This window comes from Streptomyces sp. STR69 (genome assembly GCF_024519455.1).
Lineage (GTDB): Bacteria > Actinomycetota > Actinomycetes > Streptomycetales > Streptomycetaceae > Streptomyces.
Genome location: NZ_JALJRY010000034.1, coordinates 1 through 115,343, shown reverse-complemented (window position 1 = coordinate 115,343; position 115,343 = coordinate 1). Strand labels below are relative to the sequence as shown.

The following is a 115,343-nucleotide window of genomic DNA, read 5'->3' as shown; positions in this document are numbered from 1 at the left end:
TCGTCCTCGGGGTCCGGGCGCCACAGGGGGACGTAGGTGAGACCGGGTTCGGCCAGGTCGAAGCCGTCGAACAGGCCGAGGATCTCGTCGTGGGAACGGGCGGTGACGGGTGAGGTCGCCTTGGAGCGGTACAACTGACCCACGGCCGCGGCGGTGTCCGGGCGGTCCTGGTTGGTGGCGTGGCTCAGCGCCAGCCAACTCCCGTCGGGCAACGCGTCACGGAACGCGGCGACGATGCCGGCCGGGTCCTCCGCGGGCGTGATGAAGTGCAGGATCGTGATCATCAGGACGGCGACCGGCTGCTCGAAGTCGATCAACTTCCTTACCTGCGGGGCGGACAGGACCTCGCCCGGCCGCCGGATGTCGCCGTCGACGATGTCCGCGTCCGGGTTGTCGGCGAGGAGGGAGGTGCTGTGCGCGACGGCCACCGGGTCGTTGTCGACGTAGACCACGCGGGCGCCGGGGCTCGCCGCCTGTGCGACCTCGTGGACGTTGCCCTGGGTGGGGATGCCCGAGCCGAGGTCGATGAACTGCCGTACTCCGGAGGCGACCAGGAAGCGCACGGCCCGGCCGAGGAAGTCGCGGTTGGCCCGGGCCAGGGTGCGGACCTGGGGGTCGATGGCCGTGAACGCCGCCACCGCCTCGCGGTCTATGGCGAAATTGTGTTCACCGCCCAGCATCGCGTCGTACATTCGGGCGACGCTCGCCTTGTCGGGATCGATCCCCTGCGGCAGACCTCCACTACCCGGCACTGCAACTCCTCTTCACCCGAAGATCCTTGACGAGTCATCATATGATTGCCGTCGAACGCACGGCAGACCGCATGCCCCACGCCACGCGGCCGGTCCCCACCCGGAAAGGCACGACCCTGCGGAACGAACCGCGCAGTCACTACGGTGACGCACTCCCTGCCGGGCCCCCACGCCGCAGGCAGGCCTTCGCCCCGGCCGCGGACGTGATCGGCTCGGAGCTCGACCTGCGGCTGACCGGCACACATGTCGTGCACGCGCTGACACCCGGTTTCTGCGACGCGGCGTCGGTGTATCTGCTGGAGCGGTGGGTGCTCGAGGAGAACGCCACTCCTTCCGTGGATCCGGCCCAGATCGAGGCGCGCCGGCTGGCGGTGCGGGTGGGCACGGAGGCGCAGGAGTCCTGGGACGGTGTGCTGCCGGTCGGTGAGGTGATCGTCTTCCCGCGCGAGACGCCGTACGCGCGTGCGCTCGCCACCGGGCACACCCAGGTGCTCGACGGGGTGGACGCGCACACCTCGCAGCGGCTGCTGGCGTCCGCGGGCGGGGACGCGGAGCGCATAGACGATCTGCTGCGGACGGCGTCCTTCCTCGTGGTTCCGCTCCAACTGCGCGGCGCCGTCATCGGGTTCATCGCCTGCACCCGCGGCCCTGAGCGGGAACCGTTCCTGCCCGGTGAGGCCGTGGCCGTGGAGTCGCTGGCGGCCCGGACCGGGGTGGCGCTGGACAACGCGCGCCGCTACGAACGCGAGCGCCGCACCGCGCTGGCCATCCGCAACAGCCTGCTCCCGGACCCTGCCCGACAGTTCCCCGGCTGCCGTATCGCGCACGGCTATCTCCCCGCCGGCCAGGGCAACATCATCGGCGGCGACTGGTTCGACGTACTGCCCCGCCCCGGCGGCCGGGTCGGCCTGGTCGTCGGCGACGCGATGGGCCACGGCCCCGACTCAGCCGTCGCCATGATCCAACTGCGCACCGCCGTACGCACGTTGGCCCGACTCGACATGGAGCCGGCCGAACTGATGCGCCGCCTCGACGAGTTGGCCTATGACACCCCGGGCGCGTCCTTCGCCACCTGCATCTACGCCGAGTGGGACGCGGGGGCGCACACCTGCACCCTGGTCGGCGCCGGGCACCCTCCCCCACTGCTGCGCGGCCCCGGGGGACCGGCCGCACCCGTCGTCCTCGCCAGCGCGGGACTGCCACTGGGACTCGGCACCGGCAACTACGAGCCCACGGTGCTGACCGTCTCCGAACCGTCCCTGCTCCTGCTCTACAGTGACGGACTGGTGGAGTCCCGGCACACCGACATCGACCAGGAGATCGCCCGGCTCGCCGCGGCCCTCGACTCGGCCGCCGCCGAACCCGCCCCGTCCGGCGGCCCGGACGCGTTCCCCGCGCTGTGCGAGCGACTGCTCCACTCCCCCGGCGCGGCGCCCGGAGCCGACGACCGCACACTGCTGCTGGCCGAGTTGACGCCCGCGACCACCTGAACAGGCCGCGGACGTCCTCGCCCCCCATCGCCCGGTTTCAGCACCCGGTCGACAGCATGGCCCACACGGCCTTGCCGCCGGTGAGCGCCGACCGGTCGACCCCCCAGGTGTCCGCGAGCGCCTGCACGATGAACAGCCCGCGCCCGCTCTCGTCGTCGACACACGGCTCGCAGCGGGAGAGCCCGCGGCCGGTGTAGTCGTGATCGTGCACCTCGATGCGCAGACAGCGGTCGTCGACGATCCCGACCCCGCACAGCAGTCGCGCGCTGGGGGTGTGACACACACCATTGGTGGCCAACTCCGAGACAAGGAGCACCGCGTCGTCACGCACGCTCTCGGGCAGGCCCCACTTGGTCAGTTGCGCGCCCATGACGTGGCGGGCGACCCGGACACCGGAGCGGTGCGCGGGAAGTTCCAGCCAGTGCGCCAAGTCCGGGCTGGCGACATCTAAGAGCTGCGGGGAGGGAGTCGTGTGGGGGGACACGGTGGTTCGCCTTCCATCGGGGGCGTGCGCAGGCGGGAGACGCGAATCGTCGGCAACAGGCGTGCCGGAATTGGGGTGTTCCGGCGGGGGGCCTAGATCACTGACACAAGTAACTATGCCCATAGGTCAGTTCAAGCTGCAACCGGCTCCCTGATAATTACAGAACGGCGATTTCTGTCTGGCGGCATCAGCAAGTCGCTGTCAGACTGACGCCGGTGACAGTCCCTCAGGAGGTTGGGCGTGAGCGAAGCTCGTTCGGGCGCCGGTGCACCCACGGTCCTGCGCATGATCCTCGGCCGCCGGCTGCAGGACCGGCGGCAGGACGCGGGCGTGTCCCTGGACGACGCCGCCAGGGCCCTGCGGGTGACGTCCCTGACCATCCGCCGCCTGGAGAAGGCCGAGGTCGGCCTCAAACCGCTCTACGTCGAGAAGCTGCTGGAGACCTACGGCGCCGACCGGCAGGAGATCGAGGAGTTCGTCACCCTCGCCGAGCGCGCCAACCGGCCCGGCTGGTGGCACGACTTCCGTGATGTGCTGCCCGGCTGGTTCACCGCCTATGTGAGCCTGGAGACCGGCGCCAAGACGCTGCGCACCTATGAACCCCACTACGTCACGGGGCTCCTCCAGACGTACGACTACGCGCGTGCCGTACTGAGCGGCGGCTTCCCGAACGACAACGACGAAGACCTCGAACGGCGGGTGCAGTTACGTCTGCGCCGCCAGAGTCTGCTGGAGAGGCCGGACTCGCCCACACTGTGGGCGGTGCTGGAAGAAGCCGTGCTCCACCGGGTGGTGGGCGGTCCCGCGGTCATGCGGGACCAGATAGACCGGCTCCTGGAGGTCTCGGAACTGGACCACGTCAGTGTCGACATCGTCCCGTTCTCGGCGGGTGCCCACGTGGGGGCGTGCGCACCCTTCACCTATTTCCGGTTCGAGGAACCGGAGCTGCCCGACATCGTCTACAGCGAGATCCTCTCCGCCTCGATGTATCTGGACCAGCGATCCGACGTCGCGGCCCATCTGGAGGCGCACAACAGGATGTCGCTGCTGACCTCCTCCGCGGACAGCAAGGCGCTCTTGAACCGCATGCGCAAGGAGTACTCATGACCACCACCGACAACACGGTCTACAACGGGATGCCCGCGTCGAACCTCGGCGAGCAGGGCTGGGAATGCCCCTGGAGCGGTCCCAACGGCGGTCAGTGCGTGGAGACCAAGCAACTGGCCGACGGTCGTGTCGCGCTGCGCCAGTCGACCGACCCCGCCGGACCCGCGCTGATCTACACGCCGCAGGAGATGGCCGCGTTCGTCGCCGGGGTCAAGCGCGGCCTGGCCGACCATCTGATGGCCGGCTGAACCAGAACCACGGGCGTGAGGAACTGGAGCCGTCCCGGCTGCGACCTGCCCGAGACGCCGATGATGCACACCACTTGAGAGGGACAGCATGACCAACCCCCACGCCGCGCGGGACATCGACACCAGCAGGCCGCACTCCGCCCGCATGTACGACTACTACCTGGGCGGCAAGGACCACTTCGAGGTCGACAAGCAGGCGGCCGAGACGGTCGCGGCGGCCTACCCCGCCATCTTCGTCTGCGCCCGCGAGAACCGTGCGTTCATGCACCGGGCCACCCGTGTCCTGGCCCGGGAGCACGGCATCCGGCAGTGGCTCGACATCGGCACCGGCATCCCCACCGAACCGAACCTGCACCAGGTCGCCCAGTCCGTGGTCCCCGAGGCCCGGGTGGTCTACGCCGACAACGATCCGCTGGTCCTCAAGTACGCCGAGCGGCTGATGCGCAGCACCCGGCAGGGCCGCACCACCTATGTGCAGGCGGACGTCAACGACCCCGAGACGCTCCTCAACGCCCCGGAGTTGGCCGAGGTACTGGACCTCGACCAGCCGGTCGCGCTCTCCCTCAACGCGCTGCTGCACTTCGTCACCGACGCCCAGGACCCGTACGGGCTCGTGGCCCGCCTGCTGTCGGTGCTCCCCTCGGGCAGCGCCCTGGCCATAAGCCACTGCACGCCCGACTTCGACCCGGCCACCTGGGAGAAGGTGACGGCGATCTACACCAACGCCGGGACACCGGTGCAGTTCCGCTCCCAGAAGGACGTCTCCCGCTTCTTCAGCGGGCTCGACCTGCTCGAACCCGGCGTCGCGGTCGGTCACCGCTGGCGCCCCGACGCCGCCGACGAGGACGCCGTCTCGGCAGAGCCGCCCACGGACGCCGAGGTCAGCCTGTGGACCGGGGTGGGCATCAAACCGTAGCGCCGTCGTAGGACGCCAACGACGTTACGTGCGGGAAACCTTGACGATGGCGGTGCCGGATGCCACGATTCCGGCGCCGCCATGTTTACGTAAACATCCTCCTCCACTCCCCCACACCGAGCCCACCGGGTCCGCGGTCGGCGAGCCGACACAAGCCGACCGCCCGGTATCTGTTCCGACGGCCGCTCAGCCGCGCGCAGGCCTCGCCATGCGCCGAGCCGCCAATCCTGAAAGGGCAAGTCGATGCGCACCATCCCCGCCAGAACCCGCGTCACCCCTCGGCTGCGGGCCACCTTCGTGGCCGTCGCCATCGCCGCGGTCACCGGCACCACGCTGGCCGGCAGCCCCGCCTCCGCGGCGCCGAGCACGAACACGTCCCAGTTCAAGGGCGTCAACTGGGCCGACCCGCGCGACAATTACGCCGACGACCCGGTCGTCCTGTCCGGTCTGTCGCTCACCGACACCTACGCCCAGACGTACACCAAGGCGACCCGTGTCATCGCGGCGTTCCGCGCCAACCTCGGCGCCAACACCGTGCGGCTGCCCATCAACCCGTACACGGTGAACGGCAGTTACTGGAAGTCGTACCGCGGTGTCATCGACGCGGCGACGGCGCAGGGCTTCAAGGTCATCGTGTCGTACTGGGAGGGCACGGGCGCCAACAAGGACGGCTTCATCGACGACCCCGCCACGTACTGGCCCATGTGGAACACCGTGGTGAAGGCCTACCAGCACAACCAGCGCGTCTACTTCGAGCCGATGAACGAGCCCCACGGCTACACCGACGCCGAGTGGGCCGACCTCGCCGCCAAGTGGCTGGACACGTACTCCCATGTGCCGCGCAACCGGGTGTTCGTGAGCGGCGCCGGCTACAACGACCACGTCACCACGGTCTGCGCCGACCCGCGACTGAAGGGTACTTACCTCTCCCTGCACCACTACGGCTTCTGGAAGGACTACGCCACCTACGACCAGTGGGTGAGCGACCTCAAGGTACGCCTCGGCGACTGCGCGAACCGCACTGTGGCCGACGAGTTCGGCGCCCCGATGACCACGGGCCTGAACTACAACGTGCCTACTCCCGACGACAATTCGGTCAACTTCATCCAGGCCGACACCGACACCTTCCGCAAGCTCGGCATGGGTTCCGTCTACTGGCCCGGTCTGCGCACCGACGACACGTACTCGATCCAGAAGCTCATCGGCGACGCGGCCCGCCCCTGGCTGGAGACGACCAACCAGTCCGGCGCGGACCGGCTCGCCTGGGCGTGGGGGCGGGGACGGCCGGTCAAGTCCTGACCCTGCGGCTCGGCAGGTGGCCCGATCCGTGTCCGCGAGGTGGCGGGGCGGGGACGGATCGTGGCACCCGCTCATGGTGAACGGCCCGGCAGCGTACGGAAGTTCACGGTCGGCGCGCTGGTGACAGCACCACCCTGCGCCGCCCTCGGTCGACTTCGGTGACGACGACCGCGAGCTCGTCGCCCACGTGGAGGATGCCCTCCGCCGTGTCCACGGGCATCTCGGTGAGCTCTCGTAGATGGACCAGTCCCTCGATGCCGTCGGCGATCCGGACGAAGACGCCGAACGGGATCACCCTGGTGACCTGTCCGCGCAGTGTCCGGCCCACCGCGACCCCTTCGGCGAACACCGCGAAGGGGTCCGGCTGCATCGCCCTCAAGGACAGCCGCGCCTCTCCGTTCCAGTCGTCGAACTGGAGGAACTCGCACGAGACATGCTGACCGACCCGGACGACGTCCGAAACGGCGTCGATGCGCCGCCATGACAGTTCGGGGATCGTGATGAACCCGACGCCGGGGAAGACCGGATGGTCGGGGCCGTCGTCCAGTGACACGAACACGCCGAACCGCTCGATCGCGGCGACTGTCCCGGAGAGAACCTCACCGGGTCGACGTGAGGTCAGGAACGCCCAGAGTTCCGGGTTCTCGGTAGCGGTCATCGCCAGCCGCACCCGGCCCCCGTCCGGATCGACGGCCACGACCTCAGCGGTGATCCGCCGGCCGACCTCTACGGCCTCAGTCGTCTTCCAGCGCCAGGAGACGTCCGCCGGCCAGACGGTCCCCAGCGGGCGCGCGGAGAACCCGTCCAGCATGACCATCACCCCCCGAGACCGCGTGATCTCCACGACGGTCCCGCCGCAGATGTCTCCCACGTGGATCCCTGCCAGGAATTCCCTGACCGCCCGATCGTCCGCCGCCGCCCCCATGCCGTTCAGCCTCTCACGGGGAGCCCCCTCCGTCGACACTAAGTGGTGGCAGGTTCTCCGCTTGCTGGGCGGCAGTCGGACCATATTCCTGCGCGCCCGTCTCGCGGAACCACAGACAGGAAAAGGCAATGACGGACCAGGAGTCAGCCGTACTTCCACCCCACGTCGAGGACCCCGAACTGCTTCCACCGGGAGTGGCGGCCCCTGCCGAGGGGAGCCTGCTGACCTACTGGCAGGATCGCGTGGGCCAGCACGTGCACGATTCGTACGCCGGCGTTCGCCTCATGAAATTCCCCGGGGACCTGCGGATGTTCGAACATCTGCTGCGGCTTTCCCGAGCTCAGGTCGTCGTGGAACTCGGCACCCATTCAGGCGGCTCGGCGCTGTGGTTCCGGGATCGACTGCGGACAACGGCCGCCTACGACCTGATCCCCCAGGACATCCGCGTGATCTCCGTAGACCTCTCACAGAAGAACACGCACGACGTCCTGGCCGCGGCCGACAGCCGTTACGCCGAGCACATCACCCTGCCGGAAGGGGACATCCTCGACCAGGACACCAGCTTCAGAGTCACCGAGCACATTCAGCAGGGCGCGCACTGTCTCGTGGTGGAGGACACCCGGCACGCCTACGAGACCACCCACGCGGCACTGCGCCACTACTCCCGGTTCGTTCCCGACGACGGCTTCTTCGTGGTCGAGGACGGTCTCATGGATTCCCCGGAACTGTGCGTGCACATAAAGCCCCCGGGCGAGACCGGTGGGGTCGTGTCGGCGGTGCGCGACCGGCTGACCGACGATCAGGGGCAGTCCTTCCAGGACAGGCCGGACCTGAACAGATACGGCGTCTCCTGCCGCAACATGTGGTTGCGCCGCAAAGCGGTGTCGCCCTCCTATTGACGGTCAGTCATCTCCAGCCTTGACGGCGGCGACCTCGCGCATTTCCGTGATCCTGCCGTCGAGGACGGTGAAGATCGACGTCACCCGGAACTCCTCCCGGCCGATTTCCCCGTACGGCTCACGGAACTCCACCTTCTCGTACAGCCCGGGAAAGACCTCGAAGTGCTTCCGCAGCGCCTCGATACCGGCCGCCTTGACTCTGCCGAAGGTGACGATCCGCGCATCGTCCGCCCAATAGCGGTGAATCTCGTCGATGGCATCGCCCTTCTCGACGTCACACAGGTCTCAGACCCACGTGTACATACCGTGGAAGAGATCCCCATAGCGCTCAGTCGCATTCATGGCCGTAGAGTGATCCTTTCGTGCCCGAAAACAATTCAGCCTCGAAGGGGTTCGGCCTGGAATGGGCGGAAGCCGCGCTCGAACGTGGCGACCAGGTCGCCGTGACCAGTCGCTCGGAGTCCGCGTTCGACGGCCCGGTCGCGAAGTACGGCGACGCGGTGCTGCCGCTGCGGCTCGACGTCGTCGACCGCGCGGCGGCGTTCAAGGCCGTACAGGAGGCGATCGACGAGTTCGGTGGCCTCGACGTCGTCATCAACAACGCGGGCTACGGCCTGTTCGGCATGACCGAGGAGGTGACCGAGCAGCAGGCCCGCGAACAGATCGACGTCAATGTGTTCGGCGCGCTGTGGGTGACCCAGGCAGTGCTGCCGCACCTGCGCGCCCGCGGATCCGGCCACATCATCCAGGTGTCGTCCATCGGCGGGGTCGTCTCACTGCCCGGACTGGGCCTCTATCACGCGTCCAAGTTCGCCCTGGAGGGCTTCACCGCGAGCCTCGCCGCCGAGGTCAAGGACTTCGGTATCAAGGTCACCCTGGTCGAGCCGGCCGGATACGCCACCGGATGGGCCGGGCCCTCCGCGGTGCAGACGGAGCATCTGCCGGCCTACGACGACTTCCGTGCGGCCATGACACGGATTTCCGCGCGGCGCGGCGATCCGAGTGCGACGCGAGCGGCGATCCTCACCCTTGTCGACGCGGAGCAGCCGCCGCTGCGGATCTTCTTCGGTGAAGGCCCGCTGGAAATAATCACGAGGGAGTACCGGACGCGGCTGGACGAGTGGCGGAAGTGGGACGACGTCTCGAAGATCGCGTTCGGAGCCTAGGACGCCACAGCGCCGGGCCCGCGGCCCCGTTCCGCCCGCAAAACTCACCCGCGGTCGCGACCATGCGTGTGCTATGAATCTTCACGCGTGACCGATATGACAAACAGACAGACAACCGTTCGACCGGCCACCGGGTGAGGGCCGGTCGGGGTCGCCGATGCCGGGGTCCGCTCCCCGGGCTGCGGTGATCTTCCTGTACAGGAGGACCTCCCGCATGTTCCGACGTATTGGCAATACGGTCGTCCGACATCCCGTCTGGACGATCGTCGCGTGGCTGATCGCGGCGGTGGCGATTGTCGCCACCGCTCCGGGCCTGCCCTCCAACAGTGACGAGAGCAGCTTCCTGCCCAAGAGCTACGAATCCATCAAAGCGGCGGATCTGCAGGTGAAGGCGTTCCCCAGCGCCTTCACTCCGTCCGCCATCGCGCTGTACCAGCGCACCGACGGCGGCACACTGACCGCCGCCGACAAGAAGGACGTCGCCCGGATCACCACCGAACTGGGCGAGAAGCACATCGACCAGGTGCAGAAGGTGGTCCCCGGCCAGCCGTCCAAGGACGGCCGCTACACCATGTCCCTGGTCCAGATGGACAGCAAGAACGCCGGCCAGCCCGTCCAGGCGGACGCCGCCAAGGTGCTGCGCGAGGACGTCAAGCAACTGGTCAAGGGCACGGACCTGGAGGTGAGGCTCGGCGGTTCCGCCGCGCAGGCCCTCGATCAGCAGGACTCCTCCAAGCGCGGCGAGGCGCTGATCGGTATCGGGACCTTCGTCATCATTCTGGTGACGCTCCTGATCATCTTCCGGGCGCCGATCCTCGCTTTCCTGCCCCTGCTGCTGATCGGTGTGGTGGCGGCCATCGCCAACGGGCTGATCGCCTACGCCACCAAGCTGTTCGGCCTGCAGGCCAACAGTTCCGTCTCGTCGATCCTGATCGTCGTGCTGTTCGGTGTGGGCACGGACTACTTCCTGTTCCTGATGTTCCGTTACCGAGAACGCCTGCGGGCAGGTGACGAACCGAAGCAGGCCATGATCAACGCGGTCGCCCGGGTCGGCGAGGCCATCGCGTCGGCGGCCGGTGCGGTCATCATCGCCTTCCTCGCGCTGGTGCTGTCCACGCTGGGCTTCCTCAAGCAGATGGGTCCGGCGCTGGCCATCGCGGTCAGCGTCACCCTGATCGCGGGCCTGACCCTGATCCCGGCCGTGGTCTCGCTGATCGGGCCGAAGGTCTTCTGGCCCTCCAAGTCGTGGCAGCGGGAGCCGGAAAACGCCCGCTTCGCCGCCCTCGGCCGCGGTGTGCGGCGCCGTCCCGCGCTGGCCGCCGCGCTCTCAGGCCTCGTTCTCGTCGCCCTGTCGCTCGGCACCCTCGGCTACAAGGCCACCTTCGATCTGGCCTCGGGCTCCATGCCCAAGACCAAGGAGTCGATGGTCGTCCAGGACGAGATGCAGAAGGCGTACTCGGCGGGTGCCGCCGCCCCCACCGACGTCTACCTCTCCAGCGCCGACGGCCGTCCCCTCGACCGGAGCACCTTCACCGCCTACGCCGAGAAACTCGGGGCCGTGGACGGTGTCGCGAGCGCCCGGATGAGCCAGGTCAACAAGGGCGGGACCACGGCGGACTTTACCGTGACGCTGAAGTACGAGGCTTCGACGGAGAAGGCGATCGACGCCGTGGGCCGGGTCCGCGAGGTCGCGCACTCCGCCGCTCCCGACGGTACCGAGGCCCTGGTCGGCGGCATGTCCTCGATCTACAAGGACATCAACGCGGCGGTAAATCACGACTACCGGACCGTCTTCCCCGTCGCCGCCCTGCTGATCATGCTGATCCTCGGACTGGTGCTGCGCAGCGTGGTCGCGCCCTTGTACCTCATGGCGTCGGTGGGTCTCGGCTTCGGCGCCACACTCGGCGCCACCGTCTGGATCTTCCAGGACGCGCAGGGGCACCCGGGTCTGATGTTCATGCTCCCGGTGATCATGTATCTCTTCGTGGTCGCCATCGGCACGGACTACAACATCCTGATGATCGCCCGGCTCCGCGAGGAGGCCCGCGAGGGTCGCGATCCGCGCGAGGCGGCGGGTATGGCGTTGCGGCACGCGGGGCCGACCGTGGCGGCGGCGGGTTTCATTCTCGCGGCGACCTTCGCCACGATGATGCTGGCCGGCAACGCGCTGCTCACCGAGATGGGTTTCGCCGTCTCCTTCGGCATCGCCGTCGCCGCGTTCGTGATGGCGATGTTCTTCACGCCCAGCCTCACCGCCCTGATCGGCCACGCGGCCTGGTGGCCAGGCCATGCCGACCGCGCCCGGGAGACAACGCCTGCTCCGGGCACCGGCTCCGGCACCCCCGGCGGTGAGGACCAGGACTCGGTCGCCCACGATCCGGCGGGCCGCCGCTGATAGTCACACCCCGAGGGCCTGTCCGCCGGACCGACATCCGGCGAACAGGCCCTCACTCAACTCCCCGAACCGGCCCTGGGTTTGGTCGTCGGGGCCGATTGCAGGATCTGCTCGACACCGAAGGCGAAGCGCTCGCCGTAGTCGATCGAGACGTAGTCCTCCAGTACCGAATGGAGGCCTGGGAAATGCTGCTCGTCAACGGATTCCCGCAGCCGGTCGTGGAACGCGGCCGGTGTCGCCTGCTCCTCCTGGACGAGGCCGAGCGTGAAATAGAAAAGGCTCCAGGACGTCCACGCGGCCGACTTACGGGTGGGGCATCCCTCAAAGAGGACAGTCACCAGCCGTTCGGAAAAGGCCAGCGTGTTCGGCTCGACGGGAAAGGTTCCGGCGACGAGCAGGGCGCCGTCCCGGTGGGCGAGCATGGCCCGCCGCAGACGCCGGAGCAGTTCGGTCACCTGCTCGCGCCAGTCTCCGTGCAGGCTCTCCAGGTCGACCTCGCCCATGATGAACTCCGCCATCCGACCGAGCAGCCGGTCCTTGGTCCGGATGTGCCACATGACCGTGTTCATCCTGACGCCGAGTTCGGCGGCCACCGCCCTCGCGGAGAGCTTGGCGATGCCTTCTCTTTGCAGGACGTCGAACGCGGCCCCGACCACCCGGTCGAGCGTGATACCGACCCTGGTTCGGGCAGCGCCCGGCGTCTTGGTCACTGATCAATACTACCCGGGCGGCCCGCACCGGTCGGTCAGAGGGCCGCGACCACCTCGATCTCGACCAGATAGCCCTCCGCGAACAGCGTCTCCACACCCACGCAGGTGCTCGCGGGCGGCGTCTGCCCCGCCCTTCGGCACCCCGCGATGAGCGCGATCAACTGCTCCGCGTTGTCGGTGTCGTACCCCACGAGGTGAATGGTCTCCTTGATGATTTTGCTACGGCTCGAACCTCCGGCGGCCAGCACCGCGTCGATGTTCTCGTACGCCTTGGTGAACTGCGCGGCCAGGTCGCCCCGGCCGACGAGTTTCCCTTCGGCATCCCACGCGACCTGTCCGGACGTGTAGAGGAGACCCAGTTCGGGGACCGCAAGACCGTGGGAGATCACACCGGTCAGTGGCGGAAGTTCAGCGGGATTCAGCGCGATGATCGAAGACATGGCGAGGCCTTCCCTCTTGCCGCAGAATGGGTGTTTGCGTCATTCCCGCGCAGTACGCAGCGGGTGTTCGGCTAATTGCGACGCGACGCCGGAATGGGGTGTCGCATCGGAACGGTCGCCGCCGTCGACGCGATCAGCACGGTGGCACCGTCATCGCTGTTGAGACGATGCTCCTTCGACGAGTCGAAATGCACCGAATCACCGGCATTCAGTTGCAGCGATACGCCCGAGATATCAAGAGTGATCGCCCCCGACACAACATGCAGCCATTCCTCGCCGACATGCCGTGCGGTCTTGGTGTGCTTACCGGCCGTCAATTCGACCCGGATGACGGACATCGTCTCGCGAGGCCCGCTCAGTACGGTGTAGCGGCCGTCCTGGCCCTCACGCGTCGTCGCCTCGTCGGCGCGCACCAGATGGAAGTCGTCCTGGTCGGGTTCCTGCACCAGTTCGCTGATGGATACACCGTAGACGCGGGCGATCTGCAGCAGGCTGCCGATGGACGGCTTGCGTACGCCCTTCTCCAGGCGCGAGAGATGCGCCGAGGAAATGCCGGTCTGTTCGGCCAGTGTCGTCAGAGTGATACCCCGCTCGCCCCGCATGTCCTTGAGGCGTTGAGCAACCCACAGATCAGTGTCCTCGATCGACATTCCCGCACGATAACATGCCTGCGAGGTAAACAAGCCCGCCTGCCAGGTACATCGGACAGGGGCCCTTAGGCGAGTTTCAGCAGTTCCCGCGCGAAGCCGTCCGGGTGCGTCAGCAGGCCGACATGGGTGACACCGGACAGGGCGACGACCCGGAACCCGCGTTTCTCCGCCGCGACGGCCACCTCCGTGAAGAAGTCCTGATCGGCACAGTGGATATAGGTGACCGGCCTGGCCGCCAGAACCTCTTCGCTGCCGGGCCCGAGCCGTTCCTCGTGGGTGAACCGCGGCATCGGTGTCATCCCGCTCGAAAGCCACGCCGCCCCCTCCTCGTCCGCACCGAGCGCCCCGGTGTCGAGCGGTGCCACCTCCCACTCGGCCGGCCCCCGCGCCTCGGCGAACGCCTGCTCCAGCCAGGGCAGCATCCCGAACGCCGACTCGCCGGTCACCGGGGCGAAGGCGTCCGCGTAGACCACCTGTCCGACCCGGTCGGCCGCGAGCGCGGCGGCTCCCGTGATCACCATTCCCCCGTAACTGTGACCGACCAGGATCGCGTCCTGCACCCCTTCGGATTCCAGGAGTTGGGCGATTTCCCGCGCGTGGACGCCCAGGCCGACGTCCGGCGCGGAGAGCTCGTGACGCTCGGCGAGACCGGCCAGGGTGGGGGTGAGAACCGTATGGCCGGCGCTCTCCAGCAGGGGGCGCAACCGGTCCCACACCCAGCCGCCGCCCCCTGAACCGTGTACGAGTACGAACGTTGCCATGGCCCGCTCCTCCTGAGACTCCAAGACCCCTCGGCCTTTGCCACAGAGTCTCGGCCCAGCCGGACCAAATCCACCTCTTAGGCAAATTAAGTTGCCTTTCAGGCCGGGTCGCCAACCGGAGTGACCGCCGTCACACCAGCGCCAACCCCGGTTCGTGCAGGATCTCCGCGATACCGGCCAGCAATTCGGAGCCTTGCCGACCGTCCATCAGCCAATGGTCGAAGGAGAGCGCGAGCTGGGTCACCCACCGGGGCTCGATCCGCTCGTCCCCGTTGCCGTCCCGGACGACCCAGGGCATACGGCGGACGGCGCCCACGGCAAGAATGGCGGCCTCTCCCGGGTTGAGGATCGGGGTACCGGTGTCCACCCCGAACACCCCCACATTGGTGACCGTGACGGTGCCGCCCGTCATGTCCTGCGGGGAGGTGCGGCCGGCGCGGGCGGTTGCCGTCAAGTCGGCCAGCGCCTGGGCCAGTTCGCGCAACGACATCCGGTCCGCGCCCTTGATGTTCGGCACGACCAGCCCGCGGTCCGTCGCCGCCGCGACCCCCAGGTTGACGTAGCGCTTCAGGACGATCTCCTGCGCCGCCTCGTCCCAACTGGAGTTCGCCTCAGGGGTCTTGGCCAGCGCGATCAGCAGGGCTCGGGCGAAGAACAGCAGAGGAGTGACCCGCAGATCACGGAACTCCCCTCGCCCTGCGACGATTTCACGCAGCCGCATGGTGGCGGTGACGTTGACGGTGATGAATTCGGTGACGTGCGGTGCGGTGAAGGCGGAGGCGACCATGGCGGCGGCCGTGTGTTTGCGTACGCCTCGGATCGGTATGCGGGTCTCGGCCGTTCGCGCCCTGTCGGGGGCTGGGGCGGGAGCGGCCTGCGGGGCCGCGCGTCCGGCAGCCTCGCGCACGTCCTCGCGGGTGACGGTGCCCCCGGGGCCGGTGGGGATGACGGTGGTGAGGTCGACCCCGAGATCCTTGGCGAGTTTACGGACCGGCGGCTTGGCCGCGGGCGGTGCGACCACCTGGTCCGGTCGGCCGGTCCCGGCTCCGGCCTCGACTCGATCCTCGGGCGGCGATGTCCTGTGCGGGGATGCGGCGGAGCGCCTTCTGCGACGGCCGGCGCCCGCGCCCTGCGGGCCGTATCCGACCAGCAGCGCCGCCTGTTCCGGCTCCGGCTGCCGCATCGTACGACCGTCCGACAGCCCGTCCGCAGTCCCTCCCGGTGGGCCGGTGTCGATCGTGATGAGCGGCTTGCCGACCGCCAGGGACTCCCCCACTTCCGCGTGGAGGGCGCTGACGACACCGGCGTAGGGCGAGGGGAGTTCTACGGCGGCCTTGGCCGTCTCCACCTCGACGATGATCTGGTTGACCTCGACGGTGTCGCCGGGCCGGACCGACCAGGCCAGGATCTCCGCCTCCGTCAGGCCCTCGCCGACGTCGGGGAGCAGGAACTGATGCGGGTTCGTCACGGTGCGCCCCTTTCTAGTAACTCAAGCTGCGGTCAATGGCGTTGAGGATCCGGTCGACACCGGGAAGCCAGTCCGACTCAAGGCGGCTGGGCGGGTAGGGGGTGTCGTATCCCGTCACCCGGACGACGGGTGCTTCGAGGAAGTGGAACTCCTCGTCCTGCAGCCGTGCGGCGACCTCGGCGCCGAACCCGTGGGAGAGGGCGGCCTCGTGGACCACGACGGCTCGGCCAGTGCGGTGCACGGACGCGCGGACAGTCGTGATGTCCCAGGGCGAGAGACTGCGCAGGTCCACGACCTCCACGCTGCGCCCCTCCTCCGCTGCGGCCTCGGCCGCCTCCAGGGCGACGGGCACGGTCGGGCCGTAGGCGATGAGTGTCACGTCCGTGCCCTCGCGGCGGATCACGGCCTGCTCCAAGGGCCGGGGCGAGGCGGGGTCGATCTCTCCCTTGGTCCAGTAGTGCCGTTTGGGTTCGAGGAAGACAACGGGGTCGTCGCCAGCCACGGCCTGTTGGATCATGTGGAACGCGTCGTGCGGGGTGGAACAGTTGACGACTTTCAGCCCGGCCGTGTGGGCGAAGTACGTCTCCGGCGACTCCGAGTGGTGCTCGATCGAGCCGATGCCGCCGCCGTAGGGGATGCGGATCACGACGGGCAGGGAGATGCGGCCCGCCGAGCGGTGCCGGAGTTTGGCGAGCTGGGTGATGATCTGGTTCGCGGCCGGGTAGACGAAGCCGTCGAACTGGAGCTCGCAGATGGGTCGGTAGCCGTGCATCGCGAGTCCGATCGCCGCTCCGACGATGCCGGCCTCGCCCAGTGGGGTGTCGACCACGCGCAGGTCGCCGAACTCCTTCCGCAGGCCGTCCGTCACCCGGAACACACCGCGGCTCGGTGTCATCGCGGGCTACACCGTCACCCTCGATCACGGAAAGCTCGGCGTCGGCTTCGAGGCCTTCGTGGAGCTGCGGTTCGCCGGCGACGTCAAGGTCGAGGCGATCACCATGGCCGCGACCAGCGTCCCGGAGGCCCAGGAGGTCTTCACCGTCGCGGGCGACCCCGACGCCCTGGTCCGCGTCCGGGTGACCGACGTGCAGCACCTGCGAGATGTCATCGACCGGCTCCGGCGCACGGGTGCGGTGATCGGCACCAAGACGCTCATGGTGCTGGGAGCCTGGCGGAGGGGCGACTGAAGGGGTCGGAGACCCTGCCAGTGAGGCAACATTAATTGCCTCTCAGGTTGACACCGGGGCGAGGACGGTTGCAGCCTGAAAGAAATTCCTCGCGACCTCGCACCGGAAAGGACGTGCTGATGTCCGTCACCACCGGCAGCAACGACATCGACTTCGACAACACCGAGGAACTCGACATTCCTCGCCTCGCGGAGAGCCGCGACACCATCGAGGCCGAACGTGCGCACCGCAAGCGGCAGTTGGCCGCCGCGTTCCGGATCTTCGCCCGCTACGGCTTCGACGAGGGCATCGCCGGACACATCACCGCACGGGACCCCGAGTTCCCCGACCGGTTCTGGGTGAACCCGTACGCGGTGCACTTCTCCCGGATCCGCGTCAGCGACCTGCTCCTCATCGACGAGGAGGGCCGGGTGATCGAGGGCGAACGCAGGACCAACAAGGCGGCCTTCTGGATCCACTCCTCCATCCACCACGCCCGTCCGGACGTCGTGGCGGTGGCACATGCCCACACCATCCACGGTCGGGCCTTCGCCTCACTGGACAAGCCCCTGGCCCCGATCGTGCAGGAGTCCTGCGCCTTCTACGAGGACCATGTCCTGTTCGACGAGTACAAAGGTCTGGTGCTGGAGAGGTCCGAGGGCGAGCGGATCGCCGTCCGGCTCGGCGACCGGAGGGCGGCCATCCTCCGGCACCACGGCCTGTTGACCGTCGGCCGGTCGGTCGAGGAGGCCGCGTGGTGGTTCATCACCATGGAGCGCGCCTGCCAGATGCAGCTGCTCGCCGACGCAGCCGGCACGCCCCGGATCATGACCGAGGAGGAAGTGACCCTGGCGCACCGGCAGTTCAGCAACGCCAACATGGCACGGCACAACTTCAATCTCCTGGCCGACCTCGTGGTGGAGGAGGCGCCCGACGTACTGGAGTAAGGCCGGGGCGAGTTGCGTCAGAGGGCCCACCAGCAGTACAGCCGCTGGTTCCCCGCCGTGGCCCGCCGGGCCAGCCCGGACAGCAGCCGGAGCAGCTCCAGCGCCTCGGCGGGCGGCAGACCCACCTCCTCCACGGATCCGAACGGCCCTGCCACCAGGCCCAGTTGGTCATCCGTCGCCGAGGCCAACGCGTCCCGGAGTATGTCGGAGACACTGATGACGAAGGCGGTTTCGGCCTCGGGGTCCGAGAGAAGTTGCCCGGAGCGCGGACGGGCGCGTGCCTCGTCGTAGGCGCAGTCCGTGAGGAGGCCTTCGAGCCGCGCCATGACGACCACCGGGTCGATGCCCTTCAGGGACAGCACGTCGAAGACCGACGGGTCCGGTCCGCCCGGTGCGTCGAGGACACCGACGGCGGCCTCGTCACTCGCGGCAAAGTAGTAGTCGCACATCGCCATGCCGTAGATCCTGCCCGATCCCGGCTCCGGAGCGCGCCTGTCGTACGGTTGCCACTCGGGGTTGGTGAACATTGGGGTGCAAATGGCCGTTTCCGACGACGAGTTGACGCGCACGCTGCCCGGCATTCTGCGGGAGCACTCGGATCGGATCGGCGACAAGACCGCCTATCTGGACGACCGACGCGCCGTCACCTACCGGGAGTTGGAGCGGCGCACCGCCCGGCTGGCGGGCCATCTGGTACGGCTCGGGGTACGGCGTGGGGACCGGGTCGCGATCCATCTCGGCAACCGGGTGGAGCTGGTCGAGGCCTGGCTCGGCGTGCTGCGCGCCGGGGCGATCGGTGTGCTGCTCAACTCGGCCGCGTCGGAAGAGGAGTTGGCGTACTTCCTGGACGACAGCGGTGCCGTCGCGATCGTGACGGAGGAGCCGGTCGCCCAACCGGCCGCCGTACGACGGGTGATCGTCGTCGGACGGGACGAACCGGCCGACGGCACCCTCGACTTCGAGGACCTGGCCGGGACGGATTCGGGTACGGCCGCCCGTGACGACCTCGGGCTCGACGAGCCGGCCTGGATCCACTACACGTCGGGCACCACCGGGCAGAGCAAGGGCGTGGTCTCCACGCAGCGTTCCGCGCTGTGGTCGGTGGCGAAGGCCTACGTACCGGCGTACGGGCTGGAGCAACAGGACCGACTGCTGTGGCCGTTGCCGATGTTCCACGCCCTCGGCCACTCCGTGTGTCTGCTGGGTGTCGTCTCGGTCGGTGCGACGGCTCGCGTCCTCGGGCCGGGCGCGAACGTCGCCGGGGCGCTCGCCGCCGAGCCGTTCACCGTGCTGGGCGGGGTGCCCGCCACCTACCGTCTCCTGCTGGAGTCACTGCGCGAGACGGCGCGTCCGGTCCCCGCCGCGCTGCGGGTGTGTGTCAGCGGCGGGGCGCCCTGTTCCCCCGAGTTGCGGGCGGAGGTCGAACAGGCCCTGGACGCTCCTCTGCTCGACGGGTACGGCTCCACGGAGACCTGCGGGAAGATCGCGGTCGAGCGGCTGGACGGCCCCCGTGACGACCCTTCCCGCGGCTTCCCGCTGCTGGTGCTGGACGTCCGGATCACCGACCCGTCCACCGGTGCCGAGGCCGGCGACGGGGACGAGGGCGAGATCTGGGTGAGCGGTCCCGGGCTGATGGCCGGCTATCACAACCGTCCGGACGCGACCGCGGAGGCGTTCACCGACGGCTGGTACCGCACCGGTGACCTCGGCCGACGCGACGCGCACGGCCATCTCCATGTCACCGGCAGGGTCAAGGAACTCATCATCCGGGGCGGTGTGAACATCAACCCGTCCGAGGTGGAACGGGTGTTGCTGGCCCGCCCCGACATCGTCGACGCCGCGGTCGTCGGCCGGCGCCACGACGTGCTGGGCGAGGTGCCGGTGGCCTTCGTCGTCCCCGGCCCGGACGGCGTCGACACCGAGCGGGCGCTCGCCGCCTGCCGGGAGCGGCTGTCCGGGTTCAAGGTGCCCGACGAGGTCTACCCGACCGAGTCCCTTCCCCGTACCGCGTCCGGGAAGATCGCCCGCGCCGTGCTCGCCGGGGAGTTGCCGCAGCGCCTCGCCGCGGAACGGACGGCCGCCTCGGCCGCGCTGCGCGAGCGGCTCGCCGTCACGTCCGACGCCGTACTCGACCTGGTCCTCGAAGTGACGGCACGGACACTCGACCTCCCCGTACCGGAGCTGCACCCCGAAGTACCCTTCAACGCCCAGGGGTTGACCTCGCTCGGCGCTGTCCTGCTGCGCGACCGGCTCGGCACGGCAACCGGCCTCTCGCTGCCCGCGACGCTGGTCTTCGACCACCCCACGCCCACCGCCGTGGCGGACCTGGTGCGCGCCGCGCTGCACGGCGAGAGCCACCCAGGACCCGCGCGCACTTCCGCCGGCGACCCCGGGGAGCCCATCGCCGTCGTCGCCATGGCCTGCCGCTATCCGGGCGGGGTGAAGTCCCCGGAGGACCTGTGGCGGCTGCTCGCCGACGGCACCGACGCGACCTCCGACTTCCCCGCCGACCGCGGCTGGAACGTGGCCGACCTGTACGACCCGGACCCCGACCGCCTCGGCAGGTCGGTCACCCGGCGCGGCGGTTTCCTGCACGACGCGGCCGACTTCGACGCGTCCTTCTTCTCCATGTCACCCCGCGAGGCGCTGGCCACCGACCCCCAGCAACGACTGCTCCTGGAGAGCAGTTGGGAGTTGCTGGAGCGGGCGGGGCTGGATCCGACCGGTCTGCGCGACAGTGACACCGGCGTCTTCGTGGGCGTCATGCACGCCACCTACGCGAGCCGACTGCACCACGGCGGGCACGAGTTGGAGGCGCATCTAGCCCTCGGCTCGGCCGGCAGCGTGGCCTCCGGCCGCATCGCCTACACACTGGGGTTGCGCGGCCCCGCCGTGACCGTGGACACCGCGTGCTCGTCGTCGCTGGTCGCGATGCATTCGGCCGTACGCTCCCTGCGCGACGGGGAGTGCTCTCTCGCGGTGGCCGGCGGGGTCACTGTCATGTCGTCGCCCGGCCCGTTCATCGCGTTCAGCAGACTGCGCGGGCTGGCTCCGGACGGCCGCTGCAAGCCCTTCTCGGCGGCGGCCGACGGTACCGCGTGGGGCGAGGGGGTCGGCCTGGTCCTGCTGGAACGGCTCTCGGACGCGCGCCGCAACGGCCATCCCGTACTGGCCGTGCTGCGCGGCTCGGCCGTCAACTCCGACGGCGCGTCAAACGGTCTCACCGCGCCCAACGGCCCCGCACAGCAACGGGTGATCCACGCGGCACTGGCCGACGCGGGGCTCTCCCCGGCCGACATCGACACCGTGGAGGCACACGGCACGGGCACCGCGCTCGGCGACCCGATCGAGGCACAGGCGCTCCTCGCCACCTACGGCCGGAACCACACCGCCCAACGCCCGCTGTGGCTGGGCTCGTTGAAGTCCAACCTCGGACACACCCAGGCCGCGGCCGGGGTCGGCGGTGTCATCAAGACGGTGCTGGCGATGCACCACGGACGGCTCCCCCGCAGCCTGCACGCCGACCAGCCGTCCCCGCACGTGGACTGGTCGTCGGGCACCGTACGGCTGCTGTCCCAGGACGAGGAGTGGCGGCCCGAGCCCGGACGGCCGAGGCGGGCGGCGGTCTCGGCGTTCGGCATCGGCGGCACCAACGCGCATGTGATCCTGCAAGAGGCGGAGGCGGACGCCGCGCCATCCCGGCGCACCACAGTGACACCCCCATTGCTGCTCTCGGCCGCCACCCCGTCCGCCCTCCGAGCACAGGCCGCATGCACCGCGGCCTTCCTCCGCGAGTACCCCGAACTCCCCTTGCTGGACGTGGCGTTCACCCACGCCACCGCCCGGTCCGGACTCCCCCACCGCGCGTTCGTCACCACCAACGACCGGGCGGCGACCCTGACCGCCCTCGACGCCCTGACGGAGTCCGCACCCCCGCACACCGCCGCCTCCGCCGCGCGCCTGGCCCTGCTGTTCACCGGCCAGGGCGCCCAACGAACCGGCATGGGACGGGAGTTGTACAACACCTTCCCGGTGTTCGCGACCGCCTTCGACGCCCTGTGCGCACGCTTCGACGCCCACTTGGGGCGTCCGTTGCGCTCGGTGCTCTGGGACACGGACCAAAGCGCCCTGCTGCAGCAGACGGACTTCGCCCAGGCCGCCCTGTTCACCTATGAGGTGTCCCTCTTCCGGCTGCTCGCTTCCTGGGGTGTACGGCCGGACTTCCTGGCAGGGCACTCGGTCGGCGAGCTGGCGGCGGCGCACTGCGCGGGCGTGCTGTCCGAGGCGGATGCCGTCGAACTGGTCGCCGCCCGTGGGAGGTTGATGCGGGAACTGCCGGAGGGCGGCGCGATGGTGGCGCTCGACGCCACCGAGGCGGAGGTGACGGCCGAGTTGACCGAGGGGGTCGCGATCGCGGCCGTGAACGGCCTGCGCGCGGTCGTCGTCTCCGGTGCGCAGGAGCCGGTCCTCGCGCTCGCGGAACGCTTCGCCGTACGGGGCCGTCGTACCCTACGGCTCCGGGTCAGCCACGCCTTCCACTCCCCACTGATGGAACCGATGCTCGCCGAATTCGGCCGTATCGCGGGCGAGTTGACCTACGGCACGCCCAGCATCCCGGTGCTGTCGGGCCTGACCGGACTTCCGGCCACCGGGGAGGAGCTGCGGTCGGCCGCGTACTGGGTGCGGCACGCCCGTGAGGCCGTGCGGTTCGGGGATGTTGTCCACTGGCTGGCGCACGACGGCCGGGTGACCGCGTTCGCCGAACTCGGCCCGGACGCCCACCTCACCGCCCAGGCCGCGGCGGCGATCCCGGCCGGAACCGGCAAGGAACTCCTCTTCGCCGCGACGGCCCGGCGGGACAACCACGAGCCACGGACGCTGTTCGACGCGCTCGGCCAACTCCACGTGCATGGCGTGCGGTTGGACTGGAGCCAGGTGTACGCGGGCAGCGGCGCCCGGCGGGTCGACGGCATGCCCACCTATCCCTTCCAGCGGCAGCGCTACTGGCTCCCCGACACCGGGAGCGACGCTTCCGCCGGTTCCGGGCACCCGCTGGTGACGCAGGCGGTCACGGTGCCGGGTACGGAACGGCTGCTGTGCGGCGGGCGGTTGTCCGGAGCGGGCCAGCCGTGGTTGCGGGACCACGTCGTGGGCGGACACACCCTCGTACCGGGCGCGGCCTTCGCCGATCTCGTGCTGCACGCGGGCGACCTGTGCGGGCTCGCCGTACTGGAGGAACTCGCCCTGCTGAACCCGCTGTTCCTGCCCGACGACGAGGAGGGCATCCAGGTGCAGGTGGTCCTGGGTGAGCCGGACGACTCCGGGCGCCGCGCGGCGGATGTGTTCGCGCGGTCCGAGGAGTCCGGCGCGCTCGGCGCCTGGACACAGCACGCGACCGGCCGGCTCGGCCCGGCCGTGCCGGGTGTCCTGGACGACGCGGTTCCGCTCACCGTGTGGCCGCCGCCGGGTGCCACCCGGGTGGACCTCTCCGAGGCCTACGACCGGGTGGCCGCGGCCGGGTTGGCGTACGGTCCGGCGTTCCAGGGGGTCACCGCGCTGTGGCGGCGCGGCGAGGAACTGTTCGCCGAGGTCGGCCCGTTGCCGGTCGCGGACGCCCGGCGCCATGTCCTCCACCCGGCACTGCTGGACGCCGCCCTGCACCCGGGTCTGCTCGCCGAACCGCCCACCGGTCCGGCCCGGCTGCCGTTCGCCTGGCGGGGTCTGACCGTGCACGCCACCGGCGCGACGGCACTGCGCGTCCGTATGACGCGGCCCGGCCCGGACGCGATCACCCTCGATCTCGCGACCCCCACCGGCGCGCCCGTGGCCCGCCTGGAGTCGATGACGACCCGCCCGGCACCGGAGCTCGGTCCCGCCCCGGCCGGAGAGCTGTACCGGCTGCGGTGGACGAGCGTGCCGACCGCCGGCGAAGTGCCCGCCATGGCGGTGTCGGAGACGGACGACCTGGGTCTGGCCACGTTCCTCGCCTCCGCCGACGACGAGGCGTCCTGGTCCGAGGAGACACCGGAGACGGTCGTCGCCTCCTTGGCCGCCCCCGGCGGCGAGGACGCGGACCCGGTCGCCGACGCGCATCAACTCACCGTTCGGGCAATGCAGTTGCTGCAAACACACCTCGCCGGTTCCGGGCACCTGACCGTGGTCACGCGCGGCGCCGCCGAGCCGTCGCCCGACCTGCCCGCCGCCACGGTCTGGGGCCTGCTGCGGACCGCGCAGGCCGAGTACCCCGGACGCCTCACCCTCGTGGACGTGGACGGCCACCCGGAGTCGCTACGACGACTACCCGCCGCGCTCGCCACGGGCGAGCCCCAACTCTCCGTACGCGAAGGCGTCTTGCGCGTGCCCCGACTGGCGACGGCACCCCCTTCCGAGGACGCGGGCTCGCTCGCCGGGGGCACCGTCCTCATCACCGGCGGCACCGGGTCCCTCGGGGCGATGCTGGCCCGGCATCTTGTCGACCGGCACGGGGTACGACGGCTCATCCTCCTCAGTCGGCGCAGTGAACAGGCTCCGGGCGCAGAGGAGTTGCGCGCGGATCTGGAACGGGCGGGCGCACAGGTGGATCTGGTGGCCTGCGACATCGCCGAGCGGGACCAACTCGCCGCCGTACTCAAGGCGTTCGGGCCGGACCTGACCGCCGTAGTGCACGCGGCCGGGGTGCTGGACGACGGCGTGCTGGCGTCGATGACACCTGAGCGGCTGGCGGCGGTGCTGCGGCCGAAGGCCGATGCGGCCTGGCAGTTGCACGAGTCGACGAAGGACCTGCCGCTGGCCCGGTTCGTGCTGTTCTCGTCGGCGGCGGGGCTGCTGGGCAATCCCGGGCAGGCCAACTACGCGGCGGCGAACTCCTTCCTGGACGCGCTCGCGCGCCATCGCTCCGAACTGGGCCTGCCCGCACTGTCGTTGGTCTGGGGCGCGTGGGCGGACGAGGAGGGCATGGCGGCCCGCAGCGGACGGGTGCACGGTGGTCCGGTGCGCGCGGTCTCTCCGGAGCAGGCGTTCGCGCTCTTCGACGCCGCGCTCGGCAGCGCCGAACCCGTCCTCGCGCCACTGCCGTTGGACCGCTCGCCCAACGCGTTCCCGGCCGGGACTGCCGTTCCGCCACCACTGCGCGGGCTGTTGCGTACGGGCCGCCCCTCGGCCGCCGCCGCCAGCACGGGCGGCGGGGTGCCGGACGACGACGCCGGATCATGGCGGAACCGACTCGCCGCCCTGCCGCCGCCCGAGCGGTTGCCCGCCCTGCGGTCGCTCATCCGCACCGAGGTCGCCGCCGTGCTCGGACACACTGAAGTCGACGCCGTGGACCGGGACTTCGCGGAACTGGGCCTCGACTCCCTGATGCGGGTCATGCTCTGCAACCGGCTGAGCCTGCTGACCGGGACACCGCTGGCCGTCACCGTGGCCTACGACTGGCCGGACACCGAGCAGCTCGCCGAGCACCTGTACGGCGAGCTGCGCGGCACGCTGCCCGACGAGCCCGGCGCCACGACCGTCCCGGCACCGGTGCGGTCCGGGGGACGTGGACGCGGAGCCGGGCAGTCGCTGCCTGCCCTGTACCGGCAGGTGTGCGAAACCGGTGACGTCGTATCGGCCATGCATCTGCTGGTGACCGCGTCCATCGGCGCGGCCACCTTCGGCCCGGAGGAGGCCGCCCGGCACGCGCTGCCGCCGCTGCGGCTTGCCTCGGGCACCCGGGGGCCGGCCATGGTCTGTGTTCCCGGCTTCGCCTCCAACCTGGGCCGCCCCTGGTACGCCGGGCTCGCCGCCTGTTTCGAGGGCGAGCGGGACGTGTTCGAGGTGCGGCACTCCGGGATCGATCACGGAGACGCGGTGCCACGGGATCTGGGGACGCTGACCGCGTCGCATGCTGCGACCGTGCGGCACCAGCTCGGCGATCACCCCTATGTAGTGGTCGGCCATTCCATGGGCGGATCGGCCGCCCACGCCCTCACCACGCACCTGGCGGCCCTCGGCGCTCCCCCGGCCGGACTCGTCCTGATCGACTCCTACCACATCACCCCGGACCGGGAGGCCGAGCCGTGGCTGCTGTCCCTGCCCGCGCGGATTCCGCTGGCGGCCGGCGAGAGATTCGACACCCTGGTGGACGATCTGACACTGCTTTCGCTGGGTGCGTACACGCGGATGTTCCGCGGCTGGCAGCCCGAACTCACGCAGGTGCCGAGCCTGTTGGTCCGGGCCTCCGCACCACTGGCGGACATGCCGCCGGAGTGGCGGTCGTCCTGGCCCGGTGTGCTGGACACGATGGACGCCCCCGGCACTCATCTCAGCGTGCTCGAAGAGGACGCGCCGACCACGGCCAAGGCCGTCCGCGACTGGATCGACGGCCTCGCATAGCCCGGCGGGAGATCGAATATCTATGTTCGCGGCATGAGAAACGGAATTCACGGCCGCACACTCACGATCGCGCCGTGCTACTATTGATCTCAGTTGCAGTTGTGGTTGCCAAACCCTTCAGATGCCCACACCGCTCTCCGAGGCGGTGGAGCATTTTTTTGTGTGTCCGGTTTTTCTTCCGGCGGGGTGATCATCACGGCGACACGGAGCCCGCACTGTGCGGACTCCGCTGACCGCCCCGAAGGAGAACAAAATGGCCAGTGGCACCGTGAAGTGGTTCAACGCGGAAAAGGGTTTCGGCTTCATCGAGCAGGACGGTGGCGGCGCTGACGTCTTCGCCCACTACTCGAACATCGCCGCCCAGGGCTTCCGCGAGCTGCAGGAGGGTCAGAAGGTGACCTTCGACATCGCGCAGGGCCAGAAGGGCCCGACGGCCGAGAACATCGTCCCTGCGTAACACCGACGTTAACTTCGCAGCTGGGGCCCGCACCTTGGGGTGCGGGCCCCAGCTCGCTGCATTTTCCATGCTTCGACGCTATTCCGCCGAAGCCACCGGCTCGTTCTTGCGATTCTCTGCGCCGTTCATTCACCGCGGGAATTCCTTGATACGTGCCATATCAAGGAAGGTTCCACATTGAACCGCGCACGTACAAATGATCGCTTCGCGCGAAAGCGCAATGGAAATCCGGAATCCGGAAAGAGCGGCGGCTACCGCTCAGCGGCTCCGTCCGGCAATCGCTCCAACGCTCCGCGCCGCTCCAAGGGCGGCGGCGGCCGACCGGTCGCGCTGCAGGGCGAGTTCGCGCTGCCGAAGACCGTGACGCCGGGGCTGCCCGCCGTGGAGTCGTTCGCCGAACTCGACATGCCCGCCAAGCTGTTGGCCGCGCTCGGCCACGAGGGCGTCACCGTCCCGTTCCCGATCCAGGCCACGACCCTCCCCAACTCCCTTGCCGGGCGCGACGTACTCGGCCGCGGCCGTACCGGCTCCGGCAAGACCCTCGCCTTCGGCCTCGCGATGCTGGCCCGTACGGCGGGCCGCCGTGCCGAGCCGCGTCAGCCGCTCGCGCTCGTCCTCGTCCCGACCCGCGAACTGGCCCAGCAGGTCACCGACGCACTCACCCCGTACGCCCGCGCCGTCAGCGTGCGGATGACGACCGTCGTCGGCGGTATGTCGATCGGCCGCCAGGCCGGGGCGCTGCGCGGCGGCGCGGAGGTCGTGGTCGCGACGCCGGGACGCCTCAAGGACCTGATCGACCGCGGCGACTGCCGCCTGGACAGCGTCACCATCACCGTCCTCGACGAGGCCGACCAGATGGCCGACATGGGCTTCATGCCCCAGGTCACCGGCCTGCTGGACCAGGTGCAGACGGGCGGCCAGCGGATGCTGTTCTCGGCCACCCTGGACCGCAACGTGGACCTCCTGGTCCGCCGCTACCTGACCGACCCCGTCGTCCACTCCGTCGACCCCTCCGCGGGCGCGGTCACGACGATGGAGCACCACGTCCTGCATGTCCACGGCACGGACAAGCAGCGGGCGACCACCGAGATCGCGGCGCGCGACGGCCGGGTCATCATGTTCCTGGACACCAAGCACGCTGTAGACCGGCTGGTGAAGCACCTGCTGAGCAACGGCGTCCGCGCGGCCGGGCTGCACGGCGGCAAGTCCCAGCCGCAGCGCACCCGCACCCTCGCGCAGTTCAAGGACGGGCATGTGACGGCGCTGGTGGCGACCAACGTCGCGGCGCGCGGCATCCACGTCGACAACCTCGACCTGGTCGTCAACGTCGATCCGCCCACCGACCCCAAGGACTATCTGCACCGCGGCGGCCGTACGGCCCGTGCGGGCGAGTCCGGCAGTGTCGTCACGCTGGTCACCCCCGACCAGCGTCGTGACTTCACCCGCCTGATGACCATGGCCGGCGTCACCGCGGAGGTCACCTCGGTGCGGTCGGGCGAGGAGGAACTGACCCGGATCACGGGCGCCCAGGCCCCCTCCGGTGTCCCCGTGGTCATCACCGCCCCGGTCGTGGAGCAGCGCGAGCGCACCCGCCGCAGCCCCTCCTCCTCGTCGTCGCGCGGCCGTCGTGGCCGTCCCGCCACCGAGGGCCGGACCGGCGGCGGCGCCGCCCGGCGCAGTGGCGGCAACGGCGGCTCCGGCGGAAGCGGCAGGGGTCAGCGACGGTCGTCCTTCGGCCCCGCGGCCTGAGGATCAACTCGGCCCCTTCCGGGGCCTGTTCGGACGGTTTCTCCTTCTCTCTGTGAGGCAACATGCGTTGTGTCATCGCCCGGTATCCCTTCGACCTCACCAAGCTGGGAGTGCTGGAGACGATGAAGGGCATCAAGCCCGAGCTGGTCACGGGTGAGTCCGTGACCATCGGGCGGCGCCGCTACCCCGTCAAGCAGGTGGGGCAGGTCATCACCCGGCAGGACCCGCGCGACTTCAACAGCGGCGAGGTCATCCGGGCCATGACCCGGCTCGGCTTCACCTGCCACGGCCTGCCCGAGGCCGTGCCCGTGCACGTCCTCACTCCGATGGAGAACGCGTCGGCGCTGCTGGGCAGCGGCGCGCCGCAGGACGCGTAGGAGCGACACCAGTACAACCGTGAGGGGCCCTGCCGACGCGCGTCGGCAGGGCCCCTCACCGCGTTCGGCGGCCAGGTGGGACCCCTCGGAACGAGCAGATGAACAGCGGGTTAGCATATGAGCGCCGCCTAGCTCGAAAGAGAAACCTGTGCCTGTCAACGAGGACTCGTTCACCAACTGGAAGAACCGTGAGGAGATCGCGGAGTCGATGATCCCGATGATCGGGAAGCTGCACCGCGAGCGGGACGTCACGGTCCTGCTGCACAGCCGCTCCCTGGTCAACAAGTCGGTGGTCAGCATCCTCAAGACCCACCGGTTCGCCCGCCAGATCGACGGCGAGGAACTCTCCGTCACCGAGACCCTGCCGTACCTGCGGGCGCTCACCACGCTCGACCTGGGCCCCTCCCAGATCGACATCGGCATGCTCGCCGCCACCCACCGCACCGACGAACGCGGCCTGACCGCCGAGGAGTTCACCGCCGAGGCCGTCGCCGGAGCCACCGGCGCCAACAAGATCGCCTGCCGCGAGGGCCGCGATGTCGTGCTGTACGGCTTCGGCCGCATCGGCCGCCTGGTCGCCCGCCTGCTCATCGAGAAGGCCGGCTCGGGCAACGGACTGCGGCTGCGCGCCATCGTCGTACGCCAGGGCGGCGACCAGGACATCGTGAAGCGCGCCTCGCTGCTGCGGCGCGACTCGATCCACGGCCAGTTCCAGGGCACGATCACCGTCGACGAGGCGAGCAGCACGATCGTCGCCAACGGCAACGAGATCAAGGTGATCTACGCGAACGACCCGGCCGAGGTCGACTACACGGCGTACGGCATCAAGGACGCCATCCTCATCGACAACACGGGCAAGTGGCGTGACCGGGAAGGCCTTTCGCAGCATCTGCGGCCCGGGATCGACAAGGTCGTACTGACCGCGCCCGGCAAGGGCGACGTCCCCAACATCGTGCACGGCGTCAACCACGACACGATCAAGCCGGACGAGCAGATCCTGTCCTGCGCGTCCTGCACCACCAACGCGATCGTGCCGCCGCTGAAGGCGATGGCCGACGAGTACGGTGTGCTGCGCGGCCATGTGGAGACCGTCCACTCGTTCACCAACGACCAGAACCTGCTGGACAATTACCACAAGGCCGACCGCCGCGGCCGTTCGGCGCCGCTCAACATGGTGATCACCGAGACCGGTGCCGCCTCCGCCGTCGCCAAGGCGCTGCCCGACCTCAAGGCGCCGATCACCGGCAGCTCGATCCGCGTCCCGGTACCGGACGTCTCGATCGCGATCCTCAGCCTGCGGCTCGGCCGCGAGACCACCCGCGCCGAGGTCCTGGACCACCTCCGCGATGTCTCGCTGACGTCCCCGCTGAAACGGCAGATCGACTTCACCACCGCCCCCGACGCCGTGTCGAGCGACTTCATGGGCTCCCGCCACGCCTCGATCATCGACGCGGGCGCCACCAAGGTCGACGGCGACAACGCGATCCTCTACCTCTGGTACGACAACGAGTTCGGCTACTCCTGCCAGGTCGTCCGGGTCGTCCAGCACGTCTCGGGGGTCGAGTACCCGACGTACCCGGCACCGGCCGTCTGACCACCGGAACACGCCGAACGCGCGACGGCCCGGCCGCCCCGGTGAGGGCGGTCGGGCCGTTGTCGGTCACAGCCGAGCGGGGTGTCAGCGAGTACTGCGCTTGCCCCGGTACAGCACCACGAATCCGGCGACGAGCAGCAGCGCTCCGGCCACCGCCGGCCACAGGTTCGCGCCGGTCTCCGCCAGGCCACCCTGTGCCTGCGGCTGGTTCGGGCCTACGGCTGCGTAGCTCTCCCCGCCCGAGGACGAGGCGGGCGGTGTCGCCGCGGCGCTGCCCACCTGACCGCCGGCGTTGTCGTCCGAACTCCCCGCTGCCTCCGTCGACTTGGACCCTTCGGTCTTCGTGTCGGCCTTGGGGACGGACACGGCGGTCGTCAGATCTCCGGGTTCGGTGGTCTGGGTGTCCGGCGCGCTGGTCTCGGGCTCGGCGGTGGGCTGGTCGTCGTTTCCGCCGGTCCCTCCGTTGTCGCCATTCCCCGCGTTGCCGCCGTTGCCGCCGCTCCCGTCGTTCCCACCGTTGCCGGCGGGCTCGTCGGACGCCGTCGCGCTGGCGGTCGCCGTAGCGGATTCAGTGGCCGTAGGAGACGCCTGCGGCTCACCCGAACCGCCGCCCGAACCGGATCCGTCACCCGAACCCGAACCGCCATCCGAACCCGACCCGCCGCCCGATCCCGGGTCGTTGTCCGTGCCGGCGCCGCACTTCTCGCCGCTGTTGATGCAGGTGACCATGTCGTTCATCAGGCCCTCGTCGAAGACGTTGATGAAGTCGCCGTGGTCGGTGACGGGCTTGTGCTGCTGCTCGGGGAAGGAGTCGACCGCGAACAGCGGGCTCGTCTTGCCGCCGTCCTGGAGGCTCGGCGCGTCGACGTCGTAGACGATCCGCTGGACCAGCTGCGGAATGGCCTTGAAGCCGTCCGGGCAGGCGCCGTCGGCGGCCTCGAAGGCCACGTGGGTGCGGTGGTTGGCGCTGTCGATGTTGCGGCCGTCCCAGCAGCTCTGGAACTTGAAGGTGCGCACCACGTCGCTGCCCGAGGGGCACAGCGGGTACTTGTCCTTGAGCTGCCGGTCCTCGAACCCGGTGCAGCTCCAGGAGGCGTTGGCGTTGGCGGGGCCGTTGACGAAGGCCTTGGCGTCGCCGGTGATGATGCGCAGGAGGCGCGGCATCGCGACGACCTTGCTCTGCGGGTTGCCCTCGAAGGTCAGGGTGACCTGCTTGGCCGTGACGATCTCACCGGTGTTGCCCTCGGTGCCGCCGCCGGGCTTGTCCGCGTCCCGCTCCTGCTTGCCGTTCTGCAGGCGCAACACGGGCCAGTAGTAAGTGGACTTGTCGCCCGGGTTCTCGCAGCTCGTGTCGGCGTTCGCGAGATCCTGGTCGCTGGCGAAGGCGTTGTTCGACTGGTTGCCGATGTAGTCGTGGAAGTGGTGGGCGCCGTTGGTGACACCGGGCGCGACGATCACGTTGTCGGAGTTGAACAGGCCGTTCTCGTTCACGCCGCAGGCGGTGACGAACGTACCGCGGGAGGCATTGGCCTGCTCCTGCGGAGCGTTCACGTTGGGCTGCACAGAGGTGATGTCCGCGTAGTCCGAGGCGACCGGCCCATTGGTGGACTGCTGCTGGCCCTGGCCGTCCTGGTCGCCGCTGGCACTGGCACTGGCACTGGCGCTCTGGTCGTCGCCGTTGCCGCCCTGGTCGCCGGTCTCGTTCGTGGGCGCGATCAGGGTGCAGGCGGCGAGCGCGTCGAGTCCCTCCGGACGGTCCCCGACGCGCGCGATAGCGTCGTCGATCCGCCCGATGGTCGCGGCCCGCTTCTCCTTCAACGGATTCATGATCGCGTTGTCGGCGAAGGAGGCGTCCTGGCGGATGGACTCCCTGGAGTCCTGAAGTTTCTGGTAGGCCTCGGTTATCTGCTGGTCCAGAAGCGCGAGTTCCTTGTCGACGTCGGTCTTCGCCTCGTCGGGCACCGTCGTCAACTGGGTACCGATGTCCGGGCAGTCGATCGTCGCGCCTCGCGATGCCGCGTCCGGAGACCCTTGTTGGGCGGAGTCACCGCCCCAACCACCTTCCGACGCCGACGCGTAGACGTTCGCCGCCATCAGTCCTCCGCCGCCCAGCATCAGGGCGACTGCTGCCATCGTCGCGCGTCGTGCGCCTGTGGGGCGTCTGCGCGTGTTGCGTGCCAAGGAAGTTGCTCCTACACGTATCGGTCGGCCCGGCTCGTCCCGGCATGGAAATCCCCCGACCCAATACGGAACCGGATGCCAGTGTGTTCAACCGCCTCAGAAATTCATAGCGACCTCATATGGATCACCGGGTTCGGCAGGCCCCTGATCTCTCGACACACCAGGGCGAGGTAAAGGTCACAAATACGTATCGGACATATCGCGCTTCAACCTTCACACGAGGCACACACGTTGGCTAAGTTGGCATTCAGGCCGTACGACCTACTCCGGCGATCGGCGCCGGGCCGCACGGCTTGCGCCGAGTCCGGCGTGTCGCTCGCGACAGCCGGAGCCGGGGACCCACCGAACTTGGGGTGAATCGGTCCAACTGCCCCTCAGGGCAAGGGCCGTAGGGCAAACCTTCCGTGATCGACGCCCGAACCCGACAGCTAACCCGGTAGGCGCGATACGGAAGGAGCACGTCTGCCATGCCGGCAGAACGACGCACGCGCACCGGAGGCAGTGGCCCCACCGTGGACGACCGACCCAGCCGCGACGAAGTCCAGCGGCGGATCAACTCCCTTTACGACAGGGCCGAGACGGCCACCGGAAACTACAACGCCACACGTGCCATGTCCGGGAAGCCGCGCAAGCGTGTCGAGTCCCGCCCCGGCGCGTCACGCCCTTCCGACCCCGCCGTCGAAGCCGTCACCCGGCAGCTCTTCGACCGCGCCCGCACCCAACTGGGCCCGACCGTACCGGCGATCCTGCCGCCCGGCAGGACCCCGGCCCGCCCGGCCGAATCCCGACCCGAGCGGTCCGAACGACGTGCCGAGCCCCAGAGCACCGACCGCGCGCTCGAGGCGCAGCCCGGCCGCGCCGTGGCCGAACTGACCGCGGGGACCAGCGCCGCAACGGAGCTCACTGCCTCGCAGCCCACGGCTCCCGTGGCGGAGTTGACCGCACTACCCATCGCCGCGCTGCCTCCCGCCGCACAGCAGACACAGCAGTCTCCTGTGATGCCGCAGATGTCTCAGATCGCCCAGATCGCGCAGATGGCTCAGGCCCAGATGTCGCAGCTACCGTCGGCGACCGTCCTCGACCTGCCGCCGGTACCGCCCGCCGCGGAGGTACCGCCCGCGCAGGTCATGGCACCACAGCAGTTCGCAACCGCCCCGGCACCGGCCTTCGACCCGCTCACCGCGAGCCTGGACCTGCTCCCGGCCATCGGCGCACCGCGCACCGAGACCGCGCCGACGGTTGCCACCTGGCCGCTCCCGGAGACGGCCTGGTCCGCCCCCGAGACCACTTGGTCCACCGGACAGATGCCCGTGGTGACCGAGCAACAGACCTGGTCAACAGGGCAGATGCCCGCTGTGACCCAGCAACCGCCGTGGTCCACTGGTCAGTTCCCCGCAGTAACCGAGCAACCGCCGTGGTCCACTGGCCAGTTCCCCGCAGCGACCGAGCAACAGACTTGGTCGACAGGGCAGTTCCCCGCAGTGACCGAGCAACCTGCTTGGTCCACCGAGCAACCTGCTTGGTCCACCGAGCAGGTACCTCTGATCCCCCAGCAGCCTTCGGCCCAGCCGGCCTGGCAGCCCGCACCGGAACCGTCCTGGCGCCCGCCGCAGCAGGAGTGGCAGCCGACCGCCCCCGCCCCCGAGGTCTCCTACGCCGCGGCCCCGTCCGTCGCCCCCGCACTCGCACCCCCCGTCCCTCCGGCCATGGCCCCGGAAGCCACACTCCCTCCGGCCCCGGCCATGAGCCCGACACCCGCCATCGTCACCCCCACCGCACCGGACGCCGGCACCCAGAGCAAGACCGCCACCGCGCTCGCCTTCGCCCGCGCACAGATCGGCAGGCCCTGCCTGTGGGGCGCAGCGGGACCGGACGCGTACGACTGCTCCAGCCTCACCCAGGCCGCCTGGAAGGCAGCGGGGGTCCTGCTCCCGCGCACCGCCCAGGAACAGTCGGGAGCGGGCGCCCTCGTCCCCCTGACGGACATCCACGCCGGCGACCTGATCTTCTTCTACGACAGCATCGACCACGTCGGCCTCTACACCGGCAACGGCCTGATGATCCACGCGCCGAGCCCCGGCACGCCGATACGCGAGGAGTCGATCTTCTACGCCGGTTCCGCCGCCATTCGGGGCGCCGTACGACCGGCCTGACCCACTGGGTCTCATGCGTCCCGCTACTCCCGGCGGGCCGCGTCGTTGCTCTGTACGAGTGGTGGAACCCGGGACACGGTCGTAGCGTCGAACGAGACGACGGACGACGACCGTGTCCAGGCAGGCGGGCCCACCGCCGGTGCGGGTGCGGAGCAACGGGTACTAACGGGCGGCCGGGAGCGGACATGTACAAACACACCATGGTCGGAGTCGTCACGGTCTGTGCCGCCGCTCTGCTCGCGCCGGCCGTGGGCACCTCGTCCGCGGCCCCGGTGACAGTGCGCGCGCAACCGGTCGCCCAGCGGCAGCCCACGGTCCCCGTGCTGGTCGACTGCCTCTGGCATCCCGAGGTACGCCCCGCCGACTTCATGCTCGCCTGCGGCGACGGCAACAGCCGCCTGGCGTCGCTGCGTTGGTCGAACTGGGACACCAACTCCGCGACGGCGACGGGCGTCAACTGGGTGAACGACTGCAAACCCTATTGCGCGGTGGGCAAGTTCCACTCGTATCCGGTCGTCGTCCGGCTCGACAACGCGCAGACGTGGAAGCGGCATCCGGGGGTACGGCAGTACGGCCGGATCAGTCTGACGTACACCGCCGGAAGGCCGGACAGGTTCGCGCACGTCGTGACCTATCCCCTGTGGAACTGAACCGGCTCACAACGACAACTCCACCACCAGCGGGCGGTGGTCCGAGATCGCCGTCCGCGGTGTGTGCGCCGTCCCCACGGCGTCCGCGTCGAGCCCCGTCGTCATGATGTGGTCGAGCTGGACGAGCGGCCGGTGCGAGGGGAAGGTCGCCCGCCGGGCCGCACTCCGCCAGCCACGCGGCGCGGTCGCGTTCAGAGTGATCCGGGGAAGAGCGCCGAAGAGGTTGAAGTCGCCCATCAGAACCCGGGGTTGGGGCAGCTCCGCGATCCAGCGGCGCACGGTGCGGAGTTGGCCGATGTTCCAGCCCGGCACGAACGAGAGATGCACGGCCACGGCGGTGAACGGCCCCTGCGGGCCTTCCAGTACGGCGGCCAGCACGGCCCGGGGCTGATCCCGGGCCAGCACCGGAGCGGCCCGTCCGGCGACCCGCAACGGGACGGCCAGCGGGCCCGGGGACAGCCGTAGGGACCGCCATTCGCGGACCGGCAGCCGGGACAGCAACGCGATGCCCTGGGAAGGGAGTTCGGGCTCAAGGGCTTCGGGGCCGTGGACGCGCAGCGCGGGTTGGGACGGGTCGGTGACCCAGCCCCGGTCCGGCACGAAACGGCTGTGCAGGGCCGTCGCGTAGCGCCAGTCGCGGGCGCCCAGCGCCGCGGCGGCGACCGCCGCCTGGTCGAGGCGGCCGGAGCGTTCCTGGAAGCGGTCGACCTCCTGGAGCGCCAGCACGTCGACGTCCAGACACGCGACGGCTTCGGCGAGGGGCGCCGAGGGGTCCTCGGGGCGGGTGGCCGCCGGGCGGCCGTCGGAACGGATCAACTGACCGTGCAGCACGTTGAACGTCGCGCACCGCACCCGTATGTCGCCCATGGCCGCTCCCTCCCAGGGGAGCGATCTTCGCATCCGGCGGAACGCACCGTGCGGCGGTCGACAAGATCGCTCCCAATCACGCGGAATTTCGAGTCAATCCGCAATCACACACGTACCAGCGGTCATGGGCGCCCCGCGCCGACCCGCCACGTCACCGACTCGGAGAACAGGCACCCCATGAACGCATCCGCACCGAACAGCCCAGCCGCCGACGCCACCGCGCAGATCGGCGTCACCGGCCTGGGTGTGATGGGCCGCAATCTGGCCCGCAACTTCGCCCGCAACGGCTACACGGTCGCCGTCCACAACCGGTCGCCGCACCGGACCCACGAGTTGATGAAGGAGTACGGCGACGAGGGTGCCTTCGTCCCCGCCGAGACGGCACATGAGTTCGTCGCCGCCCTCGAACGCCCCCGCCGCTTGATGATCATGGTGCAGGCCGGACCGGCCACCGACGCCGTCATCGACGAGTTCGCCGCGCTCATGGAGCCCGGCGACATGATCATCGACGGCGGCAACGCCCACTTCGCCGACACCCGCCGCCGCGAGGCCGCCCTGCGCGAACAGGGCCTGCACTTCGTCGGCGCCGGGGTCTCCGGCGGCGAGGAGGGCGCGCTCAACGGGCCGTCGATCATGCCCGGCGGCTCGGCGGAGTCGTACGCCGTGCTGGGCCCGATGTTCGAGTCCGTCAGCGCGAAGGTCGACGGGGAGCCCTGCTCCACGCACATCGGCACCGACGGCGCCGGGCACTTCGTGAAGATGGTGCACAACGGCATCGAGTACGCCGACATGCAGCTCATCGCCGAGGCCTACGACCTGCTGCGCCAGGTCGGCGGATACCCCCCCGCCGAGATCGCGGACATCTTCCGCCGCTGGAACGAGGGACGGCTCGGCTCCTATCTGATCGAGATCACCGCCGAGGTCCTCGCGCACACGGACGCGGAGACCGGCGGGGCGTTCGTGGACATCGTCAAGGACGCGGCGGGCCAGAAGGGCACCGGGCGCTGGACCGTGCAGACCGCGCTGGAACTGGGTTCGCCGGTCACCGCGATTGCCCAGGCCACCTTCGCCCGCGCCTCCTCCAGCCAGGCGGACCTGCGCGCGGCCTACCGCGGGCTGCCCGGCGGCACCACTCCCCCGCTCAGCCGTACCGAGGCCGACCGCTTCACCGCCCAGGTGGAACAGGCGCTGTACGCCTCGAAGGTCATCGCCTACGACCAGGGCTGGAAGATGATCCAGGACGCGGCCACCGAGTACGGCTGGTCGATCGACCTCGCCGCGGTCGCCGGGATCTGGCGCGGCGGCTGCATCATCCGCGCCTCCTTCCTCGACCGCATCCGCGCCGCCTACACGGCCGATCCGGGTCTGGTCAGCCTGCTCGGCGAGGAGACCTTCGCGCGGGAGATCGGCGACGCGCAGGTCCCGTGGCGCGAGGTCGTGGCCTCCGCGGCCCGCCGGGGTATCCCCGTCCCGGCGTTCTCCGCCGCGCTGTCGCACTACGACACGCTGCGTGCCGAGCGTCTGCCGGCGGCCCTTCTCCAGGGCCAGCGCGACTTCTTCGGCGCCCACACCTACGGGCGTACCGACCGCTCCGGCACCTTCCACACCCACTGGTCCCGGCCCGGCCGCCCGGAGACGACCGCCTGACCAACTCCCGGACCCGGCCCGCCCGCTGAGGCGGGCCGGAAGTCCTCGCGCCCGCTGCTCGCCCACGGCGAGGGCGGGCGCCGCCGTGTTGCGACGCACCCACGAGCCCGGTCGGCACCAGCGTGGTGTCGTGCTCGTCCCGCCCTGTCGCAGCGACCGCAGGACACCCTCACGCGCCGGCGTCCCACTTCACCGACCCCGAGCCGGCCACCCGGAGTCGACCACCTGACCGACCCCGTCTCCGGACCCCGGCCCGCCTTGCACCAGCAAACGAGCCGGGAATCTCCGCGCCCGCTACTCGCCCACCACGAGGGCGGGCGCCGCCGTACTGTCACGCACCACGAGTTCGGTCGGCACCAGGGTGGTGCCGTGCTCGTCACCCCGGTCCCGCATCCGCCGTAGAACACCCTGCACGCACAGGCGGCCGACCTCGGCGAAGTCCTGGTGGACGGTGGTCAGGGGCGGCAGGAAGGAGCCGGCCTCGGGGATGTCGTCGAAGCCGATCACGCTGACGTCCTCGGGGATCCGCCGACCGCGCTCGTGCAGGGCCCGCAGCAGGCCCAGTGCCATCTGGTCGTTGGCCGCGAACACGGCTGTGCAGTCGGCCTGTTGGGCCAGTTCCAGCCCCACGCGGTAACCGGACTCCGCGGACCAGTCGCCGCGCACCACGGGGGGCACGGGCCGTCCCGCGTCGGTGAGTTCGGCGCGCCAGGCGTCGGCGCGGCGCTGGGCCGCGAAGGACTCCTCGGGTCCGGCGAGGTGCCAGACGGTGCGATGGCCGAGGTCGAGGAGATGGCGTACGGCGGCCCGTGCGCCGCCGTTCTGGTCGGTGTCGACCACGCTGTAGCGGTCGCCCGCGTCGGAGTCGGCGACGACGACCTGGACGTGCGGCGGCAGCGAGATGGTCGCCGCGTCGAGGAGGTGGACCTCCATGATCGCGATGACGGCGTCGACGGCGAGTTCGCCGAGCCGGGAGAAGGCGCCGCGCACCTCGTCCTGGGTGGGGACGGCGACCGGCAGCAGCGTGACGGCGTAGCCCTCGTGCGCGGCGGAGGTGGCGATCGCCTCCAGGGTGCGCATGTTGCCGGTGGTGGAGAGGTTGAAGGTGATCACGCCGATGGTGCGGAACTCACCACGCTTGAGCGCGCGGGCGGCGCTGTTGGGCCGGTAGCCCAGTTCCTTCATGGCGGCGAGGACCTGTTGCCGGGTCTCCTCGTTCACACCCGCGTAACCGTTGGACACCCGGGAGACGGTCTGCGAGGACACGCCGGCCAGGCGTGCCACATCGGCCATGGACGCGCTCGGGGCGCGTCGCATCACCCGTTTCCCGCCGCGTCTACGGGGCTCCTCGGTGCCGGCCGAGGCACTGTGCGCTGTGTCCACCCGTCTCCTTCCCCTATCGATCCGATTGCCTGGGGCACGTTTCTCCAAACGGCCCTTGACCACCGACATTGGGGCAGTGTAGACATGCCGCCATCAGATGTTTACGTAAACATAACAGGCCGGGACCCTCTCGGACCTGGGTGTTTACGCAACCATCGCGACGGCGTGTGACGCCGGTTCCGAGATGGACGAGCGAGGAACTACATGACGACGCTTCAGCCCCCTGCGGCCGCGAATCGGCCCCCGGTCCGGCCATCGGCCAAACGGGACCGCCGTTCCTGGACAGGGTGGGGTTTCATCGGCCCCTTCGCGGTGGTCTTCGCCTTCGTCTTCCTGGCTCCGATCGTGTACTCGGTCTATCTCAGCCTGTACCGCAACCAGCTCATCGGCGGAAACCACTTCGTCGGCCTGGACAACTACACACAGGCCTTCCAGGACGACCAGTTCTGGTCCTCCCTGGAGCGGGTCTCGCTGTTCCTGCTGATCCAGGTGCCGATCATGCTCGGTATCGCCCTGTTCGTGGCCCTCGCCCTGGACAGCGGCCGGCTCTTCGGCCGGGACTTCTTCCGGATCACGATCTTCCTGCCGTACGCGGTACCCGCGGTGGTCGCCACCCTGATGTGGGGCTTCATGTACGGCACCCAGTTCGGTCTGGTGGGTGACATCAACAGCGCGTTCGGTGTCACGCTGCCCGACCCGCTCTCCACGCACCTGGTGCTGGCGTCGATCGGCAACATCGTGACCTGGGAGTTCGTCGGCTACAACATGCTGATCTTCTACTCCGCGCTGCGGGTCATCCCGAACTCGCTGTACGAGGCCGCGGAGATCGACGGTGCCGGGCAGTTCCGCGTCATCACCGCCATCAAGCTCCCCGCGATCCGCGGTGCGCTGGTCATCGCGACGATCTTCTCGATCATCGGCAGCTTCCAGCTCTTCAACGAGCCGAGCATCCTGCGACCGCTGGCACGCAACGCGATCACGACGGACTACACCCCGAACTTCTACACGTACTCGCTGTCCTTCAACGGCCAGCAGCACAACTACTCCGCGGCGGTCGCGATCATCATGGGCCTGATCACCATGGTCATCGCCTATGTCGTGCAGCTTCGCGGCATGCGCAAGGGAGCCTGACCATGAGCACCCCCGTCACCACCGCCTCGGCGTCGGCGCCCGCACCGTCCGGCGGCGGCTCCCGGACCGCGCCCCGGCTGCGCACGCCCCGCAAGAAGCACACGCCCGGGCGCCCCAGGCGCAGCGTGCTGCTGACCGTGCTCACCGGTCTGATCCTGGTCTACACCGTGGTGCCCCTGATCTGGCTGGTCATCAGCGCCACCAAGACCCAGTCGGGGCTGGCCGACTCCAACGGCCTGTGGTTCGCGCACCGTTTCGCCCTCTGGTCGAACATCCACGACACGTTCACCTACCACGACGGCATCTTCGGCCGGTGGCTGCTGAACACCCTGCTCTACGTCGTGCTCGGCGCCGGCGGGGCCACCTTCCTGGCGATCCTCGGCGGCTACGCGCTGGCGAAGTTCAACTTCCCCGGGAAGCGCGCGATCTTCGCCGTGGTCATAGGTGCCGTAGCCGTCCCGGGCACGGCCCTCGCGGTGCCCACCTTCCTGATGTTCAGCAAGATCGGGCTGACGGACACCCCGTGGGCGGTGATCATCCCCTCGCTGATCTCGCCGTTCGGCCTCTATCTGATGTGGGTCTTCGCCACCGAGGCCATCCCCGTCGAACTCCTCGAAGCCGCCCGTATGGACGGAGCGGGCGAGATCCGCACCTTCTTCCAGGTCTCGCTGCCGCTGCTCGCCCCCGGTGTGGTCACGGTGCTGCTGTTCACCACGGTCGCGACCTGGAACAACTACTTCCTGCCGCTGATCATGCTCAGGGATCCCAACTGGTACCCGCTGACCCTGGGTCTGAGCGCCTGGAGTTCCCAGGCCCAGACGATCGGCGGCGACGTCATCTTCAACCTGGTGATCACCGGTTCGCTGCTCACCATCGTGCCGCTGATCGCGGCGTTCCTGCTGCTGCAGAAGTACTGGCAGTCGGGTCTCGCCGCCGGAAGCGTCAAGGAATAACCCACCCTCAAGTAGTCCCACCCACGAAGAAGTGGAAGCACCTCCATGCGCAGAACCACCGGCCGCCTGCTGCGCGGCCTCGCCCTCCTCTCCGTCCTCTCCCTGGGGGCGACGGCGTGCGGCAGTTCGGACGACGACAGCTCCAGCACCAAGGCGGTCTCGGCCTCGGACATCCAGGCGGCCCTGAAGAAGGGCGGCTCCGTCACGGTCTGGGCCTGGGAGCCCACGCTGAAGAAGGTCGCGGCCGACTTCGAGAAGAAGTACCCCAAGGTCAAGATCAACCTGGTCAGCGACAAGTCCGGTGACAAGTACTACACCGCGCTGTCGAACGCGATCGCGGCCGGCAAGGGCGTCCCGGACGTCTCCCAGGTCGAGTACTTCGCGCTGAGCCAGTACTCCCTGACCAAGGGTCTCAGCGACCTGGCCCCCTACGGCGCCGACAAGCTGGCCTCCAAGTACACGGCCGGTCCGTGGAACGCGGTGAGCGACGGCGACAAGGTCTACGGCCTGCCGATGGACTCGGGCCCGATGGCGATGTTCTACAACAAGAAGGTCTTCGACAAGTACAAGATCGCCGTCCCGACCACCTGGGACGAGTACGTCGTCGCGGCCCGCAAGCTGCACAAGGCCGACCCGAAGGCGTACATCGCCAACGACGCCGGTGACGCCGGCTTCACCACCAGCATGCTGTGGCAGGCCGGTTCGCGCCCCTACAAGGTCGACGGCACCAAGGTGACGGTCAACTTCGAGGACGCGGGCGCCAAGAAGTACACGGAGACGTGGCAGAAGCTCATCGACGAGAAGCTCGTCTCGCCCATCAACGGCTGGACCGACGACTGGTACAAGGGCCTCGGTGACGGCACCATCGCCACCCTGACCACCGGTGCCTGGATGCCCGCCAACTTCGTCAGCGGTGTGGCCGGTGCCTCCGGTGACTGGCGCGCGGCCCCGATGCCGCAGTGGACCGCGGGCGCCAAGGCCAGCGCGGAGAACGGCGGTTCGTCCCTCGCCCTGCCGACGCTGGGCAAGAACAAGGAACTCGCCTACGCGTTCGTCGAGTACGCCAACGCGGGCGCCGGCGTCCAGACCCGTGTCGACCAGGGTGCCTTCCCGGCGACCAAGGCGGAACTCCAGTCCTCCGCGTTCCTGAACAAGGAGTTCCCGTACTTCGGCGGCCAGAAGGCCAACGAGATCTTCGCCCAGTCCGCGTCCGAGGTCGCTTCCGACTGGTCGTACCTGCCCTTCCAGCAGTACGCCAACTCGATCTTCAACGACACCGTCGGCAAGGCCTACATCTCGGGCACCACGCTGGCGCAGGGTCTGAAGAGCTGGCAGGACGCCTCCGTCAAGTACGGCAACGAGCAGGGCTTCACGGTCAACAAGTGACCCGCTCGAAGTAACCGGCACGAAGAAGTACCGGCACCTCCCCGGAGCCGCCGCCGAGCAGCGCTCGCTCGGCGGCGGCCGCCCGGAATCCACCCCGCATCTCGCAGCGCCTGTGCAGTCACCGGAAGGACCCCCATGATCTCCACCCTCCTGTCCCAGTTGCGGCACGGGCCGGACGGTGACGCCACCCCCCGTCTCGCCTACGGCGCCGACTACAACCCGGAGCAGTGGCCTCGCGAGGTGTGGGACGAGGACATCCGGCTGATGCGCGAGGCCGGCGTCAACATCGTCTCGGTGGGGATCTTCTCCTGGGCCCGTATCCAACCGGCCCGGGACGCATGGGACTTCGGCTGGCTCGACGAGATCATGGATCTGCTGCACGCGGGCGGCATCGGCGTCGACCTGGCCACCGCGACCGCGTCCCCGCCGCCGTGGCTGAGCACGGAGCACCCGGAGATCCTCCCGGTGACCGCCGCCGGCGAGACCCTGTGGCCGGGCGGCCGTCAGCACTGGCGTCCCACCTCGCCGGTCTTCCGCGAGCACGCGCTGCGCCTGGTACGGAAGTTGGCCGAGCGGTACGCGGACCACCCCGCGCTCGTGGCCTGGCACGTCTCGAACGAGCTGGGCTGCCACAACATCTACGACTACTCCGACGACGCGGCCCGCGCCTTCCGCGACTGGCTGCGCACCCGCTACTCCACCGTCGAGACCCTCAACCAGGCCTGGGGCACGGCCTTCTGGTCGCAGCGGTACAGCGACTGGGAGCAGATACTTCCGCCCCGGCTGGCCGCGTCCTTCCCGAACCCGACCCAGCAGCTCGACTTCAAGCGCTTCTCCTCCGACGCGCTCAAGGACCATCTGCGCGCGGAGCGCGACCTGTTGCGCGAGATCACTCCCGATGTGCCGGTCACCACGAACTTCATGGTGATGGGCAACACCAAGGGCATGAACTACGCCGACTGGGCCGCCGAGATCGACTTCGTCTCCAACGACCACTACGTCACGCCGGGTTCGCAGGACCGCGACGAGCTGTCCTTCTCCGCCAACCTCGTCAGCGGCATCTCCGCCGGCCGCCCCTGGTTCCTGATGGAGCACTCCACCAGCGCGGTCAACTGGCAGCCCGTCAACGTGGCCAAGCGCCCCGGCGACCTGGCCCGCGACTCACTGCTGCACGTCGCGCACGGTGCCGACGCCGTCTGCTACTTCCAGTGGCGGCAGTCGGCGGCCGGCGCCGAGAAGTACCACTCCGCGATGGTCCCGCACGCCGGTGCCGACAGCGAGGTCTTCCGCGCGGTGGCCGAACTCGGCCGCACCCTGCGGACGTTGGCGCCGATCGCGGGCACGGACCGCGAGACGGCCCGGGTCGGCATCGTCTTCGACTGGGAGTCCTGGTGGGCCAGCGAGCAGGACTCGCACCCCACCGACCGGCTCGACTACCGCCAGGAGGCGCTGGACTGGTACTCCGCCCTCCTCGACCTCGGTGTGCGGGCCGACATCGTCACCGCGCAGACCGCCCTGGACCGCTACGACGTGGTGATCACGCCGGTCCTGCACATGATCCCGGCAGCCCTGTCCAAGGAACTCACGCGCTACGTCGAACAGGGCGGCCATCTGGTCTCCACCTACTTCTCCGGTGTCGTCGACGAGAACGACCACATCTGGCTCGGCGGCTACCCGGGCGCCCTGCGCGACCTGTTGGGTATCCGCATCGAGGAGTTCGGCCCGCTGCTCGACGGCGACACGGTCGAGCTGGACCTCGACACCGCCGCCACGGGCTCCCTGTGGACCGACCGGATCACGGTGACCGACCCGGAGGTGGAGGTGCTGGCCCAGTACCGCAGCGGCGCGTACACCGGCCGCCCCGCGGTCACCCGCCGTACGGTGGGCGGGGGTTCGGCCGCGTACGTCTCCACCCGACTGGGCCGCGAGGGCCTCACCGGTCTGCTCCCTCAGTTGCTCGCGCCCGCCGGTGTCGGCAGCGAACTGCCGGACACCGCAAGGGGATTTGTCGAACTGACCGTGCGCCGCAACGCCGACAGCCGCTACCTGTTCCTGGTCAACCGGACCGACGGGACAGTGCCGTTGACCGGGCTGGCCGGTGAACTGCTGGTCGGCAGCGCGGGCGAGGACGGTTTCCCTGTGCTCTCCCCCAGGGACGTCGCTGTCGTACGCCGGCCCGTCAGGTGAGCTCGAGCAGCCCCCGGCGGACGGCCTCCGACACGGCCGCCGCCCGGTTGTCGACCTTGAACTTGCGGTAGATCCGCACCAGATGGGTCTTGATCGTGGCCTCGCTGAGGAACAACGCCTCAGCGATGGCCCGGTTGCTGCGCCCCTCGGCCATCAGCCGGACGACCTCGACCTCGCGCCGGGTCAACTCCTGGGCGGGATCAACCACTTGGCCGACGAGTTCACCGACGATCTCCGCCGCCAGCCCGACCGAGCCGGCGGCGGCCGTACGGACCGCCTGGAACAGTTCCTCCGGCGGCCCCGCCTTGAGCACGTAACCGCGGGCGCCCGCCTCCAACGCCCGTACGACATCGGCTCGTCCGGCGTAGCTGGTCAGCATCACCACCGCCACACCCGGCGCCCGCGCGGCGAGCCGACGGACAGCCTCGACGCCGTCGATCCCACTGCCCGGTCCGGCGAACCGCAGATCCATCAGCGCCACGTCGGGCGTCAACTGGGCCGCCACGCGTACGGCTTCCTCACCACTGCCGGCCTCGGCGACCACGTCGAGGTCCGGTTCGCCGTCGAGCAGTGCGCGCAGCCCGGCCCGTACGACGGCGTGGTCGTCCGCGATCAGGACGCGGAGCGGTCCGGCGGTCATGAGGCGGTGGCCGCGGCGAGTGGCAGCACCTGCCGAATCCGGGACGGGGCGGACACCGTGGCACGGACCCTGGTCCCCCGGCCCGGCACGCTGCTCACGTCGAGGTCTCCCCCGCACTCACGCAGTCGCGCCCTGGCCGCGGGCAGCCCGAACCCGCGGTCCGCGCGGGCACCGGCCGCGAAGGCCGCGGCCGGGTCGAATCCCCGCCCGTCGTCGGCCACTTCGAGTTCCACCCGGTCCCGGTGACGCCGGAAGGTGACCAACACGCTTCCCGCGTGGGCGTGTTCGCGCACGTTCGCCAGTGTGCTCTGGGCGACACGGAAGAGGGCGGTGGCCGTGTGGTCGTCGAGCACCGGCCGATGCGCGCCCACCGTACGGAACTGGACGCCGGCTCCGGCGCCTTCGGTCCCCGATCGGGCGCACAGCAGACGCAGGGCGCCTTCCAGGCCCTCCTCGGCGACGGCGGCTGGCGTGAGATCGCGGATGATCCTCCGGGTCTCCGCGAGGTTGCCGCCCAGGCCGTCGGCCACGGCACGGACCCTGGTGCGTGCCTGGTCCGGCCGCTCGTCCCAGTCACGCTGGGCCGCCTGGAGCAGCATCACGCTGCCGGCGAGTTCCTGGGCCAGCGTGTCGTGCAGGTCGCGGGCGATACGGGTCCGCTCCGCCAGCGCACCCGCCTCACGCTGTTGCTCGGCGAGGGTGTCCCGCGTGTCCCGCAACTCCTCCACGAGCCGCTGGCGGACGGCCGCGTCCCGCTGCTGATTCCGGTAGAGGGCGACGGTCGCCCACACCGCGGCGACGGGAACCAGCGCGACCTCGGGATCGAACCGGCCCGTGGACCGGACGAGCGACCCGACCAGCACGACGGTGATCACGGCCACCGTCACCACGGCGGCCCGTCGGCCGAGCACTCTCAGGGCGGCGCAGGCGAGCGGAACGGCGCACCACACGTAGGCGGTGGTCAGCGGTGCCGGGGTGAGGAAGGTCAGAACGGTCCACAGCAGGAGCAGTACGGGGATCCAGGCGCGCCGGCCGAACAGCCCGAGCCGGTTCCACCAGGTCAGCCCGACCGCGTACACCAGTGCCAGCGCTCCGCTGACGCTCACGATGTACCAGCACAACGGAATGTCGAGCACGGTGAGCCGGACGAAGCCCGCCCCGACGACCAGGAAGAACGCGAGATGGGACACGTGGTCCAGGGTGGGCCGGCTGCCGCGAGCGGTCAGCGGAGCGGGAGCGGACACGGCAGATCCCCTTGGGCCGAAAGATCCGGACAGGGCTCCCGAGTCTATCGACCACCTGTATGACCGGTGTGAACGGTGGGGTCCGTCATGCCCCCGGGTGGAGCCCCAGCCAGCCCGGCGAGGGATCGCCCTTCACCTCGCCGAAGTAGAGGGCGAAGGTCTGCTTCCAGCGCTCGACCGCCGCGCGGTCGGCCATGAACCGGGGGAAGCCGTCGATGTTCGCGTTCGGGTACTCCCAGATCGGCTTCAGGCCCGCCGGGAGCGTGATGTCGGTACGTACCGACCAGCCGTTGAAGGACGCCTGCTGCTGGGCGGCGGACAGCTGCCAGTTGAGGTAGAGCTTGGCGGCCGTCGGGTTCTTGGCCTGCTTCAGGATCGCGGCGCGCTGGCCCCAGGCCATGAAGGGATGGCCGTCGGGGACGACCCACTTCACAGGAGACGTGGAGAGCAGCGTGCCCGACGAGGCGACGCCGATCGCCTTCTGTCCGGCGCGGACCGCGTCTCCCGGGGAGTTGCTGCCCCGGGCGAACCGCACGTCCTGCCCGGCGAGCGCGGTCACCCACTCCCAGCCGTACCGCTGCGCGTACAGCGTGTAGAGGTAGAGGGCCGCGTCGTCGTCGTGCGGGTAGGACGAGGCAATCTTCCCCTTCCACTTCGGGTCGATCAGTTCGAGCGGGGACTTGGGCGCATCCGCGCCGACGGCGGCGACGTCGTACAGGAAGCTGAAGGCGATCGCGGCGATCGCGACCCAGGCGCCCTGCGGGTCCTTGAAGCCGTCGTGGACCTTGGAGAACCCGGCCGGCTTGTAGGGCAGCAGTCGGCCCTGCTCCTTCCAGCGCGTGAAGTCCTGCAGTGTCTGGAGCTGTACGACGTCGGGGACGAGGGTGTTGGTCGCGAACTGGTTGTCCACGCGCACGTCGTGGTACTTGCTGTAGTCGACTATCAGCGTCAGATCGATCTCGGGGAAACGCTTCCGGAAGGCGGCCTTGGTGGCGTCCTGCTGGGTCGGCGTGTCACCACCGGCGTAGATCACGAGCTTGCCGCCGTCCGCGAGAGCGGCCCGGTACAGCTCGTCGAGCGACCTGGTCTCCTCCCGCGAGGAGCGGAGGGACGGGACAGCCGCGGCGGGAGTGCCCGTGGCACCGAGCACGCTCATTCCGAGAGCGGCACCGGCTCCGCCGGCAAGTACACGTCGTCTGCTGAGGAAGCTGGACACGCTGTGGGACCTCTCTGATGGGGGGCTCGAAGCCATGGGCTGCGTGGGCGGGAACCCGGCGCCATGGTCCTTCGTGATTCTTCAGCCGCTCAGGGGTCGTTCGCGTCGTCTGTACGGAGCGAGGGATGCGCGAGAGGTTGAAGTCGCGTTCAACCGATCGGTTGAACACGAAGCCGCCGATCCCCTCCACTCAGTCGTGCAGCGGGGCCCGTGCCATGTCGCCGACCTGTCGTACCTGATCGACCGTCAGGCGCCGACGGGAACACCCAGGACGGTCGAGAAGTCGGTCAGCAGGTCGGCCGTGAGTACCTTACGGCCGCTGCCCACGACTCCGTACGTGGATGCGGCCCAGTACCGGGCCGTCAGGCACAGAAAGGTCCGGGCGATCCCGGTCCAGCTCAGGTTGCGGTTGCCGACCGTGCGGATGAGTACGCCACCGGGACCGCGCTCGAACACGAAGAAGTCGGCGGCGTGCAGCTGCAACACCGGCGCGAGCCTCCGGAGGAACGTAGGGCTCGGCACCGTCCCCTCGAACACGGCGCGGAGTTCGGGTTCCGGGATCGCCGCCGATCTCGACAGGTCGGCGATGTCCAGCTGCCAGTGACTCGTCAACCGTGCCAGCAGTGCGTCGAAGGCCGGAAGCCCGTCACCCCGCGGCCGTCGGGCGCAGCCCCGCGAGGGTGACCGAGACGAGTCGGCGTGCCGCCGCTCTGGACGGCAGGACGCCTGCCGCGGCGAGGGCATGCAGGCAGTAGGTCGCCAGTTCGTCCGGGGAGACATCGTCGCGGATGTCACCGGCCCGCACGCCCTCCGCCAGGAGTTCGCTCAGGAAGCGATGGAGGTGCCGCTCGGCGCCGGCGACATGATCGCCCCGGTGCAGCAGCGCGCCGAGTTCGGGGCCGTGACCGTGACGCCGCTGCTGGATGAGCGCGAACGCCTCCAGTACCGCTCGCAGCCGCTCACCCGCACTGCCGGTGCCGTCCCGGAGTGCGGCGAGTTCGCGGAGATGTCCGGCGACCTGCTCCTCGTGCCACGCCGTCATGATCGACTCGACGTCCGGGAAGTACTTGTACAGCGTGGCCCTGCCGATGCCACTCTCCTCGGCGATCTTCGACATCGTCACCGAACGCAGCCCACGCTCGGTCACCAGCACCGCAGTGGTCTCCAGCACCGCGTCGCGTACAGCGCGGCGGTGCTCCTCGATGGTCTCGTTCCAGAGCTTCGGCACGGTCTCAGCATACGTCGCGCCGCCATCGATACACGATGAATTGACAGCGACACAGTGTATTGATAAAGCTGTCCAGGTCGACTCACCGGAGCCCCCACACCCGACCGAACCGAGGACCCCATGCTCGCCGCCGAAGCACGCATAGCCACCGAACGCCCCACCCGGTACCTCGTACAACTCTGCAAGCACTTCGACAACAAGGGCCGCCATCTGACCCATCGCCCGCGGACACACACGCCCCCGAACGCCCCGGACATCCGCCCCGACCAGATCCTGGTCGAGTGGACGGACAGCGACGGGACGCTCCGCCTGCCATGGGGGCAGTGCACACTCCGGGCCACCCCCGGCATGCTGCGGGTGCGCGTCGAGGCCGAGGACCAGGAGAACCTGGGGCGACTCCAGGATCTCGTCACGACACACATCGGCAGGTTCAGCAGGCGCGATCCGTTGACGGTGGACTGGAACCCGTCCGAGGCGACCGTCGACCGACCCGGCGAGGCAACTCCGACACGCCAACGACACGGCGGCCGGACCAAGTTCGTGGTCATCGGCATGACAACCGTCGCCGTGGCCCTGCACCTCGCGCTCGGCGGAACCGTCCTGGCCCAGATGTCGTGGACGGGCTGGGTCGTGGGATTTCTGGCGACGGTCGTCGTGATGAAGGTGACCCTCCTGGGCCGTCTCGCGCTCCATCATCACGGGCGCCGTACCGAATAGATCCAGCCTCAACCACCATCACCCCTCTCCCCGCTCACTCGGCCGCGATGCGTGCATGCATGCGTGCGCTAAATACCCCCTAGGGGTATAGTCCTGCCGAACGCACACCGGAGAGGGGCGGATCCATGGGAGCGATCGGGCACGCGTTGTCCATTGCCGGTTCGATGACCTGGGAGGTCACCTGGGCGCTGATCCTCGGCTTCACGCTCTCCGCCGTCGTGCAGGCGGTGGTCCGCCGGTCGACGGTCGAACGGCTGCTCGGCGACGACCGGCCGCGCACGCTCATGCTGTCCGCCGGACTCGGCGCGGCCTCGTCCTCGTGCTCGTACGCGGCCGTCGCGCTCGCCCGCTCCCTGTTCCGCAAGGGCGCGAACTTCACCGCGGCCATGGCCTTCGAGATCGCCTCCACCAATCTGGTCGTCGAACTCGGCGTGATCCTGGCCCTGTTGATGGGCTGGCAGTTCACCGCCGCCGAATTCGTCGGCGGACCGATCATGATCGTGGTGCTCGCGGTGCTGTTCCGCCTCTTCCTGCGCGACCAGCTGCTGCACCGGGCGCAGGAGCAGGCCGAGCGCGGGGTGGCCGGTTCCATGGAGGGGCACGCGGCGATGGACATGTCGATCGGAGGTGAGGGGAGTTTCGTCCGCCGGCTCTTCTCGCGGGACGGGTTCACGTCCGTCGCGCACATCTTCGTGATGGAGTGGGCCGCGATCCTGCGCGACCTGGTGGCCGGGCTGTTGATCGCGGGGGCGATCGCCGCCTGGGTGCCGGACAGCTTCTGGCACACGTTCTTCCTCGCCGATCACCCCCTCGCCGCGAAGCTGGTCGGACCGCTCGTCGGCCCGTTGGTGGCCATCGCGACCTTTGTCTGCTCGATCGGCAACGTGCCCCTCGCGGTGGTGCTGTGGAAGGGCGGCATCAGCTTCGGCGGGGTGATCGCCTTCATCTACGCCGACCTGCTGATCCTGCCGATCCTGAACATCTACCGGAAGTACTACGGCGCCCGGATGGCCGGCTTCCTGTTGGTCACGTTCTTCACCGCGATGGCCGTCGCCGGCTATGTCGTGGAGTTCGCCTTCGGCGGTCTTGGCCTGATCCCCGACCAGGCCGACGCGAAGATCCCGGACGACGGCATCACCTGGAACTACACGACCTGGCTCAACATCGCCTTCCTGCTGCTGGCCGCGAGCCTGGTCGTACGGTTCCTGCGCAGCGGCGGCCCGGCGATGCTGCGGATGATGGGCGGTTCACCGGATCACGGCGAGCCGGAGCAGGAGCACGAGCACCACAACCATCACTAGCCGGAGCGCCGCTTGCCGCCGAATTCCCACGCCGTACTGGTCAGTTCACTGTAAAGAACCTTGACAGACGATTGGTCTAGTCCAAATATGGTCGCTGTTCGCCCCAGTTCGGGGCGGCTTCTCTCCTTTCAGCATGGGAGCGTCAATGAGACGACCTGGGCCTCTTCGCGCGTCGCTGTCCTGCGCGGCCGTAACCGCCTTGTCCACGGGGCTTGTCGCACTCAGTGGGGGTGCCGCGAACGCAGATCATCGCGCGCGGCCCATGCCGGACCATGTCTCGGCGCCGTACTTCGAGGCGTGGACCGGCGAGAGCCCGGCCGCGCTCGCTGCGGCGTCCGGCAACAAGTACCTCACGATGGCCTTTCTGCAGACCGAGGCGGCCGGTTCGTGCACGGCGTACTGGAACGGCCTGCCCGCCCAGCCGATCGCCAAGTCCACCTTCGGCAAGGACATCGCCACGATCCAGGCGCACGGCGGCAACGTCATCCCGTCCTTCGGCGGCTACAGCGCGGACACCACCAACACCGAACTGGCCGACAGCTGCACCGATGTCGACGCCATCGCCAAGGTCTACGAGAGCCTGGTCACGACCTACGGCGTGAGCCGCATCGACCTCGACATCGAGGCCGACTCCATCAACAACACCGCGGGTATCGACCGCCGCAACAAGGCGATCGCGAAGGTGCAGCGCTGGGCCCAACGCACGGGCCGCAGCGTGGAGTTCTCCTACACGCTGCCGACGACCACCACCGGTCTCGCGCCCAACGGTGTGGCACTGCTGCAGAACGCGGTCGACAACGGAGCGCGCGTCGACGTCGTCAACATCATGACGTTCGACTACTACGACGGCGCCAGCCACGACATGGCCGAGGACACCAAGACCGCCGCGACCGGCCTGCACTCCCAACTCGCCGCGCTGTACCCGAAAACGAACCCGGCGAGGCTGTGGAAGAGGATCGGCGTCACCGAGATGCCCGGCATCGACGACTTCGGCCCGGCGGAGACCTTCACCACTCAGAACGCCGTCACCGTGAAGAAGTGGGCCGAGGCCCAGGGCATCAACACGCTCTCCTTCTGGGCGCTCCAGCGCGACAACGGCGGCTGCGTGGGCACCGGCGGCGCCAACAACTGCTCCGGGATCGCCCAGGACACCTGGTACTTCAGCCACACCTTCAAGTCGTTCCCCCGCCGGTGACGGGGAGGATCAACTCCCAGGTGTCGACCCCGAAGTCGGGGGTCATGCCGTGCCGTTCGTACAGGGCGAGCGCGTTGCTCGTGTTGTCGGTGTCCACGCCCAGGCCGATGCGGTCGCGGCCCAGCGCCGCGTAGTGGCCGAAGCCGTACCGCAGGAGGTGACTGCCCAGGCCCCGGCCACGGGCCTGGCGCAGGACGGCGAGGTTGCCGATCCAGGCCATGGAGGCGCGGTCGTTGTGGCTGCGCAGCAGCCCGGCGTCCCCGAGGCCGTCGACGTGGGCGAGCCAGATCAGCGACCAGTCGACGCGCTCGCCGTCGATGTCGTCCAACCACTGTGTGTAGGTGCGGTACTGGAAGTCGAAGTGCTCGGTCATGGCTTCCTGGAGCAGCGCGTGGGCGCGTCGACGGTCCGCTTCCTCAAGGCAGGGGCGCAGCGACACGCCGGGCCGGGAAGGGGGCAACGGATCGGACGACGGCGACAGTCGACGGGCCATCACGTTGTAGCGGCGGACCGGTTGCCAGCCTCGGGCACGCAGTGCGGGCAGGTCCATGGTGGGGGCCAGGGTGAGGTGCAGGTGCACCACGGCGCGGGGCGCTCCGTTGGCGGCGGCGCGCTCCGCGGCCCTGGTCTCCATCAGGTCGAGCAGGTGCAGGGCGCCCGGCAGTCGGCCCGGCACGATGTAGTGGTCGATGTCGATCCGCTCGCCGCCCGAGTCGTCCCACAGCAGGCCGTATCCGATCAGGCGGGCGCCGTCGAAGAGCAGCCAGGAGTCGCGCTCCAGGTCCACTTCGGGGTGCTTGAAGTCCGTCTGGATCTCGGCTAGTTCGGTGTCCGGGCGGCCGATCTCCAGGATGTCGATCTCGTTGAGCAGGGCGCAGACCGCCGCCGCGTCGTCGGGTGTCGCCGGGCGGACGCGCAGGCCGCACGGCAGAGCGGTGGGGGCGGTCATGCACCCACTGTCCGGTGACGGCCCCCGGGCTCGCAACGGAGTTTCCGCGCCCCCGTCCGTTCAGTCCACCATCAACTCACGCACCAGGGGCGCCACTTTCGTGCCGTAGAGCTCGATGTTGGTCATGAGGGTGTCGTGGGGCATTCCGGTGATGCCGTACTTCAGGTTGAAGCGGGTGGCGTCGAGGGTCTTCAGGGTGTCGGCGATCTTGCGGGCCACGGTCTCGGGCGATCCGACGTGCAGGGCGCCGCCGGGGCCGACGTCGCGCATGAGGCTTTCGCGGGTCGGGGTGCGGAAGCCGCGTTCGCGCGCCACGCTGCGGATCAGTTCCTGGAAGGCCGGTACGAACTCCTCCACCGCCTGTTCGTCGGTGGCGGCGACATGGCCGGGCGCGTGCACACCGATGGGCCGCGCGGGGTGGCCGAACTCCGCCAGTGCCCGCCGGTACAGCTCGGAGAACGGAGCGAAGCGGGCTATGTCTCCGCCGATGATCGCCAGCATCAGGGAGAACCCGTACTGGGCGGTGCGGATCACCGACTGGGGGCTGCCGCCGACGCCGATCCAGGTGGGGATCGAGCCGGTCTCGCTGTGCGGGTGGACGGAGAGTCCGTCGAGGGCGGCGCGGGTGTTGCCGGACCAGGTGACGGGCTTCTCCTTGAGCAGTTCGGCGAAGAGGGCGACCTTCTCCTCGAACAGCTCCTCGTAGTCGTTCAGGTCGTAGCCGAAGAGTGGGAAGGACTCGGTGCTCGATCCTCTGCCGAGGATGACCTCGGCGCGGCCGGCGGAGACGGCGTCGAGGGTGGCGTAGCGCTGGTAGACGCGGACGGGGTCGTCGGAGCTGATCACGGTGACGGCGGAACTGAGGTGGATGTTCGAGGTGCGCGCGGCGATGGCCGCGAGGACGACGTCCGCCGCCGACAGCGGCATCGCCTCGGTGTGGTGCTCGCCGATGCCGAAGTGGTCGACGCCGACCTGGTCGGCGAGGACGCCCTCCTCGACGAGGCGGCGGATGGCCTGGCCGTGGGTCAGGGGTTTGCCGTCCGTGCCGTTCGTGACGTCGCCGAAGGTGTCGAGACCGAGCGTGACGCCATCGGTACTGGTCGGGTTGGTCATGCCGTACTCCTTGGGTCTGCTCGGTGGGTCAGGTGGCGATACGGCGCATCACGCCGAGGAGCCGGGTGAGGTCGTCGGCGTCGACGTGGTCGAGGACATGGCGCCGGACGCTGGCGAGGTGGGCGGGCCAGGCCTCCTGGAGGCGGGCGAGGCCCTGGTCGGTGAGGACGGCGTTCCAGCCGCGGGCGTCCTCGGCGCAGCGTTCCCGTCCGACCAGGCCCTGCGTTTCCAGACGGCTGACGATGCGGGTCATGCCGCTCAGCGAGAGGTTGCAGACGGACGCCAGCTCGCTCATGCGCATCCGGCGGTCCGTGGCCTCGGAGAGGTGCATGAGGGTCGTGTACTCGGACAGCGGCAGGCGCTGCTCGCGCACCATGTCGGCGTCGACCGCGCGGGGCAGCACCAGCATCACCCGCGCGAGTTCGCGCACCAGGGCCTCTTCGTGCGGGTCCATGGGCTGCAGTGGCTGCTCGGGCGTGGTCATGCCATCAGTTTACTTGATTGACGCAGCAATGACTTTGCGGCAATGGCCAGACCTCGGCGAAGCTCTCTTGCTCACCCGAGAGGCGAGGTCTCTCCCGTCGTCCCCGCGTGCCCGTGATAGCGCAGCAGGAGCATCGCGGCGTCGTCGTGGAGCGGGCCGGCGGTGTGGCGGACCAGGTCCTCGCGCAGGGAGCCGAGCGCGCTCTGCGCGTCGGGTTCCTTCAGCAGGTGCGCCCGCTCGCCGAGCGGATAGAAGGTGCCGTCCTCGTCGCGGGCCTCGGTGACGCCGTCGGTGTAGAGCAGCAGTTGCTCGCCCGGCGCGAAGCGTACGGAGAACGGCTTCGGGGTCTCGCCGCCGTGGGCGCCGCCGAGGCCGAGCGGGGGCGCGTAGGCGGGCGGTGCCGGGAAGTCGGCGGCGCCGTTGCGTCGTACGACCATCGGGGGCGGGTGACCGTAGTTGAGGAAGATCACCTCGTGGTCCGTGCCGATCTCGGCGAGGACGGCGGTCACGAACTTCTCGTCGGACAGGACACGGGAGACGCTGCGCTCCAGGCGTTCGCCGAGTCCCACCAGGTCGGGTTCGTCGTGTGCGGCCTCCCGGAACGCGCCGAGCACCACGGCTGCCGTCTCGACCGCGGCCAGGCCCTTGCCCTGCACGTCGCCGACGATGACGCGCACGCCGTGCGGGGAGGCGACCACCTCGTAGAGGTCACCGCCGATCCGGGCCTCCGCGACGGCCGAGGTGTACGACACCGCGGCCTGGAGCGGGCCCGCGGTCAGCGGCACCGGCCGCAGCAGGACGCGTTGCGCGACCTCCGCGATGGACCGCACGCTGGCCAGTTCGGCCTCGCGGCGTCCGCGCATCACGGCGGCGGCGATGCCCGCGCCGGTCACGCCCACCACCGACACCATCGCCAGGAAGCCTCTGCGTTCCTGGAACAGGCCGTCGTAGAGGCCGAGTCCGACGCAGAGGGCGAGGGCCGCCGCGCCGAACCACGCGGTACGGCGCCAGCCGCCGACCAGTCCGGCGAAGGCCGGTCCGAGGGAGGCGAGCGGCAGGAAGCCGAGTCCGGGGCCGGTGACGAGGTCCCCGACGGCGACCACCGCCATCACCGCGGCGGGCAGCCAGGTCAGCACGGAGAGACTGCGCTGCGGCTTCGTTGCGGCCATGGTCCACTCCAACGGCGTCGCGGCATCCGGAGCCGCTCCCGCCTTCCGCGCAGGGGTCCCTCCCCCACCCTGGACATCGCAAGGCTGCCAGGCAACGCCTTGGGCGTGCCCGGCCCTTTACCCAATTGATTCCGAGAACTGACATTTCCTGATCGGCGACAACCATGTGGCGCGGGCCGGTTGGCGATCACGGACTCCGGGCAAGTGAATTGTGTGGGACCGGCCGCGCAAGAGATGCAGCGGCCCCGGTGCGGTGGCGCCGCGGGGATACCGGGTTGTCCTAGGAGGGGAAGTGATTCGCCATGCGTACGCATCGGCGTACCCATAGGCGTTCCGTACGCGTGGAGTACCTGCTGCCCGACGAAGCGGCGGCGGCGGGTCAGGCGCGAAGGCTGACATCGGAGTTCCTCGCCCGCTCCCGCAGCCGGATGGCGCGGGTGGACGAGGAGCAGATCGACGACGCGACACTCATCGTCTCCGAACTGGTCGCCAACGCGACCGAGCACGGACGCGGCGAGTGCCGGCTGCGCCTGCAGCTGTCCGACGAGCGGGTCACGGTCGAGGTCTACGACGACAACCCGACCCCGCCCCATGTGCGGCCGTTGACGGCCGAGGGCGAGAGCGGACGCGGCCTCGCCATGGTCCGCTGCCTGGCCCACCGCCTCGATGTCACCCCGCTCAGCGGGGGCGGCAAGCGGGTACGGGCGATCCTGGCCATCTGACCCGGCGCACCGTGCCCCGGCGGACTTAACAACAAGGCAACGCGGGCGTACTGCCGAGCGAAACGTGGCCGCGCGAATTTTTGCTCTACGGACGTAGAGAAAAAATCCCCGGAGGCCCGTATGGCTGCCGCTCCACACCCTCTCGACCCGCTCGCCCCGGACGAGATCACCGCCGCCCGCGAACTTCTCGCGACGGCCGGACTCGTCACAGAGGCGACCCGCTTCGCCTACCTCGGACTCCTCGACCCGCCCAAGTCCGCCCCGGAGGAGAAGGATCGACGGCTGCGCGTCCTGCTCCTCGACACCTCCGGCGGCCCCTCGTGCGACGCGACGGTCTCCCTGACCGAGTCACGTATCGTGTCGCACCGGCCGATCGACGCCGCGACAGAGGGACAACTCCCGGTCCTGGACGAAGAGTTCGCGCTCGTCGAGGAGATCCTCACGAAGGACGAGCGCTGGCTGGCCGCCCTCGCCGCCCGCGGCCTGGACCGCGACTCGGTGCGTGTCGCCCCGCTGTCCGCGGGCGTGTACGACGCCGAGTACCCGCAGGAGCGGGGCCGCCGCATCCTGCGCGGGCTGGCCTTCGTGCAGGAGCACCCGAAGGACCATGCGTGGGCGCATCCCGTCGACGGCCTCGTCGCCTACGTGGACGTCCTGAACCGGAGCGTGGACCAGGTCATCGACCTCGGCCCGGTACCGGTGCCCGCGGAGTCGGGCAACTTCGACGACCCGGCCGTCACCGGCCCGCCGCGCACCACCCTGAAGCCCATCGAGATCACCCAGCCGCAGGGTCCCAGCTTCACCCTCGACGGCAATGCGCTGACGTGGGAGAACTGGTCCCTGCGCATCGGCTTCGACGCCCGCGAAGGGCTGATACTCCATCAACTCGCCTTCGCCGGGCGCCCGGTGATCCATCGGGCGTCGATCGCCGAGATGGTCGTACCGTACGCCGACCCCTCCCCCGTGCGATCGTGGCAGAACTACTTCGACACCGGCGAGTACCTCATCGGGCGCTACGCCAACGCGCTCCAGCTCGGCTGCGACTGTCTCGGTGACATCACCTACCTGGACGCGGTGATCGCCGACGAGACCGGCACACCGCAGACCCTCACCAACGCCGTCTGTCTGCACGAGGAGGACTACGGCATCCTCTGGAAGCACACCGACCTCTGGGCGGGCTCCGTCGAGACCCGGCGCCAACGGCGCATGGTGCTCTCCTTCTTCACCACCGTCGGGAACTACGACTACGGCTTCTACTGGTACCTGTATCTCGACGGCACGATCGAGTTCGAGGCCAAGGCCACCGGCGTCGTCTTCACCTCCGCCCACCCCGGCGGCGACTACCCGTACGCCACCGAACTCGCCCCCGGTCTCGGCGCCCCCTACCACCAACACCTCTTCAGCGCACGGCTGGACATGGCGGTGGACGGTCCCGTCAATCGCATCGAGGAGGTCGAGACGGTCCGGGTGCCGATGGGACCGGACAACCTTCGCGGCAACGCCTTCGCCCTCAAGCGCACCCCGCTCGCGCGGGAGAGCGAGGCGCAGCGGATGGCCGACGCGGGCGTGGACCGCGTGTGGCACATCTCCAACCCCGAGTCGCTGAACCGGCTCGGCCGGCCGGTCGCCTACGCGCTGCACCCCGAGGGCAAGCCGGCCCTGCTCGCCGACCCCGGGTCCTCGGTGGCGGCCCGCGCGGCCTTCGCGACGAAACACCTCTGGGTCACCGCCTACGACCCGGCCGAGCGCTACCCGGCGGGCGACTTCGTCAACCAGCATCCCGGCGGGGCGGGGCTGCCCGCGTACGCCGCCGCCGACCGGGACCTGGACGGGCAGGACCTCGTCGTCTGGCACACCTTCGGACTGACCCACGCCCCGCGCCCCGAGGACTGGCCGATCATGCCCGTCGACACCACGGGCTTCACCCTCAAGCCGGTCGGCTTCTTCGACCGCAACCCCACCCTCGACGTGCCGCCGAGCACCTCCGGCCACTGCGGGACAACAGGCACGGGAGGCTGTCATGTCTGAACAGACCATCAGCGGCAGCTCAGTTGACACTCCGTCAAAACTCCGTGGCTCCATCGGAGTCGGCGGGATCGTCTTCATGGTCGTCGCGGCGGCGGCCCCGCTCACCGCCATCGGCGGCGCCCTGCCGGTGATGCTGGCCATCGGCAACGGCCCCGGCGTACCGGCCGCTTACCTCCTGGTGGCCATCGTGCTGCTGCTGTTCAGCGTCGGGTACGCCGCGATGAGCCGCCATGTCGTCGACACCGGCGCCTTCTACTCCTACGTCACCGCCGGCCTCGGCCGGATCACCGGCACCGGGGCGGCAGGGCTGGCGCTGCTCACGTACAGCACGATCCAGGCCGGGATCTACGGCCTGTCCGGCGTCACCCTCCAGGGGCTGGTCGTGAAGTACGGCGGCCCCGACCTGCCGTGGTGGCTGTGGGCCGGTGTGCTGTGGGGACTGGTCGCGGTGCTGGGCTTCCGCAACATCGAGGTCGGCACGAAGGTGCTGTCGGTGCTGCTGGTCCTGGAGGTCGGCATCGTCACGGTGATGACGGTGGCGATCCTCGTCCAAGGAGGGGCCCACGGCATCGACTTCGACTCCTTCACGCCGGGTGCCTTCAGCACGGGGTCTGCGGGCATCGGGGTGATGTTCGCGGTCGCGTCCTTCGTCGGCTTCGAGGCGACCGCCATCTACAGCGAGGAGGCGAGGGACCCCAAACGCAGTGTGCCCAGGGCGACTTACCTCGCGGTCATCGCCATCGGCGGCTTCTACGCGCTGTCCAGCTGGGCGGTCGTCCTGGCGGTCGGCGCGGACGACGTACAGAGCGCGGCGGCCAAGAACACGAGCGGGCTGGTCTTCGCCGTGGCCGGGCAGTACGTCGGTTCGGCCGCTTCCGACACCATGGAAATCCTGCTGCTGACAAGCCTGTTCGCGGCGCTGCTCGCCTTCCACAACGCGATCTCCCGCTACTTGTTCTCCCTCGGCCGCCAGGGCGACGCCCCAGCGATCCTGGGCCGCAGTCACGCCAAGCACGGATCGCCGCACGCCGGTTCGCTGGTGCAGAGCGTGTCGGCCGCAGTGGTCGTGGGGGCGTTCGTGCTCGCGGGGTCCGATCCGGTGCTGGAGCTGTTCACCTGGATGAGCGGGCTGGCCACGCTCGGGGTGCTGGTGCTGATGATCCTGGTCGGGGTCGCGATCATCACCTTCTTCGCCCGCACGGGGGCGGACACCCGGCTGTGGCACACCCGGCTCGCTCCGGCCCTCGGCGCCCTCGGGCTGTGCTGGATCACGTTCATGGTGCTGGCCAACTTCACCACCCTGATCGGTGGTTCGGCCGGGCTGGCCCGGCTCTTCGAGGGCATCGTCGCGCTGTTCTTCGCGGCCGGGGCGGTCTCGGCCGCCGTCCGGCGCCGCCGTGACGCCTGACGTGCTCCCGGCCGCCGCCACGCTGACGGGCTCCGGTCTCTGCCTCGCGGGGCAGGTGCCGGGGCCCGTACGGCGGTGGGGTCCGCACGCCGTCGTACTCGCCGTGACACTCCTGATGCTGGTGGGGAACCCGGGGCCGTACCCACTGCTGGCGGGCGCCGCCGTGACTGCGGGCATGTCTCTGTTCGCCCGCGGGTCGGCCTCCGCCGATCTCGCGGTGATGGCGGTGGTCACGGCGGCCATGGCCCGGCTCCCGCAGGGACAGCACGAACACGCCCACGGCCACGGGTTGTTCGCGCTGGCGGTGGTGCTGTGGGTGCTGGCGCGAGCGGGTGCCGTCATGCACCGGGCACTGAATCCCGGTCCGCCGTGCACCGGTCCGCTCGGCGGGGCGGGCGGCGCGATGATGGCCCTGGGCATGGCCGCCATGCTGGCCTGACCGGGTCGGACCGGTGTCGGAACGGCTGGATTAAGGTCGGGGCATGCCCAAAATCGTCGATCACGACGCGCGGCGCCGCGAGATCATCGAAGCCGTATGGGCCCTGATCGCAAGACGCGGGCTCGATGCCGTCACCATGCGCGACCTCGCCGCCGAGGCCGGCTACGCCAACGGTGCGCTGACCGGCTACTTCCGCAACAAGGACGAGATCCTCCTCGCCGCCTTCCAGCACGCCTTCGAGAGCACCAACGTCCGCGCCCTCGGATCCATCGCCGACGCGACCGGCCTGCCGGCCCTGCGCCTCCTCTGCCTGGAGATCATGCCGCTCGACGACGTCCGCCTCATGGAGGCCCGGGTCGTGATCGCCTTCTGGGACCGGGCGGTCCATGACGAACGCATGACCGAGGTCCACGAGAACGCGATGACGACCTGGCGCGAGCAGATGCGCGCCTATCTGCAACAGGCGCGCCTGCAGGGCGACATCGGCGCGAGTACGCCGGACGACGAGGTCGTCGACACCCTCCTCGCGGCTCTCATGGGGTTCCAGATCAACGCGGTGCTGCTGCCCCACGCGACCACACGGCAGCGCCAAGAGGCGGTACTCGACGGACTGTTTGGCTCGTTGCGGCCGTAGAGGTCAGTGTGCAAGCGCCATGACCGACAGGTTGGGGACGATGACCACGTCGTCCTGGGGGTTGACCTCGGCGGACATCGCCCACATCACCTTGGGCGGCGTCACCGGCGACCATCGGCTGACGCACTGGTACGTCAACTTCCAGCGTCCTGCGGGTGGTGAGCGAGGCCGATCACCGGTCGGTGGGCGCGGCGCGCGAGGAGGAGTTGGCGATGATCCGGACGGCCAGTGGCCCGTTCACCGTCACCAGAGACCTTCTGAACTGGCGCTCCGAGCCCCACTGGCCGGCTCCCGCGCTGCCGGCCGAAGTCCTGACCGTGGGCCGGCCACCCGGTGCCGTGCCGGTCGGTGGCGAGGGTGAGGTCGGGATCAGGGAGGTGGCAGGGATCGCGGGAGGCCGCGGCCAATGAGATCTGCACCGCGTCTCCGGCCGGTCCGGATGACGAAACCGACGGAACGTTCAAGACCTGTCACCGTGCGAGGCCGCGGCACCGGCCGACGGTCGTCACGGCCGGTGCTCCGGTACCGCACCCCACGTCCGACCGGCGCACGGCACGACGGTCCACCCCCCCCATTCGATCACCGAACAGCGCGCTGCCCGGCGCCGAAGACCGGTTCCCCGGTCCTTCGGCGCCGGGCAGCGCAGCTCCCGTGCGTATACCGCGCTCCGGTCAGGATTCGACCCCGGCCTCTGCGCGCGCGACGACCGGCTGCTCGGGCTCCTTCTCGTCCTCCTGCGCGGTCTGCCGTACGGCCGGGATCGCCGCCGCGACCAGGGCCGCGAGGAGGGCGACGCCGCCGCCGATGAGCAGGCCGGTGCGGAAGCCGCTCTCGGAGGTGAAGGTGTAGCCGCCCGCCGTGTTGGTCATCTGGGCGAGGACGACGCCGATGACCGCGGCGCCGATCGAGGTGCCGAGCGAGCGCATGAGGGTGTTGAAGCCGTTGGCGGCGGCGGTCTCGGAGAGCGGGACCGAGCTCATGATGAGCGCGGGCATCGCGCCGTAGGCAAGGCCGACGCCGCTGTTGATGACGATGCAGACGAGCATCAGACCCCAGGCGGAGCCCATCAGGCCCATCGACAGGGCGTAGCCGGCGGTGATGACGAGGACGCCGCTGATGAGGGTGAACTTCGGGCCGCGGGCGTTGGTGAGCTTTCCGCCGAGCGGGGAGACGATCATCATCATGATGCCGCCGGGCGCCATCCAGAGGCCGGACGCGAGCATCGACTGGCCCAGGCCGTAACCGGTGGTCGCGGGGAACTGCAGCAGCTGCGGCACCACCAGCATGCTGGAGTACATGCCGACGCCGACGAAGACCGAGGCGATGTTGGTGATCAGGACCCGGGGGCGGGCTGTGGTGCGCAGGTCGATCAGCGGGTCGCTCGTGCGCAGTTCCCATACACCCCAGGCCAGGAAGGCCACGATCGCGACGGCGAACAGGCCCAGCACGGTGGCCGAACCCCAGCCCCAGTCGGCGCCCTTGGAGATGCCGAGCAGCAGGCAGACGAGGCCGACGGCGAGGCCGAGGGCGCCGGGGGCGTCGAAGCGCTGGCCCTTGGCGGCGGCCGGTACGTCCGGGATCAGGAACCAGATCAGCGCGGCGACGACCGCGGCGAGGGCGGCCGAACCCCAGAACAGGGCACGCCAGTCGGCGTACTGGGCGATGGCCGCGGCGATCGGCAGACCGAGGCCGCCGCCGATGCCCATGGAGGCGCTGACGAGCGCGATGGAGGGGCTGAGCCGCTCCTGCGGTACGACGTCCCGCAGCAGGGCGATGCCCAGCGGGACCATGCCCATTCCCATGCCCTGCAGCCCGCGTCCGACGATCATCGGAACGACGGACGAGGAGAGCGCGCAGACCACCGAGCCCACGATCAGCGGGACGGAGCAGGCGAGCAGCATGCGGCGCTTGCCCAGCAGGTCGCCGAGGCGGCCGACGACCGGCACACAGACCGCGGCCACCAGCAGGGTGGCGGTGATCACCCACGCGGCGTTCGAGGACGAGGTGTGCAGCATCTCCGGGAGGTCGGCGATGAGCGGGGTGACCAGCGTCTGCATGATCGCGGCCGTGGTGCCGGCGAAGGCCAGCGTGGCGATCACGCCGCCTGCGCGGGCTGTGGGCTGGGGGGCGTCCATGACGGGACTCCTCGGCATGTCTGTTCGGTCGGGACGTGAAGGAATGTGCATCGTACACATCATATGTATCAACCATGTGATGGGGATGATGCATACCGTCGTGCGAGGATGGGTCCGGCCGCCCCGAACCGCATCGAACGGCGGCGGGATCGGCAGGAAGCAGGAGGCAGCGGACCGATGGACAGGCGTACGCGCGAGATCGAGTACGAGCAGATGCTCCTCAGCCGGCACGGACTGCTCTCGCACAAGGGCGGGCGTCGCAAGGACGGCGTGCTGGACCGCAGCGCCTACATCCTGTTGAGCCGGATCCGCGTCCAAGGGCCCATGTCCATCGGCGAGTTGAGCGACGCCTTCGGCCTCGACACGTCCACCCTCAACCGGCAGACGGCGGCGGCCATGCGCTCCGGTCTTGTGGAGCGCATCGCCGATCCGCAGGGCGGCATGGCCCGCAAGTTCCGCATCACCGACCTGGGCGCGCGGATGCTCGACGAGGAACGCGAGGGTCTCGTCCAGTCCCTGGACCAGATCATGGACGACTGGTCGGAGGCGGACATCGCCGCCTTCGCGGCCTTCCTACGACGCTTCAACACCGACATCGAGCGGCTCGGCGGACGTCCCTGGCCGCGGCCATGAGTGAGCCCCGCCCCGTGGCAATTCACGGGGCGGGGCCGTCGGTTCACACCGGGCTTACCCGGATCGGTTGTGTCAGGAGGACCGGCGCGAGCGGCTCGCCGCGTAGACCACACCGCCGCCCAGGGCGATCACGAGGGCCGCGCCACCCGCGAGGAGGCCGACCGGTGCGTTGGAACCGGTCTCCGCCAGCGGCTGCTTGCCACCGTTGGGCGTCGCCTTCGGCGTGGGCGACGGCGTCGACTTCAGCGGCGGGACGTGCGCGGAGGTGGGAGGCGTCGTCGACGGCTTGGGGCTCGGCGGGGTCGACTCCTCGGCGGGAGGCGTGCTGCCGGCCGGGGTCGACGGCGTCGCGGGCGGGGCCGAGGCGGGCTGGGTCGGCGTCGGGGTGGGCGAGTCCGGGGTGCTGGGGGTGCACTCCTTGTCGCCGCCGTTCCAGGCCGCGATCAGGTGGTACGGGGTCATGATGTTGTCGGGCTCGTAGGGGAGCGGGCCGTGGCCCTCGCCCGTACCGCCGTCGTAGGTGACGTCGTCGCCGTACAGGTCGATCTGGCCGTAGCAGTCGGGCGACTTGACGTTGAGCTTCTGCCAGGTCTGCCCCGAGTCGTCCGCGCCGGCGACGTCCTTGGCGGTGAGGTAGACCGTGGCCTTGTCGACCATGGTCTGGTGGCCGGAGGTGTACCAGGTGGAACCTTCGGCGGTGTACTCGGCGAGCGAGACGGGGTACTTGCAGCTGTCGCCGACGCTCTGGCCGGGAGCGAGCCGGACCTCGACGGTGCCGGGGACGGCGTCCCACTGGTGGAAGCCGCCCTGCGAGGTCCAGTCGGCGCCGACAACGTTTCCATCGGCGCCGACGATGCGGTACTGCACGGTGGCGGACTGGCACGCGTCGTTCTCGGTGGCACTCGCCGTGCCGGCCGCGAGCACGGGCGCGGCGGCGGCTATGAACGCGGTGACTGCGAGGGCGGACAGGGATGGGAGGTGGTGCGAACGTGACAAGGTGAGCCTCGACGATGATAAAAGGTGTGGGAGGTGGCAGAGCGCGGGCAGCGGGCGCACGAAAGGAAACGATCGAGGACGTGCGCGACCGGATCGCCCGCAGATGCTTCGCTCAGCGAAGCCACAGCGAAGCAAGCTGAATTCTTGTCACCTTTCACAACTCCCGTCAATCCTTCACCAGTTGGCCACAGGTCAAGATCCGGGCATCACCGCGAGCAGATGCCAGCGCAAGCCCTCCAAATCGACGTAAAGGCCGGGGTCCAGAAGTTCGTCGCCGTCCCGGTCGTAGGCCAAATCGGAAAGCAGTTCGGTGAGTTGGCGGGGGCCGCCGCGGAGGTCGCTCCACGGGAGGCGAACCCTGCCCTGGGCGGGCTGCTCGGACAGGTTGACGACGACGAGATGGCGGCTGGAATCGGTCGTCCAGGACCAGGCGATCAGGTTCTCGTGGGACGGGTTGTCGGGCCAGCCGGTGCAGTCGAGCAGCTGCCACTCCCCTCCCTTGCGCATGCCGGAGGCGCCCACCCCAGCGAGCAACTGGTGGTAAAACGCCAGGAGTTCCTTGTCGACGGGCTCTTCCGGCCGACGGGAGAGGAAGACCGGCGGGCGTACCCGGCGGCCCTCGAACTGCCCCTCGTGCCAGAGGGTCGCGCCGGGCAGCGTCGCGATCGTGACCGCCGCGGCCCGTTCCCGCTCCGGGGACAGGGTGGCGGCGGCCCGGGGTTCGTCGTGGTTCTCCAGGAAGCGGACCAGGCCGCGCTGGTAGCCGAGGTCGGCCCGCAGATGGCCGCGCACCGAGGCCGCGCCCTCGTGCAGCAGCCGGTCGTAGAGCCGCTTGTCGTAGCAGTGGTCGAACCCCTGCTGCTGCAGGGCCCATTCGAGGTCCCAGTAGGCCTCGGCCACGAAGAGGAGGTCGGGGTGTCGCTCACGGACCTTCGGGACGACGTACGGCCAGAAGTCCTCGGCCGGTGCCGCGCCCGCGCGCTCGCCCCAGGTCTTCGCGAAGACGTCGGTCATCAGCAGCATGGCCATGTCGCAGCGCACGCCGTCCGCCTGGTCGCCGATCGAGGCCAGGGTGTCGACGGCCGCCGTACGCAACTCCGCGCTGAAGGCGTTGAGTTGGACGACATCGGGCCAGGGCGCGAAGTAGGGGTCGCGGCCCCGGGCGAAGACCTTGCCGCCGGCCTCCAGGAAGGCGGCGGGGTCGCGGGCCAGGTCGTCGGGGGTGCCCTGGACCAGGCAGTCGGGGCGTTCGGTCAGCCAGGGGTGGTCGGGGGCCACGTGGTTGGGCACGTAGTCGAGGATCAACCGGACGCCACGCGCGGCCAGTTGGGCGCGGGCCTCCGCCAGTCCCTCGGGGCCGCCCAGGGACGCGTCGACGACGTAGTTCCGGACGCAGTACGGCGATCCGGCCACGTCCTCCGTGCGGAGGTCGGGCAGTGCCGCCCGGAACGAGTCCTGGAGCGAGGCGTCGCGCAGCGCGATCTCCAGTCCGGCCGGGCTGCGCTCCCACACGCCCATGAGCCAGACGGCGTCGACACCCGGGAGGGCGACCTCGTCCCAGGCGGGCGCGGGCACCCCGCCGAGGGTGACGGGGCGGCCGTAGCGGGTGCTCAACTCCCCCAGCCAGATGAGGGTGTTGATCTCGTAGATCACCGGGTGCTCGGGCCAGGCGGTCATGACAGCGGCTCCTCTCGGTCGCCGGTCGGGCGCAGGCTCTCGCGGCCCCGGGCCGACCACTCGCCGTCGCCCAGGGTGTGGAAGAGGGTGGCTGTGACGGCCGACAGGCCGCTCCAGCCGGTCTGGTGGGAGGCGCCGAGGCCTGCGCCGTTGTCGCCGTGGAAGTACTCGTAGAAGAGGATCAGGTCCTTCCAGTGCGGGTCCTTGGCGAACTTGGCCTGGGCGCCGTGCACCGGGCGGTGTCCGTCCTCGTCGCTGAGGAAGGTGGCGGTGAGCCGGTCGGCGATCTCGCGGGCGACCTCGTAGAGGGTGAGGTGGCGGCCCGAGCCGGTCGGGCATTCCACGGTGAAGTCGCTGCCGTGGAAGGCGTGCAGGTTGAGCAGGGCGCGGATCAGCAGCAGGTTGACCGGGAACCACACGGGGCCGCGCCAGTTGGAGTTGCCGCCGAACATCCCGGAGTCGGACTCGGCCGGCAGATAGCCGACGCCGTAGGTCTCCCCGTGCACGTCGAAGGTGTACGGGTGCTCGGCGTGGTACCGGGAGAGGGAGCGGATGCCGTGCGGGCCGAGGAACTCGTCCTCGTCGAGCATCCGGGACAGGACGCGCCGGAGTCGGTCCTCGCCGAACAGGGCGAAGAGGTAACGGCCGTCGGCGTTCGGGCCCATCGCCTCGTGGGAGGAGATAGTGGCTTCCACGGCTGGGTGGCGCTCGATGAACTCCAGTGCTCCCGCGACCAGTTCGGGGAAGCGCTGGTCCGCCCAGCCGCCGACGAGGCTGGTGGCCGCGAGGGGGATCAGGCCGACGAGCGAGCGGACCTTGAGCCGGGTCGCCGTGCCGTCCGGAAGCCGCAGCACGTCGTAGAAGAAGCCGTCCTCCTCGTCCCAGAGGCTCGCGTTGTCGGCGCCGATGCGGTTCAAGGCGACGGCGATCCACGCGAAGTGCTCGAAGAGGGACTGCGCCTGCTCGACGTAGACGGGGTTGTCGACGGCCAGCTCTATGGCGATCTCAAGGAGGTTCTGGCAGTACAGCGCCATCCACGCGGTGCCGTCCGCCTGGTCGAGATGGCCGCCGGTGGGCAGCGGGGCGCTGCGGTCGAAGACGCCGATGTTGTCGAGGCCGAGAAAGCCGCCCTGGAAGACGTTGTTGCCGTCGGTGTCCTTGCGGTTGAGCCACCAGCTGAAGTTCTTCATCAGCTTCTGGAAGGCGTTCTCCAGGAAGGCACGGTCGCCCTTGCCGGTGCGGTGCTTCTCCAACTCGTAGAGGAACAGGGTGGCCCAGGCGTGCACGGGCGGGTTGACGTCCCCGAAGTTCCATTCGTAGGCCGGGATCTGGCCGTTGGGGTGGAGGTAGAGGCGGCGCAGCAGCAGGTCCAACTGGCCCTTGGCGAAGGTGAGATCGACCATCGACAGGGCGACGGTGTGGAAGGCGAGGTCCCAGGCCGCGAACCACGGATACTCCCAGGTGTCCGGCATCGACATGATCTCGTCGTTGACCATGTGGTACCAGTTGCTGTTCCGTACGCGGGGGTCGGAGGCGAGCGGGTCGACGCCGTGCTCGGTCAGCCAGCGCTCGACGTCGAGGTAGTAGTACTGCTTGCTCCAGAGCATCCCGGCCAACGCCTGCCGGACTAGCCGCCGTTCGTCGGCGCCCGCGTCGGCCGGGGTGCAGGCGTCGTAGAACTCGTCGGCCTCGCCCCGGCGTTGGGTCATGACGGTGTCGAAGTCACCCATCCAGTCGGGAAGTTCGGCGGCGGTGAGGCGCAGGCGGACGGTCGCGCTCTGCCCGGCCGGGATGGTGAGCACATGGTGGACGGCGGCCTTGGTGCCGGTCCGGTCGGGGTTGACGGCTCCGGTCTCGCCCTGGACCACGTAGCGGTCGATGCCGTCCTTGACGTACGGGGAGGCGTTCGAACTGCCGAAGATCTTCTCGTTGTTGGTGTCGTTCTCGGTGAACAGGGTCTGCGCTTCCGCGTCGCAGTACAGCCAGCGCGGGCCCAGGTCCTCGTGGTCGGCGCGGAGTTGGCCGCCGGATTCCTGGTGGATGGACGGGACGGCGGTGCCACCCGCCCAGGACCAGGTGTGCCGGAACCACAGGGTCGGGAGCAGGTGCAACGGGGCTTCGTCGGGGCCGCGGTTGTGGGCGGTGATCTCGATCAGCAGGTCCTCGGGGCCCGCCTTGGCGTACTCGACGAACACGTCGAAGTAGCGGTCCTCGTCGAAGATGCCGGTGTCGAGGAGTTCGTACTCGAAGTCGCCGCGCCCGCGGGCCCGGTTGGTGGCCTTGAGGTCCTCGTAGGGGTACTCGGCCTGCGGGTATTTGTAGAGGTACTTCATGTACGAGTGCGTGGGCGTGCTGTCGAGATAGAAGTAGTACTCCTTGACGTCCTCGCCGTGGTTTCCCTCGGAGTTGGTGAGGCCGAACATCCGCTCCTTGAGGATCGGGTCGCGGCCGTTCCACAGCGCGAGCGCGAAGCACAGCCGCTGCTTGTCGTCGCTGACGCCGGCGATGCCGTCCTCGCCCCAGCGGTAGGCGCGGGAGCGGGCCTGGTCGTGGGTGAAGTAGGACCAGGCGTCGCCGCTGTGGCTGTAGTCCTCCCGTACGGTCCCCCACTGGCGCTCGCTCAGATAGGGGCCCCAACGGCGCCAGGGCACCCCGGAATCGTCGGCCTCGGCCAGCCGTCGCCGTTCTGCGTCCGGTGTGTCAGCGCTCGTCGCCATCGTGTGTCCTCCCCTTGGCCCGACCCATTCCCCCAGACTCGGGTGTCCCGGACCCGACGGCAACACGAACACCCGGGCGGAGCACGTCGGTGTCCGTCAGAAACACCGCAACGGCGAGCAGCAGAGCCGCCGTTGCCGCGACCGGCGCCACCAGAAAGGCTCCGGTGGCGCCGTGACCGTCGGCCAGGTAGCCGGCCAGCGTCTGTCCGGTCGCGGTGCCGAGCGGGCCTCCCGCGCACAGGATCGTCAGGGCTGCGGTCGCGCGGTCGGCGGGCGCGAGGCATTCGGTGAGCGCGTAGAGGCTGATCAGGTAGGGGGCCACGGTCACACCGGCGAGGGCCATCGCGGCGGGAAGGGCGTGCAGTCCGTCCCCGGCGACGAGGGTGAGGGTGCCCAGCAGCAGGGTCGCCGCGAAGGTCACGTACCGGTGGAGCAGCGTGAAGCGGGCGGGGAGCCATGCGCAGGCGGCGCCCGCCAGGGCGCTGCCGATGCCGAAGAGGGCGTAGAGGAGTCCCGCGCTGCCGGGGTGACCGCTGTCGTCCGCGTAAGCGGTGACGCCGGTCTGTGCGGCGCCGAAGACGGTGCCCATCGCGGCCATGGCGAGGAACATGACCGCAAGTGGCAGGCGGGGCAAGGCAGTTCGCGGGTTGCCCGGGGCCTCTTGCGGTGCGACTCCGCCGGGGGCGAGCGACAGGGCGAAGGGCAGGGTGGCCAGGAGGAGAAGCGCGATGGCCGCCACGGTCGGTGCCGTGGGGCCGAGGGAGGTGAGCAGTCCGACGATCGCCGGTCCCGCGACGAAGCTGATCTCGTCGGCGGTCGCCTCGTACGAGAGGGCGGTGGGGACGAGGTCGGGCCGCTCGCGCGCGTGGAGCAGGCGTGACCAGTGGACGCGGACCAGGGAGCCGACCGGTGGCTGGGTGAGTCCGGCCAGGGCAGCCGCGGCGATCATGCCCGGGCGGCCGGTGTGGCTCGCGACGACGAGGCCGGTCAGGGCGCCGGCGTTGGCGAGTGCCGAGACCGCGCCGACGAGACGGTGGCCGTGGCGGTCGGCCAGCGCTCCGGCGACCGGGGCGCCGAGCGCGTTGGCGATGCCCTGGGCAGCCGCGGCGAGACCCGCGAAGGCGTAACTGCCCGAGGCGGCCCGGACGAGGATGAGCGTGGCGAGCGACGAGGTGGCGTAGGGAAGGCGGGCGAGGAGTCCGAGCGGGAAGAATCCCGCGCCGGGAACTCGGAGAAGGGATCGGTACGCCATCGGCGTCTCCCGTGAGCACGTCGGAGGGACGCGCTACCCAGCCACCGACGCGTTGACGATCCCGCTTCTGCCGCGCAGCCTAGCGAGTCGGCACGTGTGCCACCAGAGCGCTCATGCCTGGGCGTTGAACGGTCCGCCGGCGCCGAAGGCCAGCCCGGCGAAGCGTTCGGCGATACGGCGGTGCGTCTCGGCGTCCGGGTGGAGCCGGTCGGGCAGGGGCAGTTCGGCGAAGTCCCGCTCGCCGTAGAGCTCACGGCCGTCGAGGTGGTGCAGATGCGGGTCGTCGGCCGAGCGTCGCGCGACGATGCGGGCGAGTTCGTCACGGATGACGTTGAGGGTCAGCTTCCCGGCAACGCGTTCGGCGGGATCACCCAGCGCGCTGAACTCCAGCCTCCCCTCGCGGAGCCCGTCGAAGTCCAGCAGGCACGGCCCCGGGGTGTCCTCGTGCATCGGGCACAGGAGCGGCGAGACGACCAGCAGCGGAGTGGTCGGATGCCCCTCGCGGACGGTGTCGAGGAATCCGTGCACCGACGGACCGAAGGCACGCAGTCGCATCACGTCGGCGTTGACCAGGTTGATGCCGATCTTGACGCTGAGCAGGTCCGCAGGGGTGTCCCGCAGGGTGCGGGCGGTGAACGGGTCCAGCAGCGCGTTGCCGCCGAGCCCGAGGTTGATCAGCTCCACGCCGCCCAGAGCGGCGGCCAGCGCCGGCCACGTCGTGCTGGGGCTCGCGGCGAACGAGCCGTGGCTGATCGAACTGCCGTGATGCAGCCAGACGTTGCGCCCCCGGTCCGGCACCGGCTCGACGGGGGCGTCGGTGCGCAGAGCGACGAGCCGGGTGATCTCGTTGTACGGCAACCAGATCTCGACGTCCTTCTCCAAGTCGGGCAGGCCGGTGAAGCGGACGGTGCCGACCGGTCCTGGCCGCTCCTCCACCGTTCCCGCGGTCATGTCCACCATCCTGACGTCGCCCCCGCTCACGCTCGCCTGCCGGGCAAGCCGCCCGTCGACGAGCAGGTCGTAGACACCGTCCGGTCCTGGCGGGACGCCCTCGTAGGCCGTCGTGGTGCGCAGGGTGTCCAGCTCGACGGCGGTGGCCCGGGTGCGGAACACCAGCCGTACGCCCGAGGGTTGGGCCTCCACCGTCGCCAACTGCTCGTCGTCGCACTGGGCGCGGGCCCGGGCGGGCAGCCGGTGCGGCAGCAGTCCGCGCGCGGTGCGTTCCAGGTCGAGCGCACCGCGCAGGAGGTCCGGCGTGAAGGGGGTGAGGGTCCATTCCGTTGCCGAGTCCATGGCTCCAGCCTGCCGACGGGACACCCGATCCGCACGTCTCTCGCGCCTTGAGGTACGGATATGGCGTTCTCAAATGACGAGAGGTAGCCTCTCATGCGATCGTCACGTCTCGCCGGGGAGGCCGTCATGGCAGGCACGATGCAGGGCAAGGTCGCGGTGATCAGCGGCGGTTCGACCGGCGTGGGGAGGGCCGTCGGGGCGCTGCTCGCCGAGAACGGAGCGCAGGTGGTGCTGCTCGCCCGGCGTGCCGACCGGCTGGAGACGGCCGCGCGGGAGATGGCGGGATCGGTGCTCACGATCCCGACCGACGTCAGCAGCGGCGACAGTGTCCGCGCGGCCTTCGCTCAGGTCGAGGAGCGGTTCGGGCGGGTGGACATCCTGGTGAACAGTGCCGGGGTCGCCCGCATCCGCGCCATCGAGGAGACCGCCGACGAGGACATCCACGCCTGCGTCGGCACCAACCTGCTGGGCCCGATCCACACGATTCGCTCGGCGGTACCGCTGCTGCGGGCGGCCGGCGGCGGTGACATTCTCAACATCTCCTCCGAGATCACCCTCGACCACATGCCGCTGATGGCGATGTACGCGGCGAGCAAGCACGGGCTGAACGGCTTCACCGCCGCGATGCACAAGGAGTTGCGCGGCGACGGCATCCGGGTCGTCCTGGTGATCCTGGGCTCCATCTCGGACAGCGCCTTCATCGAGAACTTCCCCGGCGAGGACCGGCAGCGCGCCGCGCCGGTGTGGGAGGCGGACGGTTATCTGACCAGGGTGGGCGCCATGAAGCCGCTCCCCTCGGCCACCGTCGCCCGCGTGATGGTCCAGTTGCTCGGCACGCCGCCCGAGGTCGTGCAGGACGTGGTGCACATCCGCCCGGCCGGCTGAGGATCCCGGCCCACGTCGTGCGGCACGCTCGGACACCCCATAAGTCGGCCTTATGGGGTCATAGATCGGACCCGCGTACTGGGTTAGGCATGCCTTAGTTTAGGCTTCCCGTCGAGTCGCTTGTCATCGCTCGAAGGGAACCTGATCATGCCGCGCCCCCTGCGGGTAGCCATCGTCGGAGCCGGCCCCGCCGGGATCTACGCCGCCGACGCCCTGCTCAAGTCCGAGGTGGCCGCCGAACCCGGCGTGTCCATCGACCTCTTCGAGCGGATGCCCGCGCCCTTCGGCCTGATCCGGTACGGCGTCGCCCCCGACCACCCGCGCATCAAGGGCATCATCACCGCCCTGCACCAGGTCCTGGACAAGCCGCAGATCCGTCTCTTCGGCAACGTCGACTACCCGACCGACATCAGCCTCGACGACCTGCGCTCCTTCTACGACGCGGTGGTCTTCTCCACCGGCGCCACGGCGGACCGCGAGATGTCCATACCCGGCATCGAGCTCGACGGCTCCTACGGCGCCGCCGACTTCGTCTCCTGGTACGACGGCCACCCGGACGTCCCGCGCACCTGGCCGCTGGAGGCCGAGAAGGTCGCCGTCCTCGGTGTCGGCAACGTGGCCCTCGACGTGGCCCGCGTTCTCGCCAAGACCGGCGACGAGCTGCTGCCGACCGAGATCCCGGCCAACGTCCACGAGGGCCTCAAGGCCAACAAGGCCCTCGAAGTCCACGTCTTCGGCCGCCGCGGCCCGGCGCAGGCGAAGTTCTCCCCGATGGAGCTGCGCGAGCTGGACCACTCCCCCAACATCGAGGTCATCGTCGACCCCGAGGACATCGACTACGACGAGGGCTCGATCACCACCCGTCGTAGCAACAAGCAGGCCGACATGGTCGCCAAGACGCTGGAGAACTGGGCGATCCGCGATGTCGGCGACCGCCCGCACAAGCTCTTCCTGCACTTCTTCGAGTCCCCCTCCGAGATCCTCGGCGAGGACGGCAAGGTCGTCGGCCTGCGCACCGAGCGCACCGCCCTCGACGGCACCGGCAACGTCAAGGGCACCGGCGAGTTCAAGGACTGGGACGTCACCGCGGTCTACCGCGCGGTCGGCTACCTCTCCGACAAGCTCCCCAAGCTCCCCTGGGACATCGACTCGGGCACCGTCCCGGACGAGGGCGGCCGGGTCGTCCAGGAGACCGGCGAGCACCTCCGGTCGACGTATGTGACGGGCTGGATCCGGCGCGGCCCGGTCGGTCTGATCGGCCACACCAAGGGCGATGCCAACGAGACGGTCGCGAACCTGCTCGACGACCACGCCAACGGCCGTCTGCACACACCTGTTTCACCCGACCCGGAGGCCGTGGAGTCCTTCCTCGCCGAGCGGAACGTCCGCTTCACCACCTGGGACGGCTGGTACAAGCTGGACGCCGCCGAGAAGGCGCTGGGCGAGCCGCAGGGCCGTGAGCGCGTGAAGATCGTCGAGCGCGAGGACATGCTCCGGGCGAGCGGCGCGTAAGCCCAACTCCCATACAGATGAAGCCGAAGGGCCCGGCGGGCGTACCGCCGGGCCCTTCGCACATCAGCGCACGGCCCTCCCGTACCGGGCGAACACGGTGTGCCCCGGCTTCTCCATCTCCAGGCACTCCAGGTGCGCGGGCGGACCGTCCGCGGCGAAGAGCCGCTCGCCGGTGCCGAGGACCGTGGGGAAGGTGATGAGCCGGTACTCGTCGACCAGATCCTCCGCCATCAGCGTATGGACGACGCTCAGGCTGCCCATGACGATCACCTCCCGCTCCTCGCGCTTCACGGCGTCGGCGAGATCGCCGTCGAGGACGGTCGAGTTCGCCCACGTCGACACATCGGTCAGGGTGCGGGAGGCGACCAGTTTCGACGCGGCGTTCATGCGGGCGGAGAACGGGTCGTCACGGCCCGGCCACAGCCGGGCGAACGCCTCCCACGTGCCACGGCCGAGCAGCAGTACCCCGTCGCCCAGGGTGTCGGCCAGCCGGAACCTGTCGCCCTCGATCTCCTCGCGGCCGTAGCGGAAGAGCCAGCCGCCGTACGGGGTGCCGTCGGACCCGTCGGGGTCGGAGACGACCCCGTCCAGGGTGGTGAACTGAATGACGGTGACGCTCATGATCCATTGTCCTTTCGGTCGATGCTCACCGGTACGTACCGGCGGCAGCGGCCGAACTCATCGCGGCGGGAGCGGTCGATCCGGAGAAATCCGCCGCGGCAGGTCGAAGGACGTCAGGACCTGCGGTTCGGTGAACACGACGTTGCGGGTGACACGACCGGAGACGACCGTGAACACCTGGACGCTGTGCAGCCACCGGCCTCCGTCGGGGTCGCTCGCGTACGCGGCGAGCGCGGGCTGCGAGTTGGCCGCGATCGGCGTCAACGCCCAGTCCGTACCCCTGAGTTCGAAGACCCTGCGCATGAACGCGCCGTAGTGCTCGGTGCCCCGGAACCAGAGTGGGACCGGCGGCATCTCCAGGACGACCGCGTCGGCCAGGAGCCGTACGAGGGCGGGGACGTCGGCCGCCTCGAAGGCTCGCAGGTAGCGGTCGATCACCTCGCGCGCCTCCCGGTCGTCGGGTTCGGCGACCGTGTGGCCGTCGCCGATGTCCGTGAGGGCGGCGCGGGCCCGCTGAAGGGTGCTGTTGACGGCCGGGACGGTGGTGTCGAGCTGGTCGGCGACCTCGGCGGCGCTGAACTGGAGCACCTCGCGGAGCACGAGCACGGCCCGCTGCCGTGCCGGGAGCCGTTGCAGGGCCACGACCAGGGCGAGCCGCATGTCGGTCCGCGCCTCCATGTCGTAGCGCGCGTCCGGGAAGGGCTGGAGCCAGGGGATGTCGGTGGCCGGGGTGAGCGGGGTCCCGGGGTCCTCACCCGGCGCGCCGAGGCCGGACGGGAGGGGGCGGCGGGCTCGTCCTTCAAGGGCGGTGAGGCAGACGTTGGTGGCGATGCGGTACAGCCAGGTGCGGACCGACGCACGGCTCGGGTCGTAGCGGTCGCGGGCCTTCCACGCGCGCAGCATCGTCTCCTGCACCAGGTCCTCGGCCTCGTGGAACGAGCCCAGCATGCGGTAGCAGTACGCCACCAACTCGCCCCGGTACGGCTCGAAGTCCACCCGCCCATCATGACGTACAGGGTTGTTAACGTCCTCCGGTGTTCTCCCTCCTCGAACCCCCGTTCTTCTCCCGTCTGCGCGACGCGCGCCGGATACTCGTCGCCGGGGCCGGCGGCGGCTTCGACGTCTACGCGGGCCTGCCCCTCGCCCTCGCGCTGCGCTCGGCCGGCAAGGAGGTGCACCTCGCCAACCTGTCCTTCGCCGATCTCTACGGCCTCGACCAGGACGTTTGGGTCGACCCGGACGTCGCGGCGGTACGCCCCGACACGGAGGCCCGGGGGGACTATTTCCCGGAGCGTTCCCTCGCCCGGTGGCTGCAACTGCACGACATGCCGTCCACGGTGTACGCATTCCCGCGGACCGGCGTGCAGCCGCTGCGGGCGGCGTACCGCGCGCTGATCGACCACCTGGGCGGTGTCGACGCCGTCGTGCTGGTGGACGGCGGGACCGACATCCTGATGCGCGGCGACGAACACGGGCTCGGCACACCGGAGGAGGACATGGTCAGTCTCGCCGCGGTCGACGGACTCGACGACGTGCCGGTCCGTCTGGTCGCGTGCCTGGGCTTCGGCATCGACGCGTATCACGGGGTCAACCACGCGCTGGTGCTGGAGAATCTGGCCGCCCTGGAGCGCGAGGGTGCCTACCTCGGCGCGTTCTCCCTCCCGCGCGAGAGCCGCGAGGGGCAGCTGTACCTCGACGCCGTGGCCCACGCCCAGGAGTGCACGCCGGACCACCCGAGCATCGTCAACGGTTCCGTCGCCGCCGCCGTACGCGGGGATTTCGGCGACGTCCGCTTCACCGAACGCACGCGTGGCAGCGAGCTGTTCATCAATCCGCTGATGTCGCTGTACTTCTGTGTGGACGCTCCGGGGCTGGCGCGCCGCAACCTCTACCTCGACCGGCTGGCGCCAACCGCGTTGATCCGGCAGGTCAGTTCCCGCATCGAGGAGTTCCGCGACGAACTGCCCAGGCAACGGCCACCGCGCGCCTATCCCCACTGACCGCCCGTCCCGGCGCGCTCAAGTCGTCGGTGTCAGCGCCTGTTCGGCCCAGATGGTCTTCCCGGTCGCGGTGTGCCGGGTGCCCCAGTCGGCGGTGAGCTGGGCGACAAGGAGCAGGCCCCGGCCGCCCTCGTCGTAGATCCGTGCCCGGCGCAGATGGGGCGAGGTGGAGTTGCCGTCGGAGACCTCGCAGATGAGCGTACGGTCGTGGATCAGGCGGAGTTGGATCGGCTCGGCGCCGTAGCGGATCGCGTTGGTGACGAGTTCGCTGACGACCAGTTCGGTGACGAAGGCCTCCTCCGTCAGCCCCCAGGCGTCGAGTTGGGCGGTGGCGAGCCGTCGGGCCTCGGAGACGCCCTCGAAGTCGGCGGCCAGGTCCCAGACTTGGACGTGGTCGGCGTCGAGGGCCTTCGTGCGCGCGAGCACCAGGGCCACGTCGTCGCCCGGGTGCTTCGGCAGCAGCGTGGAGAGCACCTGGTCGCAGCGGTCCTCCAGGGTGGACCGCGATCCGGCCAGGGCTTGGCGCAGCCGGGAGATGCCGAGGTCCGGGTCCCGGTCGACGGCCTCCACCAGCCCGTCCGTGTAGAGGGCGACGAGGGTGCCTTCCGGCAGTTCGAGTTCGGTGGTCTCGAAGGGCAGACTGCCCACGCCCAGTACCGGGCCGACGCCGATGTCGACCACCGTCGTGGTGCCGTCCGGCAGGACGAGGACGGGCGGTGGATGCCCGGCGCTTGCGGCGCTCAGCATCCGCGACACCGGGTCGTAGACGGCGTACAGACAGGTCGCCCCGGTGCCGCCGACGCCGGCGCGCCCGCCGCTCTCGTCGTCGCCGCCGAGCCGCAGGACCAGGTCGTCGAGGTGGGCCAGGAGCTCGTCGGGCGGAAGGTCGACGTCGGCGAGCGTCTGGACCGCGGTGCGCAGCCGCCCCATGGTCGCGGAGGCCTGGATGCCGTGGCCGACCACGTCGCCGACGACCAGGCCCACCCTCGCGCCGGAGAGCGGGATGATGTCGAACCAGTCCCCGCCGACACCGGCCCGCGAGTCGGTGGGCAGATAGCGGCAGGCGACGTCGACCGCCGACTGCGGGGACGTGCCTCGCGGCAGCAGGCTCTCCTGGAGGGTGAGCGCGGTGGAGCGCTCCCGGGTGTAGCGGCGGGCGTTGTCGACGCAGAGGGCGGCCCGGCCGGCGATCTCCCGCGCAAGGGCGAAGTCGTCCTGGGTGAAGGCGTCGGGCCGGGTGCGCAGCAGAACGGCGACGCCCAGCGTGGTGCCGCGCGCGATCAGCGGCACCGCCAGCAGTGAGGTGACGACGAATCCCCGCATCTTCGCGGCCCGCGCCGGGACGCCCGCGATCCACCGGTCGAAGTCCGGGTCGCCGCTCCCGCTGAGCACCGGACGGCCGGTGTGCAGGGCGCGGGCGGGCGGCGAGTACGGCGGGTAGGCGTCGCTGGCGCCCAGGCCGATCACGGCCTCGGGCGTTCCCTCCTCGGTGGACAGATGCGCGGCCCGGCGCAGCACGACGTCCGCGTCCGGGCCGCCGTCCTCGGGCTCCTCGCCGTGCATCACCGCCTCCAGCAGGTCCACGCTCGCGAAGTCGGCGAACCGCGGGACGACCAGGTCGGCGAGTTCCCGTGCGGTGCGGTCGAGGTCGAGGGTCGTACCGACGGAGACGGCGGCCTCGTCGAGCACCGCGAGCCGTTGCCGCGCCCAGTGCTGCTCGCTGCTGTCGAATCCGGCCATGCCTACGGCGCAGACCTCGCCCCGGTCGTCCCGGACCGGCCACAGCTCCAGGTTCCAGGCGTGCTCGCGGATTCCGGAGGGAGCGCGGGTGTAGCTCTCGTAGTGCGCGGGTTTGCCGGTGGCCGCCACGTCGCGCAGTGCCTGGAGGGTGCCCAGCTGGTCGACGTCCGCCGGCAGGCCGTACGGGAAGGCGTGGCCGCGCAGGGCCTCCTCGCCGAGCCCCATGACCTCGCAGGCCACGGCGTTGAGCCGCAGATAGCGCTGCGCCGCGTCGAACACCGACATCGAGAACGACGCCTGCAGGAACGCGCGCTCGATCAGCGCGCGCTCGTCGTCGTCCCCGCGGGCGGGATCCATGGGTTCAGTGTGCTCCCGCACCCGGACGCCAACAACCGGGCGCCGGGCCGGGGCGAACGGGGCCGACGGGATCGAACGAATACTTGGGGTCCGTGAATGCTGTGAAGTGCCCCACGACGGGTAGTTCTTAACTCAGCGCCTCTTCCGCGTGAACACCTCCACCCAAAGGAACTGTGGTCTTGGCTCTCGCGTACCCTGACGCCCCGTCAGCCCGTCGACCAGGGCGTACCTGGACTATTCGCATCACAGGTCACCGCGACCGTACCGCCTCGGTCAGCTGCTCCTCCGGGTGCGGCATGCCCGTCCGGTCGCGTGACATCCCGGCCCTGCGCCGCTTCGCCGAGGCCCATGCGGCGGCCCACGTCAGAGCGGCGACCGTACGCCCCGACGCGGCCTGCGGCTGCCGTCGGCAGCGGTGTGCGGCGCACGAGGGGACCCGGGTCGACTGCTCGGGCTCGGTGCTGCTCGTACTGCGGCACGATCCGGCGGTCGGCCAGGTGTGGACCCTGGCCGAGGTCTGCGCGGCCTGTGCCGCGCTGATGACACACACCCGTGTCGTGGGCAAGCCGGTGCCGCGCACCCGGCCGCCGCGCCAGGAGGCGGTCGTACCCCTGGAAGCACCGTCCCCGGCGAGCGCGCGTTCGGTACCGGCCGGATTCAGCGCGCCACCGGCCGAAGCGGGTGTGCCGTCCCGGCCGGACCGCCGGCGGCGGTGACGTGTGCGGTGCGGGACACACGGAAGGGACCCACCCCGAGCGGATGGTGGGCGGGTCCCGTCCGCGCCACCATTCTGGGGACCGGGCCATGTCAAAGGCACGCGTGAAACCCCGCCGCCCGGAGTGGACCGATCACACCCCGCGCGTATGCTCACGCGGGATCGCAGGAATTCCGGGCATACGAGACTCTCCGACCCCCGCTTGACCCACCAAGATCTCCAACGCCCATACTGGTGGGTCAGCCCCGCCCCCGCCCGCAGATTGGCCCATGTCGAACTCCTCCACAGCTCCGCCCACGATCCCCCACACGGTGTGGCTGGCTCGTGGCCGTCACGTCGGGTCCCAGGACACGGCGGATGTCGTACGGCGACAGCTGCAGCGACTCAAGGACCGCGAGGTCATCGACGACCACATGGAACCGGACGAGGACCAGGGCCATGATCCCGGGGAGCTGGTCTTCGAGGCCCGTTGGCGGGTCGAGGGGACCGTGACCGTGCGGGCGCGGCTGACATTTCCGGCGCTTCCGGCGCCGGGCTCGCCCGCCGCCGCCCCCGCCTCGGCCGACGAGCGGGAATGGATCCTGGTCGCGGAGGCCGAGCGGGTCTGGGATCCCCGGTGGCCCTCCCCCGCGACCGTGTTCTGGCCCGAGGACGCGGACACCGGCTGGGACCACGCGCCGGTCCCGGGGCTGCGCTTCGGGGAGGTCAATCCGCTGCCGTCCGACGAGAAGGACCTGCGGCGGCTGTTCCGGAGTTGCGCGCAGGACGGCTGGAGCGTGCACGTCGTCGTGCACGAGGCGATGACCCCGGACGCGCACGGCCGGCTCCCCCTGGCCCCGCTGCTGCCGGCGAGTCTGCGGCACTGCGTGGTGGAGCACCGGGCCACACCCGACCAACTACGCTCCGTCAACTGGGCGTTGCTGCGCGAGTTCGACTTCCAGGTGCCGCGCGGCGGTGCCGTGGTGCTGCCCACCAACCCGGCCGCGCCCGGCTACGACGTTCGTGACTTCTCCGTGCGCAGCGTCTTCCTCGACGGCTCCGAGCCCACCGAACTCGTGGACGTGCTCTGCCGCTACGCCGCCTCCGCGCGCCCCCTGCCCGAGGGCGGCGCGGAAGCCGTCACCGCCCTGCGCGAGCGGTGGAGCCTGATGACGCCGGAGGAGGAACTCGCCCGGGAGCGCAGGCTCGTGGCCATGTACGCCGAGGCGCTCGAAGCGATGACCAAGTCCCGCGACCTGTACCGGGAGTCCGCCGACCGCGCCAACGAGGCACTGGCCGCGCTGCGCGAGTCCTCCGGCACTGTCGTACCCGGCGAGCCGCCCCCGTCGGCGGGGTCCCCGTTCCAGCGGACCTTCGGCCGCTTGCGGGACGCGACGAAGGCACTGCGCCCCGCAACACCGCCGGCCGACGGGAACCGGGTACCGCCGCCGACCGGCGGAGACCGTGTCGATCCGTCGCGGGACGGCCACCGGTCGGCCGAGGAGCGGTAGGGGGCGGCGTCCGGCTTCCGGGACCCTCGGTCACGCGAGCGGCGAACGCGGTGAGGTGGCGGTGGTGAAAATGGACCACCAGTGGTGATCGCCGCCCACGCGCCCAGCCGTCCCGCGGCCTAGCTTGGCGGTATGCCGATGCAACCCTGGTTCCGCGATGCCAAGTTGGGCATCTTCGTCCACTACGGGATCTACGCCGTCGACGGTGTGCCGGAGTCCTGGTCGTTCTACACGGGCCAGGTTCCGCACGACCAATACATGCGCCAGCTGGAGGGGTTCACCGCCGCGCGCTACGAACCACGGGACTGGGCAAGGCTGTTCGCGCGCGCCGGTGCCCGGTACGCGGTGCTGACCGCCCGGCACCACGACGGTGTGGCCCTGTGGGACTCGGCCCACGGCGACCTGGACGTGGTCCGCCGCACCCCGGCCGGCCGCGATCTGATCGGGCCCTATGCCGACGCGCTGCGCGAGGAGGGCCTCAAGGTCGGGCTCTACTACTCCCACTCCGACTGGAACCACCCCGACTACGCCAGCACGGTGCACCCGCAACCGCCGGACGAGGAGCTACGCGCCAACCCGTACGCCTCCGCCCGGCCCGGCGAGGAGGATCCGGCCGCCTGGGCGCGCTACCTCGCCTACCGCGACGGCCAGGTCGGCGAGTTGGTGGCCCGCTTCCGGCCCGACCTGCTGTGGTTCGACGGCGAGTGGGAGCGTGCCGAAGAGCAGTGGGGCATGGGGGAGTTGGCGAGACTGATCCTCGCCGGGAACCCCGACACCGTCCTCAACGCCCGCATGCTGAGCCACGGCGACTACGCGACGCCCGAGCAGGGTGTGCCGCTGCAAGCCCCGGACGGGCCTTGGGAGTTGTGTCTGACGGTCAACGACTCGTGGGGGTTTCAGCACCAGGACGAGCATCACAAGTCGGTGCGGCAGCTGGTGCGTTACTTCACGGAGACCATCGGCATGGGCGGCAATCTGCTGCTCGACGTGGGCCCGAAGGAGGACGGGACGATCCCGCCCGCGCAGGCGGAGCGGCTGGAGGGGCTCGGCGCCTGGATCACCCGGCACTCCGAGGCGGTGTACGGCACGGTGGCCGGTCTGCCCGCCGGGCACCACTACGGGCCGAGCACCCTGTCCGCCGACCGCCGCACGCTGTACCTGGTGTGCTTCGACCCGCCGCGCGAGTCGGTGTCGGTGCGCGGCCTGCGTACGCCCGTGAAGCGGGTCACGGTGCTCGGTACCGGCGCCGGTCTCGGCCACGACGTGATCGGCGGGCTCGGCGAGGTCCCGGGCGTGACGTGGATCGACGCCCCGCGAGCGGCCGATGTGGACGAGCGGGCGACGGTCCTGGCGGTGGAGCTGGACGGGGAGTTGGACCTGTACCGGGGTACGGGCCGGAACTGACCCGCAGGGCATGGGCCGGCCGGCTTCACCCGGTGCCGGCGCGAACTGCCCTGGGCGAGGCGCCCAGTTCGCGTCGGCACGCCTTGTTGAAGGCCTGCAGATCACCGATGCCGACGGCCGCCGCGATGGCCGGGACGGACAGCGTGGACTCCCGCAGCAGGTGCCGTGCGTGTTCCAGGCGGCGATGCCGGACGTAGGCGACGACCGTGGTGCCGAGTTCGGCGCGGAACAGCCGGATGAGGTGGTTGTGCGAGACCCCGGCCGCGCGCGCCACCTCGGGCACCGTCAGCGGTGCGGCCAGTCGAGATTCAATGTGCGCGACGGCGAGGGCCAGCGCGGGGTGGGGTCCGGCTGCGTCACCGTCGGCCGGGGTCGCCAGGTCGGCCACACGCCACAGCACGGTCCACAACTCGGCAGCCGCACGGGCGGAGTTGCGGGGCGCCGCCGCGACGGCCCGCAGCATCAGGTCGGTGAGCACGGGCGTCTGCGTACCGGCGTCCTGCATCACAGGGACGGTCAACTGCTCACCGGTGGAGGTGAGTTCCAGGTGGGCGAAGAGGTGCTCGGAGCGGCCCCGGTAGTGGAAGCGCACCAGCGCGCCCGGTGGCACCAGGCTCACATGACCGGGCCTGATCTCGTGCGGCACCCCGTCCACGGTCAACTCCGCCTCGTACCGGTAGAGATGGAGCTGCCAGAGGTCGGGCAGCCGGAACACGTCACGCGGGCTCACCGTGCCGTGCACACCGACGCCGAGGCTCGCGACGCGCGGTGGGGCGTCGAGGCCGATCCGCACGTGGGTTCCCGTTCCCGTCCCGCTGGTCGCGCTCACGGTGAAAACGTACCAGTGCCGGACAAGGCGTAAGCGGCTGTCAAGACCGTTCCGGGCGTTCGGGTGTGATGTTCCCCTCGTCGGCAATACCGGGGCCCGAACCGGGCATCCGGATAGGGCACATGCCGTGCGGCCGGACCGGAAAAGGGGAGCCCGTGGATTCGACCACAACCGTGATCGTCATCGCCGTGGTGCTCGCGGTGGTGCTGCTCGTCGTGGCCGTCGGAGTGCTCGTGCGGCTCGTCCGCATGCGGCGCGGACTGCGGCGCGCAGGGCTTCCGACCGGCCCCAAATGGGTTTTCTGGGGTGCCGTCCTCTACTTCGTGCTGCCGACCGACCTGATGCCCGATCCCGTGTACCTGGACGACATCGCCGTCCTTCTCCTCGCCCTGCGCTCGATGCGCAAGTCCCTCGGCGAGCAGGAGGAGGGCCGGCCGGGCGACCTCGGCTGAACCCGGCGAGCGCCCCGCCTTCCTTCCTTTGACTACGCAGAGTAAGGAAACCATTCACTCGTTCGATTCGTATAAGTCTCTGGAAGCAGACGGAAGTCAGCGGGCCAAGCGACCTCGCGGGGTGGCCACCGCTTGCACGAGGCAGTACCGACGAGGGAGAGACGATGCAACCGTTCGCGCTCAACTACGCTCGCCCGGCAGCACAGTTGGAGCTCACCACTCCGTACAGCTACGACTCCGGACTGCAGTTGAACGTGCTCGCCGACGGACGGGTCGCCGCCCATGATCTCGCTCTGCTGAGAGAACTGGGGACCACGACGTCCACCGCGGGATCGAAGACTCACTTCGACGACTGAACGCGGAACGACGAAAATGACCGTGTTGGTCCTTACCTGCGAAGAGGACGTCACCGCGGACCTGGTGATGGTGCACCTGCACGCGGCCGGCGTCCCCGTGGTCCGGATCGATCCCGCCGACCTCACCGGCGGGGTCGCGCTCTCCGGGGAGTACGTCCACGGAGCCTTCCGCGGCCATCTCGCGGCCGGCGGGCGGCTGGTGAGCGTGAGCGGGCTCCGTTCCATCTGGGTGCGCAGACCCGGCACCCCGGCGACCCGCGCACCCCAGCCCTCCGCGTGGCTCACCGAGGAGGCCTCACAAGCGCTCTACGGCATGCTGCGCGGCTCCGGCGCCCGCTGGATGAACCACCCCGACGCGGCCCGCCGCGCCCGGCACAAGCCCTGGCAGCTGCGGCTGGCCCAGCGCAGCGGACTGCCGGTGCCCGCCACCCTCATCACCACGTTCCCGCAGGCCGCCCGCGAGTTCTCGCGGCGCTTCCCGGACCTGGTGGTCAAGCCGGTGTCCGGCGCCCACCCGCAGGATCCGCCCCGGGCGGTGCCGACCAGCCGGGTCGCGCCGGACACCGATTTCGCCGCCGTGGCCTTCGGCCCCACACTGCTGCAGCGGCGGGTCGCCAAGCGCGCCGACATCCGGCTCACCGTGGTGGGCGACCGGATGCTGGCCGCCCGCACGGCGACCGCCCCGGACGCGGACCCCGGCGAGGTCGACGTCCGCTTCGCCGCCCCCGCGCAGCCCTGGCAGCCCGCCGAGGTGCCGCCGCGCATCGCCGAGGCCGTCCGCACGTATCTGCGCGAGGCCGAACTGGCCTACGGCGCCTTCGACTTCGCCGAGGACGGGGACGGGACCTGGTGGTTCCTCGAGTGCAACCAGTCGGGTCAGTTCGGCTTCGTCGAGGCGGACACCGGCCAGCCGATCGCCCGCACCATCGCGGAGTGGCTGGCCCTGCCCGCCGACCCGGAGCGGGAGGGCCTGGTCAACGGGTCGGACAGCACGGTCGCTTGAGGTAGCGGAAACGGTTCGCCGCAGTCACAGTTCGCAGCCGTCCTGCCAGTTGCACGCGCCACAGATGACCAGGCGCAGCGCCCGGTCGTATTGATGGTCGACCGTGACGTACGGGCGCAGCCGTTCGCTGCTCCCGCCGCACCGCGGGCAGCTCGCGAACAGTCCCAGAGGACCGAAGTCGCTGATCGCCACGGTCTGTTCGGTGGGGGTGCCCCGAACCGGGCGCGCCGGCACGAGGGCCGGGAAGCCGAGGCGCACGATCATCGCCGCCGCCTCGTCCGACACCCGGCCCCAGCCCTGAGCGAGCCGCACGTGGCGCAGCCCGGCCAGGGCGGGCGGCAGCGGTGTGTCGTCGAGCCGGACGGGCACGTGCACGCCGAGCAGCGCGGGTTCCATCGCCGTTCGGTCCCACGCCGCCGACCACAGCAGGACGACGACGGTCTCCGGGTCGGGGGCACCGTCCGCGGCTGCCGGCCACACGGCGGGCACGACGTCGGCCCCGGCGCGTCCCAGCGCGTCCGCGAGCGCGAACGCCGCCCGCTCGTCCTGCCGTTGATAAGTGAGTCGCGTGTGCACGCACTCATGGTGCGGCATGCCGGAGGCGTCCGGCACGCCTGTGGTGTTACGACCCGTATGTCCCCAGGAGGGCGCACACGGCGTCCTCCTCGACCGCGCGCACTTTGCGCAGCAGAGCGGCGTTCCCCGTCTCGTTCACCTGAGTTGTCAATGAGAAAGTGAGCGCGCGCCGGCCGTCCGGGGTGGCCGCAATCAACTGTGTGTAACCAAGGGTGTTGCCGGTATGTCCCAGAACGACCCCGCAGCGGGTGTCGTAGCGGAAGAGGGCCAGTCCCGCGCTGTTGCGGCCCGGTCCTGCCGGTTCGGAGGCGCCGGGGACCCAGTGCCGCTGTTCCCGCAGCGCCGCCCGCGAGGTGAGGGCTCCGGCGGCGTAGCCGCCGATGAACGTGGCCAGGTCGCGGGGCGAGGAGGTGATGCCGCCGGACGCCCACACCCCAGACATGCCGATGGCCTCGCTGACGTCCTCGGGGCCCGACGGTCCGCCGACCGCGTAGCCGTGCATGTACGGCTCCGGCATCCGGTACCCCTGCGGCAGGCTCGTGTCACGCAGGCCCAGCGGCCGGTACACGTCGTGGCGCAGCAGGTCCTCGTAGCGCGCGCCGGTCGCGGCCTCCGCCATCAGCGCCACGGCGATGTTGTCGGAGTTGGAGTACTGGTACCGCGAGCCCGGCGTGAACCGCAGCGGCTCTCCCGCCACGAAGTCGAGCAGGCGCCGCGAGTCGAAGTGGCGGTGCGGATCGGCCGCGATGAGGCTCCGGAACCGTGGGCTCTGGCTGAAGTCCGGGAGCCCGCTGGTGTGCTGAAGAAGCTGACGCAGGGTCACCGAGCGCCAACGCTTGGGTAGTTGGGGCAGCCTCCGGCCGATCGTGTCGTCGAGGGCGAGCCGGTGCTGCCGTACGAGACTCAGGGCCACCGCCCCACTGAACGCCTTGCTGGTGCTCGCGGTCCGGGTGTGGTCGCGCGGTTCGAGCGGGCGGCCGGTGGTGACGTCGGCGGTGCCCGCCCTCAGGACGCGCTGCCGGTCGCCGTCGCGCAGCACGACGATCACGCCGGGCGGGCCGTCGGGAGCCGCGACCAGTTCGTCGAGGCCGCGTTGCAGGGAGTGGTCGTCGGCCGCGGCGGGCGACGCGGGCACGAGGGCGCCGACGCAGCCGGCGACCAAGAGGGAGACGAGACGGAGCGGGAGGGGCATCGGGTGTCCTGTGGGCAGTGGGGGCAGGGCACGATCAGAATCCGGGGGCTCGTCGGCGCCCGCACGGGTACGTGCTCCATACGGCCCCGTCCGGTCCCCCCTCCTCACGGTGTTGCCGGGTGGGCCGGGCTGTGCCGTAATCGGATGACCCGCGGTTCGGATCCTGGCGGTGCCGTGCCCCGTCGGAAGGAGCGGCTGGGATGGACGCTTACGGTGCCGGGGACGGCGTCACGGCCGCCTCGGGAGGGCTGCTCGACCTGTTGCAGGTCGCGGCGGTGGTCCTGGACGCCGGCGGGTACATCGCGCTGTGGAGCCCGGAGGCGGAGCAGTTGCTCGGCTACTCCCCCGAGGAGGCGCTGACGCAGCGCGCCGACCGGCTGCTGGTGTCGCCCGACGACCGGGTCCGGGCGCGTGAGCTGTTCGCCCAGGTGGGCTCGGGTGCCCGGTGGGCCGGGGTGTTCCCCCTGCTGCACCGGGACGGCACGGAGCGGCCCGTGGAGTTCCGCACGATGCGGCTGCGCGACAGCCACGGCCAGGCGCATCTGCTGGGTCTTGCGGCGGACGCCACGACGGTACGGGGCGTGGAACGGGACCTGGCGCTGTCCCACAGCCTGGTGCGGCAGACACCGGTGGGCATCGCCGTGTTCGATCCCGATCTGCGGTGGGTCACGGTGAATCCGGCCCTGGAGCGCATCAACGGTGTACCGGAGGCGGAGGTCGTCGGACGCCGGGTCGGCGAGGTGCTGCCGGGTCTGGACGTGGCGGCCATCGAGTCACGGATGCGGCATGTGTTGATTACCGGCAAGCCTCTCCTCGACCAGCAGACCGTGGGCCGTACGCCGGCCGATGCCGTGGAGCGCGCGTACTCGGAGTCGTACCACCGCATCGAGGACGCGCAGGGCCGGGTGCTCGGTCTTGCGATGGCCGTCCTGGACGTCACCGAGCGGGAGCAGGCGGCGGCCGAAGTGGCGCAGGCGCGCCAGCACCTGTCCGTGGTGGCGGAGGCCGGGGTGCGGATCGGGACGACGCTGGACCTCCAGCAGACCGCGCGGGAGCTGGCCGACGTGGCGGTGCCGCTTGTGGCCGACCTGGCGGCGGTCGACGTACTGGAGTCGGTCGTGGCGCACGGCGGGATCACCCCGGTGGCCGGGGACGCGCAGGTCGAGTTCCGGGCGCTGGCCGTCGCCGCCGGATACCTCACCGACGCGATCCACGCGGCGGACCCGGTGGGCGAACTGGCCACCTACGGCCCGCACCGCATCATCACCCAGTGCGTCCGCGAGGCCGGGCCGATCCTGGTGGAGCGGGTGGACCGGCCGATGATGCGGCGCATCGCCAGGGACGGACGCGCCGCCCAGACCCTCCGCGCGGCGGGCGTCCACTCCTACCTGGCCGTCCCGCTCATCGCCCGCGGCGAGGTGCTCGGCACACTGAGCCTCTACCGCACCGTCAACGAGCGCCCCTTCGACGAACAGGACCGCGTCCTCGCCTCGGAACTCGCCGCGCGCGCCGCGATCTGCATCGACAACGCCCGTCTCTACGGCCGTGAGCGCACCACCGCGCTGACCCTGCAGCGCAGTCTGCTGCCGCCGGCCCCGGCCCGGCAGGAGGGGCTCGACATCGCCGCCCGCTATCTGCCGGCGCTGAGCGAGGTCGGGGGCGACTGGTACGACGTGCTGCCGCTGGGGCCCGGCCGGACCGGGCTCGTCGTGGGCGATGTGATGGGCAAGGGTGTCCAAGCCGCCGCCATCATGGGGCAGTTGAGCACCGCGACCCGCGCGCTGGCCCGACTCGACCTGCCGCCCGCCGAGTTGTTGCACCACCTCGACGACCTCACCGGCTCCCTCGACACGATCGCGACCTGCGCGTACGGCGTGGTCGACCTCGGCCGGGGCACCTGCGCCCTGTCCAGCGCCGGGCATCTGCCACCCGTGCTGATCCGCCCCGACGGATCCGCGGAACTCCTCGACATCCCTGGCGGAGTCCCGCTCGGTGTCGGCGGGGTGGACTTCGGGACAGCCGAAGTCGAGTTCGGCACGGGCGCGTTGCTCGCCCTGTACTCCGACGGGCTGGTGGAGATCCGGGGTGAGTCGATCGACGTGGGGCTGCACACGCTGACGCGGTTGTTGCAGAGTTCCCGCCGACCGCTGGAGCAGACGAGCGACATGCTCCTCAACGCGCTGCGCCCGGAGCCCGACGACGATGTCGCGCTCCTCCTGGTCCGCGCCACGGGCTGAGCGGTCAGGCGCCGGTCGTCGAGCCGGGACGGATGATCATGAGGACGGTGACGGTGGCCCACAGCAGGTTGAAGATGCCGGTGAACATGGCGAGTCGAACGGTCCCGGAGCGCTCCACGGGCCGCCGCGCGTCCAGTTCCTCCAGGAGTTCGTCCTGACGCGGCAGGACGAAGGCGATGAGGATGCTGGCCGCCACCGCGGTGAGGGTGATGGAGGCGATGAGCCAGCCGCTGCCCAGGACGCCCATCGCGGAGGCGGTGGCGAAGCCGAAGAGGGGCACGGCGAGGCCGACCGCGCCGTAGAGACGGCAGATGCGGTGCAGCAGCCGTACGGTCGTCACCCCCGCGTCGGGACCGTCCGTACCGGTGAGAGCGCGGCGGGCCGCCGGTGGGAACATGCTGGCGGCGACGGTCACGGGGCCGACCGCGACGATGGCGGCCAGCACGTGCAGTGCGAGAAGGATCTTGGTCACCGGCCCAGGCTAGGGATGTCCCGACCGACCGCACAGGGGCTGGAACGACAGCTTCCAACGGATTCCCGCCAACCCCTGTGGTCTGGCTTCAAGGGCATAACGCGGTGTCATCGGGGTGGCGGGAATCTGCCTATCGTGGTGTTCATGCATACCGTCGCGATTCTCGCTCTCGATCATGTGGTGCCGTTCGACATGGCGACCCCGATGGAGGTGTTCGGCCGCACCCGGCTGCCCGACGGCCGGAACGCGTACCGGATCCGGGTGTGCGGCGAGACGCCGGAGGTGCGGACGGACGGGTTCACGCTGCGGGTGGACCACGGGCTGGAGGCGCTGGCGGACGCCGACACCGTGATCGTCCCCGGCTGTTCGGAGCAGGCCGGGCCGCCCTCCGCGCGGGTGCTGGCGGCGTTGCGCGAGGCGGCAGCGGCGGGTACCCGGATCGTGTCGATCTGCGTCGGTGCCTTCGTGCTCGCCGCGGCCGGACTGCTGGACGGGCTGCGCGCCACCACCCACTGGATCGCCGCGGACCTGCTGGCCCGCGAGTACCCACTGATCGAGGTGCAACCGGACGTGCTGTACGTCGACAACGGACAGATCCTCACCTCGGCCGGGGCCGCCGCCGGACTCGACCTGTGTCTGCACCTCATCCGCCGGGACTTCGGCTCGGCGGTCGCCGCCGACGCGGCCCGCCTCTCCGTCATGCCGCTCGAACGCGAGGGCGGGCAGGCCCAGTTCATCGTGCACCGGCACCCGCCGGTCCCGCAGGGTTCGACCCTCGAACCGCTCCTTCAGTGGATCGAGGACAACCTCTCCCACGAGGTCACCCTGGCGGCACTGGCCACGCGGTCGGGCATGAGCGAGCGGACGTTCAGCCGCCGTTTTCGTGAACAGACGGGCAGCACACCGCTCCAGTGGCTGCTGCGCGCCCGGGTCCGACGCGCCCAGTACCTGCTGGAGAACAGCGACCACCCGATCGAACGCGTCGCCCAGCAGGCCGGGTTCGGCTCCCCCACCGCGTTCCGCGAACGCTTCCGCAAGGTGGTCGGCACCAGCCCTCAGGCGTACCGCTCGGCCTTCCACGGCAGGAGGGTCCCAGAAGTGGCGCTCCGCTGACGCTGCTACGCGAGGGCGCGGCCTGCGGCAGCCGCGCCACGCGCCGCCGCCAGCAGGGCGTCCGCCTCGACGATGGCTTCCCGGATGTCCGTGGTGCCCGTCATCACGCACAGGGTGTAGCTGACGTCTTTCAACTCGGCGGCCGTCTGCGGGCGTTGCCTCTCCGCCTGGGAGATACGCAGCACCGCGTACCGGGTGAGCAGTTTCCTGACGGCCTTCGGGTCCGGCACGAGCACGGAGCGCCCCTCTCTCGCTTTCCGCTCCCTGTGCCCGGCCGGCTCCGGATCAAGCACACCACCGAGAGATCCGTTCAGGCGACCTGCCCGCCGTGCAGCGCCGTGTACGCCCCGCCCCGGCGCAGGAGTTCGTCGTGCGTGCCGACTTCGAGGATCTCCCCGTCGCCCATCACCACGATCCGGTCGGCGCCCCGGACCGTGGACAACCGGTGCGCGACCACGAACGTCGTACGGCCGCGCAGCAGTCGGGCGAGGGCCTGTTGGACGAGGGCCTCCGAGCGGGTGTCCAGGGCCGAGGTCGCCTCGTCCAGGACGAGCACCTTGGGATCCCGGATCAACGCCCTTGCGATGGCGAGGCGTTGACGCTGCCCGCCGGACAGCCGGGCCCCGCGCTCTCCCACCAGGGTCTCCAGCCCCTGCGGCAGCTTCTCCACGAACTCAAGGGCGTTGGCGTCCCGCAGCGCCGCGCGCACGGACTCCTCGTCGGCGTCGTCCATGCCGTAGGCCACGTTGTCGCGGATCGTGCCGTCGAAGAGGATCGACTCCTGGGGGACGACCGAGACGAAGCGGCGGTAGGTGCGCAGGTCGAGGGTGTTCATGTCGGTGCCGTCCAGCAGGAGTTGGCCGGCGGTGGGGCGGATGAAGCCGATGACGAGGTTGAGGACCGTGGACTTGCCGGCGCCGGACGCGCCGACGAGGGCGACGGTCTCGCCGGGTGCGACGGTGAGGGTGAAGTCGTGGACGGCGGGGCGGAGTTGGCCGCCGTCGTAGGTGTGGCCGACGCTCCGGAAGGTGACGGCTCCACGTACCGCGGTGACCATCTCCTTGCCCTCGTTGTCCTCCAACTCGGGCGCCTGGAGCACCTCGCCGACCGAACGGACCGATTCCAGACCCTTCGTGATGACCGGGGCCAGGCCCATGAGGGTCGTGGTGGAGTTGGTGAGGGTGGTCAGGAAGGCGCTGAGCATGACGACGTCGCCTGCGGTGACTCCCCAGACGCCGTAGTACGACACCAGGGCCGCGCCGGCCAGGACCAGGACGCCGACCACGTTGAGGACGACCCAAGCCAGTGAACCGAAACGGCCGTTGAGGAGGTCGAGGCGGTTTCCGGTGGTGAGGAGGCGGCGCAGGGTGCCGTCCATCCGGCGCAGGGCCTTGCCCTCCAGGCCGTGGGCGCGGGTGACCGGGATGAGGCGGGTCATCTCCGTGACGCGTGAGGAGAGGGTCTCGACCTCGTGGCGGAAGTGCTCGTTGTGGGTGCGCAGGCGGGCCCGCAGCCGGGACACCAGCAGCGCGGCGACCGGCACGACGACCACGAAGACGGGCACGAACTCCGGTGTCCGGAAGCCGATGATGACCAGTCCGCCGGTGAGCACGGTGATCGCGCCGAGCCCGGTCTCGGCGGTCTGCTGGACCATCTGCTCGACCGTCTCCACGTCCCGCACGACCTTGGCCTGGAGCACTCCGGCGCTGACCCGGGAGTGGTAGCCGATGGAGAGCTGCTGCATCCGCGTGCACAGTGCCGAGCGCAGGTCGGTGCCCATGCGGCGGACGCTGCCGTAGAGGAGGCGGACGTAGAGGACGTGCAGGGGGTAGTTGATCAGCAGGATGAACAGGATGACGCCGGTGCTGATCCAGAGTCTGCTGACCGGCTGGTGCTGGACGACCGTGTCGATGATGGACGCGGTGATCAGCGGGAGCAGCCAGATGGGGCTGTGCTTGACCGTGAACACGGCGACGGCCAGGGCGAGGCGTCTGCGGTCTTCGTGGAACAGGTAGGCGAGGGTGCGGATCGGGTGTTCGTCGCGGTAGCGGTGGTCGAGCGGTTTCTCCGTGGACGACGCCATCGGTGGTGGTCCTCCCCCTGTGACCGGTCGGCGGGCAAGCGCTTTCTTCCCTTGCCCGCCACAACTACACCTCCAGCGTCACCGCCTTCTCAGGCGGCGTCCAGCTCCGCGAACTCTTCGGCGGAGAGCGTCAGTTCGGGTGCGGCGGCCGAGTCGCGGATCGTCTCGGGGCGGCTGGCGCCCGGGATCGGTACGACGACCGGTGACTTGGCGAGCATCCAGGCCAGGCACACTCGCTGCGGGCTGACGCCGTGCTTCTCGGCGATCCGGGCGAACGGCGCGTAGGCGGAGCCGAGTTCACCGGCTCGCGCGATGCCGCCAAGGGGGCTCCAGGGCAGGAACGCGATGCCGAGTTCGTCGCAGAGGTCCAGCTCCGGTTCGCTGGAGCGGAAGGCCGGGGAGAACTGGTTCTGCACGGCGACCAGCCGCCCGTCGAGAATCTCGTTGGCGAGCCGGATCTGCTCCGGGTTCGCGTTGGAGATCCCGGCGAGCCGGATCTTGCCCTCGTCGAGCAGCTCCCGGATCGCGCCGACGGAGTCCGCGTACGGGACCCTCGGGTCGGGGCGGTGGAACTGGTAGAGCCCGATGGCCTCCACGCCCAGTCGGCGCAGGGACGCCTCGCAGGCCTCCTTGAGGTAATCGGGGCCGCCGTTCAGGGTCCAGCTGCCGTCCCCGGGACGCAGATGTCCGCCCTTGGTCGCGACCAGGACGTCCGCACCGCGGTCGTGGGAGGCGAGGGCCTTGGCGATGAGGGTCTCGTTGTGTCCGACCTCGTCGGCGTGCAGGTGGTAGGCGTCCGCGGTGTCGATCAGCGTCACGCCCGCGTCAAGGGCGGCGTGGATGGTGGCGAGGGAGCGTGCCTCGTCCGGCCGTCCCTCGATCGACATGGGCATACCGCCCAGGCCGATGGCACTGACCTCGACGTCACCGATACGGCGGGTGTCCATTGCTCGTGCTCCTCTTCCGGTTTTCCGGCCGTCACGCAGAACCGTGCCGTCCCGCGCCGCCGGACGACCGGTCGGGTCGCGGCGGGCAGGACTCGTCCTCCAGCCTCTCCGGCCCGGGTCCGCAGGTCCAATAGAAGAAATCGAACGCATCCAGCAGCGGGACTGCTCAATCGGTGAGTCGTGGGAAGGGCTTGCGCACCTGCCCTGTTCGTGTGACACGCTCACCGGCGACCGGCCGCTCGGACCGACTCCGGTGGTCACCAGGTTCGCCCCGCGGATTCGACCCGTGAATTCGCCCCGTGGAGAGGCAGCGCCATGCGCATCGGACTGCTCGGCACCGGCCCTTGGGCACAGATGGCACACGCTCCCGCCCTCGCCGGGCACACGGAGTGGGACTTCGCGGGCGTGTGGGGCCGCCGCCCCGACGCCGCCAAGGAACTGGCCGACGAGTACGGCGTACCGGCCTACGACGACGTCGACGCCCTCCTCGCGGACGTGGACGCCGTCGCCGTGGCCCTTCCGCCGTCCGTGCAGGCCGAGTTGGCGGTGCGGGCCGCGCGGGCGGGCCGGCATCTGCTGCTGGACAAGCCCCTCGCGCCCACGGTGGAGCAGGGCCGGGCGGTGGTCGACGCGGTGCGGGAGGCCGGGGTCGCGTCGGTCGTGTTCTTCACCACCCGCTTCCTGCCGGAGACCGAGGCGTGGATCGCCGAACAGGCCGCCGCCGAGGGCTGGTTCACGGCTCGGGCCGAGTGGCTGGGCTCGGTGTTCACCAGCGACAGTCCGTTCGCCGCCTCGCCCTGGCGGCAGGAGAAGGGCGCGCTGTGGGACGTCGGCCCGCACGCGCTGTCCGTACTGCTGCCGGTGCTCGGTGACGTCCGTCGGGTGGCGGCGGCCGTGCGGGGTGCCGGGGACACGGCCGTGCTGGTTCTCGACCATGTGGCCGGTGCGTCGAGCACACTCACCCTGAGCCTCACCGCGCCGCCCGCGGCGGCGGGGGTCGCGGTCGAACTCCGGGGCGCGACCGGGGTGACCAGCCTTCCGGACAGCGCGGGCAGCGCGGTGTCCGCTCTGGTCCGGGCCGCCGACGCGTTGAGCGAGGCCGTCCGCACGGGCCGACCGCATCCGTGCGACGCGGCTTTCGGGCAGCGGGTCACGGAGATCCTGGCGCAGGCCGAGGCGATGGCGGCCGGAGAAGCCGTCTGAATCAGTCACCGCCGGGCGCCTCCTCGCCCTCGTCCTCATCGTCGTCGAACGGCTCGTCGCTCCACCGGAACCAGGCCTGCTCGCCCTCGATGTGCAGCAGGAACTCGGGCACGGGCCCGTCCGGCGAGGTGAGCGTGACCTGCCGCCGGATCTCGTCGTAGGCCTCCTCCCAGCGCGTCCAGTCGTCGTCCGCCCGGGCCAGGGCGAGTTCCCGCGCGAACAGGTCCCGTACGGCGTCGAACCCCGGGCCTGCGGTGAACTTGCCCGACAGCCAAGGGAAATCGGCGTCGTCGATCAGGATCTCCCCGACCGGTTCCCCGGCCGTCTCCTCGCTCCCGCGCACCTGCCAGACCTCGCCGACGAACCCCATGCCCGCCTCCATCCCGTCGTAGAGCGATTGCCGTAGATCGACCTGCCGCCAGCATGGCACCCGGCACTGACAGTCGGCCCGGCACGGATCACGTACCGGGCCGACTGTCCCGCACGGCTACGGGCCGGTGCGGCTACTCGACGTACTGGAAGTTGGCGCGCTCGCGGATGACCGGATAGCCGACCGCTGCGAAGTGCGCGGCCATCGGGAAGTTGCCCTGGTCCGTGGCGGCGGCGATGAACTCGGCGCCGCGCTCGGCGAGATAGTGGGTGCACTCGGCCAGCAGGTCGCGGGCGTAGCCGTGGCCGCGCTGTTCCGGTACGACTCCGATGAAGCCGACGCAGGGGCCCGTCGGGTTGTGGGCCGGGATGTGGATACCCGCGAGGTCGCCCTCGGGGGTGCGGGCCACCTGCCACCACTCACGCGGGGACGGGCACCAGCGGAAGAAGTCCATCTCCTCCTGTGCGGCCTGCTCGACTCCCCCTTGGCGGACGGCCCGTTGGGCGTGGGCGTCGAGGGTGACGGAGTGGATGCGGCGCAGTGCGTCGAAGAACACGGCGTCGTCGGGTTCGGGGGCGAAGTCGAGACGTCCGGGGCGTTCGGGCAGGCCGCACTCCGGGGTCCATCGGTAGATGAACCGCTCGACGAGGAGGTCGTAGCCGGCCGCGCGCAGGGCGGTGAAGCGGGCTTCGGCGGCGGCACGGGTCTCGGGACTGTCGCGCCAGCCGGGAGGAAGGTTCAGTTCCACGTCGACGCGCCAGGGTGCGTCACGCAGGAGTTCGGCGCCTGCCTCCTCCTCGCCCTCGGCCAGGTCGAAGCAGTCGACGGTGAGGGGTTCGGTGTCGTCGGGGCCGCCCCACCAGGCGGCGCGCGCGACGACCGTGCCGTCACGCAGGGCCACCCGCTGCCAGTCGGGACGCCAGGTCGTCAGCCGGTGTTCGGCTCGGGCGCCGAGCGGGTCGGGAAGTGCGTCGAAAAGGTGCGCGTCGTTCTCGTCGAGCGCGCGAATGACCAGATCGGTCATGGATTCCTCCGGGATGCGTACCGCGTGAAGCGCTCCCGGTCAGGTCAGTCGAGGCACACCGGGTCAACAGGGAGGGAGCGCTGGGGTGTTGTGAGCCTCATGGCACTCGCCTCCTTCCGTTGGTCTCATGGCGTGCATGCGCACGCTAGGGGATCGAGCTCCCAGGCGTCCAACGCTTTTCGGACCGGCCCGGCGGAGCGGAACTCCACCGGGCCGGTGCAGATCACTTCGGCAGTTGTCCCGGGTCGGTCGCCCAGCTCGTGTCGGGCTCGGTGGCGAGCCGGAAGTCCAGCCTGCCGCCCTTCAGCGTCAGGGCCGCGCCGGTCCAGGAACGGGTGAGGTCACGGCCGTCGAGGCGTACGGCGTCGACGTACGGGTGGGTGTCGTCGGCGTCGGGTGCGGTGATGACGATGTCCGTGCGGCCCGGCCGGTCCAGGACCGCCTTCGGGAAGAGCGGCGCGCCGAGCAGCAGGGCGGCGCTGCCCGGGGTGCGCGGATAGATGCCGAGGGCGGAGAGGACGTACCAGGCGGACATGGTGCCGAGGTCGTCGTTGCCGGGCAGGCCCTTGGGTCCGGTGCCGTACGCGGTGTCGAGGATCTGGCGGACCGTGGCCTGCGTCTTCCAGGGCAGGCCGAGGGAGTTGTAGAGCCAAGGAGCGTGGATGTCGGGCTCGTTGGTGGGGTCGTAGCGCAGCGCGTCACCGCCGCGGACCGACCACGCCCCGTCCGCCGTGTGGAAGAACCCGTCGAGCCGGGTGACGGCCGTCTCGCGTCCGCCCATCGCCTCGGCGAGGCCCCGCACGTCCTGCGGGACCATCCACACGTAGGCGGCGGCCGAGCCCTGGGCGAAACCGAGGTCGCTCGCCGGGTTGAACGGGGTCACCCAGGTGCCGTCGAGGTTGCGGGCCTGGATGTAGCCGGTGGCGGGGTTGAAGACGTTGCGCCAGTAGGCGCCTCGCGCTTCGAAGTCCTTCGCCTCCTGCGCCCGCCCCAGCAGTGTCGCCCACTGCGCGAGGGCGGAGTCGGCGACGGCGTCCTCCAGGGTCTCGGCGGCGCCGCCCCAGCAGTGGCACGCGTTCTGGGCGGCGTAGTGGGAGGTCATGTACTGGGCCAGGTTGGGGCGTTGGCCCACGCACTGGCCGGGGCAGCCGGCGTCCGAGAGTTCGTCCGGGTTGGGCACGGTGGCCTGGTGGACGAGGGAGTCGAAGGCGCCCTTGTAGTCGAAGTTCCGTACGCCCATGGCGTAGAAGGTGGCCAGGGTCGCGGCGGACGGGTCGCCCGTCATCACGTGGGTGGCGCCGCTGATGTGCACCCAGCGGTCCCAGACTCCGCCGTTCTGCTGGGCGAAGTTGTAGAGCGATTGAGCGAAGTCGCCCGCGACGGTGGGCTCCAGGAGCGCGAGCAGCTGGATCTGGGCGCGGTACTGGTCCCAGCCCGAGAAGTTGCTGTACTGCGCCCGCTGGCCGCGCGCCAGCCGGTGGACGGCCTGGTCCATGCCCCAGTAACGGCCGTCCGTGTCACTGATCAGGTTCGGTTGCATGAGGGCGTGATAGAGCGCCGTGTAAAAGGTCTGGCGGCGGGCGGGGGTGCCGCCGTCGACACGCACGGTGCTCAGTTCGCGGTCCCACGCGCGGGCGCCCGCCCGGGCCACGTCGGCCACGCGCGCGTGCGGGGCGATCTCCTGGCGGAGGTTGGTCTCGGCTCCGGAGAGGCTGACGTAGGAGATGCCGATCCGCACGTGGACATCGTTGTCAGCCGCCGTGTCGAAGCCGACCCAGCCGCCGGATCCGCGTCCCGCGCGGTCGGCGCCGGTGGCGTACCCCTCGCCTCCGGAGGCGGTCGTCGAACCGGGTGAGACCGTGCTGTCGTGCCAGGTGCCCACCGAGGAGAAGTCGCGGTCGAAGGAGGCGCTGAAGTAGAGCCGGTAGTAGCTCTTACGGTTGTTGACGCCGCCGTTGGCGCGGCGCCCGCAGAAGGCCCCGGTGAGGACCCAGCCGGTCACCTTGCGGTGGTCGGTGTCGATGTCGACGTGTGCGTCCTCGCTGCCGTTGAGGGAGTTGGAGACGCGGAAGAGCAGGCTCGCCGGGCGGTCGGCGGGGAAGGTGAAGTCGGCGACTCCGGCGCGCTTGCTGACGGCCAGGTCGGCGGTGGCGCCGGAGGCGAGGCCGAGGGTGTAGCGGCCGGGGGTGGCCTTCTCGTCGGTGTGCGCGAAGTTGGACGCGTAGACGGCGTCCTTGGTGTCCGCAGACGGTGACGAGGTGACGTCGCCGACGAACGGCATGATCGGTACGTCGCCCGCCGCGCCCGGGTTGCAGCCGGCGCCGTTGACGTGGGTGAGGCTCAGGCCGCGGACGCGGGTGGCGCCGTACTCGTAGCCGTTGGCGGCTCCGGTGCTGGTCTGGTCGCCGGTGGTGCTGGTCGGGGACCAGGCGATCATGCCGCCCGGGAGGGTGGCGCCGGGGTAGGTGTTGCCGCCGTTGGAGGATCCGATCAGCGGGTCGACGAGGGAGGACAACTCGCCGGAGGTGCCGGTCGCCGCGGCGAGGGCGGGGAAGGGGGCGGCTGCGGCGAGCGCGGTCGTGACCGCCACGGCCGCGACTCCGACGCCGAACCGCCTTGCCGTGCCCAGTAGTTGGTGACGCATGCGTCAAGTCGCCTTTCGGGGAAGGGACATGGGGGCCGAAGACACAGGCCGAAGAGACATGGGGCGTCGTGAGGCTAGGAGGCCGCGCGATGGGAGGGAAGAGGCACCCGGGTACAGGTGATGAAGCGCGGGTGAACGCTTCGCCGGGCGCTTAAGTGGTCCTTAAGCACGGATTAAGCCACCCATCCTTCCTCGTTCTCGCAGGTCAGCGCGGTGGCGACTTCTCCCCGACCCGTTGGCCGAGGCAGCGGTCGTGCGTAATATCAGGCCCCGGCGGCGGTGTCGACGCACGCTGTGAGAGCGCTCTCAAAGCGTCGGCACCGTCCGCTCCGAACGGCCCGACTCGCCCGGAGGCCCCCCACATGACTCCCCCGACCCCCCGCCATCAGCGCACGCTCGGCCGCCGCAAACTCCTCTTCGCGCTCGGAGGCGCCGCGGTGGCCGCGCCCGCACTCGCCGCGCTGGCACCGCACGCCCTCGCGGACACCAAGTCCATGGAGACGAGCGCCGATCGGGCCGGCGGGCTTCCGCTGACGCTGGTCAACAACAGCGGTTCGTTCGACAACGCGAACGTGCACGTCTACATCGTCGGCAACGTGGACGGCAGACAAGTGCGGGTGACCCCCGACGGAACGCCGGCTCCGATAGCGCTCTCGGACAACGGCGCCGACGGCTTCACGGACTACGCGATCAGTCTCGACTCCGGTGCGGAGACGACGATTTCGCTGCCGTACCTGTCGGGCCGCATCTACGTCTCCCTCGGCGCGAAGCTCAAGTTCAAGGCCGTGGCGGACGGCAATGGCGACCCGGCGCTCCAGTACCCGGCCGGCTGGGTGACCTCCGACCCCAACTACGAAGTCCTGCACGACTGCGCCGAGTTCACGCACAACGCGGCGGGCATGTTCTGCAACACGACGATGGTCGACATGTTCAGCGTGCCGTTGAGCATCCGGCTGACCGGCGCGCAGGACCAGACGACGGGCACACTGCGCGACGGCGGGCGGGCGTCGGTGTTCGCCGCGGTGCGGCAGGTCGAGGCGTTCGCTCCGCTCGTCGTGTCCGACACCCGGGTCATCGCACCGGGACACGGACTGGACGCGGGACTGTTCGCCGCGGACTACTTCGCGCCGTACGTCGACGAGGTGTGGAGCGCCTACACCGGCAGGGACCTCACCGTCACCACCGACGCGGGCGCCTTCACCGGGCGGGTGCGCGCCGACCGGTTCGCCTTCACCGGCCCCGCCCCGGTCTCGTTCGCGAAGCCGTCGACCCGGGACGTGCTGTTCTGCGACGGCAACCTGGCCGCCCCGAACGACGGCACCACGGGCCCGGTCGCGGCCGTCCTCGGCGCGGGCTTCAACCGCTCCACGCTCCTGTCCGACCCCGCCCAGCCCACCACCGACGCTTCGGCGTTCTACGGCACCGACCTCACGAACCACTACGCGAAGGCGGTCCACGCGGCCACCGCCGACGGCAAGGCGTACGGCTTCGCCTTCGACGACGTGGCGGACTTCGCGTCGTACGTGCAGGACACGGCACCGACGGGGATACGGCTGACGCTCACGCCGTTCTAGGCGCTCGGCGTGCGGGGCCGGTCCCGCCGTAGGAGCGTGGTGGTGTGGGAAAGGTGCGGGGTCTGGTGGCGCGCCGGAACCGGGAGCCGGCCCGGCGAGGCTGGCTGCGGGGCGCGCCGGCGCCGCGGTGGGTGCGGGTGCTGCCGGGTGTGCTGGTCGTCGGTGTGGGCGTGGCGACGCTGGTGAGCCCGAACCCGCTGGACATCGGCTTTGTGCTGGGTGCCATTCCGCCGCTGGCCGGTCTGTCGTACGGTCCGGTGGCGACGGTGCTCTTCGGCGGGCTCAGCGTCGCACTGCTGACCGTTCCGGCCTTCCACCTCAACGATCCGGGCAGTACGGACCTGTTGACCATCTGCTTCGTGGCGTTGCTGAGCGTGTTCATCTCGTTCGTACGGAGCCGTCGCGACGCCCAGCTCGATCTGGAGCGCACGGTCGCCGAGGCCGCGCAGCGGGCCGTCGTGCCGCCGTTGCCGGAGCGGGTGGGGCGGGTGCGGTGTGCGGGGCTGTACCGGGCGGCGCAGCGCGGGACGCTGGTCGGGGGTGACTTCTTCGACGTGCGGGACGGGCCGTTCGGGGTGCGCGCGGTGATGGGGGATGTCCAGGGGCACGGGCTGTCGGCCGTGGCGACGGTGGCTTCGCTGCTGGGGGCGTTCCGGGAGGCGGTGCTCGACCGGCCGGAGCTGGCGTCGGTGGCGGCGCGGCTCGACCGCAGGCTGGTGGTGGATTCCGCGCGGTCGCCGCACGCGGAGTTGTTCGCCACGGCCGTACTGCTGGAGTTCTCGGCGGACGCGCGGGCGGTGCGGATCGTCGCGTGCGGGCATCCGGCTCCGGTGTTGCTGCGCGCGGGGCGGGTCACGGAGATCGACATCATGCCGTGGACGCCGCTCGGTCTCGGTCTGGCCGACTCGGGGCCGCTCGGCGCGGTCACCGTGCCGCTGCTGCCCGGGGACCGGCTGTTCCTGGCGTCCGACGGGGTGTGGGAGGCCCGGGACGCCTCCGGTGCCTTCTATCCCTTCACCGGCCGGCTGGGCGCGCTCGCCGACGGGGACTCGGCCGATCTGGCGGAGCGGGTGTGGGCCGATGTGCTGCGGCACTCGGAGGAGATCCGGGACGACGTCACCATGCTCGTCCTGACACCGGACGACTGACGTTCACCTCGCCTCCTGCTCCCCCTCCGCGTCGATGTGCGGCAGGATCCGGTCCAGGAACCGGGGCGTCCACCAGGCGTGCCGGCCCAGCAGGGTCATGACGGCGGGCACCATCAGCAGCCGTACGACCGTGGCGTCGATGAGGACACTGACGGCCAGGCCGAGGCCGAGCATCTTGACCACGATGTTGTCGCTGAGGACGAAGGCCGCGAAGACGCTCACCATGATCAGCGCGGCGCAGGTGATGACCCGCGCGGTGATCTCCAGGGCGTGCGCGACCGACGCCTCGGCGTCGCCGGTGCGCAGCCAGGCCTCGTGGACGCGGGAGAGCAGGAAGATCTCGTAGTCCATGCTCAGGCCGAAGATGATCGCGAACATCATCATCGGGACATAGCTCTCGATGGGGACCTTGCCGGAGACGCCCAACGACGGGCCGCCCCAGCCCCATTGGAAGACGGCGACGACGACGCCGTAGGAGGCCGCGATCGAGAGCACGTTGAGGACGGCGGCCTTGAGGGCGACGAGCAGGCCGCGGAACACCGCGAGGATGATCAGGAAGGCCAGGGCCACGACCACGCCGATGATCAGGGGCAGCCGGCTCGACACGATGTCCCGGAAGTCGACCTGGGCGGCCGTGGTGCCGGTGACGTAACCCTTCGCGGCGGTGCCGTGGACGGCGTCCGGGAGGGTGTCGTGGACGAGCCGGTTGGTGAGGTCGGTGGTGGCGGCGCTCTGCGGGGACTGCTTGGAGTAGACCGTGCCGACCAGGACGTCCCCGTCCTTGGTGGTCGTCAGCGGGGTGACCTTGGCGGCGCCCTGCACCCCGTCGAGGGTCTTCTGCGCCTGGGTGGTGAGGTCCTGGCGCTGGGAGGACGGGACGCCCGTCTGGTCGATGACGACGGTGAGCGGGCCGTTGGAGCCCGGCCCGAAGGCGTCGGTCATCAGGTCGTAGGCGCGCCGGTCGGTGAACGAGGTGGGGTCGGCGCCGTCGCCGATGTGCCCGAGCTGGATCGAGAAGACCGGGATCGCGAGGACGACGACCGCGGCAACACCCGCCGCGAGGAAGGTCCACGGCCGGTGTTCCACGCGCTGCGCGTAGCGGTGCCAGGTGCCCGTGGGTTCGGCGCCCGGCTCGGCGTCGGTCTCGGCGACCGGGCGGCGGACCCGGTAGCGGTCGATCCGCTTGCCGATGAGCCCGAGCAGGGCGGGCACGAGGGTGAGCGCGCCGATGACCGCCGACACGACCGTCACGGCGGCGGCGAGTCCGAGTTTGCCGATGAAGGGCACGCCGGACACGAAGAGTCCGGCGAGCGCGATGATCACGGTGCAGCCTGAGACGAGGACGGCCCGGCCGCTGGTGGCGGTGGCCTGTCCGGCGGCGCGCACGGGATCGCTGCCGTTCATGAGGTTCTGCCGGTGACGGGTGATGAGGAACAGGGCGTAGTCGATGCCGACACCGATGCCGATCATCGTCGCGAGGGTCGGTGACACCGTCGCGAAGGTGAACGCCGCCGCCAGCAGTCCGAGGCAGGCGAGCCCGCCGATCACGCTGATCAGCGCGGTCACCAGAGGCATCGCGGCGGCGATCACACTCCCGAAGCCGATCAGCAGGACGACGATCGCCACGGCGAACCCGATGAGTTCGCTGACCCGGTCGTCGGCGACGGGCCGGGCGAGTTCGCCGAGCGGTCCGCCGTACTCGACCTGGGCGCCGGCGGCGCGCAGCGGTTTCACGGAGGTGTCGACGCCGTGGAGGTAGCCGTCACCCAGGGTGGACGGCTGGACGTCGAAGCGGATGGTGATGTAGCCGGTCTTCGCGTCGGACGACAGGGGGCCCACGTTCGGACCGGTGGACGTCGGTGGCTGCGTTCCGGGCTGTGGCAGCGGGTTCTGCACCGACAGGACGTGCGGGAGTTTCTGCAGGTCGCCGACTGTCTCGGACATCTGCGAGCTCAGTGAGGTGAGTGGTTTGTCCTTGTCGTGGAGGACGATCTGGCTGCCATAGCCCCCGGCCGCCGGATCGTGTTCCTTCAGGACCTGCTGACCGTGGTGGGACTGTACGCCGGACAGCGAGAAGTCGTCCGAATAGTCGCCCCCGAAGGACCTGTTGAGGACCTGGAGCGCGGCCAGCGCGACGAGCCACCCGACGATGACGATCACGAAGTGCCGGGCACACCATTCCCCCAGCCGCCGCAGCACCCCCTTGGCTGTAGTCCCGCTGCCCCCTGCACTGGAATCCGTGGGCGTCATGACCTCGGCCTTTTCCGCCAGGGGACATTTCCGACATCCCCATTAGACGCCCACGGGATCACTACGGCATCTCGGGCCCGCGCTCAGCCTCCGGTCACCCCACGTCCCACAGGAACCGGTGGGTGTGGATGCCGAAGTACGGGAACGACCGGACGCTCCTGACCCCTTCGATCGGCCGCACCACGTCGTTGACGAAGTCCAGCAGGTCGCGCGGTCCCGGGGTGACCACTTCCGCGAACAGGTCGAAGCCGCCGGAGGTGAGCACGGAGTACACCACCTCGTCGCGCAGCGCGAGTTCGTCGGCGACCGTACGCGGGTCGCCGTCCACCTCGATGCCGAGCATGGCCATGGCCTGGCCGCCCATGGCCATCGGGTCGGTCACCCCGACGACCTGAACGGCCTTGGAATCCAGGAGGCGTTGGAGCCGCTGCCGGGCGGCCGACGCCGACAGACCGACCTTCGGTCCGAGGTCGGCGTAGGCGATCCGTCCGTCGGTCTGCAGCTCGCGCAGGATGGCCCGGTCGATGTCGTCCACGTGCTTGTTCTCCAACTCCCTGTGTCAGTGCGCCAGTTCGGCGAGCGCGTCGGCGAAGACCCGGGTGTGGGTGTCGACGTCCTGCTCGGTGGTGTCGGGGCACATGAGCGCCATGCTGTGGAACGGGGTGAGCAGGATGCCCCGGTTGGCGAGGTAAAGGTGCAGGAAGTCCTCCAACTCCGGGTCGCCCGCCGCCTCGGACTCGGTGCCGGTGCGCGGGGCCGGGGACGCGAAGCGGTACTCGCTGCGGGCGCCGAGGCGGCTCACCGTCCAGGGCAGCGCGTGGGCGTCGATGCCCTCCTGCACACCGGCGGCGAAGCGTTCGGACAGCTTGGCCATGTGGGCGAACGCCTCGTCGGTCAGGACGTGTTCGAGGGTGGCGCGCATCGCGGCGACGGAGAGCGCGTTGCCCGCGAGGGTGCCGCCGACCCCGCCCATGTCGACCAGGTCCAGGTCGGCGCGGCCGAGCAGCCGGTCGGCGAGTTCGACGGAGAGGCCGTAGGCACCGGCCGGGATGCCGCCGCCGATCGCCTTGCCGATGGTGAGCAGGTCGGGTTCGAGGTCCCAGGCGGCGGTGCAGCCGCCCGGTCCCGCGGAGAAGGTGTGGGTCTCGTCGATGATGAGCAACGTGCCGTGGCGCGCGGTGAGTTCGCGTACGGCGGCCAGGTAGCCGGGCTCGGGCAGCACGATGCCGATGTTGGTGAGCGCGGGTTCCATGAGGACGGCGGCGACGTCGCCGTGCGCCAACTCCCGTTCCAGCTGGGCGGGATCGTTGAACTCGGCGACGCGGCTGGTGAGCGTGACATCGCAGGGGGCGCCGACGTTGCCGGGGCGGGCGGTGCCGTGGCCGTCGGGTCCGACGACGATGAGCGACTCGTCGACGCTGCCGTGGTAGCTGTAGCTGTTCACCAGGATCTTGGGGCGGTCGGTGACGGCCCGGGCCAGCCGGATCGCCCAGCGGTTGGCGTCGGTCGCGGTGAGCGAGAAGCTCCAACGGGCAAGCCCGAAGCGGCGGGTGAGTTCCGCGCCGACCCACTCGGCGTCCTCCGTGGGCAGCATCGCCGTGGCACCGCCCTGTTCGGCGAACCGGCGCTGCACCGCCTCCGCGACCACGGCGGGCGAGTGGCCGGCCATGGCTCCGGTGTCGCCGAGGCTGAAGTCGATGTACTCGTGGCCGTCGATGTCGGTGACGCGGGCGCCCCGGGCGGTGTCGAGGTAGCGGGGGAAGGCTCCGGCGGTCTTGTTCATCCAGGTCATCGGCACCCGCCCGAAGAGATGCTCGGCGCGGGCGTAGGCGGCCTTCGAGCGCGGATTGCGCCGCTCGGCCTCGGCGCTCTCCCGGGCGAGCAGGTCCTGGAGGCGAGTGCGGTCCATGGGATACCCCGGTGGTGTCGACGACGGAATGTCCGGACCATACGACCGATAGTGCCGCACCAGCAAGGGATCACCGCGGAATCAGCTGTCGCAACGATCGATTCGTGTTCACGTTCCACTGCGCGGCCGGGTCGGATCAACGAGCGTGCGGTGATCCCGCCGAACCGCCGATCCCGGCCGACGGGTGGAACAGGTCCCGCCCGATGGGCGTGCCTGATGTACCGACCCCGCCAACGCAACTCCCTTTCTCCACAAGCCATTTCAGACACTTGACGCAGAAGTGAACAGAGGCCTGTCAGTTTCGGAGGGAACTCCCGCTACACCGTGCGAGAGCGGTCGATGACGGTGTGTACTGTGCTCCGGGCACCCCGCCTCAGGGGTTCGAACTCAGCCCTGCCCGACTTCGCTTGGACTCGATTCGATGACCGAATTACCGGACCTGGTGACCGGTGTGCTCGCCGCCGGCACGCTGTCCGCACTGGCGCTCGGCGCCGGACTGCTGCGGTCGCGGCGTCAACGTGCCCTGCAGCGCGCGGAGATCACGGAGCTGCGGGACCGACTGGTCGGCGTTCAGGCGGCGTTGGAGGCCGAGGTCGAGCATCTCGCCGTCCAGCGGATTCCGGCCGTCGCCCGGCAGTTGACGCATCCACGGGTGGCCGTGCCGGGACCGGCGCAGCCGCAGTTCATCGGTTCGCCCCTCGGGATCGCCCTCGAAAACGTGCTCAGCACAGCGCGTTCGGAACTCACCGCGCAGCGCACCCGTATCGACGCCGCCGCGCAGGCCGGGATGCGCGGGGCCACCCGGGAGATCCAGGCCGCGCTGTACCGCCTGCAGGACGCCTTGCGGGCGCTCCAACAGCGGTACGACGACCCGGAGTTGACGCAGACCCTGTTCATGCTGGACCACGAGAACGAGCAGTCGCTGCGCCGGGCGCAGGTCACGGCCGTCGTGTGCGGGGCCTGGGTCGGGCTCGCCCGTGAGGACTCGCACCTCGTGGAGGCGGTGACCGGCGGACAGGCCCGGCTCGCCGGGTACCACCGGGTGCGGGTGCACAATCACCTGGAAGCCGGTACCGCGTTGGTCTCGCACGCCGTCGAACCGGTCGCGATCATCGTCGCCGAGCTCCTCGACAACGCGCTGCGGCACTCCGCCCCGGACACCGAGGTCGTGGTCAACCTGGAGCACGTCCATCACGGCGTCTGCGTCACCGTCGACGACGCCGGCCTGGGCATGACCCCGGACGAACGCGAGCACGCCCGGCGGACGGTGGCCGGTACCGACCCGGTCCTGCTCACCGACCTGGGCGATCCGCCGCGCATGGGGTTCGCCGCGATCGGCCGCCTCACCCGGCAGTTCGACCTCGGTGTCGACGTGTCCTCGCCCTCCCCGTACGGCGGTGTCCGCGCGGTCCTGCGCATCGACAGCCACCTCCTGAGCCGGATCGACCCCGAGCGGCAGCCGCCCGCGGCGGGCGCCCCGCGCTCCACCCGTCGGGCCCCCGCTCCCACCCGCGCGCCCGCACCCGCACCCGCACCCGCACCCGCACCGACCCACTCCTACGGCTCCGAGCGTGACGAACAGGTCGCGGCCGACGTGCCCGGGCACCAGGCCGTCCCCGACGTCGGCGGACTCCCCCGACGGCGCCGCCGCACCGCGGTCGCCGCCGCGAACGCGCAGAACGCCCCGGCCGCCCAGAAGACGCAGACCGCCCCGGCACAGCCGGAACGGTGCCCGGAGCAGGCCGCCGCCGCGCTCGGCGCGCTCCAGTCCGGCACCGCCGCCGCGCGCGCCGCGAGTGAGGGCGCCGGGACCGCCGTAACGGAGGAGTCCGCGGGACCGCGGCCGGCGGTGCGCGACATCGATCAGAAGAACCACGGGAACGACTACGAGGGGGGAGCGGCTAGATGATCAGCCGCGATGGGGGCGACACGGCGTGGGTGCTCGATCCGATCCTGGAGGTGCCGCATGTGGTGGCCGCAGTGCTGCTGACCCGGGACGGGCTGGTGCGGGGGTACACCGACGCGCTGTCCCAGGCCTCGGGCGAGCGGGTCGCCGCGATCACCAGCACGGTGCAGGGGGCGTGCCGTACCGCCGCGGCGGCGTTCGCCGACCGGGAGGACGCCGAGATCCGCCAGGTGGTGATCGAGTCGGACCACGGGTATGTGCTCATCGTCCCCACGGATCACGGGACTTGTGTGGCGGCCTACGGCGACACCGAGGTGCGTCTCGACCTGCTCGCGCACCGGGTGCACTCGCAGGTGGCGCGGCTGGGCGAGAAGGCGATGGCCGCCGCTCCGCGGGGAGTTGACGGCGGCACGTCGGCATGACGGGTCGCCGCGGCGGCCGTCCTCTGGTCCCCGCGTATCTGTCGACCGGCGGAGTGGCCCGGCCGAGCCGTCCGCAACTGGAACGGCTGACGGTGCTCTCCGGCAGCGGCGAGCCCGTACCGGCCGGGCTGCCCGCGGCTCAACTCGCCCTGCTGGACGCGCTGTACGGCGGTTCGCTGACGGTACTGGAGGCGGCGGCCCTGCTCGAACTGCCGGTGTCCGCCGTTCGGGTCCTCGCCGCCGGTCTCCTCGACCTGAACCTGGTGCTCGCCCGCGCCCCGATCCCGCCCGCCGAACGCTTCGACCCCGACCTGCTGAAGAGAGTGGCCGATGGCCTACGCGCCCTCAAGCACGACTAGCGGCATCCATCTGCCGGACACCGCCAAGGAGTTGGTGAAGATCCTGATCGCCGGTCCGTTCGGGGTGGGCAAGACGACCCTGATCGACTCGGTGTCGGAGATCCGGCCGCTGCACACCGAGGAGCGGTTGACCGAGGCGTCCGTCCACGTGGACGATCTCGACGGGGTGCGGGAGAAGTCGACGACGACCGTCGCCATCGACTTCGGGCGGCTCAGCCTCCCGGGCGGGATCGTGCTGTACCTCTTCGGAACGCCCGGGCAGGAGCGGTTCCGGGCCCTGTGGGAGGACATCGCCCACGGCGCGCTCGGGGCGCTGGTCCTGGTCGACAGCCGCCGCATCGACGCCTCCTTCGACATGCTCGGTCTGGTCGAGGAGAGCGGGCTGCCGTACGGCGTCGCCTTCAACACCTTCCCGGACGCGCCCCGGCACCACACCGACGAACAGCTGCGCGCCGCCCTGGATCTGGCACCCGACACCCCGCTGGTGACCTGCGACGCCCGGGACGCGAACTCCTCGATCGACGCGCTGCTCGCCCTGGTCCAGCACCTGATCGACCGCGACCCCCCGGAGCACCGGTGACCACTTCTTCCCCCACCCGACCCGTCCGGCTGTGGGAGGACGGCTTCGCGCTGGATCCCTACGACTACTACGCCGCCCTGCGCGCCCAGGGGCCGGTCGGCTGGGCCGAACTCGCCCCGGGCGTACCGGCGTACGTCGTCACCGAGCGGCGGGCCGCGCTGGAGCTGCTGCGCGACACCGTCACGTTCTCGCACGATCCCCGGCCGTGGGAGTCGACCGTCGCCGAGGACTCACCGGTCCTCGGGATGATGCGCTGGCGGCCCAACTCCCTGTTCGCGGACGGCGCCGCGCATGTCCGCTACCGTGCTTCGCTGATCGACGCCTTCGACCGGATCGAGCCGCACGACCTGCGGGACCGGGTGCACCGGGCGGTGCATGTGCTGGTGAGCCGGATCGGGCCGCGCGGACAGGCCGATCTGGTGGGCGAGTTCGCCCGGCCGCTGATGGCGCTGGTCTTCAACAGCCTGTTCGGACTGCCCGACAGCCAGAGCGAGCGGCTGGACCGGGCGCTGGGTATGATGATCGAGGGCGGCGCCCAAGCGGCCGAGGGCGAGGCCGAGTTCGGCGGCTACGTCCTCGAACTCATCGCCGCCAAGGCGACGTCACGCGGCGACGACCTGACGAGCTGGCTCCTTGACCATCCGGCCGGGCTGAATCCGGAGGAGGTCGCCTGGCAGGTGTTCCTCACCCTGGGCGCGGGGCACGAGCCGACCGCGAACCTGGTGTCCAACGCCCTGTCCCGCATCCTCGGCACCTCGGTCTACTACTCCACGCTGACCAGTGGCGCCCGCCCGGTCATGGACGCCGTGGTAGAGGTCCTGCACCACGAGACCCCGCTCGCCAACTACGGGATCCACTACGCCCGTTCGCCCGTCACGTTCCACGGCACGTGGATCAGACCGGCGATACCGGTCGTCGTCTCGTACGGCGCGCTCGCGCACTTCGCCGAGCAGGAGGTCGTCAGCGGCCGGCATCCCAAGGACGCCTCGCACCTGTCGTGGTCGGCGGGTCCGCACGCCTGCCCGGTCAAGCGGCACACGCTGCTCATCGCGACGGAGGCGATCGAACGGCTCACCCTGTGGCTGCCCGACCTCGAACCCGTCGTAGCACGTGAGCAGTTGACCTGGCGGCCCGGTCCCTTCCACCGCTCGCTCACGTCGCTGCCCGTCCGGTTCAGCCCCCGCTCCCCCGACCAGCCAGGAGACCCGTCGTGACCGTGTCCGACCGCATCGTCCTCGACCCGTTCGGCGCCGACATGGCAGCAGAGAGCGCCAAGCTGCGTGCCCTCGGTCCGATCGTGCCCGTCGAACTGCCCGGCGGCATCCCCGCCTGGGCGCCCACCGGCTACGACGTCCTGAAGGAACTGATCCTCGACCCGCGGGTCAGCAGGGACCCCCGGCTGCACTGGCGACTGTGGCCCGAGATGGGCGAACACCCCTCCTGGGGCTGGGTGTTGGGCTGGATCGGCGTCATCAACATGCTCTCCACGTACGGTGCCGACCACACCCGCCTGCGCAAGCTCGTGGCGCCGAGCTTCACGCACCGGCGCACCGAGGCGATGCGGGCCCGGGTGGAGACGATCACGGCGGAGCTGCTCGACGCGGTGGCGGCCGTCGAGACCGGGGCGGTCGACATCAGGGCCGCCCTCGCCCAGCCCCTGCCGATGCGGATCATCTGTGAACTCTTCGGCGTACCGGACGAGTTGGTGGCCGACACCGGGCGGCTGATCGCGGCCATCATGGACACCTCCGACCCGTCCCCGGAGCACGCGGCCTTCGTCCAGCAGCAGATCGGCACCGTGCTGCCCGCGCTGATCGCCCACCGCAGTGAGCACCCCGGCGACGACCTCACCACCGAACTGATCCGGGTGCGCGACGAGGACGGCGACCGGCTCAGCGACGAGGAACTGCTGTACACGCTGCTGCTGGTGATCGGCGCGGGCTTCGAGACGACGGTCAACCTCATCGGCAACGCGATCGTCGCCCTGCTCAAGCGCCCCGAGCAGCTCGCGGACGTACGCTCCGGGAAGATCACCTGGGACGCGGTCGTGGACGAGACCCTGCGCGTCCACCCGTCCATCGCCTCGCTGCCGCTCCGGTTCGCGGTCAGTGACCTCACCGTCGGCGACATCACCGTCCCGGCCGGGGACGCCATCATCACCACGTACGCGGCGGCCGGGCTCGACCCCGCGCACTACGGCCCCGACGCGGACGTCTTCGACGCGGCCCGTGGGGCCGACGACCACCTGTCCTTCGGCATCGGCGTGCACCGCTGCATCGGCGCGCCGCTCGCCCGCGTGGAGGCTCTCACGGCGCTTCCCGCGTTCTTCGACCGCTTCCCGGACGCCCGCCTCGCCGTCGACGCGGACACCCTGCGCCAGGTGCCGTCCTTCATCGCCTTCGGCTGGCAGGAGATCCCGGTACGCCTGCACGGCTGAACCGGAACGGCTCCGCCGCGGCCTCGGAGGGGAGCCGCCGGCGGAGCCGTGCTGCCCGGGTTCGGGGGAGAGCCCCGAGCGCACTTGTCGGCTTCCCCGGTTTCGCCGGGGTACGCCCGTGCGAATCGGGCGACGCGAGGGCCCGCGCGGCGACCCGCGGCCGTACGGCATAAGCTCGGCGGGTGGCCAAGTACTTCGACGTGCACCCGGACAACCCACAGCCTCGCACCATCTCGCAGGTCGCGGACAGTGTGCGGTCGGGTGCGCTGATCGCGTATCCGACCGACTCCTGCTACGCGCTGGGCTGCCAGCTCGGCAACCGTGACGGCATGGAGCGGATCCGTACGATCCGGCAGCTGAACGACCGGCACCACTTCACGCTGGTGTGCCAGAACTTCGCCCAGCTGGGCCAGTTCGTGCACATCGACAACGACGTGTTCCGGGCCATCAAGGCGTCCACGCCCGGCAGTTACACCTTCATCCTCCCGGCGACGAGGGAGGTGCCGCGCCAGTTGCTGAACGCGAAGAAGAAGACCGTGGGCGTGCGCATCCCCGACCATGTCGTCACCCAGGCGCTGCTGGCCGAACTGGGTGAGCCGCTGCTGTCCAGCACTCTGCTCCTGCCCGACGAGGAGGAGCCGATGACCCAGGGCTGGGAGATCAAGGACCGGCTCGACCACGTGGTGGACGCGGTGCTCGACTCCGGGGACTGCGGCACGGAACCGACGACCGTCATCGACTTCTCCAGCGGCGAGGTGGAGATCGTCCGCAAGGGTGCGGGGGACGTCTCGCGCTTCGAGTGACCCCGGCGGCGGGGCCCCGATCGGGCGTGCCACGATGATCGGAACACGCCGCGCCGGGCCGGCAGCCGGCCCGGCGCCGATCCGCTGGGAGGCACCCCCGCCATGACCGCCGTACAGGGCACAGCCGTGGACATCTCCACCGAGGACGGCATCGCCGACGCCTATCTGGTGCATCCCGGCGACGAGCTCCCCCGTCCGGCCGTGCTGCTCTACCAGGACGCCTTCGGACTGCGTCCGCACCTGAAGTCGATGGCCGACCGGCTGGCCGAGGCCGGTTACACGGTCCTCGTACCGAACGTGTTCTACCGGCACGGTCGCGCGCCCGTGGTCGAGTTGCCGGAGTTCATCGATCCCGAGGCACGGCCGGACATCTTCCAGAAGGTCGGCCCGCTGATCATGGGGCTGACGCCCGACCTGGTCGAGCGGGACGCCGGTGCCTATCTGCGCTGGCTGGCCGAGTCCCCCGTGGTCGCCGACGGGCCGGTCGCGATCACCGGGTACTGCATGGGCGCCCGGCTCGCGCTCTACACCGCCGGCGCCTACCCGGACCGGGTGGCGGCGGTGGGCGGCTTCCACGGCGGGCGACTGGCCACCGACGACGCGAACAGTCCGCACCTGGCCGCCGAACACATCACCGCCGAGCTGTACTTCGGCCACGCCGACCAGGACTCCTCGCTGCCCGAGGACCAGATCAAGCGGTTCGACGACGCGCTCACCGCGGCGGGCGTCCGGCACCGCTGCGAGGTCTATCCGGGCGCGCAGCACGGCTACACGCAGGCCGACACGTCGTCGTACAACGCGGAGGCCGACGAGCGTCACTGGGTCGCACTGCTCGACCTGCTGGAGCGCACCTTCTGATCGAGGACCGCGTTTCCTGATTCAACCCAGGTGCCCACGGAGCGAGTTGCCGTGGGCACCTTTCGTTCAACTCATTGACACACACACGGCTCGGCGCGACTCTGAGAGCGCTCTCACACAGGTACGGACCAATTTCTCGTACACCCCCCACACGGAGGTGAGTAGTGCTCGGCAGAATCCTGCGCCGACTGGGCGCCGCGACCGCGGTGGCCACGATGCTCGCGCTGGCCACACCGCTGACGGCGGACGCGGCGGTGCCCGCCACGATCCCGCTGAAGATCACCAACAACTCGGGCCGCGGCGACGTGGTCTACATCTACGACCTCGGCACCAACCTCGCGACCGGCCAACAGGGTTGGGCCGACGCGAACGGTACGTTCCACGCCTGGCCGGCCGGCGGCAACCCGCCCACCCCGGCACCGGACGCGTCGATCGCGGGCCCGGCGGCCGGACAGTCCGCCACCATCCGGATCCCCAAGTTCTCGGGCCGCATCTACTTCTCCTACGGCCAGAAGCTGGTGTTCAAGCTGACCACCGGCGGCCTGGTGCAGCCGGCCGTGCAGAACCCGACCGACCCGAACCGCAACATCCTCTTCAACTGGTCCGAGTACACGCTGAACGACTCCGGGCTGTGGATCAACAGCACCCAGGTGGACATGTTCTCGGCACCGTACGCGGTCGGGGTGCAGCGGTCCGACGGGAGCACGGCCAGCACCGGACATCTCAAGTCGGGTGGCTACACAGGATTCTTCAACGCGCTGCGCGGGCAGCCGGGCGGCTGGGCCAACCTGATCCAGACCCGGTCGGACGGAACGGTCCTGCGAGCGCTCTCACCGACGTACGGCATTGAGACGGGCGCCCTGCCCAGCACCGTCATGGACGACTACATCAACCGCGTCTGGTCGAAGTACGCGTCGTCGACCCTGACCGTGACACCGTTCGCCGACCAGCCGAACACCAAGTACTACGGCCGGGTCTCGGGCAACGTCATGAACTTCACCAACAGCTCCGGTGCGGTCGTCACCACCTTCCAGAAGCCCGACGCGGCCAGCATCTTCGGCTGCGCCAAGTACCTCGACGCACCCAACGACCTGGTGCGCGGCCCGATTTCACGCACACTGTGCGCGGGCTTCAACCGCTCCACGCTCCTGGTCAACCCCAACCAGCCGGACACCACCACGGCGAACTTCTACCAGGACGTGGTGACCAACCACTACGCCCGCAAGATCCACGCACAGATGGCGGACGGCAAGGCGTACGCGTTCGCGTTCGACGACGTCGGCGCCCAGGAGTCGCTGGTCAACGACGGGAACCCGCAGCAGGCCTATCTGACGCTGGACCCGCTGAGCTGAGGAAACCGGAACACCCCGCACGCCTGGGGGCGCGTGCGGGGTGCCGGACGGAACAGGTCGAGCGGATCAGCTGGTCGTGACGGCGGTGTCGTCGATCACGAAGCTGGTCTGGAGCGAGGAGTCCTCGACCCCGCTGAACTTCAGCGCGACCGTGGTCCCCGCGAAGGCCGACAGACTGAAGGACTTCGCGACATATCCACTGGCCGCGTTGAGGTTCGAGTAGGTGGCCAGGGTGGTCGATCCGGCGGTGACCGTCAGCTTGTCGTAAGCCGTGCTGGTGCTGGTCTCCGCCGTGTCGACGTGCAGGTAGAAGGTGAACGTCGTCCCCGTGCAGCCGCTCGGGACCGTCACCGACTGGGACAGGGTGTCGGTGTGGGTCGAGCCGTAGCCGTCGAGCCAGGCCTTGTACGAACCGGTGC

100 protein-coding genes, 2 pseudogenes and 1 riboswitch (1 of these 103 running past the window's edge) are annotated in these 115,343 nt (G+C 70.3%); of the genes and pseudogenes, 55 read left to right on the top strand and 47 right to left on the bottom strand.

Features of this window, described 5'->3' with window-relative positions:
* On the bottom strand, positions 1-752 hold the 5' portion of the coding sequence (locus tag OC490_RS41665) for an SAM-dependent methyltransferase (RefSeq protein WP_262063259.1). 61 nt of this gene lie to the left of the window's left edge; only the first 752 of its 813 coding nucleotides appear in the window; its start codon is at positions 750-752; its stop codon lies off the left edge, out of view.
* A 71-nt stretch (positions 753-823) separates the two neighbouring features.
* Between OC490_RS41665 and OC490_RS41660 the strand changes: the two genes are divergently transcribed.
* Positions 824-2,242 carry a PP2C family protein-serine/threonine phosphatase gene (locus OC490_RS41660; protein ID WP_262063258.1) on the top strand — a complete coding sequence of 473 codons (1,419 nt, stop codon included), beginning with the start codon at positions 824-826 and terminating at the stop codon, positions 2,240-2,242.
* 37 nt (positions 2,243-2,279) lie between these two features.
* Here OC490_RS41660 and OC490_RS41655 read toward each other — a convergent pair whose 3' ends face one another.
* Positions 2,280-2,726, bottom strand: coding sequence for an ATP-binding protein (locus OC490_RS41655; RefSeq protein WP_262063257.1), 447 nt, complete (start codon positions 2,724-2,726; stop codon positions 2,280-2,282).
* A gap of 240 nt (positions 2,727-2,966) precedes the next feature.
* Here OC490_RS41655 and OC490_RS41650 point away from each other — a divergent pair, with 240 nt between their 5' ends.
* The 4 genes from OC490_RS41650 to OC490_RS41635 all read left to right on the top strand — a co-directional run bounded on the left by OC490_RS41650 (position 2,967) and on the right by OC490_RS41635 (position 6,296).
* The gene (locus OC490_RS41650; RefSeq protein ID WP_262063256.1) at positions 2,967-3,833 is read left to right on the top strand and encodes a helix-turn-helix domain-containing protein; all 867 of its coding nucleotides are present in this window, start codon (positions 2,967-2,969) and stop codon (positions 3,831-3,833) included.
* The gene (locus OC490_RS41645; RefSeq protein ID WP_093631185.1) at positions 3,830-4,081 is read left to right on the top strand and encodes a DUF397 domain-containing protein; all 252 of its coding nucleotides are present in this window, start codon (positions 3,830-3,832) and stop codon (positions 4,079-4,081) included. The genes OC490_RS41650 and OC490_RS41645 overlap by 4 nt, the downstream gene beginning before the upstream one ends.
* Before the next feature lie 88 nt (positions 4,082-4,169).
* Positions 4,170-4,997, top strand: a complete 828-nt coding sequence (locus tag OC490_RS41640) for an SAM-dependent methyltransferase (RefSeq protein WP_262063255.1) — start codon at positions 4,170-4,172, stop codon at positions 4,995-4,997.
* A gap of 243 nt (positions 4,998-5,240) precedes the next feature.
* Complete coding sequence (locus OC490_RS41635; RefSeq protein ID WP_262063254.1) at positions 5,241-6,296, top strand: glycoside hydrolase family 5 protein; 1,056 nt, start codon at positions 5,241-5,243, stop codon at positions 6,294-6,296.
* A 103-nt stretch (positions 6,297-6,399) separates the two neighbouring features.
* Here OC490_RS41635 and OC490_RS41630 read toward each other — a convergent pair whose 3' ends face one another.
* Positions 6,400-7,221, bottom strand: a complete 822-nt coding sequence (locus OC490_RS41630; RefSeq protein WP_262063253.1) for a S1 RNA-binding domain-containing protein — start codon at positions 7,219-7,221, stop codon at positions 6,400-6,402.
* A 128-nt stretch (positions 7,222-7,349) separates the two neighbouring features.
* Between OC490_RS41630 and OC490_RS41625 the strand changes: the two genes are divergently transcribed.
* Entirely contained in the window at positions 7,350-8,120 is a 771-nt protein-coding gene (locus OC490_RS41625; protein WP_262063252.1) for a CmcI family methyltransferase, read from the top strand.
* Positions 8,121-8,123: 3 nt separating this feature from the next.
* Here the strand turns inward: OC490_RS41625 and OC490_RS41620 are convergent, their stop codons facing one another.
* Complete coding sequence (locus OC490_RS41620; protein ID WP_262063251.1) at positions 8,124-8,252, bottom strand: hypothetical protein; 129 nt, start codon at positions 8,250-8,252, stop codon at positions 8,124-8,126.
* 230 nt (positions 8,253-8,482) lie between these two features.
* On the opposite strand from OC490_RS41620, the gene OC490_RS41615 reads away from it, so the two are divergent.
* Together OC490_RS41615 and OC490_RS41610 are read left to right on the top strand one after the other, a co-directional pair.
* Complete coding sequence (locus OC490_RS41615; RefSeq protein ID WP_262063250.1) at positions 8,483-9,286, top strand: SDR family NAD(P)-dependent oxidoreductase; 804 nt, start codon at positions 8,483-8,485, stop codon at positions 9,284-9,286.
* A 214-nt stretch (positions 9,287-9,500) separates the two neighbouring features.
* The gene (locus OC490_RS41610) at positions 9,501-11,681 is read left to right on the top strand and encodes an MMPL family transporter (protein WP_262063249.1); all 2,181 of its coding nucleotides are present in this window, start codon (positions 9,501-9,503) and stop codon (positions 11,679-11,681) included.
* Between the two features lie 56 nt (positions 11,682-11,737).
* Here OC490_RS41610 and OC490_RS41605 read toward each other — a convergent pair whose 3' ends face one another.
* The 6 genes and pseudogenes from OC490_RS41605 to OC490_RS41580 all read right to left on the bottom strand — a co-directional run.
* Entirely contained in the window at positions 11,738-12,391 is a 654-nt protein-coding gene (locus OC490_RS41605; RefSeq protein ID WP_262063248.1) for a TetR/AcrR family transcriptional regulator C-terminal domain-containing protein, read from the bottom strand.
* Between the two features lie 35 nt (positions 12,392-12,426).
* The gene (locus OC490_RS41600; protein WP_262063247.1) at positions 12,427-12,831 is read right to left on the bottom strand and encodes a RidA family protein; all 405 of its coding nucleotides are present in this window, start codon (positions 12,829-12,831) and stop codon (positions 12,427-12,429) included.
* A 71-nt stretch (positions 12,832-12,902) separates the two neighbouring features.
* Positions 12,903-13,481, bottom strand: coding sequence for a helix-turn-helix domain-containing protein (locus tag OC490_RS41595; RefSeq protein WP_262063246.1), 579 nt, complete (start codon positions 13,479-13,481; stop codon positions 12,903-12,905).
* Between the two features lie 65 nt (positions 13,482-13,546).
* The gene (locus OC490_RS41590) at positions 13,547-14,242 is read right to left on the bottom strand and encodes an alpha/beta fold hydrolase (protein WP_262063245.1); all 696 of its coding nucleotides are present in this window, start codon (positions 14,240-14,242) and stop codon (positions 13,547-13,549) included.
* Positions 14,243-14,372: 130 nt separating this feature from the next.
* A complete protein-coding gene (locus OC490_RS41585) occupies positions 14,373-15,710 on the bottom strand; it encodes a dihydrolipoamide acetyltransferase family protein (RefSeq protein ID WP_262063244.1) in 1,338 nt (445 codons plus the stop codon).
* Positions 15,711-15,723: 13 nt separating this feature from the next.
* Positions 15,724-16,590, bottom strand: a pseudogene (locus OC490_RS41580) (alpha-ketoacid dehydrogenase subunit beta); the annotation flags it as partial.
* Between OC490_RS41580 and OC490_RS41575 the strand changes: the two are divergent.
* Together OC490_RS41575 and OC490_RS41570 are read left to right on the top strand one after the other, a co-directional pair.
* Positions 16,529-16,897, top strand: a complete 369-nt coding sequence (locus OC490_RS41575) for an Lrp/AsnC family transcriptional regulator (RefSeq protein WP_262063243.1) — start codon at positions 16,529-16,531, stop codon at positions 16,895-16,897. The pseudogene OC490_RS41580 and the gene OC490_RS41575 sit on opposite strands and share 62 nt — an antisense overlap.
* A 119-nt stretch (positions 16,898-17,016) precedes the next feature.
* Entirely contained in the window at positions 17,017-17,823 is an 807-nt protein-coding gene (locus OC490_RS41570) for a class II aldolase/adducin family protein (protein WP_262063242.1), read from the top strand.
* Between the two features lie 17 nt (positions 17,824-17,840).
* Here the strand turns inward: OC490_RS41570 and OC490_RS41565 are convergent, their stop codons facing one another.
* Positions 17,841-18,278, bottom strand: a complete 438-nt coding sequence (locus OC490_RS41565; RefSeq protein ID WP_262063241.1) for a hypothetical protein — start codon at positions 18,276-18,278, stop codon at positions 17,841-17,843.
* 82 nt (positions 18,279-18,360) lie between these two features.
* Between OC490_RS41565 and OC490_RS41560 the strand changes: the two genes are divergently transcribed.
* From OC490_RS41560 to OC490_RS41540, 5 genes are all read left to right on the top strand, one after another.
* Positions 18,361-26,196: a type I polyketide synthase gene (locus tag OC490_RS41560; RefSeq protein ID WP_262063240.1), complete on the top strand. Its 7,836-nt coding sequence runs from the start codon at positions 18,361-18,363 to the stop codon at positions 26,194-26,196.
* A 253-nt stretch (positions 26,197-26,449) separates the two neighbouring features.
* Positions 26,450-26,653 carry a cold-shock protein gene (locus tag OC490_RS41555; RefSeq protein ID WP_019056860.1) on the top strand — a complete coding sequence of 68 codons (204 nt, stop codon included), beginning with the start codon at positions 26,450-26,452 and terminating at the stop codon, positions 26,651-26,653.
* A 177-nt stretch (positions 26,654-26,830) separates the two neighbouring features.
* On the top strand, positions 26,831-28,402 hold the full coding sequence (locus OC490_RS41550) for a DEAD/DEAH box helicase (RefSeq protein WP_262063239.1): 1,572 nt from the start codon (positions 26,831-26,833) through the stop codon (positions 28,400-28,402).
* Positions 28,403-28,464: 62 nt separating this feature from the next.
* Complete coding sequence (locus OC490_RS41545; protein WP_262063238.1) at positions 28,465-28,779, top strand: SCO5918 family protein; 315 nt, start codon at positions 28,465-28,467, stop codon at positions 28,777-28,779.
* Between the two features lie 148 nt (positions 28,780-28,927).
* Positions 28,928-30,373 carry a glyceraldehyde-3-phosphate dehydrogenase gene (locus tag OC490_RS41540; RefSeq protein WP_262063237.1) on the top strand — a complete coding sequence of 482 codons (1,446 nt, stop codon included), beginning with the start codon at positions 28,928-28,930 and terminating at the stop codon, positions 30,371-30,373.
* Between the two features lie 84 nt (positions 30,374-30,457).
* On the opposite strand, the gene OC490_RS41535 is transcribed toward OC490_RS41540, so the two are convergent.
* Positions 30,458-32,506, bottom strand: a complete 2,049-nt coding sequence (locus tag OC490_RS41535; RefSeq protein ID WP_262063236.1) for a DUF1996 domain-containing protein — start codon at positions 32,504-32,506, stop codon at positions 30,458-30,460.
* A gap of 334 nt (positions 32,507-32,840) precedes the next feature.
* A riboswitch (cyclic di-AMP (ydaO/yuaA leader) is annotated at positions 32,841-33,013 on the top strand.
* An 8-nt stretch (positions 33,014-33,021) separates the two neighbouring features.
* On the opposite strand from OC490_RS41535, the gene OC490_RS49660 reads away from it, so the two are divergent.
* Both OC490_RS49660 and OC490_RS41525 read left to right on the top strand, forming a co-directional pair.
* Complete coding sequence (locus tag OC490_RS49660) at positions 33,022-34,707, top strand: NlpC/P60 family protein (protein WP_410099246.1); 1,686 nt, start codon at positions 33,022-33,024, stop codon at positions 34,705-34,707.
* 185 nt (positions 34,708-34,892) lie between these two features.
* Positions 34,893-35,357 carry a hypothetical protein gene (locus OC490_RS41525; protein ID WP_262063235.1) on the top strand — a complete coding sequence of 155 codons (465 nt, stop codon included), beginning with the start codon at positions 34,893-34,895 and terminating at the stop codon, positions 35,355-35,357.
* Between the two features lie 6 nt (positions 35,358-35,363).
* Here OC490_RS41525 and OC490_RS41520 read toward each other — a convergent pair whose 3' ends face one another.
* The gene (locus OC490_RS41520) at positions 35,364-36,224 is read right to left on the bottom strand and encodes an endonuclease/exonuclease/phosphatase family protein (protein WP_262063234.1); all 861 of its coding nucleotides are present in this window, start codon (positions 36,222-36,224) and stop codon (positions 35,364-35,366) included.
* A gap of 177 nt (positions 36,225-36,401) precedes the next feature.
* Between OC490_RS41520 and gndA the strand changes: the two genes are divergently transcribed.
* Positions 36,402-37,871 carry an NADP-dependent phosphogluconate dehydrogenase gene (gene gndA / locus OC490_RS41515; protein WP_262063233.1) on the top strand — a complete coding sequence of 490 codons (1,470 nt, stop codon included), beginning with the start codon at positions 36,402-36,404 and terminating at the stop codon, positions 37,869-37,871.
* Between the two features lie 294 nt (positions 37,872-38,165).
* Here gndA and OC490_RS41510 read toward each other — a convergent pair whose 3' ends face one another.
* Positions 38,166-39,188: a LacI family DNA-binding transcriptional regulator gene (locus tag OC490_RS41510; RefSeq protein ID WP_262063232.1), complete on the bottom strand. Its 1,023-nt coding sequence runs from the start codon at positions 39,186-39,188 to the stop codon at positions 38,166-38,168.
* Positions 39,189-39,458: 270 nt separating this feature from the next.
* Here OC490_RS41510 and OC490_RS41505 point away from each other — a divergent pair, with 270 nt between their 5' ends.
* The 4 genes from OC490_RS41505 to OC490_RS41490 all read left to right on the top strand — a co-directional run bounded on the left by OC490_RS41505 (position 39,459) and on the right by OC490_RS41490 (position 44,911).
* Positions 39,459-40,385, top strand: a complete 927-nt coding sequence (locus OC490_RS41505) for a carbohydrate ABC transporter permease (RefSeq protein ID WP_262063231.1) — start codon at positions 39,459-39,461, stop codon at positions 40,383-40,385.
* Positions 40,386-40,387: 2 nt separating this feature from the next.
* Positions 40,388-41,338, top strand: coding sequence for a carbohydrate ABC transporter permease (locus OC490_RS41500; protein WP_262063230.1), 951 nt, complete (start codon positions 40,388-40,390; stop codon positions 41,336-41,338).
* 45 nt (positions 41,339-41,383) lie between these two features.
* Positions 41,384-42,724, top strand: coding sequence for an ABC transporter substrate-binding protein (locus tag OC490_RS41495; RefSeq protein WP_262063229.1), 1,341 nt, complete (start codon positions 41,384-41,386; stop codon positions 42,722-42,724).
* Positions 42,725-42,859: 135 nt separating this feature from the next.
* Positions 42,860-44,911 (top strand): beta-galactosidase, encoded by a 2,052-nt coding sequence (locus tag OC490_RS41490; protein WP_262063228.1) that lies wholly within the window; start codon positions 42,860-42,862, stop codon positions 44,909-44,911.
* Here OC490_RS41490 and OC490_RS41485 read toward each other — a convergent pair.
* The 5 genes from OC490_RS41485 to OC490_RS41465 form a co-directional block, all read right to left on the bottom strand.
* Positions 44,904-45,551, bottom strand: a complete 648-nt coding sequence (locus tag OC490_RS41485; protein ID WP_262063227.1) for a response regulator — start codon at positions 45,549-45,551, stop codon at positions 44,904-44,906. The genes OC490_RS41490 and OC490_RS41485 overlap by 8 nt on opposite strands.
* Positions 45,548-46,795, bottom strand: coding sequence for a sensor histidine kinase (locus OC490_RS41480; protein WP_262063226.1), 1,248 nt, complete (start codon positions 46,793-46,795; stop codon positions 45,548-45,550). Before OC490_RS41480 ends, OC490_RS41485 begins: the two co-directional genes overlap by 4 nt.
* Before the next feature lie 85 nt (positions 46,796-46,880).
* Positions 46,881-47,951 carry an ABC transporter substrate-binding protein gene (locus OC490_RS41475; protein WP_410099245.1) on the bottom strand — a complete coding sequence of 357 codons (1,071 nt, stop codon included), beginning with the start codon at positions 47,949-47,951 and terminating at the stop codon, positions 46,881-46,883.
* A 306-nt stretch (positions 47,952-48,257) separates the two neighbouring features.
* A complete protein-coding gene (locus OC490_RS41470; RefSeq protein ID WP_262063224.1) occupies positions 48,258-48,623 on the bottom strand; it encodes a hypothetical protein in 366 nt (121 codons plus the stop codon).
* A gap of 34 nt (positions 48,624-48,657) precedes the next feature.
* Positions 48,658-49,239, bottom strand: coding sequence for a TetR/AcrR family transcriptional regulator (locus OC490_RS41465; protein WP_262063223.1), 582 nt, complete (start codon positions 49,237-49,239; stop codon positions 48,658-48,660).
* Between the two features lie 120 nt (positions 49,240-49,359).
* Here OC490_RS41465 and OC490_RS41460 point away from each other — a divergent pair, with 120 nt between their 5' ends.
* From OC490_RS41460 to OC490_RS41450, 3 genes are all read left to right on the top strand, one after another.
* Positions 49,360-49,956: a DUF2218 domain-containing protein gene (locus tag OC490_RS41460; RefSeq protein WP_262063222.1), complete on the top strand. Its 597-nt coding sequence runs from the start codon at positions 49,360-49,362 to the stop codon at positions 49,954-49,956.
* A gap of 125 nt (positions 49,957-50,081) precedes the next feature.
* Positions 50,082-51,257: a permease gene (locus OC490_RS41455; RefSeq protein ID WP_262063221.1), complete on the top strand. Its 1,176-nt coding sequence runs from the start codon at positions 50,082-50,084 to the stop codon at positions 51,255-51,257.
* 262 nt (positions 51,258-51,519) lie between these two features.
* Complete coding sequence (locus tag OC490_RS41450; RefSeq protein WP_315986729.1) at positions 51,520-52,452, top strand: chitinase; 933 nt, start codon at positions 51,520-51,522, stop codon at positions 52,450-52,452.
* Here OC490_RS41450 and OC490_RS41445 read toward each other — a convergent pair.
* From OC490_RS41445 to OC490_RS41430, 4 genes are all read right to left on the bottom strand, one after another.
* Positions 52,430-53,401, bottom strand: a complete 972-nt coding sequence (locus OC490_RS41445; protein WP_262063220.1) for a GNAT family N-acetyltransferase — start codon at positions 53,399-53,401, stop codon at positions 52,430-52,432. The genes OC490_RS41450 and OC490_RS41445 overlap by 23 nt on opposite strands.
* Positions 53,402-53,461: 60 nt before the next feature.
* Complete coding sequence (locus tag OC490_RS41440; RefSeq protein WP_262063219.1) at positions 53,462-54,514, bottom strand: Atu2307/SP_0267 family LLM class monooxygenase; 1,053 nt, start codon at positions 54,512-54,514, stop codon at positions 53,462-53,464.
* A 28-nt stretch (positions 54,515-54,542) separates the two neighbouring features.
* Positions 54,543-54,998, bottom strand: a complete 456-nt coding sequence (locus tag OC490_RS41435; protein ID WP_262063218.1) for a MarR family winged helix-turn-helix transcriptional regulator — start codon at positions 54,996-54,998, stop codon at positions 54,543-54,545.
* 71 nt (positions 54,999-55,069) lie between these two features.
* The gene (locus OC490_RS41430) at positions 55,070-56,167 is read right to left on the bottom strand and encodes a PP2C family protein-serine/threonine phosphatase (RefSeq protein ID WP_262063217.1); all 1,098 of its coding nucleotides are present in this window, start codon (positions 56,165-56,167) and stop codon (positions 55,070-55,072) included.
* Between the two features lie 302 nt (positions 56,168-56,469).
* Between OC490_RS41430 and OC490_RS41425 the strand changes: the two genes are divergently transcribed.
* The 5 genes from OC490_RS41425 to OC490_RS41405 all read left to right on the top strand — a co-directional run bounded on the left by OC490_RS41425 (position 56,470) and on the right by OC490_RS41405 (position 61,398).
* On the top strand, positions 56,470-56,889 hold the full coding sequence (locus OC490_RS41425; RefSeq protein WP_262063216.1) for an ATP-binding protein: 420 nt from the start codon (positions 56,470-56,472) through the stop codon (positions 56,887-56,889).
* Positions 56,890-57,009: 120 nt separating this feature from the next.
* Positions 57,010-58,917 carry a primary-amine oxidase gene (locus tag OC490_RS41420; protein WP_262063215.1) on the top strand — a complete coding sequence of 636 codons (1,908 nt, stop codon included), beginning with the start codon at positions 57,010-57,012 and terminating at the stop codon, positions 58,915-58,917.
* The gene (locus OC490_RS41415) at positions 58,910-60,325 is read left to right on the top strand and encodes an APC family permease (RefSeq protein ID WP_262063214.1); all 1,416 of its coding nucleotides are present in this window, start codon (positions 58,910-58,912) and stop codon (positions 60,323-60,325) included. The genes OC490_RS41420 and OC490_RS41415 overlap by 8 nt, the downstream gene beginning before the upstream one ends.
* Entirely contained in the window at positions 60,315-60,764 is a 450-nt protein-coding gene (locus tag OC490_RS41410) for a hypothetical protein (protein ID WP_262063213.1), read from the top strand. Before OC490_RS41415 ends, OC490_RS41410 begins: the two co-directional genes overlap by 11 nt.
* Positions 60,765-60,807: 43 nt before the next feature.
* Entirely contained in the window at positions 60,808-61,398 is a 591-nt protein-coding gene (locus OC490_RS41405; protein ID WP_262063212.1) for a TetR/AcrR family transcriptional regulator, read from the top strand.
* 3 nt (positions 61,399-61,401) lie between these two features.
* On the opposite strand, the gene OC490_RS41400 is transcribed toward OC490_RS41405, so the two are convergent.
* Positions 61,402-61,536, bottom strand: coding sequence for a hypothetical protein (locus OC490_RS41400; protein ID WP_262063211.1), 135 nt, complete (start codon positions 61,534-61,536; stop codon positions 61,402-61,404).
* A gap of 20 nt (positions 61,537-61,556) precedes the next feature.
* Between OC490_RS41400 and OC490_RS41395 the strand changes: the two genes are divergently transcribed.
* Complete coding sequence (locus OC490_RS41395) at positions 61,557-61,808, top strand: hypothetical protein (protein ID WP_262063210.1); 252 nt, start codon at positions 61,557-61,559, stop codon at positions 61,806-61,808.
* Positions 61,809-62,069: 261 nt separating this feature from the next.
* Here OC490_RS41395 and OC490_RS41390 read toward each other — a convergent pair whose 3' ends face one another.
* Positions 62,070-63,533, bottom strand: coding sequence for an MFS transporter (locus tag OC490_RS41390; RefSeq protein ID WP_262063209.1), 1,464 nt, complete (start codon positions 63,531-63,533; stop codon positions 62,070-62,072).
* A 177-nt stretch (positions 63,534-63,710) separates the two neighbouring features.
* Here OC490_RS41390 and OC490_RS41385 point away from each other — a divergent pair, with 177 nt between their 5' ends.
* Positions 63,711-64,166 (top strand): MarR family winged helix-turn-helix transcriptional regulator, encoded by a 456-nt coding sequence (locus OC490_RS41385; RefSeq protein ID WP_262063208.1) that lies wholly within the window; start codon positions 63,711-63,713, stop codon positions 64,164-64,166.
* Between the two features lie 72 nt (positions 64,167-64,238).
* Here OC490_RS41385 and OC490_RS41380 read toward each other — a convergent pair whose 3' ends face one another.
* From OC490_RS41380 to OC490_RS41360, 5 genes are all read right to left on the bottom strand, one after another.
* Positions 64,239-65,162 (bottom strand): hypothetical protein, encoded by a 924-nt coding sequence (locus tag OC490_RS41380; RefSeq protein WP_262063207.1) that lies wholly within the window; start codon positions 65,160-65,162, stop codon positions 64,239-64,241.
* A gap of 192 nt (positions 65,163-65,354) precedes the next feature.
* Positions 65,355-66,839, bottom strand: coding sequence for an alpha-amylase family glycosyl hydrolase (locus tag OC490_RS41375; protein ID WP_262063206.1), 1,485 nt, complete (start codon positions 66,837-66,839; stop codon positions 65,355-65,357).
* Complete coding sequence (locus tag OC490_RS41370) at positions 66,836-69,556, bottom strand: MGH1-like glycoside hydrolase domain-containing protein (protein WP_262063205.1); 2,721 nt, start codon at positions 69,554-69,556, stop codon at positions 66,836-66,838. Before OC490_RS41370 ends, OC490_RS41375 begins: the two co-directional genes overlap by 4 nt.
* Positions 69,540-70,808, bottom strand: a complete 1,269-nt coding sequence (locus OC490_RS41365) for an MFS transporter (RefSeq protein WP_262063204.1) — start codon at positions 70,806-70,808, stop codon at positions 69,540-69,542. The genes OC490_RS41370 and OC490_RS41365 overlap by 17 nt, the downstream gene beginning before the upstream one ends.
* 111 nt (positions 70,809-70,919) lie before the next feature.
* Entirely contained in the window at positions 70,920-72,101 is a 1,182-nt protein-coding gene (locus OC490_RS41360) for a GDSL-type esterase/lipase family protein (protein ID WP_262063203.1), read from the bottom strand.
* Positions 72,102-72,227: 126 nt separating this feature from the next.
* Between OC490_RS41360 and OC490_RS41355 the strand changes: the two genes are divergently transcribed.
* Together OC490_RS41355 and OC490_RS41350 are read left to right on the top strand one after the other, a co-directional pair.
* On the top strand, positions 72,228-72,986 hold the full coding sequence (locus tag OC490_RS41355) for an SDR family oxidoreductase (protein ID WP_262063202.1): 759 nt from the start codon (positions 72,228-72,230) through the stop codon (positions 72,984-72,986).
* A gap of 147 nt (positions 72,987-73,133) precedes the next feature.
* Positions 73,134-74,498, top strand: a complete 1,365-nt coding sequence (locus OC490_RS41350) for an FAD-dependent oxidoreductase (RefSeq protein WP_262063201.1) — start codon at positions 73,134-73,136, stop codon at positions 74,496-74,498.
* A 63-nt stretch (positions 74,499-74,561) separates the two neighbouring features.
* Here the strand turns inward: OC490_RS41350 and OC490_RS41345 are convergent, their stop codons facing one another.
* Positions 74,562-75,119 carry a dihydrofolate reductase family protein gene (locus OC490_RS41345; protein WP_262063200.1) on the bottom strand — a complete coding sequence of 186 codons (558 nt, stop codon included), beginning with the start codon at positions 75,117-75,119 and terminating at the stop codon, positions 74,562-74,564.
* A gap of 57 nt (positions 75,120-75,176) precedes the next feature.
* Complete coding sequence (locus OC490_RS41340; RefSeq protein WP_262063199.1) at positions 75,177-76,115, bottom strand: sigma-70 family RNA polymerase sigma factor; 939 nt, start codon at positions 76,113-76,115, stop codon at positions 75,177-75,179.
* Between the two features lie 38 nt (positions 76,116-76,153).
* On the opposite strand from OC490_RS41340, the gene OC490_RS41335 reads away from it, so the two are divergent.
* Positions 76,154-77,119, top strand: coding sequence for a DUF1152 domain-containing protein (locus tag OC490_RS41335; protein ID WP_262063198.1), 966 nt, complete (start codon positions 76,154-76,156; stop codon positions 77,117-77,119).
* An 18-nt stretch (positions 77,120-77,137) separates the two neighbouring features.
* Here the strand turns inward: OC490_RS41335 and OC490_RS41330 are convergent, their stop codons facing one another.
* Positions 77,138-79,216, bottom strand: a complete 2,079-nt coding sequence (locus OC490_RS41330; RefSeq protein ID WP_262063197.1) for a SpoIIE family protein phosphatase — start codon at positions 79,214-79,216, stop codon at positions 77,138-77,140.
* Positions 79,217-79,512: 296 nt separating this feature from the next.
* Here OC490_RS41330 and OC490_RS41325 point away from each other — a divergent pair, with 296 nt between their 5' ends.
* The 3 genes from OC490_RS41325 to OC490_RS41315 all read left to right on the top strand — a co-directional run bounded on the left by OC490_RS41325 (position 79,513) and on the right by OC490_RS41315 (position 82,825).
* Complete coding sequence (locus tag OC490_RS41325) at positions 79,513-79,932, top strand: hypothetical protein (protein ID WP_262063196.1); 420 nt, start codon at positions 79,513-79,515, stop codon at positions 79,930-79,932.
* A gap of 268 nt (positions 79,933-80,200) precedes the next feature.
* On the top strand, positions 80,201-81,421 hold the full coding sequence (locus OC490_RS41320; protein ID WP_262063195.1) for a hypothetical protein: 1,221 nt from the start codon (positions 80,201-80,203) through the stop codon (positions 81,419-81,421).
* A 132-nt stretch (positions 81,422-81,553) separates the two neighbouring features.
* On the top strand, positions 81,554-82,825 hold the full coding sequence (locus OC490_RS41315; RefSeq protein WP_262063194.1) for an alpha-L-fucosidase: 1,272 nt from the start codon (positions 81,554-81,556) through the stop codon (positions 82,823-82,825).
* Between the two features lie 25 nt (positions 82,826-82,850).
* Here the strand turns inward: OC490_RS41315 and OC490_RS41310 are convergent, their stop codons facing one another.
* The gene (locus OC490_RS41310) at positions 82,851-83,654 is read right to left on the bottom strand and encodes a helix-turn-helix transcriptional regulator (protein WP_262063193.1); all 804 of its coding nucleotides are present in this window, start codon (positions 83,652-83,654) and stop codon (positions 82,851-82,853) included.
* A gap of 155 nt (positions 83,655-83,809) precedes the next feature.
* Here OC490_RS41310 and OC490_RS41305 point away from each other — a divergent pair, with 155 nt between their 5' ends.
* From OC490_RS41305 to tgmB, 3 genes are all read left to right on the top strand, one after another.
* Entirely contained in the window at positions 83,810-84,106 is a 297-nt protein-coding gene (locus tag OC490_RS41305; RefSeq protein ID WP_262063192.1) for a YkvA family protein, read from the top strand.
* A 164-nt stretch (positions 84,107-84,270) separates the two neighbouring features.
* On the top strand, positions 84,271-84,462 hold the full coding sequence (gene tgmA, locus OC490_RS41300) for a putative ATP-grasp-modified RiPP (protein ID WP_019070092.1): 192 nt from the start codon (positions 84,271-84,273) through the stop codon (positions 84,460-84,462).
* A 16-nt stretch (positions 84,463-84,478) separates the two neighbouring features.
* Positions 84,479-85,465, top strand: coding sequence for an ATP-grasp ribosomal peptide maturase (gene tgmB, locus OC490_RS41295; protein WP_262063191.1), 987 nt, complete (start codon positions 84,479-84,481; stop codon positions 85,463-85,465).
* Between the two features lie 24 nt (positions 85,466-85,489).
* On the opposite strand, the gene OC490_RS41290 is transcribed toward tgmB, so the two are convergent.
* Both OC490_RS41290 and OC490_RS41285 read right to left on the bottom strand, forming a co-directional pair.
* The gene (locus tag OC490_RS41290) at positions 85,490-86,041 is read right to left on the bottom strand and encodes a toll/interleukin-1 receptor domain-containing protein (RefSeq protein ID WP_262063190.1); all 552 of its coding nucleotides are present in this window, start codon (positions 86,039-86,041) and stop codon (positions 85,490-85,492) included.
* 46 nt (positions 86,042-86,087) lie between these two features.
* Positions 86,088-87,233: a serine hydrolase domain-containing protein gene (locus tag OC490_RS41285; protein WP_262063189.1), complete on the bottom strand. Its 1,146-nt coding sequence runs from the start codon at positions 87,231-87,233 to the stop codon at positions 86,088-86,090.
* A 200-nt stretch (positions 87,234-87,433) separates the two neighbouring features.
* Here OC490_RS41285 and OC490_RS41280 point away from each other — a divergent pair, with 200 nt between their 5' ends.
* A complete protein-coding gene (locus tag OC490_RS41280) occupies positions 87,434-89,470 on the top strand; it encodes a SpoIIE family protein phosphatase (RefSeq protein WP_262063188.1) in 2,037 nt (678 codons plus the stop codon).
* A gap of 4 nt (positions 89,471-89,474) precedes the next feature.
* Here OC490_RS41280 and OC490_RS41275 read toward each other — a convergent pair whose 3' ends face one another.
* Positions 89,475-89,942 (bottom strand): hypothetical protein, encoded by a 468-nt coding sequence (locus tag OC490_RS41275; protein WP_262063187.1) that lies wholly within the window; start codon positions 89,940-89,942, stop codon positions 89,475-89,477.
* Between the two features lie 144 nt (positions 89,943-90,086).
* Between OC490_RS41275 and OC490_RS41270 the strand changes: the two genes are divergently transcribed.
* Complete coding sequence (locus OC490_RS41270; protein WP_262063186.1) at positions 90,087-91,055, top strand: GlxA family transcriptional regulator; 969 nt, start codon at positions 90,087-90,089, stop codon at positions 91,053-91,055.
* A 5-nt stretch (positions 91,056-91,060) separates the two neighbouring features.
* On the opposite strand, the gene OC490_RS41265 is transcribed toward OC490_RS41270, so the two are convergent.
* The 3 genes from OC490_RS41265 to OC490_RS41255 form a co-directional block, all read right to left on the bottom strand.
* A complete protein-coding gene (locus OC490_RS41265; RefSeq protein WP_262063185.1) occupies positions 91,061-91,291 on the bottom strand; it encodes a DUF5133 domain-containing protein in 231 nt (76 codons plus the stop codon).
* A 74-nt stretch (positions 91,292-91,365) separates the two neighbouring features.
* Positions 91,366-93,138, bottom strand: coding sequence for an ABC transporter ATP-binding protein (locus OC490_RS41260; RefSeq protein ID WP_262063184.1), 1,773 nt, complete (start codon positions 93,136-93,138; stop codon positions 91,366-91,368).
* Between the two features lie 89 nt (positions 93,139-93,227).
* Positions 93,228-94,085 (bottom strand): aldo/keto reductase, encoded by an 858-nt coding sequence (locus OC490_RS41255; RefSeq protein ID WP_262063183.1) that lies wholly within the window; start codon positions 94,083-94,085, stop codon positions 93,228-93,230.
* A gap of 315 nt (positions 94,086-94,400) precedes the next feature.
* On the opposite strand from OC490_RS41255, the gene OC490_RS41250 reads away from it, so the two are divergent.
* Positions 94,401-95,288 carry a Gfo/Idh/MocA family protein gene (locus tag OC490_RS41250; protein WP_262063182.1) on the top strand — a complete coding sequence of 296 codons (888 nt, stop codon included), beginning with the start codon at positions 94,401-94,403 and terminating at the stop codon, positions 95,286-95,288.
* A gap of 1 nt (position 95,289) precedes the next feature.
* Here OC490_RS41250 and OC490_RS41245 read toward each other — a convergent pair whose 3' ends face one another.
* From OC490_RS41245 to OC490_RS41235, 3 genes are all read right to left on the bottom strand, one after another.
* Positions 95,290-95,658: a hypothetical protein gene (locus tag OC490_RS41245; protein WP_262063181.1), complete on the bottom strand. Its 369-nt coding sequence runs from the start codon at positions 95,656-95,658 to the stop codon at positions 95,290-95,292.
* 133 nt (positions 95,659-95,791) lie between these two features.
* A complete protein-coding gene (locus OC490_RS41240; RefSeq protein ID WP_262063180.1) occupies positions 95,792-96,682 on the bottom strand; it encodes a GNAT family N-acetyltransferase in 891 nt (296 codons plus the stop codon).
* 223 nt (positions 96,683-96,905) lie between these two features.
* Positions 96,906-99,326: a GH92 family glycosyl hydrolase gene (locus OC490_RS41235; protein WP_262063179.1), complete on the bottom strand. Its 2,421-nt coding sequence runs from the start codon at positions 99,324-99,326 to the stop codon at positions 96,906-96,908.
* 362 nt (positions 99,327-99,688) lie between these two features.
* On the opposite strand from OC490_RS41235, the gene OC490_RS41230 reads away from it, so the two are divergent.
* Together OC490_RS41230 and OC490_RS41225 are read left to right on the top strand one after the other, a co-directional pair.
* A complete protein-coding gene (locus OC490_RS41230; RefSeq protein ID WP_262063178.1) occupies positions 99,689-100,900 on the top strand; it encodes a beta-1,3-glucanase family protein in 1,212 nt (403 codons plus the stop codon).
* 44 nt (positions 100,901-100,944) lie between these two features.
* Positions 100,945-102,048, top strand: a complete 1,104-nt coding sequence (locus tag OC490_RS41225) for a PP2C family protein-serine/threonine phosphatase (protein WP_410099244.1) — start codon at positions 100,945-100,947, stop codon at positions 102,046-102,048.
* 3 nt (positions 102,049-102,051) lie between these two features.
* Here the strand turns inward: OC490_RS41225 and OC490_RS41220 are convergent, their stop codons facing one another.
* The 3 genes from OC490_RS41220 to OC490_RS41210 form a co-directional block, all read right to left on the bottom strand.
* Positions 102,052-104,298, bottom strand: a complete 2,247-nt coding sequence (locus OC490_RS41220; protein WP_262063177.1) for an MMPL family transporter — start codon at positions 104,296-104,298, stop codon at positions 102,052-102,054.
* A gap of 94 nt (positions 104,299-104,392) precedes the next feature.
* On the bottom strand, positions 104,393-104,833 hold the full coding sequence (locus OC490_RS41215) for an Lrp/AsnC family transcriptional regulator (protein WP_262063176.1): 441 nt from the start codon (positions 104,831-104,833) through the stop codon (positions 104,393-104,395).
* Positions 104,834-104,857: 24 nt separating this feature from the next.
* Positions 104,858-106,207: a transaminase gene (locus OC490_RS41210; protein ID WP_262063175.1), complete on the bottom strand. Its 1,350-nt coding sequence runs from the start codon at positions 106,205-106,207 to the stop codon at positions 104,858-104,860.
* A 421-nt stretch (positions 106,208-106,628) separates the two neighbouring features.
* Between OC490_RS41210 and OC490_RS41205 the strand changes: the two genes are divergently transcribed.
* The 9 genes from OC490_RS41205 (at position 106,629) to OC490_RS41165 (ending at position 114,924) form a co-directional block, all read left to right on the top strand.
* Positions 106,629-108,116, top strand: coding sequence for a sensor histidine kinase (locus OC490_RS41205; protein WP_262063174.1), 1,488 nt, complete (start codon positions 106,629-106,631; stop codon positions 108,114-108,116).
* Positions 108,113-108,535, top strand: a complete 423-nt coding sequence (locus tag OC490_RS41200; protein ID WP_262063173.1) for a roadblock/LC7 domain-containing protein — start codon at positions 108,113-108,115, stop codon at positions 108,533-108,535. Before OC490_RS41205 ends, OC490_RS41200 begins: the two co-directional genes overlap by 4 nt.
* Positions 108,532-108,894: a DUF742 domain-containing protein gene (locus OC490_RS41195; protein WP_262063172.1), complete on the top strand. Its 363-nt coding sequence runs from the start codon at positions 108,532-108,534 to the stop codon at positions 108,892-108,894. Before OC490_RS41200 ends, OC490_RS41195 begins: the two co-directional genes overlap by 4 nt.
* Complete coding sequence (locus OC490_RS41190; RefSeq protein WP_262063171.1) at positions 108,866-109,474, top strand: GTP-binding protein; 609 nt, start codon at positions 108,866-108,868, stop codon at positions 109,472-109,474. The genes OC490_RS41195 and OC490_RS41190 overlap by 29 nt, the downstream gene beginning before the upstream one ends.
* On the top strand, positions 109,471-110,688 hold the full coding sequence (locus tag OC490_RS41185; protein WP_262063170.1) for a cytochrome P450: 1,218 nt from the start codon (positions 109,471-109,473) through the stop codon (positions 110,686-110,688). Before OC490_RS41190 ends, OC490_RS41185 begins: the two co-directional genes overlap by 4 nt.
* Positions 110,685-111,911 (top strand): cytochrome P450 family protein, encoded by a 1,227-nt coding sequence (locus OC490_RS41180; protein WP_262063169.1) that lies wholly within the window; start codon positions 110,685-110,687, stop codon positions 111,909-111,911. Before OC490_RS41185 ends, OC490_RS41180 begins: the two co-directional genes overlap by 4 nt.
* A gap of 182 nt (positions 111,912-112,093) precedes the next feature.
* Positions 112,094-112,714: an L-threonylcarbamoyladenylate synthase gene (locus tag OC490_RS41175; RefSeq protein WP_262063168.1), complete on the top strand. Its 621-nt coding sequence runs from the start codon at positions 112,094-112,096 to the stop codon at positions 112,712-112,714.
* A 102-nt stretch (positions 112,715-112,816) separates the two neighbouring features.
* Positions 112,817-113,572 (top strand): dienelactone hydrolase family protein, encoded by a 756-nt coding sequence (locus tag OC490_RS41170; RefSeq protein ID WP_262063167.1) that lies wholly within the window; start codon positions 112,817-112,819, stop codon positions 113,570-113,572.
* 164 nt (positions 113,573-113,736) lie between these two features.
* Entirely contained in the window at positions 113,737-114,924 is a 1,188-nt protein-coding gene (locus OC490_RS41165; protein WP_262063166.1) for a glycoside hydrolase family 64 protein, read from the top strand.
* 66 nt (positions 114,925-114,990) lie between these two features.
* Here the strand turns inward: OC490_RS41165 and OC490_RS41160 are convergent.
* Positions 114,991-115,343: pseudogene (locus OC490_RS41160) on the bottom strand (immune inhibitor A); the annotation flags it as partial.

Bases quoted from the DNA above. Each gene is read 5' to 3' on its own strand.
- OC490_RS41660 (WP_262063258.1), top strand. From the start codon at position 824: ATGCCCCACGCCACGCGGCCGGTCCCCACCCGGAAAGGCACGACCCTG.
- OC490_RS41645 (WP_093631185.1), top strand. From the start codon at position 3,830: ATGACCACCACCGACAACACGGTCTACAACGGGATGCCCGCGTCGAAC.
- OC490_RS41640 (WP_262063255.1), top strand. From the start codon at position 4,170: ATGACCAACCCCCACGCCGCGCGGGACATCGACACCAGCAGGCCGCAC.
- OC490_RS41635 (WP_262063254.1), top strand. From the start codon at position 5,241: ATGCGCACCATCCCCGCCAGAACCCGCGTCACCCCTCGGCTGCGGGCC.
- OC490_RS41630 (WP_262063253.1), bottom strand. From the start codon at position 7,221: ATGGGGGCGGCGGCGGACGATCGGGCGGTCAGGGAATTCCTGGCAGGG.
- OC490_RS41625 (WP_262063252.1), top strand. From the start codon at position 7,350: ATGACGGACCAGGAGTCAGCCGTACTTCCACCCCACGTCGAGGACCCC.
- OC490_RS41610 (WP_262063249.1), top strand. From the start codon at position 9,501: ATGTTCCGACGTATTGGCAATACGGTCGTCCGACATCCCGTCTGGACG.
- OC490_RS41600 (WP_262063247.1), bottom strand. From the start codon at position 12,831: ATGTCTTCGATCATCGCGCTGAATCCCGCTGAACTTCCGCCACTGACC.
- OC490_RS41595 (WP_262063246.1), bottom strand. From the start codon at position 13,481: ATGTCGATCGAGGACACTGATCTGTGGGTTGCTCAACGCCTCAAGGAC.
- OC490_RS41590 (WP_262063245.1), bottom strand. From the start codon at position 14,242: ATGGCAACGTTCGTACTCGTACACGGTTCAGGGGGCGGCGGCTGGGTG.
- OC490_RS41570 (WP_262063242.1), top strand. From the start codon at position 17,017: ATGTCCGTCACCACCGGCAGCAACGACATCGACTTCGACAACACCGAG.
- OC490_RS41565 (WP_262063241.1), bottom strand. From the start codon at position 18,278: ATGGCGATGTGCGACTACTACTTTGCCGCGAGTGACGAGGCCGCCGTC.
- OC490_RS41560 (WP_262063240.1), top strand. From the start codon at position 18,361: ATGGCCGTTTCCGACGACGAGTTGACGCGCACGCTGCCCGGCATTCTG.
- OC490_RS41555 (WP_019056860.1), top strand. From the start codon at position 26,450: ATGGCCAGTGGCACCGTGAAGTGGTTCAACGCGGAAAAGGGTTTCGGC.
- OC490_RS41545 (WP_262063238.1), top strand. From the start codon at position 28,465: ATGCGTTGTGTCATCGCCCGGTATCCCTTCGACCTCACCAAGCTGGGA.
- OC490_RS41535 (WP_262063236.1), bottom strand. From the start codon at position 32,506: ATGGCAGCAGTCGCCCTGATGCTGGGCGGCGGAGGACTGATGGCGGCG.
- OC490_RS49660 (WP_410099246.1), top strand. From the start codon at position 33,022: ATGCCGGCAGAACGACGCACGCGCACCGGAGGCAGTGGCCCCACCGTG.
- OC490_RS41525 (WP_262063235.1), top strand. From the start codon at position 34,893: ATGTACAAACACACCATGGTCGGAGTCGTCACGGTCTGTGCCGCCGCT.
- OC490_RS41520 (WP_262063234.1), bottom strand. From the start codon at position 36,224: ATGGGCGACATACGGGTGCGGTGCGCGACGTTCAACGTGCTGCACGGT.
- gndA (WP_262063233.1), top strand. From the start codon at position 36,402: ATGAACGCATCCGCACCGAACAGCCCAGCCGCCGACGCCACCGCGCAG.
- OC490_RS41510 (WP_262063232.1), bottom strand. From the start codon at position 39,188: ATGCGACGCGCCCCGAGCGCGTCCATGGCCGATGTGGCACGCCTGGCC.
- OC490_RS41505 (WP_262063231.1), top strand. From the start codon at position 39,459: ATGACGACGCTTCAGCCCCCTGCGGCCGCGAATCGGCCCCCGGTCCGG.
- OC490_RS41500 (WP_262063230.1), top strand. From the start codon at position 40,388: ATGAGCACCCCCGTCACCACCGCCTCGGCGTCGGCGCCCGCACCGTCC.
- OC490_RS41495 (WP_262063229.1), top strand. From the start codon at position 41,384: ATGCGCAGAACCACCGGCCGCCTGCTGCGCGGCCTCGCCCTCCTCTCC.
- OC490_RS41490 (WP_262063228.1), top strand. From the start codon at position 42,860: ATGATCTCCACCCTCCTGTCCCAGTTGCGGCACGGGCCGGACGGTGAC.
- OC490_RS41485 (WP_262063227.1), bottom strand. From the start codon at position 45,551: ATGACCGCCGGACCGCTCCGCGTCCTGATCGCGGACGACCACGCCGTC.
- OC490_RS41475 (WP_410099245.1), bottom strand. From the start codon at position 47,951: ATGAGCGTGCTCGGTGCCACGGGCACTCCCGCCGCGGCTGTCCCGTCC.
- OC490_RS41460 (WP_262063222.1), top strand. From the start codon at position 49,360: ATGCTCGCCGCCGAAGCACGCATAGCCACCGAACGCCCCACCCGGTAC.
- OC490_RS41455 (WP_262063221.1), top strand. From the start codon at position 50,082: ATGGGAGCGATCGGGCACGCGTTGTCCATTGCCGGTTCGATGACCTGG.
- OC490_RS41450 (WP_315986729.1), top strand. From the start codon at position 51,520: ATGCCGGACCATGTCTCGGCGCCGTACTTCGAGGCGTGGACCGGCGAG.
- OC490_RS41445 (WP_262063220.1), bottom strand. From the start codon at position 53,401: ATGACCGCCCCCACCGCTCTGCCGTGCGGCCTGCGCGTCCGCCCGGCG.
- OC490_RS41440 (WP_262063219.1), bottom strand. From the start codon at position 54,514: ATGACCAACCCGACCAGTACCGATGGCGTCACGCTCGGTCTCGACACC.
- OC490_RS41435 (WP_262063218.1), bottom strand. From the start codon at position 54,998: ATGACCACGCCCGAGCAGCCACTGCAGCCCATGGACCCGCACGAAGAG.
- OC490_RS41430 (WP_262063217.1), bottom strand. From the start codon at position 56,167: ATGGCCGCAACGAAGCCGCAGCGCAGTCTCTCCGTGCTGACCTGGCTG.
- OC490_RS41425 (WP_262063216.1), top strand. From the start codon at position 56,470: ATGCGTACGCATCGGCGTACCCATAGGCGTTCCGTACGCGTGGAGTAC.
- OC490_RS41420 (WP_262063215.1), top strand. From the start codon at position 57,010: ATGGCTGCCGCTCCACACCCTCTCGACCCGCTCGCCCCGGACGAGATC.
- OC490_RS41415 (WP_262063214.1), top strand. From the start codon at position 58,910: ATGTCTGAACAGACCATCAGCGGCAGCTCAGTTGACACTCCGTCAAAA.
- OC490_RS41405 (WP_262063212.1), top strand. From the start codon at position 60,808: ATGCCCAAAATCGTCGATCACGACGCGCGGCGCCGCGAGATCATCGAA.
- OC490_RS41390 (WP_262063209.1), bottom strand. From the start codon at position 63,533: ATGGACGCCCCCCAGCCCACAGCCCGCGCAGGCGGCGTGATCGCCACG.
- OC490_RS41385 (WP_262063208.1), top strand. From the start codon at position 63,711: ATGGACAGGCGTACGCGCGAGATCGAGTACGAGCAGATGCTCCTCAGC.
- OC490_RS41375 (WP_262063206.1), bottom strand. From the start codon at position 66,839: ATGACCGCCTGGCCCGAGCACCCGGTGATCTACGAGATCAACACCCTC.
- OC490_RS41370 (WP_262063205.1), bottom strand. From the start codon at position 69,556: ATGGCGACGAGCGCTGACACACCGGACGCAGAACGGCGACGGCTGGCC.
- OC490_RS41365 (WP_262063204.1), bottom strand. From the start codon at position 70,808: ATGGCGTACCGATCCCTTCTCCGAGTTCCCGGCGCGGGATTCTTCCCG.
- OC490_RS41360 (WP_262063203.1), bottom strand. From the start codon at position 72,101: ATGGACTCGGCAACGGAATGGACCCTCACCCCCTTCACGCCGGACCTC.
- OC490_RS41355 (WP_262063202.1), top strand. From the start codon at position 72,228: ATGGCAGGCACGATGCAGGGCAAGGTCGCGGTGATCAGCGGCGGTTCG.
- OC490_RS41350 (WP_262063201.1), top strand. From the start codon at position 73,134: ATGCCGCGCCCCCTGCGGGTAGCCATCGTCGGAGCCGGCCCCGCCGGG.
- OC490_RS41345 (WP_262063200.1), bottom strand. From the start codon at position 75,119: ATGAGCGTCACCGTCATTCAGTTCACCACCCTGGACGGGGTCGTCTCC.
- OC490_RS41330 (WP_262063197.1), bottom strand. From the start codon at position 79,216: ATGGATCCCGCCCGCGGGGACGACGACGAGCGCGCGCTGATCGAGCGC.
- OC490_RS41325 (WP_262063196.1), top strand. From the start codon at position 79,513: ATGCCCGTCCGGTCGCGTGACATCCCGGCCCTGCGCCGCTTCGCCGAG.
- OC490_RS41320 (WP_262063195.1), top strand. From the start codon at position 80,201: ATGTCGAACTCCTCCACAGCTCCGCCCACGATCCCCCACACGGTGTGG.
- OC490_RS41315 (WP_262063194.1), top strand. From the start codon at position 81,554: ATGCCGATGCAACCCTGGTTCCGCGATGCCAAGTTGGGCATCTTCGTC.
- tgmA (WP_019070092.1), top strand. From the start codon at position 84,271: ATGCAACCGTTCGCGCTCAACTACGCTCGCCCGGCAGCACAGTTGGAG.
- tgmB (WP_262063191.1), top strand. From the start codon at position 84,479: ATGACCGTGTTGGTCCTTACCTGCGAAGAGGACGTCACCGCGGACCTG.
- OC490_RS41285 (WP_262063189.1), bottom strand. From the start codon at position 87,233: ATGCCCCTCCCGCTCCGTCTCGTCTCCCTCTTGGTCGCCGGCTGCGTC.
- OC490_RS41280 (WP_262063188.1), top strand. From the start codon at position 87,434: ATGGACGCTTACGGTGCCGGGGACGGCGTCACGGCCGCCTCGGGAGGG.
- OC490_RS41270 (WP_262063186.1), top strand. From the start codon at position 90,087: ATGCATACCGTCGCGATTCTCGCTCTCGATCATGTGGTGCCGTTCGAC.
- OC490_RS41260 (WP_262063184.1), bottom strand. From the start codon at position 93,138: ATGGCGTCGTCCACGGAGAAACCGCTCGACCACCGCTACCGCGACGAA.
- OC490_RS41255 (WP_262063183.1), bottom strand. From the start codon at position 94,085: ATGGACACCCGCCGTATCGGTGACGTCGAGGTCAGTGCCATCGGCCTG.
- OC490_RS41250 (WP_262063182.1), top strand. From the start codon at position 94,401: ATGCGCATCGGACTGCTCGGCACCGGCCCTTGGGCACAGATGGCACAC.
- OC490_RS41245 (WP_262063181.1), bottom strand. From the start codon at position 95,658: ATGGGGTTCGTCGGCGAGGTCTGGCAGGTGCGCGGGAGCGAGGAGACG.
- OC490_RS41240 (WP_262063180.1), bottom strand. From the start codon at position 96,682: ATGACCGATCTGGTCATTCGCGCGCTCGACGAGAACGACGCGCACCTT.
- OC490_RS41235 (WP_262063179.1), bottom strand. From the start codon at position 99,326: ATGCGTCACCAACTACTGGGCACGGCAAGGCGGTTCGGCGTCGGAGTC.
- OC490_RS41230 (WP_262063178.1), top strand. From the start codon at position 99,689: ATGACTCCCCCGACCCCCCGCCATCAGCGCACGCTCGGCCGCCGCAAA.
- OC490_RS41220 (WP_262063177.1), bottom strand. From the start codon at position 104,298: ATGACGCCCACGGATTCCAGTGCAGGGGGCAGCGGGACTACAGCCAAG.
- OC490_RS41210 (WP_262063175.1), bottom strand. From the start codon at position 106,207: ATGGACCGCACTCGCCTCCAGGACCTGCTCGCCCGGGAGAGCGCCGAG.
- OC490_RS41205 (WP_262063174.1), top strand. From the start codon at position 106,629: ATGACCGAATTACCGGACCTGGTGACCGGTGTGCTCGCCGCCGGCACG.
- OC490_RS41200 (WP_262063173.1), top strand. From the start codon at position 108,113: ATGATCAGCCGCGATGGGGGCGACACGGCGTGGGTGCTCGATCCGATC.
- OC490_RS41195 (WP_262063172.1), top strand. From the start codon at position 108,532: ATGACGGGTCGCCGCGGCGGCCGTCCTCTGGTCCCCGCGTATCTGTCG.
- OC490_RS41190 (WP_262063171.1), top strand. From the start codon at position 108,866: ATGGCCTACGCGCCCTCAAGCACGACTAGCGGCATCCATCTGCCGGAC.
- OC490_RS41170 (WP_262063167.1), top strand. From the start codon at position 112,817: ATGACCGCCGTACAGGGCACAGCCGTGGACATCTCCACCGAGGACGGC.